Source organism: Arthrobacter sp. zg-Y1116, assembly GCF_024385485.1.
GTDB lineage: Bacteria > Actinomycetota > Actinomycetes > Actinomycetales > Micrococcaceae > Arthrobacter_B.
This window is the reverse complement of record NZ_JANFLR010000002.1, coordinates 57672-173014: the sequence shown is the minus strand read 5'-3', so window position 1 is coordinate 173014 and position 115343 is coordinate 57672. Positions and strand designations below refer to the sequence as shown.

General features: G+C 66.3%; 99 protein-coding genes and 2 pseudogenes (2 of these 101 cut by a window edge). 36 read left to right on the top strand and 65 right to left on the bottom strand.

Annotated elements, in window-relative coordinates; translation table 11 throughout:
- Window positions 1-803 carry the 5' portion of a class I SAM-dependent RNA methyltransferase gene (locus tag NNX34_RS07450; RefSeq protein ID WP_255765884.1) on the bottom strand. It extends 487 nt beyond the left edge of the window, so only the first 803 of its 1290 coding nucleotides appear in the window; the start codon lies at window positions 801-803; the stop codon falls past the left edge of the window.
- A 186-nt stretch (window positions 804-989) separates the two neighbouring features.
- On the opposite strand from NNX34_RS07450, the gene NNX34_RS07445 reads away from it, so the two are divergent.
- Together NNX34_RS07445 and NNX34_RS07440 are read left to right on the top strand one after the other, a co-directional pair.
- Window positions 990-1664, top strand: coding sequence for a TrkA family potassium uptake protein (locus tag NNX34_RS07445; RefSeq protein ID WP_255765883.1), 675 nt, complete (start codon window positions 990-992; stop codon window positions 1662-1664).
- Entirely contained in the window at window positions 1661-2494 is an 834-nt protein-coding gene (locus tag NNX34_RS07440) for a TrkA family potassium uptake protein (protein WP_255765882.1), read from the top strand. Before NNX34_RS07445 ends, NNX34_RS07440 begins: the two co-directional genes overlap by 4 nt.
- Window positions 2495-2511: 17 nt before the next feature.
- Here the strand turns inward: NNX34_RS07440 and NNX34_RS07435 are convergent.
- The 4 genes and pseudogenes from NNX34_RS07435 to dut form a co-directional block, all read right to left on the bottom strand.
- Window positions 2512-3120, bottom strand: a pseudogene (locus NNX34_RS07435) (DUF3159 domain-containing protein); the annotation flags it as partial.
- Window positions 3117-3458 carry a hypothetical protein gene (locus NNX34_RS07430; protein WP_255765881.1) on the bottom strand — a complete coding sequence of 114 codons (342 nt, stop codon included), beginning with the start codon at window positions 3456-3458 and terminating at the stop codon, window positions 3117-3119. The pseudogene NNX34_RS07435 and the gene NNX34_RS07430, both read right to left, overlap by 4 nt.
- Window positions 3459-3461: 3 nt before the next feature.
- Complete coding sequence (locus NNX34_RS07425) at window positions 3462-4205, bottom strand: DUF3710 domain-containing protein (RefSeq protein ID WP_255765880.1); 744 nt, start codon at window positions 4203-4205, stop codon at window positions 3462-3464.
- 67 nt (window positions 4206-4272) lie between these two features.
- Window positions 4273-4743: a dUTP diphosphatase gene (gene dut / locus NNX34_RS07420; RefSeq protein WP_255765879.1), complete on the bottom strand. Its 471-nt coding sequence runs from the start codon at window positions 4741-4743 to the stop codon at window positions 4273-4275.
- Window positions 4744-4948: 205 nt separating this feature from the next.
- On the opposite strand from dut, the gene NNX34_RS07415 reads away from it, so the two are divergent.
- Window positions 4949-5434 (top strand): DUF3093 domain-containing protein, encoded by a 486-nt coding sequence (locus NNX34_RS07415; RefSeq protein ID WP_227922439.1) that lies wholly within the window; start codon window positions 4949-4951, stop codon window positions 5432-5434.
- Between the two features lies 1 nt (window position 5435).
- Here the strand turns inward: NNX34_RS07415 and NNX34_RS07410 are convergent, their stop codons facing one another.
- Window positions 5436-5735, bottom strand: coding sequence for a DUF4193 domain-containing protein (locus NNX34_RS07410; RefSeq protein WP_255765878.1), 300 nt, complete (start codon window positions 5733-5735; stop codon window positions 5436-5438).
- Between the two features lie 316 nt (window positions 5736-6051).
- Here NNX34_RS07410 and sepH point away from each other — a divergent pair, with 316 nt between their 5' ends.
- The gene (gene sepH, locus NNX34_RS07405; RefSeq protein WP_255765877.1) at window positions 6052-7365 is read left to right on the top strand and encodes a septation protein SepH; all 1314 of its coding nucleotides are present in this window, start codon (window positions 6052-6054) and stop codon (window positions 7363-7365) included.
- A gap of 117 nt (window positions 7366-7482) precedes the next feature.
- On the opposite strand, the gene NNX34_RS07400 is transcribed toward sepH, so the two are convergent.
- From NNX34_RS07400 to NNX34_RS07385, 4 genes are all read right to left on the bottom strand, one after another.
- Complete coding sequence (locus NNX34_RS07400; protein WP_255765876.1) at window positions 7483-8316, bottom strand: thymidine kinase; 834 nt, start codon at window positions 8314-8316, stop codon at window positions 7483-7485.
- A gap of 2 nt (window positions 8317-8318) precedes the next feature.
- Window positions 8319-9527: an alkaline phosphatase family protein gene (locus NNX34_RS07395; RefSeq protein WP_255765875.1), complete on the bottom strand. Its 1209-nt coding sequence runs from the start codon at window positions 9525-9527 to the stop codon at window positions 8319-8321.
- Window positions 9528-9531: 4 nt separating this feature from the next.
- Window positions 9532-10206 (bottom strand): DUF5998 family protein, encoded by a 675-nt coding sequence (locus NNX34_RS07390; RefSeq protein ID WP_255765874.1) that lies wholly within the window; start codon window positions 10204-10206, stop codon window positions 9532-9534.
- A 61-nt stretch (window positions 10207-10267) separates the two neighbouring features.
- Window positions 10268-12955: a GNAT family N-acetyltransferase gene (locus tag NNX34_RS07385; RefSeq protein WP_255765873.1), complete on the bottom strand. Its 2688-nt coding sequence runs from the start codon at window positions 12953-12955 to the stop codon at window positions 10268-10270.
- 128 nt (window positions 12956-13083) lie between these two features.
- On the opposite strand from NNX34_RS07385, the gene NNX34_RS07380 reads away from it, so the two are divergent.
- Window positions 13084-15582: a DNA topoisomerase (ATP-hydrolyzing) subunit A gene (locus NNX34_RS07380; RefSeq protein ID WP_255765872.1), complete on the top strand. Its 2499-nt coding sequence runs from the start codon at window positions 13084-13086 to the stop codon at window positions 15580-15582.
- A 95-nt stretch (window positions 15583-15677) separates the two neighbouring features.
- On the opposite strand, the gene NNX34_RS07375 is transcribed toward NNX34_RS07380, so the two are convergent.
- The 3 genes from NNX34_RS07375 to NNX34_RS07365 form a co-directional block, all read right to left on the bottom strand.
- A complete protein-coding gene (locus NNX34_RS07375) occupies window positions 15678-18014 on the bottom strand; it encodes a cation-translocating P-type ATPase (protein WP_255765871.1) in 2337 nt (778 codons plus the stop codon).
- Between the two features lie 61 nt (window positions 18015-18075).
- The gene (locus NNX34_RS07370) at window positions 18076-18300 is read right to left on the bottom strand and encodes a heavy-metal-associated domain-containing protein (RefSeq protein WP_255765870.1); all 225 of its coding nucleotides are present in this window, start codon (window positions 18298-18300) and stop codon (window positions 18076-18078) included.
- 45 nt (window positions 18301-18345) lie between these two features.
- On the bottom strand, window positions 18346-18690 hold the full coding sequence (locus NNX34_RS07365; RefSeq protein WP_255765869.1) for a metal-sensitive transcriptional regulator: 345 nt from the start codon (window positions 18688-18690) through the stop codon (window positions 18346-18348).
- Between the two features lie 118 nt (window positions 18691-18808).
- Here NNX34_RS07365 and NNX34_RS07360 point away from each other — a divergent pair, with 118 nt between their 5' ends.
- Window positions 18809-19513 carry a metal-dependent transcriptional regulator gene (locus NNX34_RS07360; protein ID WP_255765868.1) on the top strand — a complete coding sequence of 235 codons (705 nt, stop codon included), beginning with the start codon at window positions 18809-18811 and terminating at the stop codon, window positions 19511-19513.
- Window positions 19514-19535: 22 nt separating this feature from the next.
- Here NNX34_RS07360 and NNX34_RS07355 read toward each other — a convergent pair whose 3' ends face one another.
- The 4 genes from NNX34_RS07355 to NNX34_RS07340 all read right to left on the bottom strand — a co-directional run bounded on the left by NNX34_RS07355 (window position 19536) and on the right by NNX34_RS07340 (window position 26716).
- Entirely contained in the window at window positions 19536-20528 is a 993-nt protein-coding gene (locus tag NNX34_RS07355; RefSeq protein ID WP_255765867.1) for a GNAT family N-acetyltransferase, read from the bottom strand.
- 9 nt (window positions 20529-20537) lie between these two features.
- Window positions 20538-24008: a thiol reductant ABC exporter subunit CydD gene (cydD, locus tag NNX34_RS07350; protein ID WP_255765866.1), complete on the bottom strand. Its 3471-nt coding sequence runs from the start codon at window positions 24006-24008 to the stop codon at window positions 20538-20540.
- A complete protein-coding gene (gene cydB, locus NNX34_RS07345; RefSeq protein WP_255765865.1) occupies window positions 24005-25021 on the bottom strand; it encodes a cytochrome d ubiquinol oxidase subunit II in 1017 nt (338 codons plus the stop codon). Before cydB ends, cydD begins: the two co-directional genes overlap by 4 nt.
- A gap of 93 nt (window positions 25022-25114) precedes the next feature.
- Window positions 25115-26716, bottom strand: a complete 1602-nt coding sequence (locus NNX34_RS07340) for a cytochrome ubiquinol oxidase subunit I (RefSeq protein ID WP_255765864.1) — start codon at window positions 26714-26716, stop codon at window positions 25115-25117.
- A gap of 184 nt (window positions 26717-26900) precedes the next feature.
- Here NNX34_RS07340 and NNX34_RS07335 point away from each other — a divergent pair, with 184 nt between their 5' ends.
- Both NNX34_RS07335 and NNX34_RS07330 read left to right on the top strand, forming a co-directional pair.
- Window positions 26901-27266: a BlaI/MecI/CopY family transcriptional regulator gene (locus NNX34_RS07335; protein WP_255765863.1), complete on the top strand. Its 366-nt coding sequence runs from the start codon at window positions 26901-26903 to the stop codon at window positions 27264-27266.
- A 15-nt stretch (window positions 27267-27281) separates the two neighbouring features.
- A complete protein-coding gene (locus NNX34_RS07330; protein ID WP_255765862.1) occupies window positions 27282-28277 on the top strand; it encodes a M56 family metallopeptidase in 996 nt (331 codons plus the stop codon).
- Between the two features lie 66 nt (window positions 28278-28343).
- On the opposite strand, the gene NNX34_RS07325 is transcribed toward NNX34_RS07330, so the two are convergent.
- Complete coding sequence (locus tag NNX34_RS07325; protein ID WP_255765861.1) at window positions 28344-30455, bottom strand: type IIA DNA topoisomerase subunit B; 2112 nt, start codon at window positions 30453-30455, stop codon at window positions 28344-28346.
- A 239-nt stretch (window positions 30456-30694) separates the two neighbouring features.
- Between NNX34_RS07325 and NNX34_RS07320 the strand changes: the two genes are divergently transcribed.
- Window positions 30695-30916: a hypothetical protein gene (locus NNX34_RS07320; protein WP_146362357.1), complete on the top strand. Its 222-nt coding sequence runs from the start codon at window positions 30695-30697 to the stop codon at window positions 30914-30916.
- Window positions 30917-31130: 214 nt separating this feature from the next.
- Here the strand turns inward: NNX34_RS07320 and NNX34_RS07315 are convergent, their stop codons facing one another.
- From NNX34_RS07315 to NNX34_RS07290, 6 genes are all read right to left on the bottom strand, one after another.
- Window positions 31131-32417 (bottom strand): RNA polymerase sigma factor, encoded by a 1287-nt coding sequence (locus NNX34_RS07315; protein WP_227922484.1) that lies wholly within the window; start codon window positions 32415-32417, stop codon window positions 31131-31133.
- Window positions 32418-32720: 303 nt separating this feature from the next.
- Window positions 32721-34058: a DUF4192 domain-containing protein gene (locus NNX34_RS07310; protein ID WP_255765860.1), complete on the bottom strand. Its 1338-nt coding sequence runs from the start codon at window positions 34056-34058 to the stop codon at window positions 32721-32723.
- A gap of 163 nt (window positions 34059-34221) precedes the next feature.
- Window positions 34222-34977, bottom strand: coding sequence for an ABC transporter permease (locus NNX34_RS07305; protein ID WP_255765859.1), 756 nt, complete (start codon window positions 34975-34977; stop codon window positions 34222-34224).
- Window positions 34978-34993: 16 nt separating this feature from the next.
- The gene (locus tag NNX34_RS07300; protein WP_255765858.1) at window positions 34994-35752 is read right to left on the bottom strand and encodes an ABC transporter ATP-binding protein; all 759 of its coding nucleotides are present in this window, start codon (window positions 35750-35752) and stop codon (window positions 34994-34996) included.
- 57 nt (window positions 35753-35809) lie between these two features.
- Window positions 35810-37147 (bottom strand): MFS transporter, encoded by a 1338-nt coding sequence (locus NNX34_RS07295; RefSeq protein WP_255765857.1) that lies wholly within the window; start codon window positions 37145-37147, stop codon window positions 35810-35812.
- Window positions 37148-37186: 39 nt separating this feature from the next.
- The gene (locus NNX34_RS07290; protein WP_370647020.1) at window positions 37187-38251 is read right to left on the bottom strand and encodes a PAC2 family protein; all 1065 of its coding nucleotides are present in this window, start codon (window positions 38249-38251) and stop codon (window positions 37187-37189) included.
- Between the two features lie 274 nt (window positions 38252-38525).
- On the opposite strand from NNX34_RS07290, the gene NNX34_RS07285 reads away from it, so the two are divergent.
- The 14 genes and pseudogenes from NNX34_RS07285 (at window position 38526) to NNX34_RS07220 (ending at window position 52852) form a co-directional block, all read left to right on the top strand.
- On the top strand, window positions 38526-40055 hold the full coding sequence (locus tag NNX34_RS07285; protein ID WP_255765856.1) for a leucyl aminopeptidase: 1530 nt from the start codon (window positions 38526-38528) through the stop codon (window positions 40053-40055).
- A 190-nt stretch (window positions 40056-40245) separates the two neighbouring features.
- Window positions 40246-41628: a dihydrolipoyl dehydrogenase gene (lpdA, locus tag NNX34_RS07280; protein WP_229952239.1), complete on the top strand. Its 1383-nt coding sequence runs from the start codon at window positions 40246-40248 to the stop codon at window positions 41626-41628.
- Between the two features lie 120 nt (window positions 41629-41748).
- Window positions 41749-43530 (top strand): 2-oxoglutarate dehydrogenase, E2 component, dihydrolipoamide succinyltransferase, encoded by a 1782-nt coding sequence (gene sucB / locus NNX34_RS07275; protein WP_255765855.1) that lies wholly within the window; start codon window positions 41749-41751, stop codon window positions 43528-43530.
- Between the two features lie 166 nt (window positions 43531-43696).
- Complete coding sequence (locus tag NNX34_RS07270) at window positions 43697-44044, top strand: hypothetical protein (RefSeq protein ID WP_255765854.1); 348 nt, start codon at window positions 43697-43699, stop codon at window positions 44042-44044.
- A gap of 81 nt (window positions 44045-44125) precedes the next feature.
- The gene (locus NNX34_RS07265; protein WP_255765853.1) at window positions 44126-44554 is read left to right on the top strand and encodes an OsmC family protein; all 429 of its coding nucleotides are present in this window, start codon (window positions 44126-44128) and stop codon (window positions 44552-44554) included.
- A gap of 215 nt (window positions 44555-44769) precedes the next feature.
- Window positions 44770-45075 carry an urease subunit gamma gene (locus tag NNX34_RS07260; RefSeq protein WP_255765852.1) on the top strand — a complete coding sequence of 102 codons (306 nt, stop codon included), beginning with the start codon at window positions 44770-44772 and terminating at the stop codon, window positions 45073-45075.
- A 1-nt stretch (window position 45076) separates the two neighbouring features.
- Window positions 45077-45973 carry a hypothetical protein gene (locus tag NNX34_RS07255; RefSeq protein ID WP_255765851.1) on the top strand — a complete coding sequence of 299 codons (897 nt, stop codon included), beginning with the start codon at window positions 45077-45079 and terminating at the stop codon, window positions 45971-45973.
- 60 nt (window positions 45974-46033) lie between these two features.
- Window positions 46034-46342 (top strand): annotated as a pseudogene (locus tag NNX34_RS07250) (urease subunit beta); the annotation flags it as partial.
- A 137-nt stretch (window positions 46343-46479) separates the two neighbouring features.
- Window positions 46480-48204 (top strand): urease subunit alpha, encoded by a 1725-nt coding sequence (gene ureC, locus NNX34_RS07245; RefSeq protein WP_304659798.1) that lies wholly within the window; start codon window positions 46480-46482, stop codon window positions 48202-48204.
- A gap of 9 nt (window positions 48205-48213) precedes the next feature.
- Window positions 48214-48903: an urease accessory protein UreF gene (locus NNX34_RS07240; protein ID WP_255765849.1), complete on the top strand. Its 690-nt coding sequence runs from the start codon at window positions 48214-48216 to the stop codon at window positions 48901-48903.
- 85 nt (window positions 48904-48988) lie between these two features.
- The gene (ureG, locus tag NNX34_RS07235; RefSeq protein ID WP_255765848.1) at window positions 48989-49624 is read left to right on the top strand and encodes an urease accessory protein UreG; all 636 of its coding nucleotides are present in this window, start codon (window positions 48989-48991) and stop codon (window positions 49622-49624) included.
- Between the two features lie 179 nt (window positions 49625-49803).
- A complete protein-coding gene (locus tag NNX34_RS07230; protein ID WP_255765847.1) occupies window positions 49804-50718 on the top strand; it encodes an urease accessory protein UreD in 915 nt (304 codons plus the stop codon).
- Between the two features lie 14 nt (window positions 50719-50732).
- A complete protein-coding gene (locus NNX34_RS07225) occupies window positions 50733-51926 on the top strand; it encodes a HoxN/HupN/NixA family nickel/cobalt transporter (protein ID WP_255765846.1) in 1194 nt (397 codons plus the stop codon).
- Window positions 51923-52852 carry an urea transporter gene (locus NNX34_RS07220; RefSeq protein ID WP_255765845.1) on the top strand — a complete coding sequence of 310 codons (930 nt, stop codon included), beginning with the start codon at window positions 51923-51925 and terminating at the stop codon, window positions 52850-52852. The genes NNX34_RS07225 and NNX34_RS07220 overlap by 4 nt, the downstream gene beginning before the upstream one ends.
- A 55-nt stretch (window positions 52853-52907) precedes the next feature.
- On the opposite strand, the gene crcB is transcribed toward NNX34_RS07220, so the two are convergent.
- The 4 genes from crcB to NNX34_RS07200 form a co-directional block, all read right to left on the bottom strand.
- Window positions 52908-53285, bottom strand: a complete 378-nt coding sequence (gene crcB / locus NNX34_RS07215) for a fluoride efflux transporter CrcB (RefSeq protein WP_255765844.1) — start codon at window positions 53283-53285, stop codon at window positions 52908-52910.
- Window positions 53282-53725, bottom strand: a complete 444-nt coding sequence (locus NNX34_RS07210) for a CrcB family protein (RefSeq protein WP_227922526.1) — start codon at window positions 53723-53725, stop codon at window positions 53282-53284. The genes crcB and NNX34_RS07210 overlap by 4 nt, the downstream gene beginning before the upstream one ends.
- Window positions 53726-54035: 310 nt before the next feature.
- Window positions 54036-57608, bottom strand: a complete 3573-nt coding sequence (locus tag NNX34_RS07205; RefSeq protein WP_255765843.1) for a S41 family peptidase — start codon at window positions 57606-57608, stop codon at window positions 54036-54038.
- Window positions 57609-57656: 48 nt separating this feature from the next.
- A complete protein-coding gene (locus tag NNX34_RS07200; RefSeq protein ID WP_255765842.1) occupies window positions 57657-59591 on the bottom strand; it encodes a serine/threonine-protein kinase in 1935 nt (644 codons plus the stop codon).
- 146 nt (window positions 59592-59737) lie between these two features.
- Between NNX34_RS07200 and lipB the strand changes: the two genes are divergently transcribed.
- The 3 genes from lipB to NNX34_RS07185 all read left to right on the top strand — a co-directional run bounded on the left by lipB (window position 59738) and on the right by NNX34_RS07185 (window position 62328).
- On the top strand, window positions 59738-60466 hold the full coding sequence (lipB, locus tag NNX34_RS07195) for a lipoyl(octanoyl) transferase LipB (protein WP_255765841.1): 729 nt from the start codon (window positions 59738-59740) through the stop codon (window positions 60464-60466).
- Window positions 60463-61467 carry a lipoyl synthase gene (gene lipA / locus NNX34_RS07190; RefSeq protein ID WP_255765840.1) on the top strand — a complete coding sequence of 335 codons (1005 nt, stop codon included), beginning with the start codon at window positions 60463-60465 and terminating at the stop codon, window positions 61465-61467. The genes lipB and lipA overlap by 4 nt, the downstream gene beginning before the upstream one ends.
- Window positions 61468-61575: 108 nt before the next feature.
- Window positions 61576-62328, top strand: coding sequence for a DUF4191 domain-containing protein (locus NNX34_RS07185; protein WP_255765839.1), 753 nt, complete (start codon window positions 61576-61578; stop codon window positions 62326-62328).
- Between the two features lie 51 nt (window positions 62329-62379).
- Here the strand turns inward: NNX34_RS07185 and NNX34_RS07180 are convergent, their stop codons facing one another.
- A complete protein-coding gene (locus NNX34_RS07180; protein WP_255765838.1) occupies window positions 62380-63441 on the bottom strand; it encodes an NAD-dependent epimerase/dehydratase family protein in 1062 nt (353 codons plus the stop codon).
- Between the two features lie 38 nt (window positions 63442-63479).
- Window positions 63480-63920 (bottom strand): RDD family protein, encoded by a 441-nt coding sequence (locus NNX34_RS07175; protein WP_255765837.1) that lies wholly within the window; start codon window positions 63918-63920, stop codon window positions 63480-63482.
- Between the two features lie 248 nt (window positions 63921-64168).
- Between NNX34_RS07175 and glnA the strand changes: the two genes are divergently transcribed.
- Window positions 64169-65593, top strand: coding sequence for a type I glutamate--ammonia ligase (gene glnA / locus NNX34_RS07170; protein ID WP_229952279.1), 1425 nt, complete (start codon window positions 64169-64171; stop codon window positions 65591-65593).
- Window positions 65594-65823: 230 nt separating this feature from the next.
- Here glnA and NNX34_RS07165 read toward each other — a convergent pair whose 3' ends face one another.
- The gene (locus NNX34_RS07165) at window positions 65824-66477 is read right to left on the bottom strand and encodes a hypothetical protein (RefSeq protein ID WP_255765836.1); all 654 of its coding nucleotides are present in this window, start codon (window positions 66475-66477) and stop codon (window positions 65824-65826) included.
- 128 nt (window positions 66478-66605) lie between these two features.
- The gene (locus NNX34_RS07160; protein WP_255765835.1) at window positions 66606-66782 is read right to left on the bottom strand and encodes a hypothetical protein; all 177 of its coding nucleotides are present in this window, start codon (window positions 66780-66782) and stop codon (window positions 66606-66608) included.
- A 262-nt stretch (window positions 66783-67044) separates the two neighbouring features.
- Between NNX34_RS07160 and NNX34_RS07155 the strand changes: the two genes are divergently transcribed.
- Together NNX34_RS07155 and NNX34_RS07150 are read left to right on the top strand one after the other, a co-directional pair.
- A complete protein-coding gene (locus NNX34_RS07155) occupies window positions 67045-67722 on the top strand; it encodes an alpha/beta family hydrolase (protein ID WP_255765834.1) in 678 nt (225 codons plus the stop codon).
- Complete coding sequence (locus NNX34_RS07150) at window positions 67722-68621, top strand: alpha/beta hydrolase fold domain-containing protein (RefSeq protein WP_255765833.1); 900 nt, start codon at window positions 67722-67724, stop codon at window positions 68619-68621. Before NNX34_RS07155 ends, NNX34_RS07150 begins: the two co-directional genes overlap by 1 nt.
- 34 nt (window positions 68622-68655) lie before the next feature.
- Here NNX34_RS07150 and NNX34_RS07145 read toward each other — a convergent pair whose 3' ends face one another.
- The 5 genes from NNX34_RS07145 to NNX34_RS07125 all read right to left on the bottom strand — a co-directional run bounded on the left by NNX34_RS07145 (window position 68656) and on the right by NNX34_RS07125 (window position 76052).
- Window positions 68656-69330 carry an NUDIX hydrolase gene (locus tag NNX34_RS07145; RefSeq protein ID WP_255765832.1) on the bottom strand — a complete coding sequence of 225 codons (675 nt, stop codon included), beginning with the start codon at window positions 69328-69330 and terminating at the stop codon, window positions 68656-68658.
- Window positions 69331-69384: 54 nt separating this feature from the next.
- Window positions 69385-70113: an amino acid ABC transporter ATP-binding protein gene (locus NNX34_RS07140; RefSeq protein ID WP_255765831.1), complete on the bottom strand. Its 729-nt coding sequence runs from the start codon at window positions 70111-70113 to the stop codon at window positions 69385-69387.
- Complete coding sequence (locus tag NNX34_RS07135; RefSeq protein ID WP_255765830.1) at window positions 70110-71570, bottom strand: amino acid ABC transporter substrate-binding protein/permease; 1461 nt, start codon at window positions 71568-71570, stop codon at window positions 70110-70112. Before NNX34_RS07135 ends, NNX34_RS07140 begins: the two co-directional genes overlap by 4 nt.
- Window positions 71571-71680: 110 nt before the next feature.
- Window positions 71681-74695: a bifunctional [glutamine synthetase] adenylyltransferase/[glutamine synthetase]-adenylyl-L-tyrosine phosphorylase gene (locus tag NNX34_RS07130; RefSeq protein ID WP_255765829.1), complete on the bottom strand. Its 3015-nt coding sequence runs from the start codon at window positions 74693-74695 to the stop codon at window positions 71681-71683.
- A gap of 16 nt (window positions 74696-74711) precedes the next feature.
- Window positions 74712-76052, bottom strand: a complete 1341-nt coding sequence (locus NNX34_RS07125) for a glutamine synthetase family protein (protein ID WP_255765828.1) — start codon at window positions 76050-76052, stop codon at window positions 74712-74714.
- A gap of 152 nt (window positions 76053-76204) precedes the next feature.
- Here NNX34_RS07125 and panB point away from each other — a divergent pair, with 152 nt between their 5' ends.
- Window positions 76205-77071, top strand: coding sequence for a 3-methyl-2-oxobutanoate hydroxymethyltransferase (gene panB / locus NNX34_RS07120; protein ID WP_255765827.1), 867 nt, complete (start codon window positions 76205-76207; stop codon window positions 77069-77071).
- A gap of 75 nt (window positions 77072-77146) precedes the next feature.
- Here the strand turns inward: panB and NNX34_RS07115 are convergent, their stop codons facing one another.
- Window positions 77147-77308 (bottom strand): SPOR domain-containing protein, encoded by a 162-nt coding sequence (locus NNX34_RS07115; protein WP_229952289.1) that lies wholly within the window; start codon window positions 77306-77308, stop codon window positions 77147-77149.
- A 136-nt stretch (window positions 77309-77444) separates the two neighbouring features.
- Here NNX34_RS07115 and map point away from each other — a divergent pair, with 136 nt between their 5' ends.
- A complete protein-coding gene (map, locus tag NNX34_RS07110; RefSeq protein ID WP_255765826.1) occupies window positions 77445-78323 on the top strand; it encodes a type I methionyl aminopeptidase in 879 nt (292 codons plus the stop codon).
- A 37-nt stretch (window positions 78324-78360) separates the two neighbouring features.
- On the top strand, window positions 78361-79164 hold the full coding sequence (gene ppgK / locus NNX34_RS07105) for a polyphosphate--glucose phosphotransferase (protein WP_255765825.1): 804 nt from the start codon (window positions 78361-78363) through the stop codon (window positions 79162-79164).
- Window positions 79165-79278: 114 nt separating this feature from the next.
- On the opposite strand, the gene nrdR is transcribed toward ppgK, so the two are convergent.
- The 25 genes from nrdR to dinB all read right to left on the bottom strand — a co-directional run bounded on the left by nrdR (window position 79279) and on the right by dinB (window position 108990).
- Window positions 79279-79779 (bottom strand): transcriptional regulator NrdR, encoded by a 501-nt coding sequence (nrdR, locus tag NNX34_RS07100; RefSeq protein ID WP_255765824.1) that lies wholly within the window; start codon window positions 79777-79779, stop codon window positions 79279-79281.
- A 437-nt stretch (window positions 79780-80216) separates the two neighbouring features.
- Window positions 80217-81566, bottom strand: coding sequence for a histidinol dehydrogenase (gene hisD / locus NNX34_RS07095; RefSeq protein ID WP_255765823.1), 1350 nt, complete (start codon window positions 81564-81566; stop codon window positions 80217-80219).
- 83 nt (window positions 81567-81649) lie between these two features.
- A complete protein-coding gene (gene dnaE, locus NNX34_RS07090; RefSeq protein ID WP_255765822.1) occupies window positions 81650-85189 on the bottom strand; it encodes a DNA polymerase III subunit alpha in 3540 nt (1179 codons plus the stop codon).
- An 85-nt stretch (window positions 85190-85274) separates the two neighbouring features.
- On the bottom strand, window positions 85275-86210 hold the full coding sequence (locus tag NNX34_RS07085) for an RluA family pseudouridine synthase (protein ID WP_255765821.1): 936 nt from the start codon (window positions 86208-86210) through the stop codon (window positions 85275-85277).
- Window positions 86207-86800: a signal peptidase II gene (lspA, locus tag NNX34_RS07080; protein ID WP_255765820.1), complete on the bottom strand. Its 594-nt coding sequence runs from the start codon at window positions 86798-86800 to the stop codon at window positions 86207-86209. The genes NNX34_RS07085 and lspA overlap by 4 nt, the downstream gene beginning before the upstream one ends.
- 251 nt (window positions 86801-87051) lie before the next feature.
- Window positions 87052-87714 (bottom strand): DivIVA domain-containing protein, encoded by a 663-nt coding sequence (locus tag NNX34_RS07075; protein WP_255765819.1) that lies wholly within the window; start codon window positions 87712-87714, stop codon window positions 87052-87054.
- A 156-nt stretch (window positions 87715-87870) separates the two neighbouring features.
- Window positions 87871-88161 carry a YggT family protein gene (locus tag NNX34_RS07070; RefSeq protein ID WP_227922585.1) on the bottom strand — a complete coding sequence of 97 codons (291 nt, stop codon included), beginning with the start codon at window positions 88159-88161 and terminating at the stop codon, window positions 87871-87873.
- Between the two features lie 63 nt (window positions 88162-88224).
- A complete protein-coding gene (locus NNX34_RS07065) occupies window positions 88225-88755 on the bottom strand; it encodes a cell division protein SepF (protein ID WP_227922587.1) in 531 nt (176 codons plus the stop codon).
- Between the two features lie 106 nt (window positions 88756-88861).
- Window positions 88862-89620: a YggS family pyridoxal phosphate-dependent enzyme gene (locus tag NNX34_RS07060; RefSeq protein WP_255765818.1), complete on the bottom strand. Its 759-nt coding sequence runs from the start codon at window positions 89618-89620 to the stop codon at window positions 88862-88864.
- Between the two features lie 50 nt (window positions 89621-89670).
- Window positions 89671-90393 carry a polyphenol oxidase family protein gene (locus tag NNX34_RS07055; RefSeq protein WP_255765817.1) on the bottom strand — a complete coding sequence of 241 codons (723 nt, stop codon included), beginning with the start codon at window positions 90391-90393 and terminating at the stop codon, window positions 89671-89673.
- Window positions 90394-90433: 40 nt separating this feature from the next.
- Window positions 90434-91633 carry a cell division protein FtsZ gene (gene ftsZ / locus NNX34_RS07050; RefSeq protein WP_227922592.1) on the bottom strand — a complete coding sequence of 400 codons (1200 nt, stop codon included), beginning with the start codon at window positions 91631-91633 and terminating at the stop codon, window positions 90434-90436.
- 399 nt (window positions 91634-92032) lie between these two features.
- Complete coding sequence (locus NNX34_RS07045) at window positions 92033-93028, bottom strand: cell division protein FtsQ/DivIB (RefSeq protein WP_255765816.1); 996 nt, start codon at window positions 93026-93028, stop codon at window positions 92033-92035.
- Window positions 93018-94451 carry a UDP-N-acetylmuramate--L-alanine ligase gene (murC, locus tag NNX34_RS07040; RefSeq protein ID WP_255765815.1) on the bottom strand — a complete coding sequence of 478 codons (1434 nt, stop codon included), beginning with the start codon at window positions 94449-94451 and terminating at the stop codon, window positions 93018-93020. Before murC ends, NNX34_RS07045 begins: the two co-directional genes overlap by 11 nt.
- Window positions 94448-95557, bottom strand: a complete 1110-nt coding sequence (murG, locus tag NNX34_RS07035; protein WP_255765814.1) for an undecaprenyldiphospho-muramoylpentapeptide beta-N-acetylglucosaminyltransferase — start codon at window positions 95555-95557, stop codon at window positions 94448-94450. Before murG ends, murC begins: the two co-directional genes overlap by 4 nt.
- A complete protein-coding gene (gene ftsW, locus NNX34_RS07030; RefSeq protein ID WP_255765813.1) occupies window positions 95554-96882 on the bottom strand; it encodes a putative lipid II flippase FtsW in 1329 nt (442 codons plus the stop codon). Before ftsW ends, murG begins: the two co-directional genes overlap by 4 nt.
- Window position 96883: 1 nt before the next feature.
- Entirely contained in the window at window positions 96884-98452 is a 1569-nt protein-coding gene (murD, locus tag NNX34_RS07025; protein WP_255765812.1) for a UDP-N-acetylmuramoyl-L-alanine--D-glutamate ligase, read from the bottom strand.
- Window positions 98434-99537, bottom strand: a complete 1104-nt coding sequence (mraY, locus tag NNX34_RS07020; protein ID WP_255765811.1) for a phospho-N-acetylmuramoyl-pentapeptide-transferase — start codon at window positions 99535-99537, stop codon at window positions 98434-98436. Before mraY ends, murD begins: the two co-directional genes overlap by 19 nt.
- Entirely contained in the window at window positions 99534-101039 is a 1506-nt protein-coding gene (murF, locus tag NNX34_RS07015) for a UDP-N-acetylmuramoyl-tripeptide--D-alanyl-D-alanine ligase (protein WP_255765810.1), read from the bottom strand. Before murF ends, mraY begins: the two co-directional genes overlap by 4 nt.
- A gap of 6 nt (window positions 101040-101045) precedes the next feature.
- Window positions 101046-102671, bottom strand: a complete 1626-nt coding sequence (locus tag NNX34_RS07010) for a UDP-N-acetylmuramoyl-L-alanyl-D-glutamate--2,6-diaminopimelate ligase (RefSeq protein WP_370647262.1) — start codon at window positions 102669-102671, stop codon at window positions 101046-101048.
- 22 nt (window positions 102672-102693) lie between these two features.
- Window positions 102694-104475: a penicillin-binding protein 2 gene (locus tag NNX34_RS07005; RefSeq protein ID WP_255765809.1), complete on the bottom strand. Its 1782-nt coding sequence runs from the start codon at window positions 104473-104475 to the stop codon at window positions 102694-102696.
- A gap of 47 nt (window positions 104476-104522) precedes the next feature.
- Entirely contained in the window at window positions 104523-105254 is a 732-nt protein-coding gene (locus tag NNX34_RS07000; RefSeq protein ID WP_255765808.1) for a hypothetical protein, read from the bottom strand.
- Window positions 105254-106252: a 16S rRNA (cytosine(1402)-N(4))-methyltransferase RsmH gene (gene rsmH / locus NNX34_RS06995; protein WP_255765807.1), complete on the bottom strand. Its 999-nt coding sequence runs from the start codon at window positions 106250-106252 to the stop codon at window positions 105254-105256. The genes NNX34_RS07000 and rsmH overlap by 1 nt, the downstream gene beginning before the upstream one ends.
- 186 nt (window positions 106253-106438) lie before the next feature.
- The gene (mraZ, locus tag NNX34_RS06990) at window positions 106439-106870 is read right to left on the bottom strand and encodes a division/cell wall cluster transcriptional repressor MraZ (RefSeq protein ID WP_227922615.1); all 432 of its coding nucleotides are present in this window, start codon (window positions 106868-106870) and stop codon (window positions 106439-106441) included.
- A gap of 342 nt (window positions 106871-107212) precedes the next feature.
- Window positions 107213-107587 (bottom strand): DUF3040 domain-containing protein, encoded by a 375-nt coding sequence (locus NNX34_RS06985; RefSeq protein WP_255765806.1) that lies wholly within the window; start codon window positions 107585-107587, stop codon window positions 107213-107215.
- A 215-nt stretch (window positions 107588-107802) separates the two neighbouring features.
- Window positions 107803-108990 (bottom strand): DNA polymerase IV, encoded by a 1188-nt coding sequence (dinB, locus tag NNX34_RS06980; RefSeq protein ID WP_370647034.1) that lies wholly within the window; start codon window positions 108988-108990, stop codon window positions 107803-107805.
- Between the two features lie 193 nt (window positions 108991-109183).
- Between dinB and NNX34_RS06975 the strand changes: the two genes are divergently transcribed.
- Both NNX34_RS06975 and NNX34_RS06970 read left to right on the top strand, forming a co-directional pair.
- The gene (locus NNX34_RS06975; RefSeq protein WP_255765804.1) at window positions 109184-109663 is read left to right on the top strand and encodes a hypothetical protein; all 480 of its coding nucleotides are present in this window, start codon (window positions 109184-109186) and stop codon (window positions 109661-109663) included.
- 2 nt (window positions 109664-109665) lie between these two features.
- On the top strand, window positions 109666-110766 hold the full coding sequence (locus tag NNX34_RS06970; RefSeq protein WP_370647022.1) for a polyprenyl synthetase family protein: 1101 nt from the start codon (window positions 109666-109668) through the stop codon (window positions 110764-110766).
- A gap of 110 nt (window positions 110767-110876) precedes the next feature.
- Here NNX34_RS06970 and NNX34_RS06965 read toward each other — a convergent pair whose 3' ends face one another.
- Window positions 110877-111230 (bottom strand): Rv2175c family DNA-binding protein, encoded by a 354-nt coding sequence (locus NNX34_RS06965; RefSeq protein ID WP_255765803.1) that lies wholly within the window; start codon window positions 111228-111230, stop codon window positions 110877-110879.
- A gap of 335 nt (window positions 111231-111565) precedes the next feature.
- On the opposite strand from NNX34_RS06965, the gene NNX34_RS06960 reads away from it, so the two are divergent.
- Together NNX34_RS06960 and NNX34_RS06955 are read left to right on the top strand one after the other, a co-directional pair.
- Window positions 111566-112840, top strand: a complete 1275-nt coding sequence (locus tag NNX34_RS06960) for a lytic transglycosylase domain-containing protein (RefSeq protein ID WP_255765802.1) — start codon at window positions 111566-111568, stop codon at window positions 112838-112840.
- A 92-nt stretch (window positions 112841-112932) separates the two neighbouring features.
- On the top strand, window positions 112933-115077 hold the full coding sequence (locus NNX34_RS06955; RefSeq protein WP_255765801.1) for a Stk1 family PASTA domain-containing Ser/Thr kinase: 2145 nt from the start codon (window positions 112933-112935) through the stop codon (window positions 115075-115077).
- A gap of 22 nt (window positions 115078-115099) precedes the next feature.
- Here the strand turns inward: NNX34_RS06955 and NNX34_RS06950 are convergent, their stop codons facing one another.
- A protein-coding gene (locus NNX34_RS06950) for a class II 3-deoxy-7-phosphoheptulonate synthase (RefSeq protein ID WP_255766573.1) crosses the window boundary here: on the bottom strand, window positions 115100-115343 show its end. The gene runs 1118 nt beyond the window's last position; 244 of the gene's 1362 nt are visible here — the last part of the coding sequence; its start codon lies off the right edge, out of view — the gene reads right to left on this strand; its stop codon occupies window positions 115100-115102.

Sequence of the window (115343 nt, the reverse complement as noted above, 5' to 3'; positions counted from 1 at the left end):
GAGCGGTGGATCTGCCAGAAGCCGGCACCGGTGACCCGGTAGTCGTGGCCCAGCACCGTTTCCTGCACCCAGGTCCGTCCCTTCAGCCGGGTGAGCTCGTGGCTCTCCGGGTCCCAGGCGGCCACGGACACGCCGTCGGGCAGGTTGCCGGCAATCCGCGCGGGAATCCGCGGGTGGGTTCCCGCCGCCGGGATCAGAAGGACCAGGGGCTGTCCGCCGGCAGCCGGAGCGGCTACCTCCACACGCTCGATTCCCGTGAAATCCGTCTCCCACAGACGCAGGGCGTTGATCGCCCCGGAGGCCAGCGGCATTTCTTCGACGGGAATGACTTCATCCGAGCGGTGGGCGTGCATGGCCAGCCGGCCGCTGGGCGCCACCGAGAAACTGACCCGGGTACGCCAGCCCAGCCCGTCGGCGCTTTCCTCGAGTGCGGGTTCAACCTCCGGGACCAGATCGGTCCCGCCGAGCCGGCGCAGCTGCTCGGCGAAGACCTCCGCCTTCAGCCGGCGCTGGACGGGCAGGTCAATGTGTCCGAACTCCGCGCCGCCCACGGGCAGCTTTCCCCGTGCCGCGGCGCGCAGGGCGTCTGCGTCCTTCCAGAAATGCTCCCGGCGTCCCTCTGCCGCCTCGAGGACCTCGACGACGTCGGCCCGCCAGAACTTGGCGTCGTCGCCGGATTCGGTGAGCCGGACCCGGACCCGCTCCCCCGGCAGGGCATGCCGGACAAAGACGACGCGCCCTTCATGCCGGGCAACGAAGTGGCCGCCGTGGGCCGGGGCGCCGATGGTGAGTTCAATAGACATGGGGTGGTTGTACTTCCTTCATGGAACCTAAAACTCCATCTCACCACGGGAGCCGAGCCCGGTGCTATTTGGGGCGCCGTCGGGACTAAGCTGGCGTTGATTGTTTTTAATGCGCGGACGGCTGCGCGGCCGCTTCCTGCGGCGGGCAGTCCGCGACAGGACCAAACCGGAACCGAGGTAGGGCAGTTGGCCCATTACGTGATCATGGGGTGCGGGCGCGTAGGCGTCAGCCTCGCCCACACCCTGGACAATGCCGGCCATTCGGTCGCCATCATCGACCAGGACGAGCGGGCGTTCCGCCGGCTGCGGCAGACCTTCACCGGACGCAAGGTGACCGGCGTCGGCTTTGACCGCGAGACGCTGAAGGCAGCGGGCATCGAAGAGGCCTATGCCTTTGCCGCCGTTTCCAGCGGCGACAACTCAAACATCCTGGCCACCCGCGTGGCGCGTGAGACCTTCCACGTAGGGCACGTCGTCGCGCGCATCTATGATCCGGGACGCGCGGAAATCTACCAGCGGCTCGGCATCCCCACGGTTGCGGCCGTTCGGTGGAGCGCGGACCAGGTCCTGCGCAGGATCCTGCCCGAGCAGAGCATCAACGGCGACTTCAGGGAGTCCTCCGGCCGGCTGATCCTGGGTGAGCTGTCCCTGCACGAGGGCTGGCTGGGCCGGTCGCTGTCCAGCATCGAGACGGCCGCGGGGGTGCGCATTGCGTATGTCACCCGGTTCGGGGAAGGGACCCTGCCGCGCCAGGACAGCAGCTACCAGGAGGGTGATGTCCTGCACGCGATGATGTCCGTTGACCGGACCGCGGAAATCAGCAAGATCCTGTCCAAGGAACCAGCCAAGGAGTCCCTGTGAAAGTTGTTATTGCCGGCGCCGGCAGCGTGGGCTCGTCCATCGCCAAGGAGCTGCTCTCCCATGGCCATGATGTCCTGCTGATTGACGAGAAGCCCGAGTGCGTGGGCCGCAGCGGCCTGCGCGGAGCGCGGTGGCTGATCGGCGATGCCTGCGAGTTGACCACGTTGAAGGATGCACAGCTGGAGGAAGCCGACGTCGTCGTGTCCGCCACCGGCGATGACAAAGTCAACCTGGTGGTCTCGCTGCTGGCCAAGAGCGAATTCGGCGTTGCGCGGACCGTGGGCCGCGTGAACAACCCGAAGAATGACTGGATGTTCGATGATTCCTGGGGAGTGGACGTGGCGGTGAACACGCCCCGCCTCATGACAGCCCTGGTCGAAGAAGCCGTGGAGATCGGCGACCTGGTCCGGCTGCTGAGCCTGCAGACCGGGGTGTCCTCCATGGTGGAGTTCACCGTTCCCGCCGATTCGCACCTCACGGGCCGGACCCTGGGATCCATCGACTGGCCGCTGGATGCCACCGTGGTTGCGATCCTGCGCGACGACGCGCCCATCACGCCGAGCAACGACGACGTCGTGGAGCCGGGTGACGAGCTCTTCTTCATCACCACGATTGCGGCCGAAGACGAACTGCGCGCAGTCCTGTCCCCGGCCGCGGCCGCGGCGGCCGCACAAGTCCGTCAGGAATCCCTGGACGCCGAGTCGGGCGCTGCGGGATCCCCCGCGGCGGCGGAGTCCCCCGCAGCCGAACCGGACCCGCTCGCGGATTCAGGGGCCACGACGGCCGAGGGCCGGGAGACCACCCATGCCAGCCAGAGTCCCAGCGCATAAAGCGGCACACCCATAGCCAGGCGCATGGTGCCCAGCGCGGCAACATTGTCCGCCAGGAACAGGGGCAGCTGGACGGCCAGCCGGAGGGCGAAGACCGCCACGATGATCCAGCTGGCCCAGGTGTAGGCCTTGAGGCGGACCGGAGCGGCGCGCCAGTCCAGGTTCTCGCCGCGGATCATCCCGAACAACAGTCCGGCAACCGGCCATTTCACTGCGATGGAGATCAGGAACGCCAGGATGTAGGCGCCGTTCAGGTAGAACCCGGGGACGAAGTACGTGGCGCCGTCACCGCTGCGCAGTGCTACGAAGGCGCAGATGGCCACACCTGCCACACCGGTGAGCGACTGCATCAACGGGCGCCGTTGGAGAAGGTTGGCCGCTGAAAACACGGCTGCAGCGGCTACGGCCGCACCGAGCGAGACGTTCAGCTCCGCCCCCACGGTGTAAAGCAGGGTGAAGAGAAGCCCGGGAACAATCGCCTCGGCGAGTCCCCGGACACCGCCGACGGACTTGAGCACATCGATCTGCCCGTCGTCGCGGCGTTCCACTCCGGCCCGGGCCGCATATTGTCCGGCGAGCTGGTTCAGGTCCGGCTGGCCCTCTTCCGGCTGCTTGGGTGTGCTCATGCGTCGGCCTCCGGGCGTCCAATGATTTCGTATCGCGGATTGAAGATGGTGGGGCGGCCGTCAACATTGGACACCATGCCCTCGAACGCCAGACAGGTTCCGGCTTCGATCCCCGGCACCCTGCGCTGGCCTACCCAGACCAGGCGCACCTTCGCCCGGGACGCCAGGGGGCTTTCGCGGTAGGCGGCCATCGAGTCTTCCACCACGGCGGTAAACCGCGGCGGGTCGTTGGCCGGAACCACTGTGATGGCCGAGACATAGCCGCGGCAGTAGGCCCGGCCGCGCTCCGGGAGGGACTTGATGCTCGCGCAGTGCGTGGAAGCGGTAACGGCTGGCACCGGTTAGCCGATCGTCGTAATTTCCGGGCCGCGCTCGGGTGCGGCGGGCTTGGCTGCACCCTTGTCGGCACGCGGGAGCGGGGAAGCATCGCGGGGCAGGCGCAGCTGCAGGAGGTCGCGCGGCGGCAGGGGCTGCTCGCCCCGGACCACCACTACGTTGCGGAAGACTTCCTCGAGGGGGCCGGCGGCTTCGGGATTCATGGCTGCCGGGCCGCCGAAGACTCCGCGGAGGAACCAGCGGGGACCGTCAACGCCGACAAAGCGGGCCACACGGTAGCCCTTGGAGCCGTCCTGTGCCTGCGCAGGCACCCGGGCCAGCAGCTCGGTGCCGAACGTACCGGAGAGTTCATCCACTGTGCCGCCCTGCGACCCCACGGACTTGCCGATCTGGTCCCGGATGTCGTCCCAAAGGGTCTCCGACCGGGGAGCGGCGAAGGCCTGCAGCTGAAGGCTGGATCCCTCCAGGTCCAGCGTCACGGCAACCACGCGCTGGGTCTTTTCCTCGACCTCCAGGCGCAGCTGCAGCCCCTGGGAGGCGGCGATCCGGAGCGCTCCGAGATCAACGTAGCCCTCCTCGGAGGGCCGCTCGCTCAGGTCGTAGGGACCACCGGCTGCGGGAGCCTGCACGGCGTCACTGCCGGCGTCGGCGTTTGCCGGGTCCGTGTCCGTTGCGGCCGCATTCTCCGCTGCTGCTTCCGACCCGGCGGTTTCCTCTGCCTTGGTTTTCTTACGGCGCCCAAATGCCATAACCGAAGTTCCTTCTCTCTTGTCTGCAAGTTCTAAGTACGGCCGCCGTCCGCGGTCCGGTTGCCGGTCAGGCCGGAACTGCGGTGAATCCTCCGGTGGAGCCGAATCCCCCGGCACCCCGGACGGAATCCGGCAGCTCATCGACGGGAACAAACTCGGCCGTTTCCACACGCTGGATCACCAGCTGGGCAATCCGGTCGCCGCGCCGCAGCGTCACCGGCTGCGTCGCATCCGTGTTGATCAAGGTGACGGAGATTTCTCCGCGGTAGCCGGCGTCCACGGTCCCGGGCGCATTGACGATGCTGATGCCGTGCTTGGTGGCGAGCCCGGACCGGGGGTGGACAAAAGCTGCGTAGCCGAAAGGCAGGGCCAGTGAAACACCGGTGGGAATGAGCTGCCGTTCCCCCGGCTCAAGGGTGAAATCGATCCGGGAGCGAAGGTCGGCTCCGGCGTCGCCGGGGTGCGCGTACGACGGCGGTTCCAGCCCGTCGTCGAGCATTTTCAGCTGTACCTTCAGCGTGGTCCCTGCATCTTGCACCAGTTTCTCCGGTTTCAATAGATTCCAACAACAGCAGCCGGGACGGCTGCGGGGGCGGTGGAAGCATCCGGGCGGCAGGGCCGTTCGGCCCAGGCCACCGGGCCAACCACCACACTTTAGCGCGTTTTCCTGAACGGCCGCCGGGCATTTGCCCACCGGCACGGCGCGGGATGAAATGCTCCGCCAAAGGTGAAAAGCTGGGGGTATGTCATCCCCTTCTGCAAAGAGCCCTTCTTCCAAGAGCTCCGCCGGCACCGTGCTGTACTCCGAACGCCTCACACCTTCCTTCGGGATCTGGTTCGTCGCCGCCCTCCTCGCCGCGGCCTGCATCCTTGTGTTTGTCCCGATCAGCCTGGCTGCGGGCATTACCGGTGCCGTAGTCGCCGCAGTCATCCTGGCAGTGCTCCTGGTGATCTCTACACCCCAGATCCGGGTTACCCCGGAAACCCTGCAGGTTGGACGGGCGCAGATCGAGCGGCGCTTCATCGGCAAGGTCGAGGCGTTCCGGGGCGAAGACGCCACCATGCAGCGCGGTCCGGCGCTGAACGCTACCGCCTACATGTGCATCCGCGGCTGGATCTCCCCCGTGGTCCGCATTGAAATCACTGATCCGGCGGACCGCACGCCGTACTGGCTGACCTCCACGCGCCGTCCGGAAAAGCTGGTCGAGGCGCTCACCTCCGGGCGCTGAATCAGCCCTCGCAGTCCACGCAGTAAAACATGCCGTTCTTTTCCAGGGCTATCTGTGAGCGGTGGCGGACCAGGAAGCATGAGGCGCAGGTGAACTCGTCGGCCTGCGCCGGAAGGACCCGGACCAGCAGCTCCTCGCCGGAAAGGTCCGCCCCGGGCAGCTCAAAGCTGTCAGCCGCCTCTGCCTCGTCCTCGTCCACGACGGCTGTCTGCACAGGGGTGCGCCGCGTTTTGAGCTCCTCTATCGACTCTTCTCCGGCGTCTTCCCCGGTCTTGTGCGGGGCGTCATAACCTGTCGCCATAGTGTCTTATCTCGCCGTCCGTTTGAATGGTGTTCGCTGCTGCCTGAGCCCCGGGGCGGACCGGCTCTTACGGACCCGCGTCGGTGACTCGGAGATATCAACGCCACGGATACCTGTTTTGTGCCCGTAAAGCAGAGATTTTTACCCACATAGGGCCAAAAAGCGAACCGGCTGCTGCTCCGGACGTACGCTCCCGCGCAGGGACGGCAATCCTGCACCCTTTCCAAATGCGCCACACCCGGGCAAAGCTTAGGTTTTCGGCGCCGGGGATGGCATTGTTTCAAGAAGGAATTGCTATCGGGTGGAGGACTTTTTGATGCAGGATCTACGGCTGGTGGGTGTCCATGAAGGTGGCGAACATCTGCTGTTAAGCGGCAAGGGCGGGGAAACCTTCCGTCTCCGGATTGATGAAGCCCTCCGGGTGGCGGCATCGCGCCCCGTACACCGGTCCGCACCGCAGGCTGCTCCGGCGGCCGGCACCACCATGACTCCGCGGGATATCCAGGCCCGGATCCGATCCGGCGCCAGCGCCGAAGAGGTTGCCGAACTTTCCGGCCACGACCTGGCGCACATCCGCCGCTACGAAGGCCCCGTGCTCGCCGAACGTGAGTACGTTGCGCGGCAGGCGCAGGGCGTTGAAGTTGCCGCGCCCATGTCCGCCACCCACGACGGTTACCGCAGTGCCTTTGGTGAGAATCCGGTAAACCTCGGCGACATGGTGCTGCACCGGCTGCGTTCCTTCGGCGTGGACCCCGATTCCGTCGAGTGGGATGCCTGGCGCCGCCCGGATGGAACCTGGGAAGTGGTGGCCCGCTTCGAGCTCACCGAGAAGTCCCGGGTCGCCGTCGGCGAAGAACCGCCGGCCCGCTGGATCTTCAGCCCGCTGCGCAAGAGCGTTACGAACACCAACCGCTGGGCCCAGGTCCTGAGCGAACTGGAACCGCTGGACACACCCGTGCCCACCCGCCGCCTGGCCGCCGTCGCGGACCGCGTCTTCGATTTCGAAGCAGAAGGCGGAGCCTCCTCCGACGACACCGACGACATCCTCGAAGTCCTGCGGTCGCGGCGCGGCCAGCGGCTGGGCAGCGATGAAGACGGCGACGATGCCCTGGCAACCCTGCTGTCCAAGGGCAGCGTCCCCGCGGCGCACCCGCGGGAGGGCAGCCCCGATACGGAGGACGAGGACAGCAACGGCAAGCGGCCGCGTACCGGCCGCCTGACTCTGGCGCCGTCGGTCGACTCCGCCGACAGCGACGATCCGGTGGATCCAGTGGCCCTTCCCGGCAGCGTTACCCAGACCCGGGAGATCAGCGTCCTGGCGCGGCCCTTCCGCCGGCGGGCAACCCGGGAACCTGCCGCCGGCGGTACCGACGAGGAAACGCCCAACCCGCCTGCGGAAGCAGAGACCGCTGTTCCGGACGAGGCACCGGTGGAATCCCCCGCCCGCAAGAACGCCGGACGCGATTTCCCGTGGGACCGCCTGCCCAGCGGAGGCAAGGGCCAGCAGCCGTCCGACGCCGATAAGGCAGAGGGCAAGGACGACGGCGCCCAGGAACGGCGCGCCATCAAGCCCAAGCGGTCCTCGGTCCCGTCCTGGGACGAGATTGTCTTCGGGACCAAGGGCGACTAGTCCCCGAGGACGTTCGATTCGCTGACGAGGCCCTTCAGGGCTGCCCTGAGCGAATCCCGGCGCTAAGCGAATCCCGGCCCTGAGCGAATCCCGGCGCGCCCTACGCGAAGGTACTGCCTAGGGCGTTTCCGCCTTGGACTCCACGCAACACACCGACGCTGATTCCGCTGGGTCTGCGAGGGCCGCTGCCTGCTGTGCGGTTACCCGGCGCATGTAGTGCCGGCGGCACAGTGTTTCATAACCGATGACGGGGGCCGTTTCCGCCGAAGTTCCCGCCGGGGACCCTGCAGCGCCGGGAGCCAGCAGGTCATCGGCGTCGAACAACGGTTGATCGTCAAACAAGGGCCGGTCCTCGAACAGCGGCTCATCCGCAAACAGCGGCAGCTCCGCTTCGGCGGCAGGGGCCGGAGCCGGGGTGCGGGATTCGACGTCGCCAACCACCACCTGGTCGCCCTCCGTCACCATTACCCCGTCCACGGTGCGGGCGTTGTGGGTGGCGCGCCGCCCGCACCAGCACAGGGCGCGGACCTGGAGGACCTCCATGCGGTCCGCCAACTCAACCAGGCGCTGCGACCCCGGGAACAACCGGGTCCGGAAGTCGGAGGTGATGCCGAAGGCGAACACGTCGATGTCCATCTCATCCACGATGGAGGCCAGCTGCTCAACCTGCGCCGCACTGTAGAACTGTGCCTCGTCGCAGATCAGGTAGTCCACGTTGTGCCCCGTTGCCCTGCAGCGCAGCACCTCGGCCCAGAAGTCCGTGTCGTCACGCACTTCAACCGCCGGCGTCTGCAGTCCAAGGCGGCTGGAGATCATGGACTCCCCCGCCCGGTCATTGCGGCTGAACAGGATTCCACCGCGGCCGCGGGCGCTGTGGTTGTAATCCATCTGCAGCGCGAGCGTCGATTTGCCGCAGTCCATGGTGCCTGAGAAAAAGACCAGTTCCGCCATGGCTACTTCCCTCCCTGCGCCGGAGAAGACGCGCGCTTCCGCGTTTCGGGGCGTGCCAGGACCAGGAGGGGCACTTCGCACTCTGCCTTGGTGAGCGACCCGTGCTGGCCGGTGACCTCCAGCGCCGAGGCAGCAACGCGGCGGGTGTCGAACAGTGCAATCTGCTCCCGTGCGGCGATCATGAGGTCACCGATCCGGGGCAGGACGGCGGCATCCACATCGGGTCCGAAGTAGCCGGCACGCACTGCTTCCTCGCGGGTGAAAATCCATGCCCGGGTGCCGTAGGCGGCCTGCCAGGCGGCTTTGAGCCGGCTGAGCGCATCATGTCCCGCGTCAGGTTCCAGGTACAAATGGACCATGCGCGGCTCACCTGCCGTGTGCCGGACGCCGTCGATCAGTTCCGGCTGGGTACTGAAATCGAACCGCTGGGAAGCGGGGACATCCACCATGCCGTGGTCTGCGGTCAACACCACCAGGGTGCCGGCCGGCACCCTGGCCACGAGCCGCTTCAGGGCACTGTCGAGTTCTTCCAGCTCGTTGCCCCACTCCGGGGAAGCTGCACCGTACCGGTGCCCCGCCTTGTCCAGCTCATTCCAGTAGAGGTACATCAGCATCCGGTCCGCACCTGCCAGGGCGTCGACGGCGGCCGATACCCGGGCGTGCACCCCGGAGGCCGGGATGAACGTGCCGCCCCGGAGCGCGGCACGGGTCAGGGCGGAATCGGCAAAGCGGGGCAGGCTGACCGTGGCCACGGGAATGTGCTCCGCGGCCGTTTCCAGGATGGTGGGATAGGGCTGCCACTGCAGCGGGTCCACCCCCGGATCCCAGGAGCCGAGCATGTTTACTACCTTGTCCTGGTTCGGATCCAGGACGTCGTATCCCACGAGTCCGTGCCGGCCGGGAGGCAGCCCGGTGCCCAGGGATGCCAGCGACGCAACAGTAGTGGTGGGGAAGGAGGCGCTGAGGGTACGCGCGGTAGGCAGGAACCCCTTCAGGAAGGGGGCGTGCCCGCCGCGCTTTTTGAGCAGCGACAGGCCCAGCCCGTCCACCATCACCACGCAGACCCGCCGGGCCGCCGGAAGGGACAGCAGGTTCTCATAGCCGGGCACGCCCAGCACGGCTGCGGCGCTGGACAGCACGTCCGCTACGGAACGGGTTCCGTAGGCCGGTGCTGCGGGCAGGAGGTCAGGAGCAGCGGGGTTTGATGCCACGGTGCTAGCGCTGCGGGTGGGCGCGGTTGAAACGTCCGCCGATGCCGGGCATGCGCTGGCGCGGGTCGCCGCCGTCGACCGGGCGGGGAACCGCAGTGGTGTCGGTATTCACCTTGCGAAGGGCGCGGGCGAAGGCCTTGGCGTTCTGGACCGCCTGGGCGCCGTCGGCTTCCGCACTGACGCGCAGCACAATGTCTTCCTGCGCGATGGTCCCGGTGTAACCGTGGTCCGCGTCGCACTGGGGGTCCGCACAGCCGGCGGGACCCATGTCCAGGCGCTGTCCGCCGGACCAGGCAATGGCGAGGGTCATTTCCCGTGCCGGATCCGATGGCTTGTAGTTCTGCGGCTGGGCATACATGTAGCCCAGCACTACGGAGCGGATCTGCGTTACCGGTACGGATTCGGTGGAGACCTGCGCCATCATCTGCTCGCCGGCTTCATCCAGCTGCTGGTCATCGACGTGCGTGATGACGAGCATGTCCTCGGTCAGCACCAGGACCGTGATGTGGCGGTGCACCTCGGTACGCTCAAAATGCGTTTCGAGGTGGATCAGATGGGACAGCGGTTCACGGCCGTCGAGGGCATCATGGACCACGTCGGCCAAAAGCGTCGGGTAGAAGCCTGCCCGTTCCATGGATGCGTCAAGGCTGCGGCGTTCAGCGGAAAGTAACGGCGACATGCTTCCAGTTTCCCCCAGACCGCCCCTACATGCCTAAATGGCGCGCGGGCAGGTAAGCAGATCAGTCCCGCATTGCGCGCCGGGCGCTGTCGGTGCGGCGCTGCGGGTTGCCCAGCCGGATGTCGGCGCTCAGCACGGTCACGCCGTCGGCGGAGACCAGGACCGGGTTGATGTCGATCAGTGCGATCTGCGGATGCTCGTCCTTCAGGACAGCCAGCCGGGCGATGAGGTCCTCCAGCGCTGCGATGTCGGCTTCGGGCAGTCCCTGGTAGCCGAAGAGCTTGGCAGCTGAACGGGGTGCCCGCACCAGGTCGGCAATGTCGCGGTCCGTCAGCGGTGGAACGCCGTGCGCCCAGTCATCCAGCAGGCTGGTGGCGTCACCGGCGAGCCCGAAGGAGATCACCGGTCCCAGCAGCGGATCCTCAATGGCCCGGATCCGGCAGCCCTGCCCGCTGTTGGCCATGGACTGGACTTCCATTTCGAATTCACCGTAGCGGCGCAGGGCCTGGTGCATTTGCCCGATGTTGGTCCGCAGTGCTTCCGGCGTGGAAATATTCAGCCGCACCCCGCCGAGGTCCAGGCGGTGGCGCAGGTGCCCTTCACGGGTCTTGACCGCCACCGGCCAGCCAAGCTGTTCAGCTGCGGCCACGGCTTCGTCCGGCGTGGAAAAACCGACGGCGGGCAGCACGGAAATGCGGTAGAACTCCAGGAGCCTTGCCGTCTGTTCCTGGTCCAGCCGGGTCAGGGCGTCGCCTTCCACCCGGTCCATCAACGAGTCGAGGTAGGCCGAGGCTCCTTCGGTATCGACACCGGCGGGTTCCACGAAACTGCCGTGGTCCCGCTGCGCCCATTCCGTGTAGCGCACCACGGAGGCCAGGGCGGTGACCGCTGCGCCGGGGCTGCTGAAGCAGGGCAACCCGCCGCCGGGCACCTCGGGGTCCGCCGCAAGCAGCCCCTCGACATGCGCGCGGGGGTCCACGATCCCGGTGAAGGCGGCAACCAGGGGCTTGCCGGTCTCCTGCACGCATTCGGCCAGAACGGCGGCTATCGCTTCCGTCCGCAGTCCCGGCGCCGGGAGGATGGCGACGACGCCGGCATCCACCGTGTCGTCCGACAGCACCTCGGTGACCGTGCGGCGCAGCTGCGGCAGCGCCACGCTCATCCCGGTGTCCAGGGCCAGTTCCGCCTCGAGGCGGGTGATGTCCAGGTCCAGTCCGGTGCAGGCATCGGCCAGGACCCGGCCCAGGGCCACCGAGTTGCTGAAGACAGCCACCCGGCGCCCGCGCGGCAGCGGCTGGCTGACGGCAATCTGGGCCACGTCGATCAGCTGCTCGTTGGTGCTCACGCGGATGACGCCGGACTGGCGGAGCATCGCGTCCAGGGCGCCCGGAGGGGCCTGCGTGGTCCGCACGGCGTGGCCGGGCGGAAGCTGCAGGCCGGTCACGTCCGACTTGGCGACAATCACGGGTTTGGTGCGCGCCAGCCTGCGGGCCAGGCGGGAGAACTTACGCGGGTTCCCCACCGACTCCAGGTACATGGCCACCACGCGCGTATCGGCGTCGTCCTCCCAGTACTGCATGGCGTCATTGCCGGAGACGTCGGCCCGGTTGCCGGCGGAGATGGTGGAGGACAGTCCCAGCGCGCGCCGCTGGGCAGTGGCGTAGAGCAGGACGCCGATGGCGGCGGACTGGCTGAAGAGCCCCAGTCCCCCGCGCCGGGGCAGCGCCGGTGCCATGGAAGCGTTCAGGGACACGTCCGGCCGGGTGTTGATCAGGCCCAGCGACGCCGGCCCGACCACGCGCATGCCGTGGGCCCGTGCACGTCGGACCAGGGCACGCTGCCGGGCCAGCCCCTCCGGGCCCTTCGGTCCGAAACCGGCAGTCACCACCAGCAGGGCCTTAACCCCGGCGGCAGCGCATTCGTCCGCCACCTCCAGGACCTGTTCGTAGGGCACGGCGATGACGGCCAGCTGGACCGTTTCCGGCACTTCGGAAATCCGGCTGTAGGAAATCATGCCGGCCAGTTCGAAGGCTTCCGGATTGATGGCGTAGACGGATCCCTTGAAGCCGCCCTCGATGATGTGCTCCAGCAGCTGGTAGCCCACCGAACCCCATTCGCGGCTGGCTCCGATGACGGCGATGGACGACGGCGAGAGCAGGTCGGCCACGCTGCGGGCCTCGGCACGGTGTTCGCGTGCTTCCATGACCGCCAGCGATTTCTCGGTGGGGTCGATGTTGAAGTCCAGGGCGATCACGCCGTCGTCGAAGTGCCGGCTTACCTCGTACCCGGCATCCGCGAAGACTCCGATCATTTTGCGGTTCTCGGGAAGGACTTCCGCGGAGAAGCGGCGGATGCCGTTTTCGCGGGCGGCGGCGGCCAGGTGTTCCAGCAGGATGGACCCCAGCCCGCGGCCCTGGTGGCCGTCGGCTATGTTGAAGGCAACCTCGGCTTCGGTGGGATCGTCGAGGCGGTCGTAGCGGCCGATGCCGATGATTTCATCACCAATGGTGATGACGAACGCCACGCGGTCCCGGTAGTCCACATTGGTGAAGCGCTCCAGCTCCTTATTGGTGAGCTTGGCCTTGTAGGTGAAGAACCGCAGGTAGATGGAACTCTGCGACTGCCGCATGTGGAAGGCCTGCAGCGCGTCCGCATCGGAGGGGGAAACGGGGCGCAGATGGCCGGTCCCCCCGTCCCGCAACACGACGTCGGCTTCCCAATATTCGGGGTAATGTCCCTGCTCCACCATAGAATCAGAGTAGTGGGCAAACTTCCCCATAGTCATCCACCCGCTCTGTACAGCGTGGCTCCGCACCGCGTGGATTATGTACGGGGCGCAATCCCTGTCCCCTAACACTGCAAGGATTCGACAAAAGCATGGCCCGGCGCCAACCCGTCTCCAAATCCGTACCCGGCGAAAAGATCGCCGAGAACATCATCGAGATAGATGTCACCACCGAGATGGAGGGCTCCTTCCTCGAATACGCCTACTCGGTGATCTATTCGCGTGCCCTCCCCGATGCACGCGACGGCCTGAAGCCTGTCCAGCGGCGCATCCTGTACATGATGTCCGACATGGGGCTGCGGCCCGACCGCGGGCATGTGAAGTCCGCCCGGGTGGTGGGCGAGGTGATGGGCAAGCTGCACCCGCACGGTGACACGGCCATTTATGACGCCATGGTGCGCATGGCCCAGGACTGGGCTCTGCGCCTGCCGCTGATCGACGGCCACGGCAACTTCGGCTCGCTCGACGACGGTCCGGCCGCCGCCCGTTACACGGAGGCCCGGCTGGCGGCCCCGGCCCTGACCCTGACGGATCACCTGGACGAAGACGTAGTGGACTTTGTCCCGAACTACGACAACCAGCTCCAGCAGCCCGAAGTGCTGCCCGCTGCCTTCCCCAACCTGCTGGTCAACGGTGCCACGGGTATTGCCGTGGGCATGGCCACGAACATGGCGCCGCACAACCTCGGCGAGGTTATTGCCGCCACCCAGCACCTGATCGCCAACCCGGACGCCGGGCTGGAGGAGCTGATGCGCTTCATCCCCGGACCGGACCTGCCCACGGGCGGACGGATCGTCGGGCTGGACGGCATCCGCGACGCCTACGCCAGCGGCCGCGGTTCCTTCAAGACCCGCGCCAAGGTGGAGGTGGAGCAGCTCACCGCGCGCCGCACCGGCCTGGTGGTCACCGAACTGCCCTACATGGTCGGCCCGGAAAAGGTCATTGAAAAGATCAAGGACGCCGTGACGTCCAAGAAGCTGCAGGGCATCTCCGACATTGTGGACCTGACGGACCGCAGCCACGGCCTGCGCCTGGTGATCGAGCTGAAGAACGGGTTCAACCCCAACGCGGTGCTGGCCCAGCTGTACAAGTTCACGCCCATGGAGGATTCCTTCGGGATCAACAACGTCACCCTCGTGGACGGGCAGCCCCGGACCCTGGGCCTGGTTGAGCTGCTGCAGGTCTACGTTGCACACCGCCTCGGCGTGGTCCGCCGCCGCACCGCCTACCGGCTGAGCCGGAAGAAGGACCGGCTGCACCTGGTCGAGGGCCTGTTGATCGCCATTGTGGACATTGACGAGGTCATCCAGATCATCCGGTCCTCGGATGAAACGGCCCAGGCCCGGGAACGGCTGATGGCCGTGTACGACCTGACCGAAGTCCAGGCCAGCCACATCCTCGAGCTGCGCCTGCGGCAGTTGACGAAGTACTCCCGCATCGAGCTCGAGAAGGAGCAGGACGAGCTGCGCAAAGCCATCGAGGAACTCGAAGCGATCCTCGGCTCCGAGCAGCGGCTGCGCTCCCTGGTCTCGGATGAACTGGGCGAAGTGGCGGCAAAATACGCGACGCCGCGGCGTACGGTGCTGCTCGAATCGGAGGCCGCTTCACCCCTGAAAGGTGCGGCAGTGACCGCTGCGGCCGGCGTCGCGGGCAAGGGCGCCAAGGCGATCCTTCCGCTGGAGATCCCGGACGATCCCTGCTGGGCCATCCTGTCCGCCTCCGGCCAGGTGGCCCGGACCTCGGACCAGGAACCGCTCGCCGAAGGCGGGCAGCGGGTGCGCCACGACGTGTTCCGCTCGGTGGTGAAGACCACCGCCCGCGGCGAGATCGGGGCGCTGACCTCCTCGGGCCGGATGATCCGGATCTCCGTCCTTGACCTGCCCGCCCTGCCCCCGACCGCCGGCCTGCCGAACCTTGCCGGCGGCGTGCCGGTCAAGGAATTCATGACCCTGGGCAAGGGCGAGAAGCTGGTGGGACTTGTTCCGTTGAACGCCGTGGTGGCCATCGGCACCCGAAACGGCGTGGTGAAGCGGGTCAATCCCGATTACCCGCTGAACCGCGATGACTGGGAAGCCATCACGCTCAAGCCCAAGGACGAGGTCATCGGGGTGTCCGTGGCAGCGGATGAGACGAATGAACTGGTCTTCATCACCCGGTCGGCGCAGCTGCTGCACTTCCCTGCCTCCGCGGTCCGCGCCCAGGGCCGTACGGCAAGCGGCGTGGCCGGGATCAAGCTGGCCGCCGACGACGCCGCAGTGTTCTTCGGTGCCGTGGCCGCGGAGGATCCCGACGCCGTCGTCGTCACCGTTTCGACCACCACCGAGGCCTTGCCGGGCACTCCCGGCGGGTCGGTGAAGGTGACACCGTTCGCCGAATACCCGGCGAAGGGCCGGGCCACTGCCGGCGTACGGGCGCACCGCTTCCTGAAGGGCGAAGATTCGCTGTCGGTGGCGTGGGCCGGACACGGTCCCGCGAAGGCGTCCGCAGCCAACGGCGTGGCGCGGGCCCTGCCCACCGAGCATGGCCGGCGGGACGGTTCCGGGGTGCCCCTGGCCAACGCGGTAGACGCCGTAGGACCAAGCCAGGGCTGACGCCGGCAGGCAGCAACAACGAAAAACGGGCCGGTCCGCGGAGCATGCAGCTCCCGCGGACCGGCCCGTTCTTTGCTGTCTGGGCGCCGGTCTTCCTATTTGCCGAAGCTGCGCAGCCGCAGCGAGTTGCCGACCACCAGCACCGAGCTCGCCGCCATCGCCGCCCCGGCGATCATGGGGTTGAGCAGTCCGAAGGCTGCCACCGGGATGCCGACCGCGTTGTAGAAGAACGCCCAGAACAGGTTGGTCTTAATGGTCGCCAGCGTCCGCCGGGAGAGTTCGACGGCGGTGGCCACCTGTCCCAGGCTGCTGCCCATCACGGTCAGGTCTGCCGCTTCCATGGCGACGTCGGTGCCGGATCCCATCGCGATCCCCAGATCCGCCTGGGCCAGTGCCGCGGCGTCGTTCACGCCGTCCCCGGCCATCGCCACGGTGCGTCCCTGTGCCTGGAGCCGCCGGACGGCGTCGACCTTCCCTTCGGGACGGACATCGGCAAGCACATCCTCGGCCGGGATTCCCACCTGTTCCGCGACCTGGGCGGCCACCACCGCGTTGTCGCCGGTCAGCAGCACCGGGTGCAGGCCCAGGCTGCGGAACCGTGCAATCGCCTCCGCGGAGCCTTCCTTGACGGTGTCCTGCAGGCTGATGATTCCCGCCGCCCGGTCATCGACCGCCACCAGGACGGCAGTGGCGCCGGCGTCCTGCTCTTCCCGCAGCGCGGCGTAGGCAGCATCCGGCAGGTCTACCCCGTTTTCGTCCAGCCAGGCCGGGCGTCCGGCCACGATGCGGTGTCCGTCCACGGTGCCGCGGACTCCCCCGCCCGGCGCTGAATCGAAGTCGGTGACCGGCACGGTGCCTGGACCGGAACGTGCGGACTTGGCGATGGCCCGGGCAATCGGGTGCTCCCCGGCATCCTCGACCGAGCCGGTCAGGCGCAGCAGGTCATCCGCGGTGAAATCCGCTGATTCATTGTCCAGCAGCCGGATCCGGGCCACGGACAGCCGGCCCGAGGTAATGGTGCCGGTCTTGTCCAGCACGATGGTGTCCACTGTCCGGGTGTCCTCCAGCACCTGGGCGCCCTTGATCAGGATGCCCAGCTGCGCGCCGCGGCCGGTTCCGGTCAGCAGGCCCACCGGGGTGGCGAGGCCGAGGGCACACGGGCAGGCGATCACCAGCACCGTGACGGCGGCAGTGAAGGCTGCCTGCAGGTCGCCGGTCAGGAGCATCCACAACACGAAGGTCAGGACCGCGATTCCGAGGACCACCGGAACGAACACGGCACTGATCCGGTCCGCAAGCCGGGCGATCGGTGCCTTGGACGACTGGGCGTCGCTGACGAGGCGGCCCATCTGCGCCAGGGTGGTCTCGCTTCCTACCCGGGTGGCCCGCACCAGCAGGCGGCCGGAGGTGTTGATGGTGGCGCCCGTGACCGGGCTGTCGACATCCACCTCCACGGGCAGCGACTCGCCGGTGATCAGGGAAGCATCCACCGCCGAGCGGCCCTCGAGTACCACGCCGTCAGCCGGTATCTTTTCCCCGGGCCGGACAACGAATACGTCGCCGACTTCAAGCCGGTCCGCCGGGATGCGGACTTCCGATCCGTCCCGCAGCACTGTCGCGTCCTTGGCGCCCAGGTTCAGCAGTGCCTTCAGCGCATCCGTTGCCTTGGTTTTGGCGTTGGCCTCCAGGTAGCGGCCCAGCAGCAGGAAGGTGACCACCACCGAGGCGACCTCGAAGTACAGGTGCGGGTCCGATCCCATGCCCGGATCAGACGTGATTCCCGGATCGACGGCCAGCTGGCCTACCGAGAACAGGTAGGCCGCCGTGACGCCGATGGAGACCAGGGTGTCCATGGTGGAGGCAAGGTGCCGGGCGTTGATGGCCGCGGCCCGGTGGAAGGGCCACGCGGACCAGGTCACCACGGGCAGGGCGAGCAGCGCCACCACCCATCCCCAGTTCGGGAATGCCAGTGCGGGAACCATGGAAATGAGCAGGACCGGAACGCTGAGGACCGCTGCCAGGATCAGCCGGGGACGCAGCTGTGCGGCAGTCCCGCCGTGGGACATGTGGTCTTCAGCGGACATGTGGTCGTCGCCGGCCGTGTGGTTGTCACCGTGTTCCACCGGCGTGTTATCCTCGGCGCCCGCTCCCGGTGCCGCGGCGGCGTGCCCCCCGTGGGCGGAAGGCCGGGCAGGCTGCCGGGTTTTCAGCCGGGCGTTGTAACCGGCGGCATTAACGGCGTCGACAAGCTGCTGGTCTGACACGGCTGCGGGGGCGGTGACCCGCGCACTTTCCAGCGGCAGGTTGACTGACGCCTCGACGCCGTCGATCTTTCCGAGCCTGCGCTCCACCCGCGCCACGCAGGAAGCGCAGGTCATGCCCTGGATCTCAAGTTCGACTGCCCTGGTTGCCGCTTGTTCGCGAGTGTCCATGATGGTTCCCTTCTCCTACTTCCTGTGCGCAGTATCCGCTGCGTTGCGCATGGTGCAGCCGCTACGCGTCGGCGTCGACCACCAGGTAACCGGCTTCCGCAACCGCTTCGCCCAGTTCGGCGGTGCTGAGGCTGCGGTTCGCGGTGACAGTAGCGGTTGAGATGCCGCCCGCGTTCAGGTCCACGGTGACCTTGTCGACGCCGTCGAGTGCCTCCAGTTCCTCGGTCACGGAGGCGACGCAGTGGCCGCAGGTCATGCCTGAGATGTTCAGTGTGGTGGTTTCCATGTGAATCTTCTTCCTTGGGATGGGTGAATGGATCGGGTGCCGGTCCTAGCGCAGCAGCCGGCCGATAGCGTCGGCAGCTTCCTGGACCTTGGCGGTCACAATCTCGGGGTTGCCGGTCCGCTCGGATTCCTGCGCTGCGTCTACCAGGCAGTGCGACATGTGGTCCTGGACCAGTCCCAGGCTGACCGCGTGCAGCGCCTTGTTGATGGCCGCGACCTGGGTGAGGATGTCGATGCAGTATTTGTCCTCCTCGACCATGCGGGCAATTCCCCGCACCTGTCCCTCAATCCGGCGCAGCCGGCGGAGGTAGGCGTCTTTATCCGACGCGTAACCATGCGGCCCGTCGTGGGACTCCACGGTGTCCGGAACGTTCTGCGTGACTGCGTCCATTGCCTCTGCTCCAATCCTTGACTGCCTCCAAGGTATACCCTGCCGGGGTATCGATTCAAGTACCCCTAGGGGGTATTTATCCCCGGAGGGGCGGCGTCCTGCCAGTAAGGTGGATTCCGTGGCACACAGTGAACTCTCGACAGCAAGCCAGGATTACCTGAAGGTCATTTGGACCGCGCAGGAATGGACGGATGAACCCCTGACGGTGTCCGCGCTGTCCGTCCACATGGGCTTCTCGCCGTCGTCGGTCTCCGAGGCGGTAAAGAAGCTCACCGGCCAGGGCCTGTTGACGCACGCCCGCTACGGGTCGATTGCGCTGACGGACGCGGGCGAGAAGGCTGCCGTGGGCATGGTCCGCAGGCACCGGCTGATCGAGACGTTCCTCGTGGAGTACCTGGGCTACCGCTGGGACGAAGTGCACGACGAAGCCGAACACCTCGAGCACGCCGTATCGGACAAGATGGTGGATGCCCTGGCGGCTCGCCTCGGCAATCCCGTGCGTGACCCGCACGGCGACCCCATCCCGGCCCGCGACGGCAGTTTCCCCGTACTGGACGCACAGCGCCTGAGCCGGTGCGAACCCGGTACCCGCGGAACGGTGGCCCGCGTCTCCGACAACGAACCCGAACTGCTGCGCTACCTGGCCGGGCTGGGGCTCCACCTGGACACCATGGTGTCCGTGGTGCAGCGCCAGCCGTATGCCGGCACGCTGACTATTGAAACCGGGGGCCGGACGCTGGACCTGGGCCTGCCCGCAGCGGAAGCCATCTGGATCCTCAAGGTCCCGGCCACGTCCCCGGAAACGGCCGCGTCGGACCGGTAGCGCGACCTTCCCGCGGCCCCTGCTACAGGACCGTCTTGTCGAAGACCACTTCCCGGTGCGTGGGCTTATAGCCCAGGCTTTCGTAAAGTCCCAGGGCACCGGACGGGTTCTCCGTGTCCACCCCGAGCCCGGCGTTGTCCATGCCGCCCTCCCGGAACCGGCGCATTGCTTCACGCAGCATCGCCGGAGCAAGTTTCCGTCCCCGCCAGTCCCGCCGCACGCCGAGGAGCATGGTGTAGCCCTCGTTGTAGCCGTGGATGTCCTTGCTCTCCGGATCGAAGCTCGCCAACTGGTACGCGGCAACCTCGCCGGAGCCGGTGTCCACCACCGCGAAGCTCCAGTCCGGCCGGAACTGGGGATGGTCGATGGTGAATCCCCACCGCTCCTTGTTCCGCGGCTCGCTCCCCCAGTGGTCCTTGAACGCTTCGTTATGCGCCCGGCGCACGGCGTCGGAGATCTCGGGGTCAAAGGTGCGGAATTCCATCCCCTCCGGCAGTACGGCGTCGGGCAGGCCGCCCGTCAGCGGTCGGCTCATCTCGGTGAAGTAGCGCACCACCTCGGCGCCTTCGGACTGCAGCAGTGCAACCTGGGAGGCGTTGGATTCCTCGGCGTAGGTGCGCAGCACACCGTGTTTCCGGTGCTCCGTGAGCAGCCGCTGGCGCAGGCGGGTTTCCTGCCAGCGGTAGACCTTGGAACCGATGCCCCGGCGCCGCCACTGCGGGTCGACGCCGCCGAAGCCGGAGCCGGTGTCCGAACCGGGGTTCACGGCGATCCGGCCGTACGCCCGTGCCGCACCGGATTTGTCCAGCCCGATCAGCGTGTCCTTTGCGGGATCCCCGGAGGTGGTTTCCAGCGCCTGCTCCAGGTCCCTGCGGTCCTCCACCCATCCGGGTTTGTCCACCTCCGCCATCCGGCGGATCAGGGCGTACCAGGCGTCGACGTCGTCGGCTCCGATGGAGCGCCAGCGCAGTCCGGTTTCCGGCCCGGGGAACAGGGGTGGGGAGGGCGTCTGCATCCATCCACCCTAGGACATCAGCACCGCTCCCAGTGAGATTTCCCGCCCGCACCAGGCTGCGTCTGCCGGATTATGGGTTACCACCACCACTGCCTTGTCCTGCAGTCCCGATTTCAGGTCGGCCATCAGCTGCGCCCCCGTCTCCGCGTCCAGGTGGGCCGTGGGCTCATCCAGGAGCACGACGTCGGCCTCGGCGAGCAGCGCACGGGCCACGGCAAGCCGCTGGCGCTGGCCGCCGGAGAGGAAATGCCCGCCGGCGCCGATGGCTGTATCCAGGCCCTCGGGCAGTGTGTCGAACAGCGGCCCCAGGCCCACAGCACGGAGCGAGCCGATCATTTCGGCTTCCGTCGGCGCGAGGGTGCGGTCACGGGCCAGGAGCAGGTTCCCGCGGAGGGTCGAGTCGAACAGGTGCGCCTCCTGCGGGCACCACGCCATCCGCCGGGCTGCCTGCGGGACCGACTGCGCAGGAACGCCGTTGATCAGATAGGTACCGCTTCGGGGCGGCAGGAAGCCGAGCAGCACGCCGAGCAGCGTGGATTTGCCGCTGCCGGAGGGACCGGTAACGGCCACCCACTCCCCCGCGGAGACCGTGAGGTCCACGCCGGTCAGCACATCTGCGGCAGCACCGGGATAGCGGTACCGGATGTTATCCAGTTCCAGCACCTGGACCTTGCCGAAGCTCTCCCGGGCAGCGGTTTCCCCGGCGGTGTCATCGGGCGCGACGTCTTCCGTGCCCAGATCCGGCAGCACCTTGTCCCCCAGGGCGCGCCACGCTGAGAACTGCTGGATGGAGCCGTTGACTGCGACAAAGGGCTCAATCAGCGCCAGCTGCACCAGGACTACCACCGCGGCCACGGTGGCCGGACCGTCCTGCGACGCGCTGATCATGTAGAGCGCTGCAAGGGAGCAGGCCAGGGCGGTGACGGCATTGGCCAGGCCCTGGGCCCAGGCACTGCGCCGGACAGCCCGGGCCGCGGCTGCTTCGAACTGCTCCTGGCGGGCCAGCACCGGCCCCGAGCTCGAGTTGGCTTCCAGGTCGGAAGCAGCCGTGAGCAGGCGGGCCATGGAAGACATGGACCGGGCCTGCAGGTTCACGGTGGCTGCACGGGCAGCGGAATCGGCGAACAGGGCCAGCAGCGGAGCAACGGCCATCCCCACCACGGTCAGCGCCACCTGCACCGCCAGGCCTTCCGGGACCAGCAGCCAGGTCACTACACAGGCAGCGACGGCGGTGAGCAGACCGGTCAGGGGTGCGAAGACCACCCGTGGCGCGATGTCCCGCAGCTCGTCCACGTCACCCACCAGGCGTTCGAGGGCACCCGAACCCCGCGCCACGCGGCGCCAGCCTTCGGGGCGCTGCAGCAGCCCGTTCCAGAGCCGGACCCGCAGCGTGTTGGTGGCCCGGAAGACGGCGTCGTGCAGGGAGAGGCGCTCCAGGTACCGCAGCAATGCCCGGCCGATGCCGAAGAACCGCACCCCGACAATCGCCATGAGCAGGTACAGGATCGGCGGCTGTTCCGCGGCACGCACGATCAGCCAGGCGGACAGTGCCGTCAGGGCGACGGCGAACATGGTGGCACCCGTGCCCAGCACCAGCGCCAGGACGAACTGCCTGCTCCACGGCTTCAGCACCATGAGGTTCTTCCACAGCGGCTCATGGCCCGACGCCGGCTCCGCGGCCGTGTCGGCTGCGGAGCCGCCGGATGCCGGGCCGTCGGCTTTCCCGGGACCGGCGCCGGCAGCAGCTGCCGGGCCGGAGCCGGCCGGAACCCTTACCGGTGCGCTGCGGGCAGCGGCGGCCAGGGATGCCGCATGCTTGCCCTTGACGCGTTCCCGGGGCAGGCCTCCGCCCGCCGCCCCTTCAACCGGAATCACCGTGTCGGCGATGGCTGCGGTGGCGGCGTCGTGGGCTACCAGCAGCACGGTGGTCCGCCCCCGCAGCGCGGCGAGGGCGGCACGGACAGCCGAGGCGCTGCGCGAATCGAGGTGTGCGGTCGGTTCATCCGCCAGCAGGATCCGGACGCCGGGATTCCCGTCGATGCGGGCCAGTGCCCGCGCCACGGCCACCCGGCGCTGCTCGCCCGGACTCAGGTCCGCGGTGGCGGAATCGAGCAGGTGCCCGGCGTCGATGCGTTCGAGTGCCCGGCGGGCGGCCGTGCGCCCCGCGTTGTCCGGGCTTTCGGCAGCGCCGGAACCGGTCACCGGGAGACCCGCGTAGAGGGCTATCTCCGCGGCAACGGTGTCCTCGACCAGGACGGGGTGCTGGGGTATCCACGCCTGCGTTTCGCGGCTGATGCCCTGCACGGTGCCGTCCAGCCGGGTGTCGCCGCCGTTCCGCCGGAGCCCGGCCAGGACTTCCAGCACGGAGGTTTTTCCCGCCCCGCTGGAACCGGTCAGGGCGGCAACGGCACCTGCCGGGACCGTGAAGCTGAGGTCCTCCACGGCAGGATGCGGCCGGCCTTCGTAGGCGATGGTCAGGTTCCTGACCACGAGCGCCGACCCGGCGGTTTCCTCAGCGGCGGCTGAAGCGTCCGCCAGCGGCACGGCCGCGGGTGCGTCCAGCACCGCGTTGGTCCGGTTCAGCGCTTCGAGGCCGTCCTCGCTGGCGTGGTGGGCGGTGCCCAGGTCACGCAGCGGCTGGTAGCACTCGGGTGCAAGGATCAGGGCCAGCAGCCCCAATTCCAGCGGCATGCCCCCGTGCACCAGCCGGACACCGATGAATACCGCCACCAGGGCCACCGAGATAGTGGCAATGAGTTCCAGCGCCAGCGAGGACATAAACGCCACCCGCAGGGTTGCCAGCGTTGTGGTGCGGTAGCGGTCGGCGACGTCGCGCAGTGCCCGGGTCTGCGCACGGGCACGGCCGAGGCCCACCAGCACGGGCAGGCCCTTGGCGAGCTCCAGCATGTTGTCCGAGAGTCGGTTCAGTGCGTCCACCGCGGCGGCGGTCTTGTCCTCGGTGTGCAGGCCGATCAGGATCATAAAGACCGGAATAAGTGGGACGGTCAGCACGATCGTGACGGCGCTGATCCAGTCCGCGGCGAGGATGCGGGCACCCACCAGCAGGGGGACGACGGCGCAGGTCACCAGTGCGGGCAGGTACTTGGAGTAGTAGTTGTCCAGCCCGTCCAACCCCCGGGTCAGCAGGACGCTCAGGGCGCCGCTGCCCATCCCCGGGACGGTGCCGCCGTCGGCCAGTACCCGCTCGGACAGCTGCCGGCGCAGTTCGTCCTTCACCCCCGCGGCCGCACGCTGGGCCACGGTGTCCTGGCCCCATACGGCCACGGACCGCAGCACGGCGCCGGCGGTGCCGAGCAGGAACACGCGGTTCCACTCCGGGCCGCCGGCGGCCAGGCCGGCGATGCCGCTGGCTACGGCGTCGGCCAGCAGCACCAGCCCCGCGGCCTTGATGGCTGCGAGCAGCCCGAGGAGGTACAGCGCGCGGCGGCTGGTGGCACTGACCGGAAGAACCGGCTTCACTGCGGTTTGAAACTGTGGGGGGCGGGGATGGACTCGGTGGTGACCCGCTTACGGAACACCCAATAGGTCCAGCCCTGGTACAGCACCACTACCGGCAGGCCGAACAGGGCCACCCAGCTCATGACCTTCAGGGCGTAGGGGGAAGCGGAGGCGTTTTCCACCGTCAGGTTCCACGCGGCATCCAGCGTGGAGGGCAGCACCACGGGGTACATGGAGGCGAAGATGGTCGCCGCTCCGGCCACCAGGAAGATCCCGAGGCTGATGAAGCTCAGGCCGTCACGGCCCCGGCGGGCGTAGAGCCAGGCCAGGAGGGCTCCCACCACGGCAATCACCAACAGGGGCAGGGTCTCCACCTTGGCGTTCATGACCTGCACAATGATGGCCCAGGCCGCCAAGGGCAGGATGCCCACGGGCAGCCAGCGCGTCACGATGCGCTTGGCGCGGTCACGGATCTGTCCGTCGGTCTTGAGCATCAGGAAAACGAGGGCGTGAACCAGGCAGAAGGCCACTACGGCCACTCCGCCCAGCACCGCGTACGGAGTCAGCCAGGCGAATGCCCCGCCCACGCGGTCGCCGTTCGCATTCAGCGGCAGGCCTGTGGTGGTCAGTCCGAGCGCGGCGCCGACGCCGAAGGCCGCCGCGAAGGAGCCCAGGGCCAGGCCCCAGTCCCAGCGGTTGCGCCAGCTGTCACTGTCATGCTTGCCGCGGTACTCGATGGACACGGCCCGGAAGATGAGCCCCAGCAGCACAATGACCAGGGGGATGTACAGGGCGGAGAACAGCGAGGCGTACCACATCGGGAACGCCGCGAAAGTCATTGCACCGACCGTGATCAGCCAGACTTCGTTGCCGTCCCACACGGGGCCGATGGTGTTCAGCAGTACCCGGCGTTCTTTCTCATCACGGGCCATCAGCTTCATAAGCATGCCGACCCCGAGGTCGAAGCCCTCCAGGAAAAGGTACCCGACCCATAGGAAGGCAATCACGATAAACCAGAACAGCGGTAGCGACATTACTTTCAGAGCTCCAGAAGTGCCGGTGTCCGGCAGATTGCAGGGTGGAGGACCCGGAGGGCGGCCGCGTGCACGGCCTCCCCCCGGGGCGCCTTAGTAGGCAAAGTCGAGGACATCATGCTTCTTCGTTCCTGGGCTGCCGTCCGGATCGCCGCCGGCGGAGTCCAGGCCGCCCGTGCCGCCGTCGTCGCCGCCCAGCAGGTCCGGCATCGCTGCCGGGACGCCGCCGCGGACGAACTTGAACAGCAGCCGCACCTCCACGATCAGCAGGGCCAGGTACACGACGGTGAAGGTGATGACGGAGAACAGCAGTTCCGCCATGCTCACACCCGGCGAGACGGCTGCTGCTGTGAACATGAAGACGCCGTCGGTACCGGTGGGGTTCGGAGCCACCACAAACGGCTGGCGGCCCATTTCGGTGAAGATCCAGCCTGCGGAGTTGGCGCCGAACGGTGCCAGGATGCCGAAGACGGCCAGGCGCATCAGCCACTTGGACTCGGGGACGGTGCCCTTGCGGACCGCCCACAGGGCGTAGGCCGCGGCGACGGCGGCAACGCTGCCGAAGCCGATCATGATGCGGAAGCCCCAGTAGGTGACGGCGAAGTTCGGCGTGTAGTCGATTTCCATGCCGGAGTTGGTGCCGTACATTTCGTTGTCCGGCAGGTGGGTGCCGTAGGCGTCGCGGTACTCATCCAGCAGGGTGTTTACGCCCCGGATTTCAGTGTCGAAGTCGCCGTTGGCGAGGAAGGACAGCATGCCTGGAATTTCGACCAGGGTGTCCACGTCTTCACAGTTCTCCGCACCGGGGTCACCGATGGACAGGACTGAGAAGCCGGTGCCGTCATGGCACGCTGCCTCCGCAGCCGCCATCTTCATGGGCTGCTGCTCGAACATCAGCTTGCCCTGCAGGTCACCGCTGACGGCGACTCCGGCGAAGGAGATCATGGCGACGACGGCGCCGATGCGCAGGGACCGCAGCCACACGGTGTGGTCGGTCTTGTCACGGCCCGTTTCGGGCCGTTCGCCCACCACCACGTTGCCCTTGGCATCCACGGTGTCGATGCCGTCGCGGCGCCGCTTCCAGAGGTGGTACCAGGCGATGCCGAGCAGGAATCCGCCGGCAACGGCAAAGGCACCGAAGATTGTGTGCGGGAACGCGACGAGGAGGGTGTTGTTGGTCAGGACGGCCCAGATGTCGTTCATGACCGGGCGGCCGTCCACCATTTCCACGCCCACGGGGTGCTGCATCCAGGAGTTGGCGGCGAGGATGAAGTAGGCCGAGAGCATGGAGGCGAGCGTGGTGATCCAGATGCACGCCAGATGGATCTTCGGGGGCAACCTCTTCCAGCCGAAGATCCACAGTCCCAGGAACACTGATTCCGTGAAGAACGCCAACAGTGATTCCAGTGCCAGCGGGGCGCCGAAGACGTCGCCGACGAAGCGGCTGTACTCGCTCCAGGCCATCCCGAATTGGAACTCCTGAACCAGGCCGGTGGCCAGGCCCAGGATGAAGTTAATGAGGAACAGCTTGCCCCAGAACTTCGTCATTCGCAGGTACTGCTCTTTGCCGGTGCGCACCCAGGCTGTCTGCATGGCTGCCACCACAATCCCCAGCCCAATGGTCAGCGGGACCATGAGGAAGTGGTAGACGGTCGTGATGCCGAACTGCCACCGGGCGATATCCAGTGCTTCCACGCTTATGTCCTTCAGCTTGAGGAACGACTTCTACACGACGTAGAATTCCTTACTTCTACACAGCGTAGAACAACTTTCGCAAGATTTCTACGTGATGTAGAACAAACGATCGAAACGCGGTACATTAGTAAGTCTGGACCCGACACGGGGGTCCGCGGGGGATCTCGATCGAAAAAGGATGCACATGGCAACGCTCGGTGAGTTGGAACGCGCAATGATGGATCTGCTCTGGGAATCAAACGAAGCAGCAACCGCCAATGAACTCCGCGAGAAACTCGCGCAGCGTGAGGATTCCGCTGACGGCAAGGGTCTCGCTGTCACCACCGTGCTGACCGTGCTCTCACGGCTGGAAAAGAAGTCGCTGGTCCAGCGTGAACGCGACATCCGCCCCCACCGCTACCGTGCCGTGACCAGCCGCGCCGAACACACGGCCGAACTCATGCATGAAGCCCTCGGCACCGCCAATGACCGCGAAGCCGTGCTGGCCCGGTTCGTCGGTTCCGTCTCCGACACCGAGGCTGAAATGCTGCGCAGGCTGCTCGGCGCCTAGGCACCGGCACCTGCGGTGTTCTGGGCCTCCTATGCTTTGGCGGCGCTGGCGATCGTGCTGGCGTGGCCCGTTCCGATTCTTCTCTCGCGGGCAGCCTGGCCGGCCCGCTCCCCTTTCACCGCCATGGTCCTGTGGCAGGCGATAGCCCTTGCGGGCGGTCTGTCCATGATCGGAGCCATGCTGACCTGGGGCCTGGAGCCGCTCGGGGACAATCTCCTGGCCGGACTCCACGGCTTATGGCGCATCCTTCTGCAGGGCGCCCCGGCAAGCACCCTCGGACTGGTCCACGTTTTCGCGCTCAGCGCCGCAATGCTGCTCAGCGCCCACTTGGTGTTCACCCTGCTGCTGACGTACTACCGGATCCTCCGCGGCCGGCATCGGCACCGGGACATGCTCAACCTGCTCAGTTCCCCTTCCGCCGACACGCCTGCCACCCTGGTCATCCAGCATCCAACCCCGGTGGCCTACTGCCTGCCCGGCGGCGCGCGGTCCGTCACCGTCCTCTCCGACGGTCTGCTGAACATGCTTTCCGAGGATGAGCTTTCCGCGGTGCTCACCCATGAACGCGCGCATCTGGCCCAGCACCACCACCTGCTGCTGTGGGCCTTCGCGGCCTGGCGTGCGGCCCTGCCGTGGCTGCCGACATCGATGCTGGCCCAGCACTCGGTGAACGAGCTGATCGAAATGCTCGCCGACGACGAGGCGCTGCGGAAGGTGGACCGGATGACGCTCGTCCGCGCCGTGGCAATTGTCGGGTCCGGGTCCCCCGCGGTACCCGGGGCACCGAAGTCCCCGGCCGTACAGCAGGACAGCCTGCGCGGGACGCCCCCGCTGGCTTTGGGTGCCCCCGAGGGGTCAGAGCCGCTGGGTATTGCCGGCAGGCTCAGCCGCTTGCTCACACCGCAGCCGCCCCTGCCCCGCTGGCAGCAGTGGAGCGTGCTGTGCCTCTCGGCCCTGCTGCTGGCGGTACCGACCACCCTGCTGATCGCCCCGGGGCTACTGCAGGATTAGGCCGGGCCCGCCTCGTGAGATGCGGACCGCGGCCCACCGGCCTGCTTCCCCGGGCACGGGTCCCGGCTAGGCGTCGATCCGGTCCCGGTCCAGCATGGCCGCGCCGGCGATGATGAAGTCCTTGCGCGGCGCCACGTCGCTGCCCATCAGGAGTTCGAATGCCTGCTCGGCGGCAGCCGCCTCCGAAATCCGGACCCTCCGCAGGGTGCGGTGCCGGGGATCCATGGTGGTCTCGGCCAGCTGGCCCGCGTCCATCTCGCCCAGGCCCTTGTAGCGCTGGATCGGTTCCTTGTAGCGCTTGCCTTCCTTTTCCAGGCGGGCAAGGACCTGGTGCAGTTCCTTTTCGCTGTAGGTGTAGACCATCTCATTGCTCTTGGAGCCTGCGTTGATGACCTCCACCCGGTGCAGCGGCGGAACGGCCGCATAGACGCGTCCGGCGTCCACCAGCGGGCGCATGTAGCGGAAGAACAGCGTGAGCAGCAGGGTCCGGATATGGGCGCCGTCGACGTCTGCATCGGTCATGAAAATGACCTTGCCGTACCGGGCCGCGTCGAGCTGGAAGCTGCGGCCGGAACCGGCCCCCACCACCTGGATCAGCGCCGCGCACTCGGCATTGGACAGCATGTCCGCCACCGACGCCTTCTGCACGTTCAGGATCTTGCCGCGGATGGGCAGCAGCGCCTGGTAGTCCGAGGACCGGGCAAGTTTGGCCGTGCCCAGGGCGCTGTCGCCTTCCACGATGAACAGTTCAGAGCGTTCCTGGTCATCGATCCGGCAGTCCGCCAGCTTGGCGGGCATGGTGGAGGTTTCCAGCGCGTTCTTCCGGCGCTGGGTCTCCTTGTGCACCCGGGCGGAGATCCGGGACTTCATCTCCGCCACCACCTTTTCCAGCAGCTGCGAAGACTGTGCCTTGTCGGCGCGCGCCGTGGAGTTCAACCGGGCGGTGATTTCCTTCTCCACCACCTTGCTCACAATGGCCCTTACGGCGGAGGTGCCGAGGATTTCCTTGGTCTGGCCCTCGAACTGCGGTTCGGCGAGGCGGACCGTCAGCACAGCCGTGAGCCCGGCGAAAACGTCGTCCTTTTCGATCTTGTCGTTGCCGGCCTTGAGTTTGCGGGCGTTGGCTTCAATGACCTTGCGGAAGGTCTTGAGCAGGCCCTGCTCGAAGCCGGTCTGGTGCGTTCCGCCCTTGGGTGTGGCAATGATGTTCACGAACGAGCGGATATTGGTTTCGTAGCCGATCCCCCAGCGCAGGGCGATATCCACCTCCGCCTCGCGTTCAATCTCCGTGATCCGGCTATGTCCGCTTTCATCGAGTACGGGCACGGATTCCTTGAACTTGCCGGAACCGTGCAGGCGCCAGATATCGGTGACGGCGGCGTCGGCGGCCAGATAGTCGACGAACTCGGCGATCCCGCCGTCGTGATGGAAGACTTCCTCCACGGGACCGTTCTCGCCCGGGGTTCCGGGCAGGCGCCGTTCATCGCGCAGGGTGATGCGCAGCCCGGGGACCAGGAAGGAAGTCTGGCGGGCACGGGCCTGCAGTTCGGTGTAGGAGAACTTGGCGTCCGGCGTGAAGATCTGCCGGTCGGCCCAGTACCGGATGCGCGTGCCCGTGACGCCGCGCTTGGCCTTACCCACAACTTCAAGGCGCGAGCTGTCCAGGAACGGAGAGAACTTGGCCTCGGGGCCGGGCTTTCTGCCGGTGTCGTCGAAGTGCCCGGGCTCGCCGCGGCGGAAGGCCATCTGGTACGTCTTGCCCGCCCGGTCCACCTGCACGTCGAGTCGGGAGGAGAGGGCGTTGACCACGCTGGCGCCGACGCCGTGAAGGCCGCCGGAGGCAGCGTAGGACCCGCCGCCGAACTTGCCGCCGGCGTGGAGCTTGGTGAAGACGACTTCGACGCCGGAGAGCCCGGTTTTCGGTTCGATGTCCACCGGAATCCCGCGGCCGTCGTCGTGGATCTCCACGGAACCGTCCGGGTGGAGGATGATCTTGATGCTCTGCCCGAAGCCGGCGAGGGCTTCATCGACGGAGTTGTCGATGATTTCCCAGAGACAGTGCATCAGGCCGCGGGAGTCGGTGGACCCGATGTACATGCCGGGACGCTTGCGGACGGCTTCCAACCCTTCCAGGACGGAAAGGTGCCGGGCAGTGTAATCGGAACTAGGGGGCGCCACGTGCGTTGAAACTCCTTGGTGTCGGCTGTTTCGCCGGTAGGGATAGCCGGGAACAATCAGGAACTCCTACAAGGTTAATCCCCGGCGGTGACACTTCCGCTCAACGACTCAGTTGCGTGAGTTTGCCCACGGTGGCCGCGCCGAAAGGGTACGCGTAGAGCGAAAGGCGGGCCAACCTGCAAGGGACGGGGTGTCAAAGGTGGTTATATGAAGTATCAACACCCTTGAGGAGGCAACTCATGACAGCAGCAGTAGCAACCCGTGAGCTGAACAGCCTGGACCGCTGCGACCGTTGCGGCGCACAGGCATACGTACGTGCCGTACTGGAATCCTCCGGTGGGGAACTGCTTTTCTGCGGGCACCACGCCCGTGCGGTGGAGGCGAACCTCCGTCCGCTCACTTCGGAATGGCAGGACGAGACCTCGCGCCTGAACGAGAAGGCACCGGTTTCTGCAGAGTAAACACGCAGGCGCCTGAATGGTCAGCGAAGCCACGGAGTAAAGTCCGCGTCGACGCGGCGTACCAAGCTTGAAGAAGTCCCCTTCCGGATCGGAAGGGGACTTCTTTTTGTCCAGCTGCATCTTGGTCCGCCGGGGCGCACACAACAGCACCCCGACCGCAGACGCGGATCGGGGTGCTGTTGGTGAAGCGGATTGCCGGCGAACCGGCAGGTGTCTAGTCCAGGTAGTCCCGCAGGACCTGCGACCGCGACGGGTGGCGCAGCTTGGACATGGTCTTGGATTCGATCTGGCGGATCCGTTCACGGGTCACGCCGTAAACCTTGCCGATTTCGTCCAGGGTCTTCGGCTGGCCGTCGGTGAGGCCGAAACGCATGGCAACAACGCCGGCTTCGCGTTCGGACAGCGTGTCCAGCACTGAATGCAGCTGCTCCTGCAGCAGCGTGAAGCTGACCGCATCGGCGGGAACCACGGCTTCGGAATCCTCAATGAGGTCGCCGAACTCGGAGTCGCCGTCTTCACCCAGCGGGGTGTGCAGGGAGATCGGCTCACGGCCGTACTTCTGCACCTCGACGACCTTTTCAGGGGTCATGTCCAGTTCCAGTGCCAGCTCTTCCGGCGCGGGCTCGCGGCCCAGGTCCTGGAGCATCTGGCGCTGCACACGGGCCAGCTTGTTAATGACTTCCACCATGTGCACCGGGATGCGGATGGTGCGGGCCTGGTCTGCCATGGCGCGGGTGATGGCCTGGCGGATCCACCACGTTGCGTACGTGGAGAACTTGAAGCCCTTGGTGTAGTCGAACTTCTCTACGGCGCGGATGAGGCCAAGGTTGCCTTCCTGGATCAGGTCCAGGAAGAGCATGCCGCGGCCGGTGTAGCGCTTGGCCAGCGACACTACGAGGCGCAGGTTGGCTTCGAGCAGGTGGTTCTTGGCGCGCTTGCCGTCATGGGAGACCCACTGAAGCTCACGCTTGAGCTTGGGATCCATGTCGGGATCCGCCGCCATCTTCTCTTCGGCGTACAGGCCGGCTTCGATCCGCAGTGCGAGGTCGACTTCCTGCTCGGCGTTCAGCAGGGCGACCTTACCGATCTGCTTCAGGTAGTCCTTGACCGGGTCGGCCGTGGCACCGGCGGAGACGACCTGCTGGGCAGGGGCGTCGTCGTCGTCGGCATCCGAGTACACGAAACCGGATCCGGTGGGTGCTGCTGCAGTGTCTGCACCTTCGACGGCGTCCGCGTCCGGCTCTACGTCGGCAGAGTCAACCTCTTCATCAACCTCGGCCTTGGCAGCCTTGGCGGTCTTCGCAGCGGTCTTTCGTCCAGCTGCAGTGGTGCCGGCCTTCGCCGGAGCCTTCCGGGCAGCCGGCTTGCGGGCCGTCTTGGCCGCGGTCTTTTCGCCGGAAGCAGCCTCCTTGTCGGCCACCGCTGACGGGGCCTCAGTTGCGGCAGTGCGCTTATTTGCAGTGTCAGTCTCTTCGACTGCAGTTGTCTTTCTCGGCGACACAGAAAACCTTTCATACGGCGGGTTGTGGCACCGCCATTGGGGGCAACACCACTATGACCCTGTCAAGTCCGTGATTCTATCCAAGTGTTTCGGTTTGGCTTGCTCTGAATAGAACACGCCGTGCCGGTGTATTGTTCCGCTGGCCACAAGGACTGGCAGTTCAAAGGACACTTGATACACGAACCCGACCGGGTCTCGGTTCCCATTGTCGCACGTTTTCCGTCCCGCCACAGCACCGGCGCACGTTATCGGCACACTCCGCGGGCCTGTTCCGCCGTGCGGCTTTTCCCCGCCGGTTCTCTTTCAGCACTGGTTCATCGGGGTCCCGGGCCAGCCGTCCGCCGTGCCCGGCCACGACCCGTCCCGGGAGCCGGTCCAGTCCGGGAGGATTCCCGTACCCAGCAGTTCACGCAGCAGCAGCGCCAGGCGGTAGCCGGGGCACGCATCGAGCGCGTGCTGCAGATGGACGTGGGCACGCGAGCCGCGCCCCCTGGCCCACTCCATCCAGGCCAGCAGCGAAAGCAGCGCCGCCTTGGCATCTTCGTCCGCGGCGGGCACGAGGTCCGAGAAAACGGCGTACGCCCGGTCCAGCAGGCTCCAGTCCGGGGCACCCCCTCGGCCCACCAGGATGCTGCGGAAGTCCGCAGCTGCCTTGGACTGCCTTCGAGGGCGCGGCAGCAGGGGAACGACGCCGGATGCTGCCGCTCCGCGATCTGCGGAACCGGGAAGGACCACGGGGTGGACCTGCCGGCGGACCAGGCCGTTGGCCTCTGCGCCGTAAACGGCGGCGGCTTGGCCCGCAGCAGTCAGGACCAGCAGGGCATCACGGATCCCGCGGTCAGAGAGGCTCGCCAGGAGAAACCCGGCACATTCGGGATCGCGGTGCAACCGGTTCCGGGAACCGGCGAACGGCTCGAACGCGTCTTCGGCATACGGTGCAGCACCCGTATCGAGGCCGCCGCCGGCAAAACAGTTACCCCACAGCTCCAGGGTGCGGTGGAACTGGTCCCGTTCACACCAATGTGCACCCATCTGTTCCCCAAAGCGCGCCCGGCTGTCCGCAACCTCGCCCTTGTTGGGCCACTGCAGCGGGAAAGACTCCCCCACTGCCCTTTCCAGCGACGCGGCAAAGGCACTTCCCCGGTACACCAGTTCCGTGTTCAACATGCTGTCCGCAATCTGCGACCTGGGCGCCCCCGGCCAGGGGCAGCAGTCCGGTTGGGTGCAGAAATAGTCCCGCCAGGTGTCCGGCCCGACCAGCCAGCCATCCTGCAGCGGGATGCCGGCGGCGGCCAGGTCCTTCCCAAGGCGGCGGACCAGCGGCCGGTAGGGCGGATGCGCCGGGTCCTTCCAGGGCCGGTCCGTATACAGTGCCAGCAGCACGCCGTCAGCCTCGGTGTCGGCGGCCATGAACCGGCAGGCCGCGGCGGCATAGGCGGCATTCGCTCCGGCTTTGGCTCCCGGCCCCGGAGGCAGGTCCAGCCGCAGCGTCGCACCGAGCCGGCCGCCGCATAATGCCATCAGCACCAGGGACTCGCGCGGCTCGAAGCCCAGCGTGTGGGGAACCAGGCTGAGGATGTCCGCCGGAGCGTTGATGCGGTAGGGGTTGCGCGGGGTGCCGTCGGCCGGTTCTGTGCTCATGGCACAAGGGTCCCCGGGAATCCGCGGTCGCTGCAGAGCAGGCCCGGGGCCTGTGCATCCGGCGCCGGCTGAGCCGCAGCGTCGGCAGCCGTGGAGGAAGAGTGGAGGAAGAGTGGCCGGGTGCAACGCGGGCCGGCAGGCATGCCCGCCCGCCACGGAGAGGTCACTTCCAGCGGAAAACCTTCGCGGCCGGCACCGCGCATGCAACGGTCCAGACGAGCATCACGAGGAAGGGGGCAACCGTCACGGTTCCTCCGTACCAGGCGGCGGTCAGCGCCTGGGTCATGGCACCGAGCGGGGTGAAAGACGCCACCTGCCGGATTCCTTCCGGCATCAGCGGCCCGGGCGTCCATAACCCGGCGGTGAACATGCACCCCATAAACACCAGGAATCCGATGCCGTAGGCGTTCTGGGCGGTCCCGGCGAGGGCGGCAATGAGTGATCCCACGGCCATCATGGCAGCAACACCGAAAACCACCACGAGGACAACCACTCCGGGACTGCCCGGCATCCGGCTGTCAAAGACAACCCTGGCGAGCAGGACGGTGACGGTCACCGCAACGGCGAGCGCTGCGCCGCTGACGATCCATTGGGCAAACAGGATGCGGTGCGCGCCGACGGGCGTCACGCCCAGCCGGCGCAGCACGCCGGTCTCCCGGTAACCGCTGATCGCGGACGGGTAATTGGTCACCGCCACACTGGCCAGTGCCACCGCTATGGACAGCGGCACGAGCAGGTCAATGGGGCGCAGGGCCGCATAGACGGGATCCGTGCCTCCCAGCGGGACGCGCGTGTTGGGAATGACGAAGCCCTGGAGCAGCAGAATGGCCGAGGGCAGCACCAATGCCATGAAAATGCTCACCGGATTGCGCAGATACAGCGTCGCTTCCGCGCGCGTCAGGGCTCCCAGCGCCCGCATGCTCCACCTCTCCCCTTCAATCGGCTGCCGCCTGCTCGATGAAGGCCAGATACGCATCCTCCAGAGCACCGGGTTCGGCGGCGTTCCTGCCGGAAACGGCGAGCAGTTCCGCCGGCGTGCCCACGAACCGTGTCCGGCCGGCGTCGATAATCGCCAAGCGGTCGCAGAGGCGTTCGACGTCGTCAAGGTAGTGGGTGACGAGGACAACCGTGATGCCGCCGTCCTTCACCCGTTGAATCAGCTGCCGCACATCGCGCCGGCCCTGCGGGTCCAGCCCCGTGGTCAACTCGTCGAACACGACGACGTCGGGATTGCCGATGAGCGCGAGGGCAATCGACAGGCGCTGCTTCTGCCCGCCGGAAAGCTTGCCGAAGGGGCGTTTGCGGTGTTCGTGCAGCCCGACGGTGCGCAGCAGCTCCGGCACATCAGCAGGCGCAGGGTAGAAAGCGGCAAACAGCCGCAGCGCCTCCTCCACGCGCAGGGCGGGAGGCAGGGCGGCGGCCTGGAGCTGATAGCCGACACGCTCACGCACGGTTGCCCGGTCAGCCGCGGGATCCACGCCCAGCACGGTGACGCGTCCGCCGTCGGGCCGCAGCGTGCCGGCCACACACTCCACCGTGGTGGTCTTGCCGGCGCCGTTGGGACCGAGAATTCCGAAGGCTTCACCCGCGTCGATCGAAAAGGTGACGTCCTCGAGCGCCGCGATACGCCGGAACGCCTTGGATATCCCGCTCACGCTAACCACCGTGCCGGCAGGCACCTGTGCCCTGGTCATGCGGATCATTTTGGCGGCGGGGCCGCACAAGGGTCAAGGGTGAAGGGTGCCGCGCTGCTACTGCGGACCCTGACCGCCGCGTTCCCCGCGGCGGCGCTGCCGTTCGCGGGCCAGCGCTGCACGGAGCGGCGGCAGCGGGGATCCTTCATCGGCCAGCCGCGAGCGGATCAGCCCCCGGGTCCGGAGGATGCCCGCGACGCCTACCGCCATCACGGCAAACTGGACGGACAAGGCGATGCGGAAGGAATCCAGGGCGTACAGGTTCCCCCCTGAAAAGCCGCTGTTGTTCAGCACGTCCAGCACCACGCCGATCAGGTACATGCTGACCAGCGAGGCAATGAAGCCGCCGATGTTCACAATCCCGGTGGCTGTTCCCAGCCGGGCGCTGGGGTTGTACGTCCGGGCAAAATCGAACCCGATCATGGAGCCGGGACCACCGACGGCAAGCAGCGCCACGAGGAGGACCAACAGCCACAGCGGCGCCGGACCGGGATATAGCAGCACGGCGGCCCACCCGGCCGCCATGGCGCCGGCGATCAGCAGCACCATAGTCGACCGGCGCAGCGGATGCCTGCCAACCCAGGACCCCATCCACGGTCCGCAGACAATCGCCACCACCACGAAGAAGGTCATGAGGCCCGACGCGACGGCGGAAGACACGCCTTCGGCACTGACCAGGTACGGGAAGCCCCACATCATCACGAACACCGTGCCGGGGAACTGCACGGTGTAGTGGGTCCACATGCCCAGGCGAGTCCCCGGCTGGGCAAACGCCTCCGCCAGCGACGTGCCCGTCTGCCGCAGCGGCAGCGGGACGGGGGCTTCGCCGCCCTCGGGCCGGTTCCGCACGCAGGCCAGGGTCAGGACCAGGGCAAGCAGGGACAGCGAGGCCGCGGAGACAAACGCCGTGCTCCACCCGAAGCGGTGCAGCACATAGGCGAAAGGAATGGCGCTGGCAATCTGCCCCAGCTGGCCGACGATGCCGGTGTACTGGGTCAGGACGGGGATTTTCCTGCCGGAGAACCAGGCCGGAAGCAGCCGCAGCACGGAGATGAAGGTGAGGGCGTCGCCGGCGCCCACCAGGGAGCGCCCGAGGATGCCGGCGCCGACGGAATCGGCGGTAGCCAGCTGGAACTGTCCGGCAAGCAGCAGTGCCGCTCCGCCGGCGATCAGCAGCCGCGGGCCGAAACGGTCCACCAGCACCCCTACGGGTATCTGCAGCCCCGCATAGACCAGCAGCTGCACCACCGTAAAGACGGACAGGACGGACGCAGTCGCGGAGAAGCGTTCAGTGGCTTCGATGCCGGCCACGCCGAATGAGGTCCGCTGGGTCACCGCCACCATGTAGGCAAAGACGCCTACGCCCCAGACAATCCAGGCCCGTGTTCCGTTCACCGGCACACCTGCCCTGGGCAGGGGCGGGGATGCGCGGCGTCAGGCCGTGCCGGTCCGCCCGTTCCCGTCGTCGCTGCCGTGCCCCTCAACCGTGCCCTCGGTGGCATTTGGTGCATTCTCCTGATCCGCGTTTCCGCTCGGTCCGCTGTTCTCGGTTTCATGCTGGTTTTCGGGCCACAGCGCCTCGGATTCCTCTTCGGCCTGCGGGCTGGCCAGGTAGGCCTCCACCGCGGCTCCGATTTCCTCGGCGTCTGCCAGCTCGTCGTTGCCCTTGACCAGCAGGGAGCGCCGCACGGTGCTTTCGGTGTACTGGTCGTAACGCTTTTCGAGCGTGGCCACCACGCCCTTAACCTCCGCAGATGCCTCAACCTGTTCGGTGATCTGGCGTTCGACGTCGCGGCCTGCTTCGCGGAGCCGGTCCGTCGGCAGCACCAGTGAGGCGGCGGCACCGAGGTACTCGAGTCCGGCGACGGCTGCGGGCGGGAACTCCGCCTCCGCCAGGTAGTGCGGTACGTGCACTACGTGACCGACGACGTCGACCCCTGCTTCGACGAGCCGGAGCTCCAGGACGTGTCCGACGGCGGCCTGTACCTGGGCGATCGGCGTCCAGGAGCTGATCCCTTCCACCAGGTCGGGCCGGTTGCCGTGCGTGGTCACGCCGATCGGGCGGGTGTGCGGGACGGGCATCGGTATCGAATGGACCCAGCAGACCAGGCTTACGTCGAAGGCCTTCACCAAATGCACTACGGCCGCCGTGAAACGTTCCCACTGCAGGTCCGGTTCGAAGCCGGTCAGGAACAGGAACGGTTCGCCCAGCCCGTCATACATCCGGTGCAGCTCAAGCCGCGGCGGTTCGTAGTCGCTGAGGTGGTCTTCGATAAAGGAAATCTGCGGCCGGCGGTTGCGGTAGTCAATCAACTGGTCCGCGTCGAACGTGGCCACCAGGTCATGGTCCAGGGCATCAAACAACTCGTCCCGGATCTGGCTGACCACGTGGCCCGCCTCGGCAAAGCCCGTGAAACCGACCAGGAGCTTCAAGCCGGAGAGGTCCCCGGATTCCGCGACCTCCGGATTCAGATTAAACAGGGTCAACGGATCCAGCATGTCTTACCCCTCCCGGGAACTCACGTGCGCTCTTGGCACAGGCTCTTGGCACAGGAAGGTGACGACCGGTGAATCCGGCTGCTTTAGACCGTTGCTGTGCCCTTACTCAAGGGTAAACGCCCGGACGCGTGCGTTTCATTCCGGCACCGGGACCTGCCTTTGCTAACGGCCCCGTGCAGCAGCTAAGGAGCAACGTTGCGGCATGCGGGCGTTCTTCGGACTACGATCGGTGTGGTAAACGCAGAGCAACACAGAACCGTGAGGAACCAGCTTCGTGAACAAAGCCAGTGAACCCAGCCTGTCGGCAGTATCCAGGGACGGGCGGAAGGTTGCCGCCAGCGCACTCGTGATCGGCGTCGGCCAGACCCCCGACGGTCCCGTCCTGATTGAAAGCCCGCTCTCCCCCAAGGCGTCTGCCGCCCTGGCTGCTTCACTGCCGCTGCTCGGCGTCACCGGCGCCGTTGACGAAGTCCACCGCCTGCCCGGCCTGCCCGAGGCCGACGCGGACATGCTGGTCCTTACCGGCCTCGGCAAGGTTTCGGCCGGCGTCGCCCTGACCGAGGAAGCCCTGCGCCGCGCCGCCGGATCAGCCGTCCGCCAGATTGCCGGCACCGGATCCGTCGCCCTCGCACTGCCGGCCGGCACCGTGGCCGACGCCGCAGCCGTCGCCGAAGGTGCCCTGTTCGGCGCGTACAGCTTCACCGAACACCGCAGTGCCGCCACCGCGGACAAGGTTCCGGCGCCGGTTTCCGAGATCACCGTTATCACTGCAGCCGCTGAGGAGAAGGGCCTGAAGCCGGCCCTCGAACGCGCCCGCATCCTCGGCCGTGCGGTCAACGCCACCCGGACCCTGGTCAACCAGCCGCCGAGCCACCTCTACCCGGAGACCTTCGCCGCCGCGGCCAAGGACCTGGCCAAGTCGCTGCCCGTGAAGGTCACCGTGATGGACGAAAAGAAGCTTGAACGCGAAGGCTTCGGCGGCATCCTCGGGGTGGGCAAGGGATCGGCCCGTCCCCCGCGCCTGGTCAAGCTCGAATACGCGCCGCTGCGTTCGAAGGTCAAGCTGGCGCTCGTCGGCAAGGGCATCACCTTCGACTCCGGCGGACTGTCCCTCAAGCCGGCCGCCGGCATGGAGGCGATGAAGTCGGACATGGGCGGGGCCGCCGTCGTACTGAACGCCCTGCTGGCCATCGCCGAACTGGGGCTTCCCATCAAGGTGACCTCCTGGCTCTGCATTGCCGAGAACATGCCCTCGGGCACGGCGCAGCGTCCCTCCGACGTCATGACCACCTACGGCGGCCGCACCGTCGAGGTCCTGAACACGGACGCCGAGGGCCGGCTGGTGATGGCCGACGGTCTGGTGGCTGCCAGCGAGGAAGCCCCCGACGCGATCATCGACGTCGCTACGCTGACCGGTGCCCAGATGATTGCCCTGGGCCGGCGCGTCTCCGCAGTCATGGGCGAAGAAGGCGTTCGGGACGCCGTCAAGGCAGCGGCGGACCGTGCCGGCGAGCTGTTCTGGCCGATGCCGATTCCGGAGGAGCTGCGGGCTAGCCTGGATTCCCAGGTGGCGGATATCGCCAACCACGGGGAGCGGTTCGGCGGCATGATGACCGCCGCCACCTTCCTGCGGGAATTCGTCGGCGAGGTCAACGGAACCAAGATTCCGTGGGCACACCTGGACATCGCGGGACCGGCTTTCAATGACAGCGCCCCCTACGGCTACACCCCGAAGGAAGGCACCGGCGTCGCCGTCCGCACCCTGGTGGCCTACGCCGAAGACGTCGTGGCGCGCGCCTCATAGCATCCAATACGGTTCCGTGAAACGGAACTGACGGTTGTGGCAGGTGTTTCTCATTACACTTCGCCCCCTACTGCCTGTGTTCAAGTGGATGCCGGTGGTAGGGGGCGATAGGGTGAGGACTGATCACAAACGCCCAATAACTCATCGGCGCGCATGGGCGCGTCTAACGAATACGCGAGGGAGCGTCCAAGTGGCCGATAAGGCAGCTGCGCAAGAGTTCGACATCCTGATCCTCGGCGGAGGCAGCGGCGGCTACGCCGCGGCACTGCGCTCCGTGGAGCTGGGATTCTCCGTAGGTCTGATTGAAAAGGGGAAGCTGGGCGGGACCTGCCTTCACAACGGCTGCATCCCCACCAAGGCGCTCCTGCACTCCGCTGAAATCGCGGAGAACGCCAAGACGGCCTCGAAGTACGGCATCAACGCCACCTTCGACTCCATCGACATGACGGCCGTGAACTCCTACAAGGACAACATCATTGCGGGCAAGTTCCGCGGCCTGCAGGGCCTGATCAAGTCCAAGGGCATCACCGTCATCGAGGGTGAAGGCAAGCTCACCAGCGAAAAGACCATCGAGGTCAACGGTGAGACCTACACCGGCAAGAACATCATCCTGGCCACCGGTTCCTACTCCCGTTCACTGCCGGGCCTGGAAATCGGCGGCAAGGTCATCACCTCCGACCAGGCACTGAAGATGGACACCGTACCCAAGAGCGCGGTTATCCTCGGCGGCGGCGTCATCGGCGTCGAATTCGCCTCTGTCTGGAACTCCTTCGGCGTGGACGTCACCATCGTGGAGGGCCTGCCCTCGCTGGTTCCCAACGAGGACGCAGCCATCATCAAGCAGCTTGAACGCGCGTACAAGAAGCGCGGCATCAAGTTCAGCACCGGCATCTTCTTCGACAACGTCCAGCAGAACGACGACGGCGTCGTCGTCACGCTGGCCGACGGCAAGACCTTCGAAGCCGATCTGCTGCTCGTTGCCGTGGGCCGCGGACCCGTCACCGCCAACCTGGGCTACGAAGAAGCCGGACTGACCATGGACCGCGGCTTCGTCATCACCAATGACCGCCTGCACACCGGCGTCGGCAACATCTACGCCGTGGGTGACATTGTTCCCGGCCTGCAGCTGGCCCACCGCGGCTTCCAGCAGGGCATCTTCGTTGCCGAGGAAATCGCCGGCCTGAAGCCCGTTGTGGTTGACGACGTCAACATCCCCAAGGTCACCTACTGCGAGCCGGAAATCGCCTCCGTCGGCCTGACCGAGGCCAAGGCCAAGGACAAGCTGGGCGCCGAGAACGTCGAGGTCCAGGAATACAATCTGGCCGGCAACGGCAAGACCTCCATCCTCGGTTCCTCCGGCCTCATCAAGATGGTCCGCGAGAAGGACGGCCCCATCGTGGGCGTTCACATGATCGGCGGCCGTATCGGCGAGCAGATCGGTGAAGCCCAGCTGATCGTCAACTGGGAGGCGTACCCTGAGGATATTGCCAGCCTGATCCACGCTCACCCGACGCAGAACGAAGCGCTGGGCGAAGCCGCTATGGCCCTGGCCGGCAAACCCCTTCACGGTTAATACCTAAGATTCACTCCCCCGGGCCGCATCCGGTTTGCGGCTGCGGCCCGGGGGAAATCATCACCAGCACCAGCGGCACGGCTGGTCACAAAAGATCTAACAAGGAGAAACGGGGACAATATGTCTGAAACCGTGAACTTACCAGCCCTCGGGGAAAGCGTCACCGAAGGCACCGTCACCCGCTGGCTGAAGAACGTGGGCGACCGCGTCGAGGTCGACGAGCCCCTGCTCGAGGTATCCACCGACAAGGTTGACACCGAAATCCCCTCCCCCGTTGCCGGCGTCATCGAGGAAATCCTCGTGGCCGAAGACGAAACCGCCGAGGTCGGCGCAGCACTTGTGCGCATCGGCGACGGCTCCGGCTCCGGCGAACAGCCGGACGACGGCGGCAGCGCCGCCAACCAGGAAGCACCGGCCGAAGAGGCTCCGGCTCCGGCCGCTGAAGAAGCTCCCGCGGCTGCTGCCCCGGCTGAGGAAGCCCCCGCGGAGAGCGGCTCCGGCGAAGGCACCGAGGTCACCCTCCCCGCCCTCGGCGAGTCCGTCACCGAAGGCACCGTCACCCGCTGGCTCAAGGCCGTTGGCGACGACGTCGAAATGGACGAGCCGCTGCTCGAGGTTTCCACCGACAAGGTCGACACCGAGATCCCTTCCCCGGTAGCCGGCAAGCTGCTGGAAATCCGGGTCAATGAAGACGACACGGCCGAGGTCGGTTCCGTACTGGCCGTCATCGGATCCGGTGCTGCTGCCCCCGCCAAGGCCGAGCCCAAGGGAGCCGAGCCCGTAGCGGCCGCTTCCAAGGACGAGCGCGAAGCGCCGGCCGTCGAGCCGGAAAAGAAGGAAGAGCCCAAGGCGGAGGCTCCCAAGCAGGAAGCTCCCAAGGCCGAAGCTCCCAAGCAGGAAGCCCCCAAGGCCGAAGCTCCGAAGCAGGAGGCTCCCAGCGGTTCCAACGACGGCGGCACCTACGTGACCCCGCTGGTGCGCAAGCTCGCCAACGAACACGGCGTCGACCTCTCCAGCATCAAGGGTTCCGGCGTCGCCGGACGCATCCGCAAGCAGGACGTGCTGGAAGCCGCCGAGGCCAAGAAGGCCGCCTCGCAGCAGCCCGCCGCTTCCGCTCCCGCAGCCTCCGCCGCCTCCGAAAAGGCAGCACCGGCGCAGATCAGCGAAGCCAGCGCGAAGCTCCGCGGCACCACGGTCAAGGCACCGCGCATCCGCCAGACCATCGCGCGCCGTATGCGCGAGTCCCTGGAGGAGTCGGCACAGCTGACCCAGGTGCACGAGGTCGACATGACCCGCATTGCAGCCCTGCGCCAGAAGGCCAAGGGCAACTTCCAGCAGCAGAACGGCGCGAAGCTCACCTTCCTGCCGTTCATTGCCAAGGCAGTTGTCGAGGGCCTGAAGCAGCACCCCGTCCTCAACGCCTCGTACAACAACGAGACGCAGGAAATCACGTACCACGACGCCGAGCACCTCGCGATTGCCGTGGACACCGAGAAGGGCCTGCTGGTTCCGGTCATCAACGACGCCGGTGACCTGAACATCACCGGCCTCGCCAAGAAGATTGCCGATGTCGGCAGCCGTACGCGCAACAACAAGATCGGCCCCGACGAGCTCTCCGGGGGCACGTTCACCATCACGAACATCGGCAGCGTCGGAGCCCTCTTCGACACGCCGATCATCAACCAGCCGCAGGTCGGCATCCTGGGCACCGGCGCGATCGTCAAGCGTCCCATGGTTGTCACCGACGCCGAGGGCAATGACAACATTGCCATCCGTTCGATGATGTACCTCTCCCTGACGTACGACCACCGCCTGGTGGACGGCGCCGATGCAGGCCGCTTCCTGCAGACGCTGAAGGCACGCCTGGAAGAAGGCAACTTCGAGGCAGACCTGGGGCTCTAGTTCCGGTTCCGCTGAGGCAGGGCGCTCTCCCGTTACCGGGAGGGCGCCCTGCGCTGTTTCTCCGGGGGAATCGACCCTGCGGAACTTTCTCTACATGTTGTAGAAAAGTTACCTGCCTCCCGTGCTTTCCCCAAGGTTCCCGACTTCCAGTCGGTAAACTGGCCTTATGGACTTCCTTCACAGCTTCCTCGTTTTCCTGCACATCCTCGGCGCAGCCATCATTGTGGGCATCTGGTTTGCCCGCATCAAGAATCCGACCGTTCTGCCCGGCCAGTTCCACGCAGCACTGCTGCAGCTGGTCACCGGCCTGGCATTGGTGGCGCTGAATGAGATGGGCGACGGCGACGTCAACCACCTTAAGGTGGGTATCAAGCTGCTGATCACCCTGGTGATTGCCGTACTGGCCTTCATCGGACAGCGCCGCTACAAGAAGGACGAGCCGGTGTCCTCCGGACTCGCGAACGGTGTGGGCATCCTCGCGATCATCAACATTGCCGTAGCCACTATGTGGTAGTCCGCACAACAGCGGAAATAGGATGGGATGGTGCGCCGGCTTGTTGCCGGCCCCGTCCCATCACTGTTTAAGGAGACCCCCATGGCTACAGTCCGTTCAGCCCATACCGTTTGGAACGGCGACCTCTTCAACGGCAAGGGAAACGTCACCCTCGACTCCTCCGGACTCGGCACCTATGACGTCACGTGGAAGGCCCGCGCCGAAGAAGCCAACGGCAAGACCAGCCCTGAGGAACTTATTGCCGCTGCCCACTCAGCCTGCTTCTCCATGGCCTTCAGCAACGGTTTGGCCGAGGCAGGAAAGACCGCGGAACGGATCGAAACGTCCGCTGACGTGACCTTTGTCCCCGGCACCGGCATCACCGAAAGCCGGCTGAAAGTTACCGCGGTGGTTCCCGGCCTGACCGCGGAGGAGTTCACGGACATCGCTGAGGCTGCCAAGAGCGGCTGCCCCGTGTCCCAGGCACTCGCCGGCATCAAGATCTCCCTGGACGCCACTCTCGAGTCCTAGGAGCCGGCTATCCGCAGCACAGAGGGCCCCTGTTCCGTCCGGAACGGGGGCCCTCTGTTCTGCCGCCCCCCCCATTTCTCCGGGTACGGGCGTAGATGGCCGGGAACGGGTGGTCGTGGCTGATGCGTGCGCGTACGGTTTTTTGTAAGCGAGCCAGGCCGGTGCGTCGGGCGAGCGGTCCAGATACGATCGCAACTGCGTCTGAAGGTGAAGGTATGAACCTCACTCCCAAGGAAATAGACAAACTCTACATATACCAAGTGGCGGATTTGGCCCGTAAGCGGCGCGAGCGGGGAACCAAGCTCAATGTCAGCGAGGCCACCGCCCTCATCTGCGAGGCGATCCTGGAGGGTGCCCGCGACGGCCGGACCGTCGCAGAGGTGATGGAACTCGGTAAGACCATCGTTTCTGAAAGCCAGTGCATGGACGGCGTCCGTGAACGGCTGCCCCTCCTGCAGGTCGAGGCGACTTTCGCCGACGGCAGCAAGCTGGTCTCCTGTCACGATCCCATCGGGGTGTGACTTGACCTGGCCCATCGAGCCGGGTGTGACGGTGGTACTGGTCGGAGGACATGAGAGCGGCAACGGAGCGGATCTGTCCTTTGTCAGGGCTTCCCTTCCGGGGGCCCTCATTACCCCCGCCGGACGACCGCTGCACAATGTCCTTACTCGGCTGCGTGCGGACAGGGCCGACGGAGCGGACCCCGCACCCGTCGTCGTGCTGCCGCTGACCTTCGGCCGCAACCCGACACTTGTTGCGGACACGGCGAAGACCCTCCGCTGGCTGGGAGCCGTTGCAGTCCCGCGCGGTGCCGCCTCGGCCCCGCTGGCCCTGGCCGACGAATTCGGCACCGGCGACCATCTCACGGCTTGGCTTCGGGCCGCCGCCGTCGAGGTGCGCAGGCAGTCCCCGGAGGCGGCAGTGCTGATCGTCGGGGACGCCGCCAATCCTTTCGATGACGCCGAGCTCTACCGCATCGCGCATCTGGTGCGCACGAACGGGGCCGGCAACCTCGTGGAGGTTGCCACTGTCAACGACGCGGATGCGCTCCTGGAGGCCGTACGACGGCTGGGTCTGCTCGGCAGCACGGAGACGGTGGTTGTTCCCGGAGGATTTCGGCGGGTGCCGACCGTGCACGGCGAAACGGTGCCCTTCGGCGAGGGAGATTTCGCCCAAGCCCGGTTCTACGGTGCACTCATGAGCGAGCAGGCGGTGCTTCGCGTCATCGGCGAGCGTGTTCGCGACGCACTGCACAACCTCAGCCACGGCTCCACCGGTATTGACGCCGGACTGCAGGCTGATCACGGTCACGGTTACGCCCACTCACACGCCTTTGACGCGGACATCGGCCATTCCCACAACCACGGGGCGGCCGACGGCCATCCGCATCACCACCCTGTCCCGATCCGCTCGAGTTGACCGCAAATCCCATCCAAACGCCACGTGCAGCGACGCTGCGCCGCAAGGGAAGGAAATACCATGCTGGGCAGCCCCACCTACCACCACAAGCAAGAAGACATCGAGATCAACGCCGGCAGGCCGAGCGTCACACTGCTGGTGAGCAACACCGGCGACCGGGCCGTGCAGGTCGGCTCTCATTTCCACTTCTTCGAAACCAACAAGGCGCTTTTGTTCGAACGCGAACTGGCGTACGGAATGCACCTCGATGTGCCGGCGGGTACCGGAATCCGGTTCGAGGCCGGCGACACCCGGGAGGTGACGCTCACCGCGTACGCCGGCAACCGGCGAGTCATCGGCTTCAATAACCTCGTCGACGGCGGCCTCGACTCTGCGGCCACGAAGATCCGTGCCATGGCGCGGATGAAGGAACTCGGATTCCAGGACGGAAAACCGAGCTCCAAACCCAGTGCAAACAACGCGGGCCCTGCAGCGCAAACGGGCCGCCCGGAAGAGGGGAAGAAGTGATGGCGAAAATCTTGCGCAAGCAGTATACCGATCTCTTTGGTCCGACCACCGGCGACCGGGTCCACCTGGCCGATTCGAATCTGGTGATCGAGATCGAGAAGGATTACAACGAGGGCCATTACGGCGACGAGGTGGTCTACGGCGGCGGCAAGACCGCACGCGACGGCATGGCGGCCGATCCCCAGGCGACTTCCGCGGAAGGCGTGCTTGACCTGGTGATCACCAACGCAATCATCCTGGACCCGGTGCTGGGTGTCGTTAAGGGCGACATCGGCGTGCGTGACGGCAAAATCGCCGGTATCGGCAAGTCCGGCAACCCGCACACCCAGAGCGGAGTGGATCCGCGCCTGGTGGTTGGCCCCGGAACCGAGCTGCTGGCCGGCGAGCACTTCATCGCCACCCCCGGCGGCATCGACTCACACGTGCACTACATTTCGCCGGAACAGGCGCTGGCCGCCCTCTCCAACGGCATCACGACCCTCTTCGGCGGCGGCACGGGACCCACCGACGGCACCAACGGCGTCACCACGACTCCGGGCGTCTGGAATCTCGCCAGACTGCTGGAATCGGCCGAAGGGAGTCCCGTCAACATGGGCTTCCTCGGCAAGGGGAACGGCTCGCTGCCCGATGCCCTGATAGAACAGGTCGAGGCCGGCGCCTGCGGACTCAAGGTACACGAGGACTACGGCACGACGCCGGCTGCGCTCAGCAACGCACTCTCCGTGGCCGATGACTACGACGTGCAGATCTCGGTGCATACAGACAGCCTCAACGAGGCCGGTTATGTGGAGAACACCCTTGACGCCATCGACGGCCGCACCATCCACACCTTCCACACCGAGGGTGCCGGCGGCGGCCACGCCCCGGACATCATCAAGGTGGCCGGCCACCCGAACGTGCTCCCGTCTTCGACGAACCCGACCCTGCCCTACACCGTCAATTCGGTGGATGAGCTGCTCGACATGGTGATGGTCTGCCATCACCTCTCCCACGACGTCCCCGAAGACGTCGCCTTCGCGGATTCCCGCGTACGGGCCGAGACGATTTCCGCGGAGACGGTTTTCCACGATGAAGGGATCATTTCGATGGTCTCGTCCGACTCCCAGGCAATGGGTCGCATCGGCGAATCGTTTATGCGCACCTTCCAGATCGCCCACCACTGCAAGGACCAGCGCGGCCCGCTGCCGGAGGACAGCGGCGACAACGATAACTTCCGGGTGCTGCGCTTCCTCGCCAAGATCACGATCAACCCGGCCATCACCCAGGGCGTGTCCGACTACATCGGCTCGCTGGAAGAGGGAAAGATCGCCGATATCGTGCTCTGGCCGATCCAGTCTTTCGCTGCCAAGCCCCGGCTGATCGTCAAGGGAGGCCTGATCAACTGGGCATTGATGGGAGATCCGAACGCCTCGCTGCCCACCCCGCAGCCGGTGTTCTACCGCCCTATGTTCGGTGCGCAGGGCAAGGCGCTGCAGAGCACGCGGGTGACCTTCATGTCGAAGGCGGCTATCGACAAGGGTGTCCCGGAACGGCTTGGACTGGAGAGCCAGGTGCTGCCGGTGCACCGCTGCCGCGGCATCGGCAAGGAGCACATGGTCCGCAACAACGCGACGCCGGTCATCGAGGTGGACCCGGAGACATACGACGTGACATACAACGGCACGCTGGCCACCATCCCGCCGGCCCAGTCACTGCCGATGACCCAGCTGTTCTTTCTCGCCTAGGGCCGCGGCATGTCGGATGTTCGCCAGTTGCTGACGAGCCTGCAGTTCGCGGACTCGGCCTTTCCCAGCGGCTTCTACACGATGTCGCACGGGCTCGAGGGATACAGGCAGGCCCGGCTCGTGTCCGGTGACGGAGTGCAGCAGCTGCTGGCCGAGCTGCTGCTGCACTCCGTCGGCCCCGGGGACGCAACGGCGCTTGCTGCTGCGCACCGCGCCGCGGCAGCCGGCGACGTCGACCTCGTGCAGGAGGTCGACCAGCGGTTGTTCGCCTCGAAGCTGAACGCCGAAATGCGCACCGCCTCCGTACGCAGCGGCCACCAGCTGATCGATCTTGGCGCCGAGTTGACTGAGCACGCACTGCTCGGTGAGTACGCAGAGCGGGTGAAGCTGCGCAGCACACCCGGCTGCCAGCCAGTCGCGGCGGCGGTGGTGTATGCGGCCAACGGAGTCACAACCCGGCAGGCCGTGGCATCGGACCTGTTCGCCTTCTCGGCGAGCTTCGTCGGAGCGGCCCTTCGGCTGCGGCTGACCGACCACCGCCAGGCGCAGGCCATCCTGCTGCAGACATCCCCCGTCATGGAGCAGGTGACGGAGGCCGCCCTGGCGCGCGATCTCGCTGACCTTGGCGGCTTTGCGCCCATGGCAGACGTCATGTCAGCCCAGCATGAGAGAGCCGAGGCCCGCCTGTTCGCCAGCTGAGGACGGCACTCCGGCCACGAAGAATGAAAACGGCGCCGATGGGTGCCCACACGAACACAGCAGATCCACTGGAAACGAGGAATTCATGAGTGAGAACGTATTGAGGATCGGCATCGGCGGGCCCGTGGGCAGCGGCAAGACGGCGCTGACGGAGGCGCTGGTGCCGCTGCTGATCGAGGCGGGGCGCACCCCCGGCGTCATCACCAACGACATCTATACCCAGGAGGATGCCCACCACGTGCGCAGGGAGCTGGCCGGCATCCTCGACCCCGAGCGAGTGGTGGGTGTCGAGACCGGTTCCTGTCCGCATACAGCCGTGCGCGACGACCCGACCATGAACCTGGCCGTCGGCGCGGAGATGCTCGAACGGTTTCCCGACATCGACACGCTCATCTACGAGTCCGGCGGCGACAATCTGACGCTCACCTTCTCCCCGGCGCTTGCCGATGTGTTCGTGTTCGTGCTCGACACCGCTGAAGGCGAGAAGATGCCGCGCAAGCGCGGTCCCGGCATCACCGACAGCGACATCCTGGTGATCAACAAGATCGATATCGCGCAGTACGTCCGCACCGACCTCAACGTGATGGAGTCCGACGCACACCGGGTACGTGAGGACCGGCCCGTGGTGCTGACCAATTCGCTCACCGGGTTCGGCGTCGATGAACTCCACCAACAAATCATGTCGCATTGGAACGGTGCCAGAACCGAGCTCATCGGATGACGCTCAAAGCGACGGAACAGCGAAGTGTGCCGGCACCCGGAGGCAACACCGCGGCGGGTGAGAACGGGCTTGCGGGCGTGACCCCTCTCCCCCGCCCACCGGTTCCCCGCAACGCGGGCCGGACGGGCCCGGGCACGGGTGGCTACCGACTGGATCCGGCGTTTTATGAGCCTGGCCGTGTGCCTGCCGAAATGCGGCGGCACACCCAGGAAGAGTGGAAGAATCTGCCCGTCGGCAGCCCGGGCAAAGTCGGCATTCTTCAGCTCGGGTTCGCCTGCAACCGGGGCCGAACCGAGCTGGTGCAGCACTACCAGAAGTCACCGTTGCAGATCATGCATCCGCTCTATTTCAACCCGCTGCGCCCCGACATGGCTTACACCTACCTGATGTCCTCGGGCGGCGGCATTCTGCAGGGAGACCGGCTGCGCACCGATTTGACCTTCGGCCCCGGCACTTCGGCGCACGTCACCACTCAGACCCAAACCCGGGTCTACCGCATGGACCACGACTACGCCTCCGCGATCATGAACCTCACGGTCGAAGAAGGCGCCCATGTGGAGTACCTGCCCGAGCCCGTGGTGCCCTTCGCCGCTTCGCGCTACTACCAGCAGACATCAGTGGTGATCGACGAGTCGGCAACCTTGCTGCTCGGCGACACCATGTACGCGGGCAGGCTCGCCCGCGGCGAGCGGCACGCCTACGATGTGTACGCCTCCGACCTCGAGGTGCGGCGGCCGGACGGCCGCCTGGTTGCCCTCGACCGGGTTCGGCTCAGCCCGGGAGCGGGAGCCCACGGAGCGGTCTCCGGGGTCAGCGGGCTAGGCGTGCTTGCCAACCACGATGTGCTCGCCATGCTGTACGTCTTCACGCCCCTCGTTCCGGCGGCCCAGCTCGCTGATACCCTGCACCGTGCGCTTGCCGAAAGCGGCGGCGACGTGATCTTCGGGGTGAGCACGTTGCCCGGTGATGCCGGCGTGTGGATGCGCCTGGTGGGCAACGACACCGTAGCTGTGGCGGCCGCAAACACGGCCGCAGCATCGGCGGTACACGAGTTGCTGACCGGGAAGCAAGCACCCGCGATTCGAAAGAGCTAGAGAGGGGTCTAAGGGTGAGTGAACAAGCGAACACGCAAGAGAAGGCTGTGGCCCCGGGGCGCTCCTACCGTGCGCAGGTGGTGCTCGCCTTCATCCCGGTCGCGCTGTTGCACATCGCGGGCTTCGGACTGTTCTTCTTCCTGGTCGAACCGCTGCATCTGCAGCTGGGCTCCTCGGTCTTCGGGGTTGGTATCGCCGTGGTGGCCTACGTCCTCGGCGTACGGCACGCCTTCGACGCCGACCACATCGCTGCGATAGACAACACCACCCGCAAACTGGTGGACCTGCGCAGGCCGGCCGCCGGGGTCGGATTGTTCTTCTCCCTGGGGCACTCCACCATTGTGTTTCTGATGGCCGCGCTTCTGGCACTCGGGGTGAGCTGGGCCGTGGGGCTCAGCGATGACGGCAACGAGGTGCGCAACGGCCTCGGTGTCTTCGGTACGGTCGTCTCCGGAGTCTTCCTGCTGCTCATCGGACTCATCAACGCCGTCGCGTTCATCGGAATCCTCAAGGTCTGGCGGGCCTCGCGCAATGGCGACCTCGACCAGCTGGAGCTGGAGCGGCACCTGCAGGGCCGCGGCCTCATCAGCCGCCTTATCCGGCCGATGCTTCGTACCATCGACCGCCCGGGGAAGATGTATGCCGTTGGCTTTTTGTTCGGGCTCGGCTTCGACACCGCCAGCGAGATTGCCCTGCTGGTGCTGGCCGGAACCGGGGCAGCGACGGGGCTTCCCTGGTATGCCATCCTCTGCCTGCCCCTGATCTTTGCCGCAGGCATGAGCCTGTTCGACACGCTCGATTCAGCCATCATGGTGAAAGCCTATGGCTGGGCGAGCGTCAACGCGGTGCGCAAGCTGTACTACAACCTCACCATTACCGGGCTCTCAGTCATGATTGCCGTCATGATCGGTGGCATTGAGCTGGTCGGGTTGCTGAATGAGAAGCTCGGGCTCCAGGACCCACTCACCGGGTGGGTAGCCGCCATCGACCTGGAGAACGTGGGCTACATTGTCGTGGCCACGCTGATACTGGTCTGGTTGACCTCTACCGCCTACTGGCGGTTGGGCCATGTAGAGGAACGATGGGCGCTGGCAAGCAGCGGGGCGGGCACACCTGGCGGCGCAACCGCGCCCGGCGGGCCGGAGTTGAGGCAGACGCCTGGAAAGGACGCGCCGCCTGAGGACGCCCCGCCGAAGGAGCAAGCATGAGCAGCGCCAGTGCGGCCTCGCCGAACCCATCCATCTCGAGTGCAGGCTGGCTGAAGGGCTGGGGCCAGGGGCTGTCGCAGATCTTCTTCCAGAGCAATATCTACACGGCGTTGCTGATTCTGGCCGCCTTCGTTGTCGCGGACTGGCGCATGGCCGTGCTCGTGCTGATCGGCTGTGCGGGAAACACGGTGGGAGGGCGCCTGCTCAAGGCCGATTCATCCTCAGTGACATCAGGCCTGGAAGGTTTTTGCGGCGCCCTTGTTGGGGCTGCGACGTTCTCAACCATTGGGGGTCAGTGGGCGGCGTATCCCATCGCGCTCATCGGCGGCTTACTCTGTGCCCCGGTGACGTGGCTGGTGGTTGCGCTGTTCACCAAGACACCGCTGAGGGTGTTCTCCCTGCCGTCCACGACGGCACCGTTCTGCATCGTGGCGACGGGCATACTGCTCAGCACGGAGGCACTGCACGTGACCTCGGCGCCGTCGGCCACCATCGATTCCGAACCGCTCGCCTTTGCACGCTCCCTGCTGACGAATGTGTCAGAGGTGGTGCTGATCAACAACGTCTGGTCCGGCGCCCTCATCCTGCTCGGCCTGTTCGTTGCGAGCTGGAAGGTGGGGCTGGCCGGGTTGCTGGGCAGCGTCGTGGGCAGCTTGTGCGCCCTGGCAATGGGAGAGGCCCTAACCGAAACGGCCAACGGCCTGGCCGGCTACTCCGGTGTACTCACCGCGATTGCACTCGCCGTGGTCTTCCTCCGCAGCAGCACGCTCTCGTGGGTTCTGGCCGTGATCGGAACGGTGGTCACTGCGGTGGTGACAGTGATCATGCATGATCTTTCAGCTCCCACCTACACCTGGCCGTACATCCTCACCACGTGGGTCTTCCTGGTCATCGCCCATTACATTCCCGCAGCCAAGCGCCCATAGGCGCCCCTCGCCGGGGAAGTCACACGGTAGGCCTCACTTCTTCTTACACCTCTTCCTACACCGAGGCGCCCACCCAGAGGCCGAGCACGGCGGCCGCCACTGAGAGCACCAGCATGACGATACCGCTGATGAAGGATGCACCGTAGCGGCCCTCCTTAATCAACTGCACCGTCTCGTAGCTCGCGGTGCTGAAGGTGGTGTAGCCGCCGAGGAAGCCGGTCCCGATCACGATACTGAGGTCGGTCGACACAAAGTGCTCGATGGTGAGGCCGGTGAGCAGGCCGAGCACCACGGAACCGGAGACGTTGATGATGGTTGTTGCCCAGGCAAAGCGCGTCTTGAGGTGCGCGCGGATGAGTCCGTCAATGACGAACCGCACCGTTGCACCTACCCCGCCGGCCAGCGCCAGCAGCAGGAAAATTCCGGGGGTCATGAAGCATCCTCCTGCTTATGCTGCGGGTCCGAGCCGCGGGCGTGGAGACCGCTTGCGGCGGCAATGCCCGCCCAAGTGGCGCAGGCACCGACGATCACCGTGCCGAGGGCGTAGATTATGGCGGTCCAGGGAAAACCGTCGCGAAAGAGTACAGCGGTGTCGGTGGCCAGCGAGCTGTATGTGGTGAAGCCGCCGCAGAAACCGGTACCGAGCAGCAGTTTGAGGTTCTTCCCTGTCGGACCGGACCTGTCCAGGCGAGTGACAGCCTCGTAGAGGTAGCCGAGCAGAAAGGCACCGACCACGTTGATGATCGGGATTGCCACCGGCACTTCACCGAGGTTCGGTATGACCAGGGACAGGCCCTCGCGGCTGGCAGCACCGGCTCCGCCTCCGAGGGCGACAAGTCCGATGGGGCCCCAGCGCAGGTATTGTGGGCGCATTCCGGTACTCATTCCTTGCTTCGAGGATGGGTGGGCCCCGGCATCGGCGCGGGCTGATTGGGAGGCCACGTGCACGGGTTGCCCGGGGCCACGCCTAAGAATAAGGCGTTATTCCGTGGGGAATCGGGGGAAAAGACCCGTTTTTGAGGTTACTCCTGCCTTTTCCCGCCTTCAACGGCCGGCAGGCCTAGATCCACTGTGCGGCGCCGATTGGGTCTGTCTCCGCCCGCCGCGTTCCCTGACCGGGCGCCGTCCGGATCGGCCCGGACCGCTGGTGCAGCGGTCCGGGCCGATCAACCGGGTGTGGTGACTAGTGCCGGCTGTCCCGGCTCGTTGCGTCCGCTCCCGCACCTGCACTCACCGGTGCAGGCAAGGACGGGTCCGCCTCTTCCGTGTGCTCCTGGGGCCGCTTCGGCAACGGAGCGGGCTGGAGGTTACGGTAGCCGGACATGGCCGGCGGTTCGTCCGTAGGCAGCTCGGACAGCATTTCGCGCAGGATGCCCACGCCGTGTTCCAGCTGCGGGTCGTCCCCAGCCACATAGGCGTGCGGCGGGAAGGCCACCTCAATGTCCGGCTCCACCCCGCGGTTTTCCACGTCCCAGCCGACACCGCCCGTGAACCAGTAGGCGTGCCGCGGCTGGTTCACCACCGTTCCGTCGACCAGGTTGAAACGTCCGTCGATTCCGACGACGCCGCCCCAGGTCCGCGTGCCCACGACGGGGCCGATGCCGCGCAGCTTGGACACCTGGGTGACGATGTCGCCGTCGGATCCGGCGAATTCATCCGTCAGGATCACTACGGGACCGCGCGGTGCATGCGCCGGGTAGGGGGTGGGAGCGCCGCCGCGGGGAACGCTCCATGCCGTGACTTTCCGGCCGATCAGCTCGGCAACCAGTTGGGACGTGTGTCCGCCCCGATTCCGCCGGACGTCGACCACCAGGCCCCGCAGGGATGCTTCCTGGTCCAGGTCCCGGTGCAGCTGGGACCACCCGTTGGCCATCATGTCGGGGATATGCAGGTAGCCGAACTCACCGTTGGAGGCTTCCCGCACGAGGCGCCGGTTGGCACTGACCCAGTTCTGGTAACGCAGGCGTTCCTCGCTTCGCAGCGGAACGACGGCGATCCGCCGCTGTTCCGGCGCGCCGTCGCTGCCGGCGGACACAACGGTCAGTTCGACCGTCCTGCCGGCTGCTCCGGCGAGCAGGACGGCCGGTCCCTCGTTCGGGGGAACCGGCTGCCCGTCCACTGCGGCTATGACGTCACCGAGGTGGACGTCGGCACCCGGCGCAGTCAAGGGAGACGTGGCCGCGGGGTCTGAGGACTCGGCGCCGAGGATCCGCACCACTTCCCAGCCGCCGGCGCCGGGGCGCAGATCCGCACCGAGGAAACCCTGACCGCCCGAGCCCTGCTCGGTGACCGGAACGGGAGTGACATAGGCGTGGGACGTACCGAGTTCCCCGTGCATTTCCCAGAGCAGGTCCACGAGGTCGTCATGGCTTCCGAGGTTCTGGACCAGCGGCCGGTACCTGGCGTGGACACCGTCCCAATCGAGCCCGCCCATGTCCGGTGCCCAGAAGAAGTCACGCTGCAGGCGCCAGGCCTCATCAAAGGCCTGTCCCCACACCTTCACGGGATCGATCCGTATCCGGATCCGTTCCAGGTCCACGCGGATGTTCTCGGCCGAGTCCTCTTCCACCCGGGAAACTGCTGGAACCATGCGGACGCTGCCTTCGTGCTTCAGCACCACCTTGGTGCCGTCGCCGCTGACTTCGAAATCGTCCAGCGCCGGAACCAGGACCGATACGTCCTTCTTCTCCAGGTCAAAGCGCTCCAGCCTGGCGGCCGGATCACGGTCTGCTGCCGATGCGCGGCCGTCGCCGGTCACCCCGTAGATATCCGAGGACTGCCAGAGAAGTCCGCCCTCTGCGGCCCGGAGCTTTTCGTAGCGTCCCTGGGGCACCGGCACGGCAATCAGGCGGTCACCGATCCGCTCGGCGTCCACCTGCACCGGCGGCACCGTGTCCTGCGGCGCGTCTGCCTCGGTTCCGGACGCCGCCGTGTTCTTGGAGGCTGCGGGGGAAGTGCCGGATACCGACGGCCCGAACGGCGACGGCGTCCCGGCGGCCAGTGCCACCAGGAAGGGTTTGGTGGAGGACGGGAAGCTGAGGTCGAACCGGTGGGTGTCGTACACCGGGTCGAAGCTGCGCTCCGAAAGGAACGCCAGATAAAGGCCGTCGGTGGTAAACGAAGGATCATGGTCGCTAAACCGGCCGTCGGTTATATCCACTACGGGCGCTGCTGTATCCCGCACGGACCGCAGGCGTATCCGCGACCGGCCTTCGCCGCTGGACGGTTCAGCCCAGGCGAGCCACTGCGAGTCCGGGGAGAAAGCCAGCTGGTCGACGGCCCCGAAATCGGAAGACGCAACGGGGAACAGCTCGGCGGTGGCCACGTCCAGCACAAACACTTCACCGTATTCGGTGGAGACGCCCACGTGCTGTCCGTCCGGGCTGGCAACGAGCTGGCTGACGCGGGTGGGGCGGTCGAACCCTACCCGGATGGTCGCGGCAGCTGCCCCAGCCTCCGGCGCTCCTGTAGGTGCCGATTCGGCGCCCTCCGTCCCGACGTCGTGCCCCGGTTCCCTGATACCGGTTTCCCGGGCGGCCGAAACGGCAGCTCCGGAAGCGGACACCGGGCTGGGCAGAACCAAACCGTTGCCCTCACCGGCGCCGGCAGCCGGAATCCCTCCGGTGACTCGTTCCGTGGCAGCCGGACTGGCCGCCACCGTGCCGAGCTCGGCGAAAACGTCCTTGATGTAGATCGCTTCTTCGCCGCCGCGGTCCGCCACGTACACGGCACGGGACCCGTCCAACGGCCTGCCCAGACGGGCGCGGACGGTCGAATCTGCCTCGATCACGCGCGACGGCCCGTCCCGGTGGGTCAGCCAGTGCAGGGTTCCGTGGCTCTCCACCACGCTGGCGGTTCCCTTGGTATCGGGAACAACCGCTGACAGGTGCTTTGCGACGTTGAGCGGACGCGGCCGGCGGGCAGTGCCGGCTGAGCCCAGGACGATGTCCAGCGGCTCTGCTTCGGCGTCCAGCGAGGACAGGAGCCAGATGCGTCCTGCGGATTCGAACACGATGCGGCTGCCGTCGGAGGAGGCGTGCCGAACATAGAATCCTTCGAAGTCGGTGTGCCGGCGGAGATCCTCCCCCTGGGGTGTCACCGAGTAGAGGTTGCCGTAGCCTTCGTGGTCCGAAAGGAAGACCACCCGGCCGTCGATCCACATCGGGTCCGACAGATTGCCGTCCAGTTCCGGGACGAGGCGGAGGAATTCCCCGTTGCCGTCGGCGTCGATCCAGAGCTTTCCTGCGGTGCCGCCGCGGTAGCGCTTCCACCATGCCTGCTCCCGGGTGAGCAGGCTGCCGATCACCATCGGGCGTTCATCGCCGACTGCGGGGCCCTCGGCAATGGTTTCCACCGGGCCGTACGGAAGCTTGACCGGCGCCGACCCGTCGAGAGGAACCGCGAAGGCCCAGCGGAGCCGATTATCCTCCTGTTCCACGGAGCACGTGGCAATGGCCGCTCCGGCAGAGTTGAATCCCTTCAGGCGCGTGCTCTGGCTGCCCCAGAAGGTCAGCTGCCGGAAGTTCCCGCCGTCAACGTCTGCCGTGACGATTTCCGGTGCACCGCCCTGGACCACCTGCCAGGCAAGCCGGGTTCCGTCCGGGGAGAACTTCGGGCTACGGGCCGGCAGCTGCATCGCGGAGACCCGCCAGGCGCGGCCACCGCCCACGGGAGCCATCCAGACATCGTCTTCGGCGACAAAGGTGACGAGGTTCCCGTGCAGATCGGGGTAACGGAGGTATGCAGTTGGACTCATGGGACGATCCTATCTTTCGCCGCTGCCTTGTCCGTGTAGGCTGCTGCCTCATTGCGGAGCCAGGATGCGGCTGATCCGCCATTCTCCCCCGCTTCGCACCAGCATCAGCAGCACCTCCTGCTGCTGTGCCTGCCCGTGACGCAGCACCGCACCGGCGCTGTCCACCTGCGTGTAGCCGGATACCCGCAACCGAACGCGCAGCTCCGCCGTTGCCGTTCCCTGCGCCGCCGGGGCAGCCCCGCTGCCGTCCACCACGGCTGCCTCCATGACCAGTCCGGACAGGGCATGCCCTTCAGTAGCGAGCCGCGCAACCTGCTCCTGATCGGCCTGCAGCGCTTCCGACCCCGGTGCATTCACGTACTGAAGCAGCGACGGGTCCGCACTGGCAAAGGCCCTGCTCCGCAGTTCGGCGAGCGCGGGCAGGGCCTGTGCCGGATCCTCCGCCGCAGTCACTGCCCGGAGTGACTCCACGGTTTCTGCGGGTCCCCCCGGTGCGGGCCGTGTTGGAACTTCCGGCGTTGAAGCTTCCGGCGTTGGTGTCGGGGCAGGAGCGGGCGAAGGAGCGGAAGTGCCCCGGGCAGCCCCCTGGGAACCGCCGGGTGGATTATCCGGGGCACCGGCACCGGCACCACGGGCACGCAGGAGATCAGGGGCGGCGAGCGCTATCCCGGCAAGAAGCAGGACCGCAACAACCACCACCGCGGCTGCCACGGGGAGCACCATGCTTCCCATGGGGGAACTACGGGACCCGCGGCCGCGTTGAGCGTGCCGACCGTCCCTGCGGGTCCCCGGTGCCTGGCCCCGGGCGGCATTCTCTTCGACGCTCCGCTCCCGAACCACCGGTGCCCGATCCGCGTCAGGCCCGCCCCCTGGCAAAGCGTTCCCCCGCCTGCCGCTTCCCCACCGGGCATTCCCCCACCAGCCCCTCCCTGCCGCACCCGGCATCCGGGCCATTCCCCGCGCCTGCCCTCGTCCGCGCCCCTGCCTTCGTCCCAGCGCCCTGCTGCGTCCCCCTTCCGGTTCCCGTCCTCCAGCTACACCGGACGGACCCCGCTTACCCCGCCAGCGCTTCCGTTTCTCCGTCCCGGCTCCGGCGGAACCGGTACGGCGCGTCAGCAGCTCCGGATGAACGTCCGGATGGACGGCGGCCACCAGGTCTACCGGCAGCGCAGGAGCGCTCCGGAACGCTGCCGCCGCAAATTCGTCGGCTGCGGGCCGTTCGGCAGGATCCTCCGCCAATCCCGCTTCCAGCAGGGCCGGCAGCTCCCGGCCGACGCCCGGAACCAGAATCGACAGCGGGGGACGGTCACGGCTGGGCGGAGGAGTCCGCCCGGTCAGCAGAAACCAGCCCGCGGCGGCCAGCGCATACATATCCATTGCCGCCCCCAGCGCCGGCTCTGCGGCGTCCGTGCTCTCCGGCGCAGAGAACCCGGGTGTCCCCAGGCGCCGTGCCCCGGGCTCTCCCAGCAGCCGTCCCGAGCCGAAATCCGCCAGCAGCGGCCTGCCCTCGGAAGTGAACAGGATGTTTCCCGGTGATACGTCTCCGTGTGCCGCACCCCGGGCATGGAGGTACCCCAGGGCTTCGGCTATCCCCACGAGGATGCTGACCGCCTCTCCGGGCCGGACCGGACCCCGGGCAGCCACCAGACCCGCAGCGCTGCCGCCGGCCGCGTATCCGCAGATGAGGCCCGCACCGTGATTCGTCTCGACCACCGCGTACATCCGCAGCAGATGCGGGTGCTCCAGGCGGGCGAGGATATTGACCTCCCGTCGGGCTTCGAAGGCGTTCAACGCCCCGCCTCCCCCGGTTGCCGGGACTTTCAGCGCGAACGGAGCGCCGTCGTCGTCACGCACCAGCCACACGGCAGCGCTGCCGCCTACTCCCAGCAATCGCTCTATCCGGAAACCGGGCACCTCGGGTGCGGGAGGTACCGGATTTCCGCCACTGGCCGCGGGATGTTCCGCCGGCTGAGTCGTGTCCATGAAAGCAAATTCTTACCCTCCACACGGACCGCGGAGCAGTTATCCACAAGGTAGGGGGGACCGCGGGAAGACCAGGAAAACGCCCCTGGCCGGGCAGGCCTGAAGTGTGGTCCACATTACGTCTGCGGGGGTCTAGGCTAGTGGCCATGGCTTTGGAGTTCACCCGCGTAGGCCTGTCTCCGCACTACGTGGAATATTCAGCAGGCTGGAACCTCCAGCAGCAACTGCACCGGCAGGTACGTGAGGGCAAGGCGCCGAACACGGTGCTGCTGCTTGAGCACACCCCCGTATATACCGCCGGACGGCGTACCGAGCCGCACGAGCGGCCTTTCGACGGAACTGAAGTGGTCAACGTGGACCGGGGCGGGAAGCTGACCTGGCACGGTCCGGGACAGCTCGTGGGATATCCGATCCTGAAGCTCGCCGATCCCGCGCGCGTGCTGGCCTATGTTGACGCCCTGGAAGCGGCGGTCATCAGCGTGCTGCAGGACTACAAAATCCCCGGCGTCCGGGTCGAAGGGCGTTCGGGGGTGTGGATCCGCGGAGACGGGCAACCTTTCGGGCGTCCGGACCGCAAGATTGCAGCCGTCGGTATCCGCGTCCACGAGGGTGTCACCATGCATGGATTCTCGCTGAACTGCAGCAATGATCTGGCGCCCTACAGCCAGATCATCGCCTGCGGCATCAGCGACGCGGGAACCACGTCGATCAGCGTCGAGACGGGACAAGCAGTGTCCCCGGCCGACGTCGTCGCCCGCGTGGAAGACGAACTTGCCGCCCGCGAGGCGGACCTGACCGGCACCACCCCCTCGAAGAACTTCCCCGGCATCGGCGCCGTCCCTGCCGGCGGCCGGCCGAAAGGAGCCCTGCTGTGACCCTCGCCCCTGAAGGCCGGCGCCTGCTGCGCATTGAACAGCGCAACGCCGCCGTCCCCGTGGAACGAAAGCCCGAATGGATCAAGGCCAAGGTAAACATGGGCCCTGAATACGTTGAGCTGAAGAAGCAGGTGAAGAAGGAAGGCCTGCACACCGTCTGCGAGGAAGCGGGCTGCCCCAATATTTTCGAATGCTGGGAGGACCGCGAAGCGACGTTCCTCATCGGCGGGTCCGAATGCACCCGGCGCTGCGACTTCTGCCAGATCGACACCGGCAAGCCCTCGCCGCTGGACCTGATGGAACCCACCAAGGTGGCACGCTCCGTCCAGCAGATGAACCTGCGCTACGCCACGGTCACCGGCGTGGCCCGCGACGACCTCGAAGACGAGGGCGTCTGGCTCTATGCCGAAACGATCCGGAAAATCCACGAGCTGAACCCCGGCACCGGCGTCGAGATCCTGATTCCGGACTTCTCCGGGAAAGTGGAGCACATCATCGACATCTGCGAAGCCCTGCCCGAGGTCTTCGCCCACAACGTGGAAACGGTTCCGCGCCTGTTCAAGCGCATCCGCCCCGCCTTCCGCTACGAACGGTCCCTTGACGTCATCACCCAGGGCCAGAACATGGGCATGGTCACCAAGTCCAACCTGATCCTGGGCATGGGTGAGACCCGAGCGGAAATCTCGGGCGCCCTGAAGGACCTGCGGGACTCCGGGTGCGACCTGATCACCATTACCCAGTACCTGCGCCCCAGCGAACGCCACCTGCCGGTGGACCGCTGGGTCAAGCCGCAGGAATTCGTCGAGATCAGCACCGAAGCCGAGGAACTGGGTTTCCTCGGCGTCATGAGCGGGCCGCTGGTGCGCTCCTCCTACCGTGCCGGGAGGCTTTGGGCGGGGGCCATGCGGCGCAAGGGGCGCGAGCTGCCTCCGCAGCTGGCGCACATCGAGGATTCGGGAAGCACGCTCCAGGAGGCCTCCTCCATCCTCGCCCGCGGGTGACGGCGGCCCGGTTCCCCGGGCACTGCGCCGCCCCCTGCCTCCCCGACTGCCGCCCAACCGTGCAGCCTTCCTAACCGCACGCCTTACATCACGTAGAATGAACTCATTATGGCCAAAAGCACCGATTCAGACGCATCCCAGAGCGCCCGCAAAGGCGTCTTTTCCCGCAAGCCGAAGGGGGAAAAGAAGCCCAAGAAGGAAGGGCGCATGAAGCAGATTGCCCAGGTCTTCAAGATGACCCGGCGCAATGACCCCAACGTCGTATGGCTGATGCTCGGCGCGTTCCTCGGCATCATCGCCGTGGGCCTGCTGATCGGCTTCCTGATCGACAACTGGATCACGATGCTCATCATCGCCATCCCGCTCGGCCTGCTCGCGGCAGTGTTCATCCTGTCCCGCCGTGCAGAGCGGGCGGCATTCACGCAGATTGAAGGCCAGCCGGGAGCCTCCGGCGCCGCCCTGAGCGTGCTGCGCCGCGGCTGGATCCTTGAGGAACAGCCCGTCGCCGTGAACCCCCGCACCCAGGAAGCCGTGTTCCGGGCCATCGGCCGTCCCGGCATCGTCCTGGTCACCGAAGGCTCGCCCGCCCGCGCCAAGGCACTTGCCGACGGCGAACGCCGGCGGATGAACCGGATCGTCCCCAAGGTTCCGATCACAGTCATCCAGACCGGCCGCGGCGAAGGCCAGGTTCCGCTGTCCAAGGTGGCCACCACAGCCAAGAAGCTTCCCAAGGCACTGACCAAGCAGGAAGTCGCGACCGTCAACAAGCGACTCTCCGCGCTTGGCACCCGGCTGCCGATCCCCAAGGGCATCGACCCCTACCGTGCCCGTCCGGACCGCAAGGCAACCCGCGGACGCTAGCCGATTCTCCACCAAAAGGGCCCCTTTACCGGGGGCCCTTTTGTTTTGGCCTTAGCTCCCTTCCGGCAGCAGGGCGTTCGCGTCCTCGAGCCGGGCCAGCAGGTCGCGTTCTTCCGCCGGGGTGAGTCCCGCGCCGCGCGGACGTCCGACGCCGGCGGCTTCCTCCCAGGCGAGGGTGTCCTTGAGCGTCTGCCGCAGCGGCCGGAGGCGTAGTCCGGCGGAACGCGCCCGTGCATTGGACCGGGCGTTCATGCCGTGCCAGTCCGGGTCTTCCAACCAGAGCGGCAGCGACCGGGGGCCGGACCACTCGTTCACGCCCTGCTCACGGAGCCATTGCGGCGCTGCCGGGACGGTGATCCGCGGAGGGGCCGGGTCCGCTACCCGTGAGTTCCGTGCAGGTGGCTCCCCGGCTCCTGCTGCCGCCGCTGCCTCGGCCAGGTGCTCCGTGAACGGCGCTGTCTCCCCCACGGCGTTGAACACTCCGGCGGTCCGCTGCTCAGCCACCCGCACGAGCCATTGCGCCAGGTCCCGGACGTCGATGAGCTGCGTAGGGTGGTTCGGCACGTCCGGCACGAGGACAGGCCCGCCCTGGGCGAACCGCAGCGGCCAGTATCCGCTGCGCCCCGAGGTATCCCCCGGGCCGCCTATCAGCCCGGCGCGGACCAGGGCATGGGAGCCGGCACCGAAGCCTGCAGCGACGGCCTGCTCACAGGCGACCTTGGCGGGACCGTAGCTTTCCATGCTGTCCATGACGTCCGCCGCCAGGGGTGCCAGCAGCGGGGCGTCCTCCGCCTGGCCGAGTTCACGTTGACTGGCATAGACGTTGCCGGTGGAGACCAACACATAGAAGCACCCGCCGGACCTCAGGTCGCGGACGGAGCGTCGCACCTGTCCGGGCTGGCGGGAGACGTCGATGACAGCGTCCCAGTGCTCCCCTGCGGCGGCTGCGAGGCCGTCGTCGGCGTCCCGGTCCACCCGAAGGAAATCCGCTCCAGCCGGCGGCTCGCCGGAGCTTCCGCGGGCGGCGCACGTAACGTCGTGGCCTGCGGCCAGCGCGGCGGCGGCGGTCTGATGTCCAAGCCAGGCGGTTCCGCCGAGAATCAGTAGTTTCATATGCAGGAATCTGCCAGATTCCTGCAGTTCCGGGAAGCCTAGTGCTTAACCTTCACCAGCACGGTACCCAGGGCCCGGTCGTGCAGGCCCCGCTGGTCGGCGTCGAACACCACCGCCGGAATCACCAGGCACAGCAGCAGCGTGCGGACAATCGCTGCCGGAATTCCCGCCGCGCGGCCGTCCATTTTCTGCACCTGCAGGCTGAACACACGGTGCCCGATGCTGTAACCGAGCAGGCTGACGAGCAGGATCTGCTCGACGGCGAAGATCGCCAGGATGGCGAAGTCATCTCCGCCGAAGAGCCAGTAGGCAATGAGCGAAGCGATGGCCCAGTCGATCACCAAGGCACCCAGGCGGGGGCCTACGCGCGCAATGGACCCCGGGCCGGTACGCGGGCGGCCGAGGCGTTTGCCCGGCCACGTGTTCTCATCGGAGGGAGGGCCTTCCAGCCAGGAACCTATATCGCTTCTATCGACCACGGTTAAAGACTACCCGGGTGGCAGCGGCGGAAATAAACACTCCATTATCACTGTCCCCCGAGGATGCGGATAGGGTGGAAGGGAGACCATCGACTGCGTAACGTACCGGAAACACATGTGTCACCGCCGGGAAACCCGGCCCCTTTAGGGTCATGGTGAGGCGCCGGAACGTTCAAAGGGCCCGGCGCCAGCCAGGTCTTGCAGCCCGAGGTCTTCCACCCAAACAGTTGTATAGGAGTACATAAACGATGTTCAAGAACGCGGACGAAGTCCTCAGGTTCATCGCTGACGAGCAAGTGAAGTTCGTCGACATCCGATTCACCGACGTACCCGGAGTGCAGCAGCACTTCAACGTGCCGGCCAAAACCGTAGATGCCGATTTCTTCGTCAACGGTCAGCTGTTCGACGGCTCGTCCATCCGCGGCTTCCAGGGCATTGCAGAGTCCGACATGCAGCTCATCCCGGATGTCACGACGGCGTTTATTGATCCCTTCCGCATCGAGAAGACCCTGGCGCTGAACTTCTCGATCGTGAACCCCCGCACCGGCGAGCCGTACCACCGCGACCCGCGCGGCGTTGCCGAGCGTGCCGAGGCGTACCTGGCCTCCACCGGCATCGCCGATACGGCTTTCTTCGGTTCCGAGGCCGAGTTCTACATCTTCGACAACGTCCAGTACGAGTCCTCCCCCAAGGGCAGCTTCTACAAGGTGGACTCCGAGGAGGCACCCTGGAACAGCGGCCGCGAGGAAGAGGGCGGCAACCTGGGCAACAAGACCCCGTACAAGGGCGGCTACTTCCCCGTGGCACCCGTGGACAAGCAGGCCGACCTGCGCGACGCCATCAGCGTGGAGCTGGACAACGTGGGTCTCGAAGTCGAGCGTGCCCACCACGAGGTCGGCGGTGCCGGCCAGGCCGAAATCAACTACAAGTTCACCACCCTGACGCACGCGGCAGACGATCTGCAGAAGTTCAAGTACATCGTCAAGAACGTTGCCGATGCCTGGGGCAAGTCCGCCACCTTCATGCCGAAGCCGATCTTCGGTGACAACGGTTCGGGCATGCACTGCCACCAGTCGCTGTGGAACGGCGGCGTGCCGCTGTTCTACGACGAGAAGGGCTACGCCGGCCTGTCCGACCTGGCCCGCTGGTACATCGGCGGCCTGCTCAAGCACGCCTCGGCCGTGCTTGCCTTCACCAACCCGACGGTCAACTCCTACCGCCGCCTGGTCAAGGGCTTCGAAGCTCCCGTGAACATGGTCTACTCGCAGGGCAACCGTTCCGCCGCTATCCGTATCCCGATCACCGGTTCCAACCCGAAGGCCAAGCGCCTCGAGTTCCGCGCTCCGGACCCCTCCTCCAACCCTTACCTGGCGTTCTCCGCACAGCTGATGGCGGGGCTGGACGGCATCAAGAACCGCATCGAGCCGGCAGACCCGATCGACAAGGACCTCTACGAACTGCCGCCCGAAGAGGCCAAGCACATCCAGAAGGCTCCGGCCTCGCTCGAAGAGGCACTGGTTGCCCTGGAGAACGACAACGAGTTCCTTCAGGCCGGCGGCGTGTTCACCCAGGACATGATCGACAGCTGGATTTCGTACAAGCGTGAATTCGAAATCCTGCCGCTGGCACTGCGCCCGAACCCGTTCGAGTTCGAGCTGTACTACGGCGTCTAATCCGCCTCCAAGCTGCAGCCTCCAGCCGCAGCCCGGACACCCCAACCGCCTCCGCCCGTCACCGGGCGGGGGCGGTTTTGTCTTCCCTCGGGCTTGTCGGCGTCCGCAGGGTGTCCCACGGAGTGGGGCCGGCGTGACTGCTGTAACCACTTCGGGAAACATCCGTACCGTTCCGTGGGATGCTGTGCCGGCGGCCGAACCCTCTGCAGGACCTGCAGGCCCCCCGGCGGCTAGAGCGTCACGCCGTCGGGAAGTTCCGGTGCATCGAATTTCTGCCGCTCGCATTCGGCCTTGAGCTGCGGGTAGGTGTCGGCAATCAGGTCCAGGATGCGGTTCCGGACCACCAGGTACGCCTCGCCGACGCCCACCACGCCCTTGAATTCCTTGAGCTCCTCCTCGTAGGAGGTCTGCTGGTGCCGCAGGTAATTCACGGTCAGCCGGTTCAGCCGCGACGGTGCCGTGGAAAGGCTGGCCGGGGACTGCTTGCCGCGGAGACGTCCGTTGAAATGCCCGATCGCCTTGCGCTGCATGGTTTCCCACGGCTCGGGAACAATGCGCAGCTCCAGCGCTTCGGCGACGGCGACCGCTGCCTTCTTCTTCACCAGGGCACGTTCCCGTGCCGCCAGCTGCCGGTTGCGTGAGGCTTCGCGGGCCTTGGCATACTCCGGTGTGGCCTCGATGGCAACAACCCGTTCCAGGGCGTAGAGCTTCATGGGGGCTGCCTTGCGGGAAAACGGGTTCCGTGCGGTCTTGTCCGGTTCGGGCAGGAAGGTCTTGATCTGCCCGTCGGTCCAGCCCCGCTCCTTCTTCAGGTCATTGGCGATGAGCATGCCCTCGCTGTTGGCCGGCTTGGGACGCGGCGGATGGTGTTTGCCTCTGGGCACGGTGCTCCCCGGATGTAGGAATGGTGTTTTTCCATTCTAGAAGAGCACCGGTGTCCGGAAATGCAAAAACGCCGCCATTCCCGGGCGGGAACGACGGCGGAGACTTCTTCTGCGCTGTGCCTTGTGCGTTAGGCGGTTGCTTCGGCGATGACCTGGCTCGGGGCCGGTTCTGCGTTCAGCATGGCGATTTCGGCCGCCGATACTCCCCCGGCAACCAGCGCACATCCGGCGGCAATGGCCGTGACCTGTGCGGTGAATCGTGAAGTGGTGGTCCTGGTGCGCGTCACTGCAACGTGCTTCAACATATAGCTGATGCTCCCTTCGAGAGGCATGGGATGGTACTCCGGGCACAACGAATCGGTGTGCCGCAAAGCGGTGGCTTCTGTGCCGGAGTGGTGATGTTGCGGTTCGTCGCCCAAGGCGGACCGCGGATTTCAGGAGAGGCTGCGCGTGGTGCCGATACCGGCTGCGCTTATGGGGCCTTCGGATCCTGTCCGCTTTCCATTCTAGTGGTATTACCTTCTGCGCTCAAGGTGCGAGGCCCGGGATGGCAGTACGTTTGAACACATGCAAGTTGATCATCTTGACCTGTCCATTCCCGTCGGCGAGGGGACCGTATCCGCCGTTTTGTCCCGTCCCGCGGGCGCGGAGGTGACCGTCGTCGTCGCCCATGGCGCCGGCACCGGGATGGAGCACCCCTTCCTCACCGGGTTTACCGGCGCATTGAACGACGGCGGCGCGGCCACCCTGCGCTTCAACTTCCCGTACCGCGAAGCCGGGAAGAAGTTCCCGGACCGGGCTCCCGTGGCCGTCGAAACGTGGAAGGCCGTTATGGCCGCGGCGGCGGAGCGCGACGGCGGCGGGCCGGTCTGGGCGTGCGGGAAGTCATTCGGCGGCCGGATGGCGTCCATGGCGGTGGCGGAGGGCATGCCTGCGGCCGGCCTCGTGTACCTGGGCTACCCTCTGCATCCGCCCGGCAAGCCGGAGAAGCTGCGCGACGAGCATTTGTACGGTCTGGCCCTGCCAATGCTGTTCCTGCAGGGAACCCGTGACACTTTTGCCCTGCCGGGAGAACTCGAGCCGGTGGCCGAGCGGATCGGCCCGAACGCGCACGTCCAGCGCGTGGAAGGCGGCAACCACTCCTTTGAGATCCGCGGGCAGAAGCGTACGCCTGATGCCATCGGTGCCGGACTCGCTGAGCCGGTCCTGCGGTTTATCCGGGCCACGGAAGCCGGGAGGACTTGATGGCAAGCCTGCCGATGCAGCTCCTGGCGCCGTATCTGCGGCTGACTCGGAAGCCCCTGAGCGCCACTGCGGAACGCACGGAGGCAAGACTGGCGCGGCGCAAGCGGGCCGCCCTGCCTCCCCGAAGCCTGTTGCGGAAGTTCCGGGTGGAGCAGAGGAGCGTCGCGGGGTTCTCCTGCTATTCGGTGCTGCCCCGGGCCGAGGACAGCTCCGTGCCAGGAACTGCCGTCCAGGCGGTGTTGTACCTGCATGGCGGTTCGTACATCAGCCCGATCAGCGCCTGGCACTGGCGGTTCATCGCCCGCCTGGCGGCAGCGGGCCACCGGGTGGAGGTTCCGCTGTACGGGCTGGCACCGGAATCCAGCCATCGGGATGCGTCCGGACTGCTGGCGGCCGTGTACCGGAACCTGCTTGAAGACTTCGATTCCCAGAATGTGGCTTTTATGGGCGACTCAGCCGGTGGTGGACTGGCCCTGGCCTTTGCCCAGCAGCTGGCGGAATATTCACTGCCTCAGCCGCGGCGTTTGGTCCTGCTGTCCCCCTGGGTGGACGTGGCCATGGAAAATCCGGAGCTTGCCGCGGTTGAAGCGGTTGATCCGTGGCTTAGCCGTGCCGGGCTTCGGGTTGCCGCACGTGCCTGGGCGTCCGGTGATCCCCTGGCTGATCCCCGGGTCAGTCCCGTCAACGGGACAATGCCGGGGCTCCCGCCGACGGATGTGTTTGTCGGAACCCATGACCTGCCCTACCCGGATGTGCTCAGGCTGGAAAGCCGGATGAGGTCTGCCGGCATCCCTGTTTCGCTGCACATCGCTGACGGCGGGGTCCATGTTTACCCGCTGCTTCCCGTGCCTGAAGGGCGGGCCGCACGGAAGAAGATACTGGAGCTGCTGCGGTCTTGAGCCAGCAGCTCCGGTCCCGTCCCGGAGCTACGGGCTAAGGGGTGCGCTCGTAGCGCCACCCGGTTTTGTCCATCACGAGCCGGTGCCGCGCCGGCCTGGCATCACCCGAAGCACCGCCCGCGCCGTCGTACTCCTCGTCGCCCGCCCAGGCAAGGACGGTCGCGGGCTCGTATCCGGTGAGGGGGCGGGTCCGGAAGGTTTCCGGGTCGGCATCCGCGAGCCGGGCAAGGGCCGCACCGGCGGAGGCATCGGAGGTCAGGGAGTGCAGCGTGACCCAGGTCGGTGCAACCAGCTGCATCAGCCCGTTGCGGTGCCGGTCCAGAGCTTCCGCAGGCAAGAGCCACACGTGGTTGAGCAGCTCCCCGGGATTGAGGTGAATATCCCCGGCCGGAGCCTTCGCGGCAAAGAACCATGTCTGGTACCGACGGGGGATGTTTTCCGGCGGAATCCAGCAGGAAAGCGGCACCAGATCCTCAGGGTCCAGCGCGAGTCCGGTCTCTTCCGCGGTTTCACGGACTCCGGCCCGCCGGGCGGCTTCTGCTTCGGGCTCTTCTTCGACACGGTCTTCCGGGTCCACCCGGCCGCCGGGAAAGACCCAGGCACCGCCGAAGGAGCCCGCGGTCGGCCGCTCCAGCAGCAGGACCTCGGGGCCGGCGTCGGAATCCCGCAGCAGTACGACAGTGGCCGCCGTACCGGTTAGTTCGCTCATTGATAAGAGCATAACGAATACCGGCGGCGGCCACTGCGGGGGTCGAGTGGAGCGCTAGAGCACCTTGGCCAGGAAGTCCTGCAGGCGCGGGGCCTGCGGGCTGCCGAAGAGCAGGTCCGGGGTGTTCTCTTCGACGATGTGGCCGTCGGCCATGAAGATCACGCGGTCAGCCACTTCGCGGGCGAAGCCCATTTCGTGGGTGACAACGACCATGGTCATGCCTTCCCGGGCCAGGTCACGGATGACCTGGAGCACTTCGCCCACCATTTCCGGGTCGAGGGCGGAGGTGGCCTCGTCGAAGAGCATGATGTCCGGCTGCATGGCCAGCGCGCGGGCAATAGCCACACGCTGCTTCTGGCCGCCGGACAGCTGAGCCGGGCGTGCGTCAGCCTTGTCTGCCAGGCCGACCCGGTCCAGCAGTGCCAGCGCGGTCTTGCGGACCTCGGCCTTCGGCGCCTTCTTCAGCTGCACCGGAGCGAGCATGATGTTGTCCAGCACGCTCATGTGCGGGAACAGGTTGAAGTGCTGGAAGACCATGCCGATGTGCTGGCGCACCTCGTTCAGGTTCACCTTCGGATCGGTGAGGTCAAAACCGTCGACTTTCACCGTGCCGCCGGTGATGTCTTCGAGCTTGTTGAGGCAGCGAAGGAACGTGGACTTGCCGGAACCGGAGGGGCCGATCACGCAGACCACTTCGCCTTCGGCCACACTGACGTCCAGGCCCTTGAGGACCTCGTTGGATCCGTAGGACTTCCGGAGTCCGATGGTTTGGATCTTGCTCACTTGTTAAACCTCTTATCCAGGACGTCCGCCAGCTTGGTCAGCAGCGTAATCACGATGAAGTACAGGGCCGCCACGATGATCAGGACCTCCGCGGTACGGAAGTTCACCGCGTAGATCTGCTGGCCCTGGTACGTCAGCTCCGCAAAGCCGATAACCGCAAGCAGGGAGGTGTCCTTCAAGGTAATGACGAACTGGTTGATGAAGGAAGGCGTCATGATCTTGATGGCCTGGGGAATGATGACCTTCTGCATGGTCTTCCCGTAGCCCAGTCCGAGGCTGCGTGCCGCTTCCATCTGGCCGGGATCCACGGACTGGATGCCGCCGCGGACAATCTCGGTCATGTAGGCGCCGGCGTTCAGGCTCAGCGTCAGCACGCCGGCCGTAAGTACGTCCACCGGCTGGCCGATGATCTGCGGCAGGCCGAAGTAGAAGAAGAAGGCCTGGACCAGCACCGGGGTGCCGCGGAAGATGCTCACGTACACGGTGGCGATGCCGCGCAGGATCTTTGACGAGCCGACCTTCAGGAAGCCGAAGAACACGCCCAGGACGAGGGCGAAGAGCAACGACAGCGCGGTTGCCAGCAGGGTCAGGCCCATGCCCTTGGCGAAGGCCGGGCCGTTGTCCGTGATGAGGGACCAGAAGCTTGAGTCCTTGGCGCCGGCTTCCAGGTATGTATCCAGGATTTCGTCGTACTCGCCGCTTTCCTTCAGGTCGGCGAGGCCGGCGTTGAAGGCGGTGAGGAGCTCGGGGTTGGCACCCTTGTTCACGGCGAATCCGTACGAGCTGCCGGCTTCCTTTTCGGTGACGGTCTTCAGGCCGTTGCCGGAGGCCACGCCGTAGGCAAGCACGGGGTAATCATCAAACACGGCCACGGAGCCGCCGGCCTTGACGTCGTCGTACATCTGGGCGGACTGCGCGAACGCAACCACCTCAAAGCCGTACTGGTCCTTGATGGACTCGGCGAAGGTCTGCCCTTCCGTGCCGGTCTTGACCGCTACGCGCTTGCCGCGCAGGTCCTCGTACCCCTTGACGTCGTTGTTGTTCTCGGCGACGGCCATCTGGATGCCGGACTCGAAGTACGGATCCGAGAAGTCGAAGACCTGCCGGCGCTCATCCGTGATGGACATTCCGGCAATGACGCCGTCCACCTGGTTGGACTGCAGCGACTGCAGCGCCGCGTCAAAGCCGAGGGACTGGATTTCGACATTGAAGCCCTCCTCCTCGGCGATTGCGTTGAGAAGGTCCATATCGATACCGACCAGTTCGCCGTTTTCACGGAATTCGAACGGTGCGAAGGTGGTATCGGTGCCGATGACGAAGGTCTCACCCTCGACGCCGTCCGCTGCAGAGGCTCCGGCCGCAGGTATCCCCAGCAGCAAAGCCAGGGTTGCGAGGAAGGTGGTCAGCGGTACGGCCAGTTTAGCCGGGCCCTTTAAGGCCCGTTTGCCACTAAGCAAAGTAAACGTCTCCTAGCTCTATCACTGCGGCACACGCCGCAAATACCCTCATAGAGCGTACCTAGAGCAGTGGCAATGCAACGAACCGATTGGGCCGTCAGCGACGTGAGCTAGGTCCCGTATCCGTAGAAATACCGTTCGAAAACGGCCCGGGCGTGCCGGGTGAGCTTGAGATAGTCCTCCTCCAGGTCCCCGCCCTGGCCGGCGCCGTAACCGCACCAGCGGGCCACGGCGTCCAGTTCCCGGCGGGAGGACGGCAGCACATCGGGGTTCCGTCCGCCGCGGATCACATTTGCGCTTCGGACCCGGCTGGCGAGCAGCCAGGCCTGCCGGAGGGTGTCGACGTCGACGGCGGGAAGCAGGTCCGCTGCCTCGATCGCGTCCAGCGCGGGAAGTGTCGCCGTCGTCCGCAGCTCCGGCACCCGGTGTGCGTGCTGCAGCTGGAGCAGCTGGACCAGCCACTCGACGTCGCTGAGGCTGCCGCGTCCGAGTTTGAGCTGGCGGGAGGGATCCGCGCCCCGGGGCAGGCGTTCGGCTTCCACCCTGGCCTTGATCCGGCGGATTTCCCGCACGTCCTTGACCGTAACCGCATCCGGGTAGCGGACCGGATCGATCAGCGCCATGAACTCTTCGGCAAGGGCATCGCTGCCGGCCATCGGACGTGCCCGCAGCAGGGCCTGTGCCTCCCAGATCACCGACCAGCGCTCGTAGTAGCCGGCGTAGGATTCCAGGCTGCGTACCATCGGCCCCTGCCGTCCTTCGGGGCGCAGCCCGGCGTCGAGAACCAACGGGCGTTCGGCCTGGACCGCCGGGCTGCAGGGCTGCTGCAGGAAGGTGGAGATCTGGGAGACGACCTTCTCGGCCTGCGCCTGCGCTGCAGCCGGGTCGGCACCGGGCAGCGGGCGGTGCACGTACATCACGTCCGCGTCGGAACCGTAGCCGATCTCGCGTCCGCCCTGCCGCCCCATCGCGACCACCAGCAGATCGGTGAGCTTCTCGCTGCCGCCGAATACCTCGGACTCCGCCACGTGCAGGGCCCCCAGGACTGCGGCACGGTCAGCATCGGCCAGGGCACGGCCGACGTCCTGCTGGCTGAGCAGGCCCGCACTGTCGGCGATGGCAATGCGCAGCATCTCCCGCCGGCGGATCAGCCGGATCAGCCGCATCGCCTCCGCGGGATGGGGGTGGCGGGACATCTTTGACTGGATTTCCTGCCACTGCGTGTCAAACGACGCCGGCACCAGTTCCTTGTCGGAGGCCAGCCAGGACGTGGATTCCGGCGAAACCTCCAGCAGGTCGGTAATGAACCGGCTTGAGGACAGGATGGAGCACAGCCGCTCCCCCGCGGCCGACGAATCGCGCAGCATGCCCAGGTACCAGTGCGTATCGCCCAGGTTTTCGCTGAGCCGCCGGAAACCCAGCAGGCCGGCGTCGGGGTCCACGCCGTCGGCCAGCCACGCCAGCAGCACCGGGAGGAGCTGCCGCTGCAGCGCGGCACGGCGGCTGACCCCCACGGTCAGAGCCTCGATGTGGCGCATGGCCCCGCGGGGATCTGCGTAGCCGAGTGCGGCCAGGCGGGCCTGCGCGGCCTCGGGCGTCAGCCGGACCTCGTCCGCGCTGAGGTTCGCCGCGGTGCTCAGCAGCGGGCGGTAGAAGATGCTCTCATGGAGCCGCCGTACCAGTCGCTTGCGGCGCTGCCACTGCTCCCGCAGGCGTTCGGCACTGGGCCGCTCCAGCGAAAGGGATCCCGCGCTGGACTTGGCCAGGGCCCGCAGTGCGGCCTCACCCTCGGGCATCAGGTGGGTCCGGCGCATGTGGACCATTTGGATGCGGTGTTCAAGGACACGGAGGTAGCGGTAGGACTCGTCCAGTTCCCGGGCATCGGTGCGCCCGATGTACCCGGCGTCGCTGAGCGCGGCAATCGCCGCGGTAGTGGTGCGCACCCGGAGGGATTCATCGATCCGGCCGTGCACCAGCTGCAGCAGCTGGACCGTGAATTCGACGTCGCGCAGTCCGCCGCTGCCCAGCTTCAGCTGCCGCGCCTCTTCGTGGGCCGGAATATTGTCGGTGACCCTGCGGCGCATGGCCTGCACCGATTCCACGAATCCGTCCCGCTCGGAACTGCTCCAGATCAAGGGGGCGACGGCTTCTTCGTAGCGCCGGCCCAGGTCCCTGTCCCCTGCCATGGCGCGGGCCTTCAGGAGCGCCTGGAACTCCCAGCTGTGCGCCCAGCGCTGGTAGTAGTTCAGATGCGAGTCCAGCGTGCGCACCAGCGGGCCGTCCTTGCCCTCGGGGCGCAGGTTCGTATCCACCTCCCAAAGCGGGGGCTCCGGTGCCGAAGCGTTGATGGCGCGGGAAATCCCGGCGGCCAGCGCCGTGCCGATGGCGGAGGCCCGCTCTTCCGGCAGGCCGGAGGCTTCGATCACGTAGATGACGTCCACGTCGGAGATGTAGTTCAGTTCCCGCGCGCCGGCCTTGCCCATCCCGATGACGGCCAGGCGTACAGCGGAGATCTCTTCGGCCGGATAGTTTGCCGTCAGCTCCGCCCGGGAGACCGCCAGCGCAGCTTCCAGGGCCGCGCCGGCCAGGTCGGCGAGTTCGCGTCCAGCCGCAGGCAGGAAGTCAGTGGGCGACGCCGCACCAAGGTCCCGCACGGCAAGGTCCAGCAGGTGCCGGCGGTACCGGGACCGCAGCGCCACGTAGGCTTCGGTGCCCGTCAGGCCGGCCACGGGCGCTGCGCCGCTGCCCGCATGCACGGCGTCCAGCAGCGAGGCCCGCAGGGTGGGTTCATCGGTGCTGCCCGGTTCGGCGCGCAGCTCTCGGCGCAGCACTCCGACATCCCCGGGGTGCCGCATCAGGAACTCCGCCAGGGCATCGGAGGCCCCCAGGAGCCGGAACAGGGCTTCGCTCCGCTCGGCGCCGCCGTTGACCAGTTCCACCAGCTCCGGGGCACGGCCGATCAGCCGAACCAGCGACTGCAGTGCCAGGTCCGGATCCGCCGCGCAGTTGAACCCCGCGAACAGTGCGTCCTCATCGATGCCCTCAAGCTCCGAAGCCGCCAGGAACCGCGTACTTTTTTCCAGGTCGCGGAAACCCGTGGCGATCAGCCGTCGAGTCAGGCTCATCGGTGCCGGCCCTTTCCTAGAGGATGCCCAGGTTCTTCTGCAGCTCGAACCTGGTCACCTGCTGGCGGTATTCGTTCCAGTCCGCACGCTTGTTCCGCAGGAAGTTCTCGAAGACCTGCTCGCCCAGGATGTCGGCCACCAGCTCGGACTCCTCCATGACACGCACGGCGTCATGCAGGGACGCCGGCAGCGGGTCGTGGCCCATGGCCCTGCGTTCGGCGGCGCTCAGGCTCTCGATGTCGTCCTCGGCGCCGGGGGGCAGGTCATAGCCCTCTTCGATGCCCTTCAGCCCGGCCCCGAGCAGGACGGCGTAGGACAGGTACGGGTTGGCCGCGGCGTCGATGCCGCGGTATTCGATGCGTGCCGACTGGCCCTTGTTCGGCTTGTACAACGGCACCCGCACCAGCGCGGACCGGTTGTTGTGGCCCCAGGACAGGTAGCTCGGGGCTTCACCGCCGCCCCAAAGCCGCTTGTAGGAGTTCACGAACTGGTTGGTGACGGCCGTGAATTCCGGGGCGTGCCGCAGGATGCCCGCCATGAACTGGCGTGCGGTGGTAGAGAGCTGGAACTCGGCACCGGCCTGGAAGAAGGCGTTGCTGTCGCCCTCAAAGAGGGAGAAGTGGGTGTGCATGCCGGAACCGGGATGATGCGAGAAGGGTTTGGGCATGAAGCTCGCGTAGCAGTTGGTCATCAAGGCGACTTCTTTGACCACTGTGCGGAAGGTCATGATGTTGTCCGCGGTCTGCAGGGCATCGGCATAGCGCAGGTCGATCTCGTTCTGCCCCGGCCCGGCCTCGTGATGGCTGAACTCCACGGAGATGCCCACTGCTTCAAGCATGGACACGGCCGTGCGGCGGAAGTCCTGCGCCACGCCGCCCGGGACGTGGTCGAAGTAGCCGGCCTGGTCCACGGGAACGGGCTGGCCGTCTTCGCCGAGTTCATCGGACTTCAGCAGGTAGAACTCGATCTCGGGGTGGGTGTAGCAGGTGAAGCCCATGTCCGCGGCCTTCGCCAGCTGGCGCTTGAGCACGTTCCGCGGGTCGGCAGCCGACGGCTGGCCGTCCGGGGTGAGGATGTCGCAGAACATCCGCGAGGTCTGCTCCTCGTCGCCGCGCCAGGGCAGGATCTGGAAGGTGGAGGGGTCGGGCTGGGCCAGCAGGTCCGACTCGAAGATCCGGGCCAGGCCCTCGACCGAGGAACCGTCAAAGCCCAGGCCTTCCTCGAAGGCGCCTTCCACTTCCGCCGGCGCCAGCGCCACGGACTTCAGCTGGCCGACGACGTCGGTAAACCACAACCGCACAAACCGGACATCGCGCTCCTCGATGGTGCGCAGAACGAATTCCTGCTGGCGGTTCATCCTTACCTTCTTTCCTCTACACGGCTCAGAGACATGTGAAACCTTCTTCACTCTACCTACGTGTGCAGGATTTGGTCGGCAGCCCGCGGGTATCCCCCGCAACGAATCCGCCGGGCGGGTCCCCGCGGTGCGTTGTTTAGTAGGCTCGAAGCATGACCAGTGCCGAACAGCCCTCCCCGTACGCCGCCAATCCCGCGGACCCCTCCGTTCCTGAAGCTCCGGCGCTGAAGAAAATCCGCATCTCGCACCTGCAGCAGTTGAAGGACAACGGCGGCCGGTTCGCCATGCTGACCGCTTATGACCAGTACGCCGCCGGCATTTTCGACGAAGCCGGCATCGAGGTGCTGCTGGTGGGCGATTCGGCCGCGAACAACGTGATGGGCCACGCCACCACCCTGCCGATCACCATGGACGAGATGATCGTCTTCGCCCGGTCCGTCACGGCCGGAGCCAGCCACTCGCTGGTGGTCTGCGACCTTCCGTTCGGTTCCTATGAGGTTTCCCCCGCCCAGGCCATCGAGTCTTCGGTGCGGCTCATGAAGGAAGGCCTGGTCCATGCGGTGAAGATGGAAGGCGGGCGGCATTACGTCGACCATGTCCGTGCCATGACGGCGGCAGGCATTCCGGTCATGGCGCATGTGGGCTTCACTCCGCAGGCCGAGCACGCGCTCGGCGGCTACAAGGTGCAGGGCCGCGGCGATGCGGGAGCCGCAGTGGTGCAGGACGCCGTCGCCCTCGCAGAGGCCGGGGCGTTCTGCGTGTTGATGGAAATGGTGCCCGCCGACGTCGCCGCGGAGGTCGACGCCGCGGTGAGGGTACCGACCATCGGGATCGGCGCCGGCAACGCCACCACCGGGCAGGTGCTGGTCTGGCAGGACATGGCCGGCCTGCGCGGCGGGAAGCAGCCGCGTTTCGTCAAGGCGTTCGCGGACCTGCGCACCGAGCTGTCCCGGGCGGCGAAGGAATACGCCGCCGAGGTACGCAGCGGTTCCTTCCCCGGCCCGGAACACAGCTTCTAGGGGCACAGCTTCTAAGAGATGCTGCGCCTAGGGAAAACAGCCCCTAGGGAAAACAGCCCCTAGGCGGCGCAGCTCCTAGTCTTCGTCGGCGTCCCAGGCCTTGTTCCGTGCCTGCACCTTCTGCAGCGCGAGCTCGGCTTCCTCGCGGGTGGGGTACGGTCCCAGCAGCTTTGTCCAGTCCGACTGCGGGCCCTCCTCCACCTCGTGGGTCACTACGTTGAACCAGTAATCGGCCATGGGGTCCTCCTGTTGACGTGCCTTGGTACTTGCTTATGCCTTGCGTATCCCGTGCGTGTGCTTTGTGCGTAGATCGGACCTGCCCTGCCGGCCGTCTCGTCCCAGCGTCGGGCACGCTGGCGATAAGATCGATGGTATGCCCCAGAAACTTGCCACTGCACCTGCTGGACACCTGACACCGGGGAGCGTGAGCCCCCGGCTCCGGGTTCCGGCGTCGATCCCCCGCCCCGAATACGTGGACAGGGAAGCCCCCGCACCGTTCACCGGGTCCGAGGTCAAGTCCGCGGAAACCATCGAGAAGATCCGGATCGCCAGCCGGATTGCCGCGCAGGCCATCGTTGAGGTCGGCCGGCACATCGCTCCCGGCGTCACCACCGACGAGCTGGACCGGATCGGCCACCAGTTCCTGCTGGACTCCAATGCCTACCCCTCCACGCTGGGCTACCGCGGATTCCCGAAGTCCCTGTGCTCCTCCGTGAACGAGGTCATCTGCCACGGCATTCCGGACACCACGGTGCTGCAGGACGGCGACATCATCAACATCGATATCACCGCCTACATCAACGGCGTCCACGGCGACACCAACTGGACCTTCCTCGTCGGAGACGTCGACGACGAGTCCCGGCTGCTGGTGGAGCGTACCCAGGAATCCCTGCGCCGGGCCATCAAGTCCGTCGCCCCGGGCCGGGAAATCAATGTCATCGGCCGTACCATCGAGTCCTACGCCAAGCGTTTCGGCTACGGTGTTGTCCGTGACTTCACCGGCCACGGCGTCGGCGAAGCCTTCCACACCGGCCTGATCATTCCGCATTACGACGCCGCGCCCGCCTACAGCAGGCTGATGGAACCGGGAATGGTGTTTACGATTGAACCTATGCTCACTCTCGGCACCATCGAGTGGGACATGTGGGATGACAACTGGACAGTCCTCACCAAGGACCGCAAACGCACCGCGCAGTTCGAGCACACCTTGCTCGTCACTGATGACGGCGCCGAAGTTCTGACCCTTCCCTGATCCGCCGACCCGAGCTCAGAACTACTACTGGAGAACCATGGCCAAGAAGCATAAGTCCGACAAGCACGTCGACGCCGTCATTGGAATTGATATCGGGGGCACGGGCATCAAGGGCGGCATCGTCGACCTGTCCAAGGGCAAGCTGATTGGCGATCGTTTCCGCATTCCCACCCCGCAGCCTGCGACACCCGAGGCCGTGGCCGGAGTGGTGAGCCAGATCGTCGAGGAGCTGTCCTCCCGTCCCGGCGGCCCCGGCCCGGACGTCCCGGTGGGCGTCACCTTCCCGGCCATCATCCAGCACGGCATTGCCCGTTCCGCGGCAAACGTGGATAAGAGCTGGATAGACACCGACGTCGACACACTGCTCACCAAGGCCCTCGGCCGCGACGTGCAGGTCATGAACGACGCCGACGCAGCGGGACTCGCGGAGGCCCGCTACGGTGCAGGCCGTGAAGTGGACGGCACCGTCCTCGTGATCACCTTGGGCACCGGAATCGGTTCGGCCCTGATCTACAAGGGCATGCTGGTTCCCAACGCCGAGCTCGGCCACCTGGAAATCGACGGGCACGACGCCGAAACGAAGGCTTCCGCCTCCGCCCGGGAACGCGACGGGATCGGCTGGGAAGAGTACGCCCAGCGGCTGCAGCGCTACTTCTCGCATGTGGAGTTCCTCTTCTCCCCCGACCTGTTCGTGATCGGCGGCGGCATCTCCAAGCGCAGCGAGGACTTCCTGCCGATGCTCGAACTGCGGACTCCGATGGTCACGGCCAACCTCAAGAACAACGCCGGCATTGTCGGCGCCGCGCTGCAGGCAGCCATGCACTTCAAATACATCAAGTAGCAGTTACACCAAAAAGCGGCGGAAGGGTTCCTTCCGCCGCTTTTGCTATGCCTGGATCCATTTACTGCGCAGGCTCTTTTACTGCGAGGGCTCTTTCTTGCTGCGAAGGGCCTTTTACTGCGCGGTGAGCGGGCGCTGGGCACCGCTCGGGACTCGTCCCGAATTTTCCCCGGCCTCGGTCCGCAGCTTCTCGATGGCGGTCTCGAAGTCCTCGAGGGAGTCGAAGGACTGGTAGACGCTGGCAAAACGCAGGTACGCCACCTGGTCCAGCTTCTGCAGCGGAGTGAGGATGGCCAGCCCCACCTCGTGGGCATCGATCTCTGCTACCCCGCTGGCCCGGATGGATTCCTCCACTTCCTGGGCCAGCATGGCGAGGTCGTCTTCGCTCACGGGCCGGCCCTGGCAGGCTTTGCGCACGCCGTTGATCACCTTGCTGCGGCTGAAGGGCTCGCCGACCCCGGAGCGCTTGATGACGCTCAGGCTGGTGGTTTCCACTGTGGAGAAACGGCGCCCGCACTGCGGGCACTGCCGGCGCCGGCGGATCGCAGAGCCGTCGTCGGCCAGGCGGCTGTCCACGACGCGGGAATCAGCGTTGCGGCAAAACGGACAGTACATATCCCGTCCTTTCGCGAAGGGGCCTTATGGTGCTCTCACTATAGGGCCCGCCCTGCCGCATCACCAAGTGCATAACCACAACATGTAGTGCCGGCATTACTACATGTAGGTAGCTCCGCGTGCCGGACTGCGAAGCGAGCGGGTCCGGGGCGCGCCGGGCCCCGGGCCGGGGCCGAATCCCTCCCGTTGAGGAAAAACCCCGCGGGCTGTCGCAATCCCTGCGGTTTGTGGCAATCCCTGCTTCGCGCGGCGCAGGGATCAGCACAAACCGAAGGGATCAGGACCAACCGAAGGGAAACCACGGGCCCGGAGCGCGCAGGCGCCGGGGTTAGGCGGCTTTACTCTCCCGGCGAGCTCTGCGAGCAAGGGATTTTGTTGCAGCCGCTCCGGAGCCGAAGCGTTCCGGAGCCGAAGCGGGCCGAACCCTGGCCCGCGTGCTATTCGAAGCGGATGCTGACGGCGTCGCCGTGGGCCGGCAGGTCTTCCGCCCGCGAGAGGGCCACGATATCGGCGCTCACTTCTTCCAGCGCTTCACGGTTGTAGTTGACCACCTGGATGGCACGCATGAAGGTGGTGACGTTCAGCCCGGAGGAAAAAGCCGCCGTTCCGCCGGTGGGCAGCACGTGGTTGGAACCGGCGCAGTAATCGCCCAGGCTGACGGGACTGTAGTCCCCTACGAAAATGGCACCGGCGCTCCGGACCCGCGCTGCCACGGCCTCGGCGTCGGCCGTCTGGATTTCGAGGTGCTCGGCGGCGTAGGCGTCGCAGACGGCAATGCCCTGCTCCAGCCCGTCAACCAGGATCACCCCGGACTGGGCGCCGGAGAGAGCCGTGCGCACGCGTTCGCTGTGCTTGGTCTCCGCGACCTGGCGCCCCAGTTCCTCCCGGACCTTCCCGGCGAGCTGCTCCGACGCAGTGACCAGGACGGATCCGGCATTGGGATCATGTTCGGCCTGGCTGACCAGGTCCGCAGCGACCAGCCGGGCATCGGCCGTCTCGTCCGCCAGGACCATGATCTCGGTGGGACCCGCCTCGGAATCAATGCCGACCACGCCCTTGACCAGGCGCTTGGCAGTCGCCACGAAAACGTTGCCGGGTCCGGTCACCACGTCTACGGGCAGGACGGCGGCATTGGCGTCGTCCGCAGGAACACCGTAGGCAAACGCGGCAATGGCCTGGGCACCGCCCACAGCGTAGACCTCGTCAATACCCAGCAGCTTGGCGGCGGCAAGGATGGTGGGGTGCGGCAGTCCGCCGAATTCCTTCTGCGGCGGAGAGGCCAGGGCCAGGGAAGCGACGCCTGCCTCCTGGGCAGGCACCACGTTCATGACCACGGAAGACGGATATACCGCCAGTCCGCCCGGAACATAAAGCCCCACACGGGAGACGGGTATCCATTTATGCGTCAGGACCGCACCGGGACGGATTTCCACCTCGGCATCGGCAGGGCGCTGGGCCCGGGCAAAGATCCGGGTCCGCTGGATAGCTGTTTCCAGGGCGGCCCGCACGGAGGGGTCCAACTGCTCGAGCGCCGAGTCGAGCGCGGCCGCCGGCACCCGGACCTCGTGCTGGTCCACGCCGTCGAAGCGCTGGGCCAGTTCCGTCAATGCGGTAAAGCCCCGCGTACGGACATCGGTAATGATGGCGGAGACGGCGTCCGAAGCCGCGTCGAACGTGGTTTCGGCCCGCGGCATGGCAGCCTTCAGCTCAGCGGGACTGAGATGCTGCCCGCGCAGGTCAATTGTGCGGAAGGAATCAAAGGCTGCTGCGGGGCTGGATGAATTCACACCATCATTCTACCCAGCACCGTTCACGGCCTGCGGCGAATATGTCGCCGGACGCAGCAATGACGCCGGGCGCCCGGCCGGGCCTAGCCGTCCAGGCAGGCCGGGCCGAGCAGCACCTTCAGGTCACCGAACAGCGACGGAGTGGGGTTCACCCGCATGTCCACGCCCAGCTTCATTACTTCCACCGTGCGGGAGCCGTTGAGCCGGATCTGCACCTCGGAGGTACCCGGGTGCGTCCGCAGCACGTCGCCGAGCTGGGAGACCACGGTCTCGGTGGCCTTGTAGGTGGCCATGGAAATCACCACAGGCCCGGAATGACCCTCGCTGAGGTCGGGGACCGTGAGTTCCTGCGCGTTCAGCGTGACGGCGCCGTCGTCGCGCCGCTGCAGCCGGCCGCGGACCACCACAATCAGGTCCTCGGCCAGCACGGCGGCAATGGGACCGTAGACCTGCCCGAAGAACATCACTTCCATGGAACCGGCGAGGTCCTCGATCTCGCAGCGGGCGTACGCATTGCCGCTGTTCTTGGCAATACGCCGCTGGAGCGAGGTGATCATGCCCGCGATGGTGACGATCGCGCCGTCGGGCGGGCCTTCCTCTCCGACAATGTTGGTGATCGACGAGTCGGCGTGCTGGCTGAGGATGCCCTCCAGGCCCTGCAGCGGGTGGTCCGAGACGTAGAGGCCGAGCATGTCGCGTTCGAAGGACAGCTTGTCCTTCTTCTCCCACTCCGGAAGGTCCGGAATATCGATGCTGATCGAGTCCTCCGGTTCCTGGTCGGAAATGGCGGCGAAGAGGTCGAACTGCCCCACGGCCTCGTTGCGTTTGAGCACCACCACGGAGTCGATCGCTTCTTCGTGGATCATCGCCAGCGGACGCCGGGCATGGCCCATCGAGTCGAAGGCACCCGCCTTGATCAGGGACTCGATGGTGCGCTTGTTGCAGACCACCGCCGGAACCTTCATCAGGAAGTCCTTGAAGTTGGTGTACGCGCCCTTCTCCTCACGGGCGGCGACCATGGCCTGCACCACGTTGGCACCGACGTTGCGGATGGCGCCCATGCCGAAGCGGATGTCCTTGCCGACAGGGGTGAAGTTCACCGAGGATTCGTTCACGTCCGGCGGCAGGACCGTGATGCCCATCTTGCGGCACTCGTTCAGGTACAGCGCCAGCTTGTCCTTGTCATCGCCCACGGAGGTGAGCAGGGCCGCCATGTACTCGGCCGGATACTGGGCCTTCAGGTAGGCGGTCCAGTAGGAGACGACGCCGTAGGCCGCGGAGTGCGCCTTGTTGAAGGCGTAATCGGAGAATGGGAGCAGGATGTCCCAGAGCGCCTTGATGGCCGCTTCGGAGTAGCCGCGGTCCACCATGCCCTGGTGGAAACCGGCGTACTGCTTATCCAGCTCCGATTTCTTCTTCTTACCCATGGCACGGCGGAGAATATCTGCCTGGCCCAGGCTGAAGCCTGCCACCTTCTGGGCGATGGCCATAACCTGCTCCTGATACACAATCAGGCCGTAGGTGGTGTTCAGGATTTCCGCGAGCGGTTCCTCGAGCTCCGGGTGGATCGGGGTGATTTCCTGCTGGCCGGTCTTGCGCAGGGCGTAGTTCGTGTGTGAGTTCGCGCCCATGGGGCCCGGGCGGTACAGGGCGATGACAGCGGAGATATCTTCAAAGTTATCCGGACGCATGCTCTTGAGCAGCGACCGCATTGGCCCGCCGTCGAGCTGGAACACACCCAGCGTGTCACCGCTGGCAAGGAGGTCGTAGGCTTCCTTCAAATCCAGCGGCAGGTCTTCCAGGACCAGGTCCTCGCCGCGGTTGTTCTTGATGTTCTCCACCGCGTCGGAGACGATCGTCAGGTTTCGAAGGCCGAGGAAGTCCATCTTGATGAGCCCCAGGCCTTCGCAGGTGGGGTAATCGAACTGCGTGATCACCTGCCCGTCCTGTTCGCGGCGCATGATCGGGATGATGTCGATCAGCGGATCGGAGGACATGATCACGCCGGCGGCATGCACGCCCCACTGGCGCTTAAGGCCTTCAAGGCCCAGCGCGGTATCGAACACACGCTGGGAATCGGGGTCGGTGCGCAGCAGTTCGCGCAGCTCCTCGGCCTCGCCGTAGCGCTTGGCTTCCTTGTTGTGCACGTCGGCCAGGGACAGGCCTTTGCCCATCACGTCCGGCGGCATCGCCTTGGTAAGGCGTTCTCCGACCGAGAAGGGATAGCCCATCACGCGGGAGGAGTCCTTCAGGGCCTGCTTGGCTTTGATGGTGCCGTAGGTGACGATCATGGCAACGCGCTCGTCGCCGTACTTCTCTGTGACGTAGTGGATCACTTCGGAGCGGCGCCGATCATCGAAGTCGACGTCGAAGTCAGGCATGGAGACGCGGTCCGGGTTCAGGAAGCGCTCGAAGATCAGACCGTGCTGCAGCGGGTCCAGGTCGGTGATGCCCATCGCGTAGGCGGCCATTGAGCCGGCACCGGAGCCGCGGCCGGGGCCGACGCGGATTCCGTTTTCCTTGGCCCAGTTGATGAAGTCGGCCACCACGAGGAAGTAGCCCGGGAAGCCCATCTGGGCGATGATGCCCACTTCGTAGTCGGCGCGCTTGCGCACGGCGTCGCTGATCCCGTTCGGGTAGCGGCGATGCAGTCCGGCTTCGACTTCCTTGACGAACCAGGACTCCTCGTTCTCACCCTCCGGAGTCGGGAAGCGCGGCATGTAGTTGGCTTTGGTGTTGAATTCGACGTCGCAGCGCTCGGCGATGAGCAGGGTGTTGTCGCAGGCATCCGGATGGTCGCGGAAAATGGCCCGCATTTCGTCCGGGGACTTGAGGTAGAACTCGTCGGCGTCGAACTTGAAGCGCTTGGGGTCGGCCAGCGAGGAGCCGGACTGCACGCACAGCAGCGCCGCATGCGCGGAGGCGTCTTCGGCGTGGGTGTAGTGCAGGTCATTGGTGGCCACCAGGGGCAGCTGCAGCTCGCGGGCCAGTTTGATCAGGTCCGCCTGCACGTTGCGCTCGATGTCCAGCCCGTGGTCCATCAGCTCGCAGAAGAAGTTTTCCCGTCCGAAGATGTCGCGGAAGTCCGAGGCCGCCTGGACGGCTTCCCGGTACAGCCCCAGGCGCAGCTTGGTCTGGACTTCGCCGGAGGGGCAGCCGGTGGTGGCGATCAGCCCCTTGCCGTAGGTCTGCAGCAGGTCCCGGTCCATGCGGGGCTTGTAGAGGTAGCCTTCCAGCGAGGCCAGGGAGGACATCCGGAAGAGGTTGTGCATGCCCTCGGTGTTCTCGGCCCACATGGTCATGTGGGTGTAGGCACCGGCACCGGAAACGTCGTTCCTGCCGCCGTCGCCCCACTTCACGCGGGTCTTGTCCCTGCGCGCCGTACCGGGCGTCAGGTAGGCTTCCACACCGATGATCGGCTTGATGCCGGCACCGCGGGCCTTGTTCCAGAAGTCGAAGGCGCCGAACACGAAACCGTGGTCGGTGGTTGCCAGGGCGTTCATGCCCAGCTCGTCGGCGTGGCTGAACAGATCCGTCAGCCGGGCAGCCCCGTCGAGCATCGAATATTCGGTGTGGTTGTGAAGATGGACAAACGATTTCGACGTACTAGTTGCAGAAGCCACCTGTACATTCTAGGCCCCGGCCCGCGGCGCGTCGGACGCCGCCGCGCCGGGCCGGAAGCCGGTGTGCCGCGGCTCTCCAGCGGGCCTAGACCTCGCCGCTGCGCAGCGCGTCGACAGCGTACTGCAGGTCCTGCGGGTACTCACTGGTGAACTCCACGTACTCCCCCGAGCCCGGGTGGGTGAAGCCCAGTTTCCGGGCGTGCAGCCACTGCCGGGTCAGGCCAAGCTCTGCGGCCAGCTTTGCATCCGCACCGTAGGTCAGGTCGCCGGCGCAGGGATGGCGCAGGGCCGAGAAGTGGACGCGGATCTGGTGGGTGCGGCCCGTCTCCAGGTGCACCTCCACCAGCGAGGCCTTGCCAAAGGCTTCCAGCACCTCGTAATGCGTCACCGACGGCCGGCCGCCCTCAACGACGGCGAAACGCCAGTCGTAGCCGGGATGCCGGCCTATCGGAGCGTCGATGGTGCCCTTGAGCGGGTCGGGCAGCCCCTGGACCACTGCGTGGTACATCTTGTCCACGGTGCGGTCCTTGAACGCCTGCTTCAGGAGGGTGTAGGCGTGCTCGGTCTTGGCAACCACCATGACCCCGGAGGTGCCGACGTCGAGCCGGTGGACAATGCCCTGCCGCTCGGGGGCACCTGACGTGGAGATCCGGTAGCCGGCAGCGGCCAGCGCCCCGACCACCGTTGGCCCCACCCAGCCGGGTGAGGGATGCGCAGCCACGCCTACCGGCTTGTCGATGACGACGAAGTGCTCGTCATCGGCCAGGATCAGCAGGTCGTCAACCGGCTCGACGACGACGGCCAGCGGGTCCCGCTGCTCCGGGACGTCCGCAGTGATTTCCTGCCCGGCGTGCAGCTTGTCCGATTTCGTCAGCACCTTGCCGTTGGAACTGAAGTAGCCGTCCGTGCACCAGGTGGCCGCGACGGAACGGGACACGTCAAGCAGGCCTGCCACTACGGCGTCGGCCCGCTTGCCGTCGGCTTCCTCGGGGACTGCAAAAACTGCGTGGAGCTCATTCATCGTGTTGCCTCGTCGTCATTACGCTGGTCTGTCGTTACTGTCTTGCCGGACGGCGTGCGTACGCCGTCCAAACCGATTCCCCGCAGCGTGAGCAGGCAGACCAGGATCACGCCGGAGACCACGCAGGAATCGGCGATGTTGAAAATCGCGAAGTTCGGGAAGGCGATGAAGTCCACGACATGGCCCTGGCCGAAGGACGGTTCCCGGAAGAGCCGGTCGGTCAGGTTGCCCAGCGCACCGCCGAGCACCAAACCCAGGGCCGTGGCCCAGGCCAGGGAACGGACCCGGAACATCAGGTAAACCAGGAAACCGGACACGAGCACCATGATGATCGTGAAGACCCACGTGTAGTCGGTGCCGATCGAAAACGCTGCACCGGGATTGCGGATGAAGTGCCAACGCAGGATCGGGGGCAGGACATCGGTTATCTGGCCCTCGGCCATGGTGCTGACCACCCACAGTTTGGTGAGCTGGTCGGCGATAACGGCGACGACCGCCACGGCAAGCATGATGACAGCGGGCTTGCCCCTGCGGGCACGGCTGCGTCCGGCTCCCGTGTTGTCCGGGGTCTGCGGTGAGGAAGGAGTCATGGTGCTTTCGTGATCGGAATGCCGGGGGAATCAGGCGCCGACTGAACTGCGCGGTGAATCGAATGTTCGTGCATAAAACCTAAGGGCCGTCGGCCGGGGTGACCCGGCCTCCGGCCCTTAGGTTTTATTCAGCTAATACGTTGCTTAACTTCTGCATTGTTCAGCTTCTTCAATAACTCGACTTCTGGAATGCCGGCTGCTGCCTGTACATCAGTTTAACCGATCTTCCAGGAGCGCCGTGTCCGAGGCAATTACGCGTCGGCGGTTTCCGAAGCTACGGAACCGCGTGCATCCAGATCGCGCAGCTGGCCTTCGATGTAAGCCTTCAGGCGCGAACGGTAGTCCCGCTCGAAGCCGCGCAGCTGCTCGACCTTGCGCTCCAGGACAGCCTTCTGCTGCTCCAGGGTGCTGAGGATCTTGCGGCTCTTCTCCTGGGCGTCGGTGACGAGGCCGCTGGCCTCGATCTGCGCTTCGGCGATGATCTTGTCGCGCTGCTCAATACCGGCACCGACATAGTCGTCGTGCATCTTCTGGGCCATGGCCAGGATGCCCGCAGCGGTCTCCGTGTTGTTGGCCGCGGGAGCCGCGACGGGCTCCGGCTTGGCCTCGACGGGTGCCGGGCGCTCTTCTACGACCGGAGCTTCAACCTCAGGCTCGGGCTTGGGCTCTTCCGGAACCTTTTCGATCTTCGGTGCAGCGGCTACGGGAGCCGGAACCGAGTTCGCCGAAGCGGTGGACCCACCGGCTGCGGCCGCAGCCAGCTGGCTGCGGAGGTCTTCGTTTTCGGAGTTCAGCCGGCGCAGTTCCACCACGATCTCGTCGAGGAAGTCATCGACTTCATCCTGGTCATAGCCTTCCCGGAACTTGGTCGGCTGGAACCGCTTGTTGACAACATCTTCTGGCGTCAGAGCCATCTGGTCACCTCATACTGGATTATAAGATTCGCCTGCGAGTCAAGCAGGCGGTTCTACGTAGAGAATTACGGACATACAAAAATGCAGGGTTGTATTCGGTTTCACACTATATCGTTTGGTTTCCGAAAACTAACCGGACCCCTGCGGCGCGGAACGCTAGCGCGCGACGCCGACGACAATCTGCGTGAGGATCGATACGAGGATAAACAGGACCAGGAAAGCCAGGTCCAGGGCCACTCCCCCAAGCCGCAACGGCGGAATGATGCGCCTGAACAGCCGGACGGGCGGGTCGGTAACACCATATACGCCGGTAGCGAGCACGAGTGCCGGTCCCTTTGGCCGCCACTGCCGGGCAAACATCTGCACGGCGTCGTACACGATCCGAAGGATGAGGGCGAGCTGGAAGAGAACCAGCACCAAGTACACCAGGGGAAGAATGATATTCACGCGCAGGGTTTCATTTCCGAAGTCGGTCAGCAGCCCCTGCGGCCCGTCGGTGCGGGCCTTGGGCTAGCTCTGGTTGAAGAAAGTGGACTGTGATTCGCTGATCTTCTTGTCGTCGCCCAAAACCTCAACGTAGGACGGCGAGAGCAGGAAGACCTTGTTGGTGACACGCTCAATGCTACCGCGGAGGCCGAAAACGAGGCCCGCGGAGAAATCAACGAGGCGCTTGGCGTCCGCTTCTCCCATATCGGTGACGTTCATGATGACGGGGATGCCGTCACGGAAGCTCTCACCGATGATCTTGGCGTCGTTGTAGGAGCGGGGGTGGACCGTGGTGATCTGGCGCAGGCCGGACACATCCTCACGGGACGACGGGGCACGCTTGATGGGTGTCACGGGTGCGCGGTACTCCTCCACTGCATTTCGTACGACGGGGGCAGGAACCGCCTCCGGCGCTTCCTCATCGGGCTCATGGACGGGAGCAAAGTCTTCCTCCCGGGCAGGGGCTTCCCGCAGGTGCCGCTGTTCGGACTCGTAGTGCTCGTCACCGTCGGCGAGCCCAAGGTAGATCATTGTCCTGCGCATTGCGCCAGCCATGGTTGCTCCTCTTAATCCTTCAACGCCTAGCTGCCCATTACTGTACTGTTACTGCACGGTACTGCAGGGTGCTGCGCGGCGGCTGTATGGTGTTCGTACTTTGACGCTACCGTACCGGCGGGCGCGGGCCCAGAACATCGGACCCGATTCTCAGGTGTGTCGCCCCGTGTGCGACGGCGGCCTCGAGGTCCGAGCTCATGCCGGCGGAGATGCTTCGCGCCCCTGGGTGCTGTGCCTGCAGCTGCCCCGAAAGTTCCCGGAGGCGGGCGAAGGCCTCCCCGGCATCCGCGCCGAGCGGCGCAACGGCCATCAGCCCGGACAGCAGCAGCCCGGGAGTACCGGCAACGGACTCGGCCAGAAGCGGCAGATCCCCGGGCAGTGCTCCCCCTCGGCCCGGATCCGCAGCCCGTGCGGCGTCGTCCCGCAGGTCCACCTGCAGGAAGCAGGACAGGTCCCCACGTGGCACCTGCCCTGCGGATTCCCGGCGCCGCTGCTCTGCTGCCATCGCCTTGCCCAGGGCAGTCACCAGGGAACGGCGGTCCACCGAGTGGACGGAGGCGGCGTAGCGCACCACGGACTTCGCCTTATTGGACTGCAGCTGGCCGATGAAGTGCCAGTCCAGGTCCAGGTGTGCCAGGTCCGCGGCCTTTGCGGCGGCCTCCTGGTCCTTGTTCTCGCCCACGTCCCGGACTCCCAGTCCGGCAAGGATCCCGACGTCGGAGGCGGGGAAATACTTGGTGACCACAATCAGGTGCGGTTCTTCGGCACCGGCGGGGCGCTCGGCTGCCGCGATGCGGTTCCGGACGCGCTGCAGCCTGTCCCGCAGCTCATCGGCGCGGGTGGGATATTCGGATATTGAAGTCATGGTCTTTCCATTATCTCCGGCCCGCCGGCCTTCGATGCGCCGGTGGAGGTTCAGGAACGCTGCCAGATCACGCCGGCGAACCGTCCGGTGGCGGGGTTCCGGCGGTGGGAAAACAGCTCGTCGTTCTCCAAGGTGCAGCCCTCGACCCGTTCTACTGATACCCCCAGGGCCATGAGCTGCGCCTGGGCTCCCGCGGGAAGATCAAGCGCCGGGGTCCCGCTGCGGGTTACTGCGGCAGTAGCCGGCAGCAGGGCAACCGATTCGTCCCGCATGGCTGCCGGAACCTCGTAGCAGTGCCCGCAGACGCAGGGACCTATCCAGGCACGGAGCCCGGTTCCGCCGGCGGAACGCATCCGGTCGACGGCGACGGGCAGGATGTTATCCAGCAGGCCGCGGCGGCCGGCATGCACGGCGGCGGTAACCGGCCTCCCGTCCGGGCCGGCACCGGCCAGCAGGACCGGCACGCAGTCGGCCACCATCACCGCCAGCGGGGCTGCGCCGTCGACACTGACCAGGCCGTCCGCCGTGGGAGCACCGGAGCCGGGGTCGGCTGCTTCTGCCACCAGTGCGGAATGGACCTGGTTCATAAAACGCAGCGAGCCGGGGCGGACGCCCATCGCGGACTCGAGTTCCGCACGCCGCCTGCGGACCGCATCCGGGTCATCCCCCACATGCAAAGCGAGGTTGCCCGCGGAAGCGTTGGTGAATCCCGCCCACAGGTTGTCGCCAACCTGGCGGTGCCACCAAAACATCCGGGACAACCCCGCTGTCATGCTCAGCTGTCTAGCTCTGCTGCTCTGCCTGCCGGTTTTCCTACTTCAGGAAGTCCGGTACGTCCAGGTCATCCGGACGGCCGGTGGACAGATCGGATTCCACGACTGCCGGAAGATCGATATCGAAGCCGGCGTCGGCCGGGACATCGCTGTGCTGGTGCGACCGCTGGGACCAGGCCGACAGGCCTGCGGAAGCCGGAGCGGCAGCCCCGAAGCCACCTGCAGCCGCTGCCGAGGCAGGCGGCGTGGCCGGCTCGGCCGGCTTGTTGTGCTGCGCCGGCTGCGAGGTGACATCCACCTGGTCGAAGCCTGCCGCGATAACGGTAACCCGCGCTTCGTCGCCCAGGGCGTCGTCAATGACGGCACCGAAGATGATGTTGGCTTCGGGGTGGGCAACTTCCTGGACCAGGCGCGCTGCCTCGTTGATCTCAAACAGGCCGAGATCGGAACCGCCCTGAATGGAGAGGAGCACGCCGTGGGCGCCGTCGATCGAAGCTTCGAGCAGAGGAGAAGCTATTGCCAGCTCGGCAGCCTTGACTGCACGGTCCTCGCCGCGGGCCGAACCGATGCCCATGAGGGCCGAACCTGCACCCTGCATAACCGATTTCACGTCCGCGAAGTCGAGGTTGATCAGGCCCGGGGTGGTGATCAGGTCGGTAATACCCTGAACGCCGGAGAGCAGGACCTGGTCCGCGGAACGGAAGGCATCCAGCATGGAGACGTTGCGGTCGCTGATGGACAGCAGCCGGTCATTCGGGATGACGATCAGCGTGTCGACTTCGTCGCGCAGCGTATCGATACCGGATTCGGCCTGGTTGGAGCGGCGCCGGCCTTCGAAGGTGAAGGGACGCGTAACCACGCCGATGGTCAGGGCGCCGAGCGAACGGGCGATCCGGGCGACGACGGGAGCGCCGCCGGTACCGGTTCCGCCACCTTCGCCTGCGGTCACGAAGACCATGTCCGCTCCGCGGAGGACTTCCTCGATCTCCTCGGCGTGGTCCTCGGCGGCCTTGCGGCCGACCTCGGGATCAGCGCCGGCGCCCAGGCCACGCGTGAGTTCGCGGCCGACGTCGAGCTTGACGTCTGCGTCGCTCATCAGCAGTGCCTGTGCATCGGTGTTGATGGCGATGAACTCCACGCCGCGGAGGCCAACATCGATCATCCGGTTTACGGCGTTCACGCCACCGCCGCCGATGCCGACGACCTTGATGACGGCCAAGTAATTCTGCGGTGCTGCCACGTCCTGTGTCCCTTGTTCGAATCTCTGCAACTTTTATGTTTTTCGCAGCTGCGTTCGTTCTGCAGCTGCATGTGTCCTACTGAACCGGCCTGCGTACAAACCGGTTCCCGGCCGCCGACGCCCCCGTGGTTTCCAGCGGAATCCCGGAGATCTCCACTGGACGCCCGGCCGAAAACCTTGAACCTACACAACCCTAACCCTCAACTTGAGGGTTATAGTTATGTCAAGTAATCCATTACTTGAGACGCTATGGGGCCAGCGCCGCTTCCGCAAATACCGCCCCCGCGTGTCGGAGGATTCTTTCATCACGGCCGCGGAAAGCTACCTGCTCCGTTCCCCTGCGGATCCCCTCCGAGGGCTCCGGTCCGGCGCCTGGTTTCCAGCCGTCCTCCGCGCCGGTCAACGTGTCACCGGACGGTCGGGGGTACTGACGTCGTAAACCTGCACCGGCGGATCGGACGGCTCCATCTTCAGGAGCGCCTCAAGCACCCGTGCCTTTGCCTCGTTGGCATCGGCACTCCCCCAGAATACTGTCTGCCCGCTCTTAAGCTTCAGTTCGACCGAATCCAGCGTCTGGGCGGAGGCGTTCTCCAGCCGGCCAAGCACCTCCGGCGGAAGCGTCGCCAGTACTGCCGTGATGCTGGGGAAAACACTCGCATGGATGGCTTCGCTTCCGCCGGCGATAAGCGGAAGGGCGACCGCTGCCCGGTCAGCTGCTATTGCCAGCCGGCGGCCCTCTTCGTCGATGAGGACATGCGTGTCACCGTCCTGCAGGACGGCTACGGGAATGCGTTCGGTGACAGTAACCACCAGGGTGGACGGTGGCTGTGCTGCGACCTCGATCTTTTCGATTTCGGGGCGGTCTTTCAGCAGCCCTTCCACGTCGGCGTCGGAAATGGTGGGCAGGGTCTGCCCCTTCAACGGTTCCAGCGCTGCTTCGGCCTGTTCACGTGGCAGCAGCGTGGTGCCCTCGACCACTACGGTCTGCAGGGCGAGCATCGGTGAGAAGAACAGCAGGGCAAAGAACAGTGCGGTGACGGACACCGCTGAGCCGACCGTGATCCATGCTGCCCGGCGCCGCCGCTTGCCGGGCGGTTCCGGAAATGCCAGGACCGTTCCGTCGGTGCCTGCGCTGTTGGCGCCAGGCACCGGGGACTTTGCGGCGGAGCGCCGGCTTCCCGCAAAGCGGCGCGGGGCCTTGTCCGCCGGAGCACCCGCAGGCTTCCCGGCGGATTTCCCCTTCCCCGCCGGCTTGGCCTTGGCGGCGCCGGCAGCAGGCCGGACAGCGGTGGAACCGGCGGCGGGTCTGTCCGCTGCCACCTGGTCTTCCGGATCGAGGGCACGTGTGGCCGTAATGGTCTCGTCGTCGCTCCCGGAGCGCTTCCTACCGGCCATTGGCGGCTTTCCCCGCTGCGGCGGCCGAACGGGCCGGAACGGCGGCCAGGCGGGCAACCAGTTCAGATCCGAGCGCGGTGACGTCACCGGCACCGACGGTCAGGATGATGTCTCCCTCGTCGGCGCTGTCTGCAACCTGGGCCACCGCGCGTTCCGGACTATCGGCATAGCCGCCGGGGACGTGCAGTCGGGAGGTGATCAGCTCACTGGTGACGCCTTCAATCGGATCTTCCCGTGCCGGATAGATGTCCAGGACGGTGGCGGTATCGGCCAGGTCCAGGGCTGCTGCAAACTCGGCCGCAAAGTTGCGGGTGCGGCTGAACAGGTGCGGCTGGAACAGAACGTGCACCCGGTGCCCTCCGGCCACTGTGCGGGCCGCCTTCAGGGCGGCGTCGACTTCGGTGGGATGGTGGGCATAATCGTCGAACACCTGCACGCCGCGTGCACTGCCGCGGGATTCGAACCGCCGGGCGGCGCCGGAGAACGTAGCGAGCCCCGCTGCGGCCGTCCGGGGATCAACGCCCAGTTCCAGCCCGACGGCAAAGGCGGCAGCCGCGTTCAGGATGTTGTGCGCGCCCGGAACCTGCAGGACAAGCTGCACCTCGCCGTCGCGGCCCTCCACGGTGTACTGCAGGGTGCTGGCCGAGCCGGCGCCGGCGGGACGGGTGTCCGTAACCCGCACGTCCGCACCGGCGGCGTAGCCGTAGGTGGCTACCCGGACGCCCGGGCAGCGTTCAACGAGGGCTACGGCACCGGCGTCGTCCGCGCAGGCGACAAGGAGCCCCTCCGCCGGCAGCAGCGCCGTGAAGGCGTCGAAGGAGGCGAAGACCGCTTCCTCCGTGCCGTAATGGTCCAGGTGGTCGGCCTCGACATTGGTGACTACGCTGATCCGCGGGTTGTAGTTGAGGAAGGAGCCGTCCGACTCATCGGCTTCGGCCACGAAGACCCGTCCCGCCCCGTGGGCGGCATTGACGCCAAGGGCCGCAACGTCGCCGCCGATGGCGAAGGAAGGATCCAGTCCGGCCTCCCGCAGCATCACGGTCACCATGGCCGTGGTGGTGGTTTTGCCGTGGGTGCCGGCCACCGCTATGAGGTCCTGCTCGCCCATGGCCGCGGAGAGCGCCACTGAGCGGTGGATGATCCGCAGCCCGAGGGAACGCGCCGCCGCAAGTTCCGGATTCTGCTCGCGGATGGCCGTTGACACGACTACCGTGTCGACGCCGGCAACGTGTCCGGCGTCGTGCCCCACAAACACCTCGGCCCCGAGCGCTTCAAGGGCCCGCAGTCCCGGCGAGTCCTTGGAATCGGAGCCGGAGACTTCAATGCCCTGGGCCAGGAGTACCCGGGCAACGGCGGACATGCCGGCACCGCCGAGGCCGATGAAGTGTACTTTCCCCAGGTCTGTCGGGTTCAGCCGGTTCATGCCTTTGCCCTATCGCTTGCTTCGAGGATGAATGCAGCCATCCGCTGGTCCGCGTCACGGATGCCCAACGCCGACGATGCCTTGGCCATGGCTTCCAACGCCGCCGGATCGGCCAGCAAAGGTATCAGCCTGTCGGAAATCCACTCGGCTGTGAAGAGGGCGTCGGCAACCGTAAGCGCTCCGCCGGCAGCCACGAGGGCTTCGGCGTTAAGCGCCTGTTCGCCGTTGCCGTGCGGCAGCGGAACCAGGACGGCAGGCAGCCCCACTGCGCTGATTTCGCAGACGGTTCCTGCCCCGGAGCGGGCCAGCAGCAGGTCCGCAGCGGCGTAGGCCTGCTCCATGCCGTCGACGTACTCCACCTGCGTGTAGCCGCGGGCGGCGATCGGTTTTCCGTCGGCGTCCACCAGGGACTTTCCGCGGCCGGTGATGTGCAGGGTCTGGATGCCGGCCGCAGCCAATGCCGGAAGGGCATGTTCCACGGCCCGGTTGATGCTTGCGGCACCCGAAGAGCCTCCGGTCACCACCAGCGTGGGGCGGTCCTGCTCCAGCCCCAGGGCGGACCGTGCGGCATTCCGGGCGGCATGGCGGTCCAGTCCGGAGATTTCCCGGCGCATCGGCATACCGACACACGTGGCCCGGGGCAGGCTGGTGGATTCGAAGGCCACGCCCGTCACGGCCGCGAAGCGCGCACCCACGCGGTTGGCCAGCCCGGGACGCGCGTTGGCCTCGTGCACGATCACGGGAAGCGAACGTCGGCGTGCCGCCAGGTACACCGGCGTCGAAACGTAGCCGCCCACGCCCACAACGACGTCGGCCTGCGCGGAGTCCAGGATCTCGCCGGCCTGCCGCACGGCACGGACAAGGCGGCCGGGCAGTTTCGCCAGGTCCGCGGAAGGCCGCCGGGGCATGGGGACCCGGTCAATGGTGGCCAGCTCATAGCCCGCTGCGGGCACCAGGCGGGTTTCCATTCCGGACGCGGTCCCCACCACTGTGATGCGGGCGTCGGGGCGGTGTGCCGTCACGGCATCTGCGATGGCCAGGAGAGGGCTGATGTGCCCGGCGGTGCCGCCTCCGGCCAGGACTACGGAGAGGGAAGGCTGCGTCATGGAGCTGTTGGTTCACTTTCGGGGATTTTACGGGCAAAGGAAAGCAGGACGCCGACGGCGGCGAGCGTGAAGGTCAGGGAGGATCCGCCATACGAAATGAACGGCAGCGGTACGCCGATGACGGGAAGCAACCCGGTCACCATCGCAATGTTCACGGAGGCCTGGCCGATAATCCAGACCAGGATGGCACCGCAGACAATGCGGATGAACGGGTCGGTATGGCGCATGGTGACCCGGACCGTCGCGACGGCGAGGACGGCAAAGAGGCTGACCACGACGAGCGTTCCCAGCAGGCCGAACTCCTCGCCGATAATGGCGAAGATGAAGTCGTTGTGGGCTTCCGGGATCCAGTTCCATTTCTGCCGGCTCTGGCCGATGCCCACTCCCAGCCAGCCGCCGGAGGCCAGCGCGTACATGCCGGCGTTGGCCTGGTCGCAGAGGCCCGTGCTGCAGTCCAGCTGGAGCCAGGCGCTGATCCGGCTGGAGCGGTTGCTGCTCACCAGGGACATGAGTACCGCTCCCACGGCCGCTCCGGCCGCAAGGACGCCCAGGAAGCGCAGCGGAGCACCGGCGAAGAACAGGGCGGCAACCATGATCATGCCCATCACGATCACGGTGCCGAGGTCGCTTCCGAGCATGACCAGGAGGATCAGGATCCCGCCGCCGGGCACAACTGGAATAAGGGCGTGCTTCCATTCGTTGATCAGCCGCCCCTTCCGGGACAGGACCGCGGCGAACCAGATCGCCATGGCCAGCTTCGCGGCTTCGGAGGGCTGACCCGTGATGGGCCCGATCTCGATCCAGTTCTTGTTGCCGTTGACTTCCTTGCCGATTACCAGCACAAGCACCAGCAGGATGACGGCAATGCCGTAAAGGAACCAGGAGAGGAAGCGGTAGTGGGGCGGCCCGAGCCGCGAGAGCCCCAGCATGGCCACCACGCCCGCCGCAGCGAACATGGACTGCTTCAGGAACAGATCGAACGTCGTCGCCGCGCCTGCATCGCTGCCGGCAGCGGCGGCAATGGATTCCACCGAGGACGCCGAAAGCACCATCATCAGGCCGATGGCGGTGAGGGCCAGGGTGGCGCCGAGGATCGTGTAGTAACTGGAGCCGGTGGCGCTGCGCCCGCTGCCCTCCAGGAAGACGAGGAAGCGCTCAACGCGCGACGCCGGTTTGGCCGGACGGTCCGCAGCGCCGCGTTTCCCGGCCGGGGGCTTCCCCGGTGCGGTTTTCGGTGTCACCGCGCCCGTGCCGGTATTGGCTGTGGCCGCTGGATTCCGGCGCAGGACCGGTTTGCGTTTGCTGCCGGTGGGCGTGGTGACCAATCTAGGGCTCCTTCGGAGTCTGTGCCTGTCCCGGTGCCTGCTGTTCGCTCATATATCCTGCGACGGCTTCGATGAAAGCCTCGCCGCGGTGGGCATAGGAAGTGAACTGGTCCATGGAAGCTGCTGCCGGCGCCATCAGCACCGTGTCTCCTGCTTGGGCCACGGTAGCCGCCGCAGCGACTGCCCTGACCATGATCTCTTCGGCACTGGTGACCGGTGCCGCCGTCTGCTGCCGTTCCCCAGTCTGCTCCACAAGGGCGTGGATGACCGGCACATCGGGTGCGTGTTGGGCCAGGGCTGCCTGCAGGTCCGCGGTGTCGGCTCCGATCAGGACCACTGCCTTGAGCCGGCCGCGGTGCTCGGCAACCAGGTCGTTGTAGTGAACGCCCTTGGACAGGCCGCCGGCAATCCAGACAACGCTGTTGAAGGCAGCCAGCGACGCCGCCGCGGCATGCGGATTGGTCGCCTTGGAGTCATTGACCCACAGGATGTCATTGAGGCGGGCCACGGGCTGGATCCGGTGGTCTCCCGGTGCATAGGCCCGCAGTCCGTCCCGGACCGCCGCGGGTTCGACGCCGAAGGCACGCACCAGCGCAGCAGCGGCCAGGGCATTGGCCACCATGTGCCGGGGAGCGTACTCCCCCAGGTCGGCCATGGCGGCAAGCTCCGCCGCGGAGTCCTTGCGCTGCTCGATGAAGGCCCGGTCCACCAGCAGTCCTTCAACCACTCCGACCATGCTGACCGCCGGCACTGAGGTGGTGAAGCCGACCGCGCGGCAGCCTTCCACGACGTCGGCTTCCTCGACCATGCGCTCGGTCTCGTACTGCTCGGCGTTGTAGATGCAGGCGACCTGCGTGTTTTCGTAGATCTTGGCCTTGTCGGCCCGGTAGGCCTCAAAGGAGCCGTGCCAGTCCACGTGGTCTTCGGCGATGTTCAGGCACACGCTGGCCAGCGGGGACATGGAGTGTGTCCAGTGCAGCTGGAAGCTGGAGAGTTCCACGGCGATGGCGTCATAGCCTTCCGGATCCCGGATCGCATCCAGGATCGGGGTTCCGACGTTGCCGGCCGCGATGGCGCGCAGGCCGGCGGCCCGGAGCATGCTCTCGGTCATCGAGACCGTGGTGGTCTTGCCGTTGGTGCCGGTGATGGCCAGCCACTGGGCGGTCTTGCGGCCTTCGCGGATACGGACCCGCCAGGCCAGCTCGACGTCGCCCCAGACGGGAATGTCCGCTGCGGCGGCTGCCGCCAGCACCGGGTGGGTGGGGCGGAAGCCCGGTGAGGTCACCACGAGGTCAGGGGCAGCGCCGTCGACCTCGGGAAGCCCGGCAACCGCATCGGCTCCGAGCAGGATGTCCGCGGCGCCGACAATCCGAAGGGTGTCCGCCTTGGCGCGGTTCTCCTCGGTGTCCCTGGCATCCACCACTACAACCCGGGCCCCGAGTTCGATCAGGGTGTCCGCGGCGGAGAAGCCGGAGAGGCCGATACCGGTGACGACTACGCGCAGTCCGCTCCAGTCGGCGTCCCACGTGGTCAGTTCGGCAAGGGGAGCACTCACAGTCCCACCACCCATTCGGCGTAGAAGATTCCCAGCGCCACGGCCACGCAGAGGCCGGCGATGATCCAGAACCGGACCACCACGGTGACCTCGGCCCAGCCCTTGAGCTCGAAGTGGTGCTGCAGCGGAGCCATCTTGAACACGCGCTTGCCGCCGCTGAGCTTGAAGTAGCCCACCTGGATGATGACGGAGAGGGTGATGATCACGAACAGGCCGGCAAGGATCACCAGCAGCAGCTCGGTCCGCGAGAGGATGGCGAAGGCCGCAATGGCGCCGCCGATCGCCAGCGAGCCGGTGTCGCCCATGAAGATCTTCGCGGGCGAGGTGTTCCACCAGAGGAAACCGATGAGGGCGCCAGCCATGGCCCCGGCCAGCAGGGCCAGATCCATCGGGTCGCGGACTTCGTAGCAGACGCCTTCTGCGCCCGGTGAGCCGCAGCTCTGGTTGTACTGCCAGATCCCGATCAGGAAGTAGGCGCCGAACACCAGCACGGACGCACCGGCGGCCAGGCCGTCGAGGCCGTCGGCCAGGTTCACGCCGTTGGTGGTGCCGGTGATGATGACCAGGGACCAGATCACGAACAGGATCGCGCCGATCACCGTTCCCGCGAAGGCAAGGTCGAAGTTTGTGTCCCGGATGAAGGAGACCGCGGTCGACGCCGGCGTCCTCCCCTGCTCATTGGGGAACTGCAGGGCCAGGACGGCAAAGGTGATGCCGACGACTGCCTGCAGGATGATCTTTGCCTTGGCGTTCAGGCCGAGGCTGCGCTGCTTGGAGATCTTGGTGTAGTCGTCGATGAAGCCGACCATGCCCATACCCACGGTGAGCAGCAGGACCAGCAGTCCTGACGCCGTCGGGCTGAAGGACCCGAAGCCCAGCATGCCGCTGATCAGGTGGGTGAGGAAGTACGCAGCCACCACGGACGCCACGATGACGGCGCCGCCCATGGTGGGGGTGCCGCGCTTGGTGTGGTGGGAGGTGGGGCCGTCGTCACGGACGAACTGGCCGTACCCCTTCCGCACCAGGAAACGGATGAACAGGGGTGTTCCGGCAAAGGCGAAGACCAGAGCCAGCGAAGACCCTACAAGCAGGGAGATCACAGGTTCTCTCCTCCGGTCCCTTCGGTGCGCGCCGGCGCAGTCGCCGGATCAGTTGCTGCGGACGGTGGTACAGGGGTCAAGGCTATCCGATCGCCGAGGAAGCGCAGGGCCGCCCCGTTGGAGGATTTGAACAGGACAAGGTCTCCGGGCGCGAGGGACTCGGCAAGGATGCGCTCGGCTTCCTCCGCCGTTTCCACGAAGGTGGATTCCTCCCCCCAGGAACCCTCCATGACCGCACCGGTGTGCATGGCGCGGGCACCGGTGCCCACGACAATAAGTTTGGAAATATTGAGCCGGACAGCGTAGCGGCCGATGGCGTCGTGTTCCGTGACGGCATCCTCGCCCAGCTCCAGCATTTCGCCCAGGACAGCCCAGGTGCGCCGTTCCCGGCCGAGTTCGGCCAGGGTGCGCAGGGCTGCGCGCATGGATTCCGGGTTTGCGTTGTACGCATCGTTGATCACCGTGACGCCGTCGGCGCGGTCGGTGCGCTCCATGCGCCAGCGGCTGGCTGCCGTGCGGCCGGAAAGCCCTGCGGCAATCTGCTCGCCGGGAATACCCGCTGCGTAGGCTGCGGCAGCGGCCGCCAGCAGGTTCGCCGTGTGGTGGGCGCCGATGAGGCCGGACCGGATTTCGTGCCGGCTGCCGTCGGGCAGCAGCAGTGTGAAGACGGGCCTGCCCTCGGCGTCGGTGCGGGCATCCAGGGCACGGACGGCGTTCTTGGCGCCGTGCGCGGCTTCCGGCGAGGAGGTGAAGTAGAGGACCGGCGCGTCGGTGCGTTCAGCCATCGCCGCGACGCGGATGTCGTCGGCGTTCAGGATGGCGGTGCCGCCGGCGGGCAGCGCTTCGACGAGCTCTCCCTTGGCGACGGCGATGTTGTCCACGCCGCCGAACTCACCGGCGTGGGCGGAACCCACGAAGAGGACGACGCCGATATCCGGCTTGACCATGTCGGCCAGGTAGCGGATGTTGCCGATGCGGGTGGCGCCCATTTCCATCACGAGATAGCGGGTGCCGTAGCCGGCGGTAAACACGGTCAGCGGAAGGCCGACTTCGCCGTTGTAGGAACCTACCGGAGCGACGGTGGGACCGGCCTCGGTCAGGACACCGGCCAGCAGGTCCTTGGTGGTGGTCTTGCCGGCTGATCCCGTGATGCCGATGACGGTCAGTTCGCCGTGCGCCCGGAGCCGGCGGACAATTTCCGCGGCTAGGGTGCCCATGGCCAGGACGGCGTCGGGAACCAGCACGCCGGGGTAAAGCGCACCGGCGTCGTCGGCCACCGGCCGCTCAAGAAGCGCCAGCATGGCGCCGCGGGCAAAAGCGGCGCCCACGAACAGGTGGCCGTCCGAGTTCTCGCCGGGCTTGGCAATGAAGAGCGAGCCCTGTACGGCGTCGCGCGAATCCGTGGTGGCGGAAGTCACGACAAGGCCCGGCGTCTGTGCGGCCGGGCCGATCAGCTCGCCGCCTGTAATTGCCGCTATTTCGGCTGCATTAAGTTCAATCATGACGAATTAGGACTCTACCCCGTCGCTCGAAAGGGCACTGAATCCGTATCTTGTCAAAGCCCGGCGCAGTTCCACCCGGTCATCGAGGGCAAGGTTCTCCCCCATGACTTCCTGCCACACTTCGTGGCCGCGGCCGGCCACCAGCACGGTGTCCTGCGGGCGCGCCAGTTCCACGGCACGGTCGATGGCAGCTGCACGGGGCGCGACTTCCTCAATGACACACGCCAGGTCTTCCCCGGTCCGTGCGCCCTCGGCACCGCGCAGGACGTCCGCACGGATGGCGGCGGCGTCTTCGCCGTGCGGGTCATCGTCGGTGACGACGACGACGTCGGCCAGGCGGGCCGCGATGGCTCCCATTAGCGGACGCTTGGTCTGGTCCCTCTCGCCGGTGGCACCAAAGACGACGATTACCCGCGAGTCGCCGTCGGGACGCCGCACCGAGGCAAGGGTGCGGGTCAGGGCATCGGGGTTGTGGGCAAAATCAACGATGGCTGCCGGCTCTTCACCGATCAGCTGCATCCGTCCGGGGACCTCGACGGTAAACGGATCATGGGCGTCCAGCGCCGCCTGCACGGTTTCTGCGGGAACGCCGGAGGCCAGCACCATCACTGTGGCCAGCGCGGCGTTGGAGATGTTGAAAGTTCCGGGCAGGGCCGTGGAGACCCGCAGCTGTTCCCCTTCCGGACCACGGAGCCTGAAGGAGTGCCCGAGTCCGCGGGGCTCAATGTCCGTAACGAACCAATCGGCGTCGCGGCCGGTGCCGTCAGTCGCAAGCGTCAGGACCGGCACCCCGGCCCGGGCTGCCATTTTCACTCCCCATTCGTCATCGACCGTGACGACGGCCCGGCGGGCGCGGTCGGGCTGGAAGAGCGCCGCCTTGGCAGCGAAGTATTCCTCCATGGAGCCGTGCAGGTCCAGGTGGTCCTGTGTCAGGTTGGTGAATCCGGCGACGTCGAAGCGGACACCGTCAACTCGGCGGTAGGTGATCGCATGGGAGGAGACCTCCATGGTGGCGGCGTCCAGGCCCCGCTCGCGCATCAGGGCCAGCAGCCCGTGCACCTGCGGTGATTCGGGCGTGGTCAGGACGCTCGGAATGGCTTCCCCGCCGGCAAGGATCTCGATCGTGCCGATCAGCCCGGTGGTACGCCCGAGTGCCTGCAGGAGCGAGTTCACGAAGTAGGAGGTGGTGGTTTTGCCGTTGGTGCCCGTGATGCCGAACAGGGTGGGGCGGGGTCCGTCCGCAGGCACGCTGTTGAAGACGGCGGCGGCCAGCGGCCCGACCAGCCGGCGGACCTCACCGGCGACGAAGACCGGAATGTGCAGTTCGGCAAGATGCGCCAGCCCTGCCTTGTCGGTCAGGACCGCCGACGCTCCGGCCGCCTCCGCTGCGCCTGCGAATCGGGCGCCGTGATGGCGGGCGCCGGCGATGCCCACATAGAGGTCACCGGGGAGCACCTCACGGGAATTGATCGTGAGTCCCGAAAGCTCCGTATCCCAGGCTGCTTCCGCCGTTCCCGCGGCAGGTGCAACGTCCTGCAGCTGCGCAGGCAGAGCCTGTACGGCGGCGCGCACGGTAACCGGATCAACGGCATCGGGACGGAGACCCGATCCGGCGGGGGGATTTTCACTTATTGGCACTTCAATGCTCCAGGAATTAGTACTCAATGGGGTAAGTCTCGGGTTCACCCGTGGAAGGCGGCACGTTGTTGCTGACCAGCGTCTGTTCCATGACCTTCTGGAAGGACTGGCCCGGAATGATGTAGTAGAGGTCGCCCTGGGGCCGCTGGAGGGTCACCACAACCACGTACTTCGGATCATCCATGGGTGCAATACCAGCATAAGAGAGGGTCGAGCCTGAATAGCCGCCGTTCGGTCCGGGGGCTTCAGCCGTGCCCGTCTTGGAACCGACCCGGTACTGCTTCAACTCGCCTGTCTTGCCGGAGCCGTCCTTGGTGACCGTTTCCATCATGTGCTGGACCTGCTCCGCGGTCTCCTCGGAGACAACCCGCGTACCCGGTTCCTTTTCGATGGGCTGCTCCGTGCCGTCTTCCTTAATGACGGAGTCGATGATGCTCGGCTGGACGCGGACGCCGTCGTTGGCAATGGTCTGGAAGACACTTGCCGTGTGCAGCGCCGTCTGCGTCAGGCCCTGTCCGAACAGCACGGTGTACTGCTGCCGTCCGTCCCAGGCGTCCGGTTCCGGCAGCAGGCCTGCGGTTTCCCCGTTGAGTCCAACGTTCAGCGGCTGGCCGATCCCGAACTTCCGCAGCCAGTCGTACCGCTGCTGCGGCGTCAGCTGCTCTCCGACCATCACCGTTCCGGTGTTCATGGACTTGGCCAGCACACCCGCCACGGTCATGTGGACGGTCCCGTGCGGGACGGCGTCCTTGAAGGTCTGGCCGTCAACGGTGTACGTCGGTTCGATCTCCAGCCGTGTTTCGGGGGTGGTGATGCCTTCCTCGATGGCGGCCGCCATAGTGATGACCTTGGTGGTGGAGCCGGGCTCGAAGAAGTCCGTGACGGACCTCGCCTTACGAGACTCCGCCGGGGTTGCCCCGGGATTGTTGGGGTCCACAGTGGTGGATTCCGCCAGCGCGATCACCCGGGCGGTATCCGCCTCCATAACCACGATGTTGCCCCACTCGGCATCGTATTCATCCACCTGTGCAGCGATGGTCTGCTGGGCAAACCACTGCAGGTCCTGGTCGATGCTCAGCTTTATGGATTCCCCGTCGTGGACGGGTTCGTCCTCATTGGTGGCGTAGGGAATGCGGATGCCGTCTCCGCCGATTTCGTAGGTCTTGCTGCCGGCCTCGCCGGCAAGGATTTCGTCCTGGGTCAGCTCCAGGCCTTCCTGCGCGCCTTCGGTGCCGAGGAAGCCCACGATGGACCCGGCCACCGAGCCGGAGGGGTAGGTCCGCAGCGTCGTCCGGTCCGCATAGATCCCCGGGAACTTTACGGCGAGGACCTTTTCCTTGACCTCCGGAGTGACGGTTTTGGCGACGAAGTTGAAGCCCTTCTCCCCCAGCAGAGCCGAGCGCAGGGTTTCCGGATCCTGCCCCAGGATGGCGCCAAGTTCCTCAAACGCCTGGTCGAAGGTGACGTCCTGGAGTTTCCCCTCGGCGTCGCGGCGCTTGAATTCCTCGCCGATGTCCTGCGAAAGGCGCTGGTCCACCACAATGTCGAACCGCTCCACGCTTCGGGCCAGGTAATTGCCGTTGGAGTCGAGGATGCTGCCGCGCAGGGCCGGTACGGTTACCGTCACGAGCCGGTTATCCACGGCGCTCTGCGCCATGCCGTCCGGGTCCAGTGCCTGGACATGGAAGAGCCGAAGTCCGAGAACGGTCAGGAGCACCAGGCCAAAGATCAGGCCGGCGCGCAGGCGTCCGGTAACGAGGGCCACCCTGTGGTTGTCCGGGCCGGATTTTTGTGCCACAACGTGTCCTCGTTCATGCCTAAGTTTTGATGACTGCTTCGCTTGGATCAGTTTCCGCTTCGCTGCACGGGGGCGGGGATGGTTCCGCCGTTCAGTTCGCCTTCAGGGACGATGTCCGAAGGCTGGGCCGGATCCGCTGCCGGTATCCGGGCAGCTTCTTCGGCTGCGGCGGCTTCGGCCGCTGCGTCGCGTGCGGCAGCTTCCTCCCGCTCCTCGAGTGCCCGGACGGATTCCTGCGGTTCTGCCGGAACCACGGCGGGTGCGGGTGCGGGGGTGATCGGCTGGGTCAGGACACTCGGTGCCCCGATCAGCAGTTCGGCGGGCTCGCCTTCCTTGGCTGCCTCCGGGCTGCCGGTAACTGCAAGCGTCTGGAGGTCAATGGTGCCGAAGGTGGGCGACGAAACCATGCCCAGGTCTGCTGCGGAAGCAGCCAGGACCTGGGGTGCCTGGTGGTTTTCGATCTTCTGGGTCAGCGCTTCGTTGCGCTGGGCCAGTTCCGCCTTCTGGCTCTGCAGCTGCACCAGCTCGTACTGGCCGCTGGAAACCGAGATGTTCAGCAACAGCACTGAGGCCAGTCCGAGGACGAGGGCAGCGAAGCAGAAAACCGCGAACGGTGCACGTTTGCGGCGTTTGGCGGCGGGCACCAGCGACAGCGGGGTGCGCCGCCTGACGGTGGTGGCAGGCGCCGCAGCATCCCAATCAAGCGCGCGCGCCGTGTTGCCGACGACGGCGCTTGACGCCATGGTGCTGAATCGGGCCGATGGCCAACGTTCGCTCATTATTTCCTGGCCCCATCCATGGGTTTGCGGATTCGTTCTACTGCACGGAGTTTTGCGGAGGCTGCACGGGGATTTTCTGCAATTTCCTCGTCCGTAGGCACCTCGGTGCCCTTGGTCAGCCTCTTGAGCTGGGCCTTGTGTTGTTCAAGTTCAACCGGGAAGCCCTTGGGGGCGGAGGACCGCGCGCCCGCAGCGAAGACGCCCTTGACGATCTTGTCCTCAAGCGAGTGGTAGGACATCACGACCACGCGTCCACCCACGTTCAGCACCGACAACGATGCCGGAATGGCCCGCTCGAGGACATCGAGCTCCTCGTTCACTTCGATGCGCAGGGCTTGGAACGTTCGCTTGGCAGGATGCCCGCCGGTCCGCGCAGCTGCCGCCGGGACGACCCCGCGGATCGCTTCGACGAGCTCGCCGGTGGTGGTGAAGGGCTTCGACGCACGTGCAGCAACAATGGCCGAGGCGATTCGTCCCGCGAACTTCTCCTCGCCCCATTTCCGGATGATGCCTACCAGCTCGGCCTCGCCGTAAGTGTTGACGATGTCTGCAGCGGTACGCCCGCGGCTGGTGTCCATCCGCATATCCAGGGGCGCATCGTAGGAGTAGGCGAAGCCGCGGTCGCGTTCATCGAGCTGCAGCGAGGAAACGCCCAGATCGAACAGCGCGCCGTCGATGCCCTCGAATCCAAGATCCGTGACGACGTCTGCTATTTCGTCGTAGACCGCATGGACCAGGTCAATCCGGTCCGCAAACGGTTCCAGCCTCTCGCCGGCCAGGGCCAGTGCCTGCCGGTCCCGGTCGATACCGATCACGTGCAGCTGGGGGAACCGCTGCAGCATGGCTTCGGTGTGCCCGCCCATTCCCAGGGTGGCATCTACTACAACGGCACGGCCGTGGTCTGCTACGGCGCTTTCGATGGAAGGAGCCAGGAGGTTGATGCAGCGGTCGCGCAGCACCGGAACATGCCGTTCCTCGGTGGGGCGCTCTTCGCTCATCTGAGGCTTCCTTCCATTCGTCGTGTTGTTTGCCCTGCGGCCGGTTCTTAAACCAGACCCCCATCCGCGCCTCACCGCTTTGCACCTTCTGGCTCCGGGGAAGGGAAGCCAGACGGCCTTGCGGTGGGGCGGCGGGAGATCTCATTCAAGACCCGGCCCGGGTTGTCCCTGTAGCGGGTGGTACTGCTAGAAAATCCCTGGAATCGCGTCTTCGTCTGTTTCCGAGAACGCGGTTTCCTGTTCTGCCAGATAGTTCTGCCAAGCGGTTGCATCCCAGATCTCGGCCCGCGTACCGGCGCCGATGACGACCAGTTCGCGTCCAAGTCCCGCGTACGACCTCAGCGCCGGCGGGATGGTTACCCGGCCCTGCTTGTCTGGAACTTCGTCAGAGGCTCCTGAGAGAAAGACCCGAATGTAGTCACGCGCCTGGCGGGAGGAAAGTGGAGCTTCCCGCATTTGGTCGTGGACCCGTTCGAATTCCTTCTGGCTGAAGACGTAGATGCAGCGCTCCTGACCCCTGGTCAGGACAAGGCCGTCGGCCAGTTCCTCGCGGAACTTGGCCGGCAGGATCAGCCTCCCCTTCTCGTCCAGACGCGGCGAATGTGTTCCTAGGAACATCCCGCACCGCCCTGTCCGATTGGGGGTAAACCCCTTGAGTACCGCCCCTACCCTCTTATGTCCCCCACTTTACTCCACTTCCCTCCACAGTCAACGCCTTCGCACGTTGTATTCCGGGCGCGTCGCATCCAAAATCCGCATGTTGATGCGGATTCTCGCGGGTGGAGTGCAGTGGAGGGGTTTAAGTGACCGACATCAGCTCCGGAAACGCGTCCCGAACAGGAAAAAGGGCACAAAAAAGGACCCGCCGAAACGGATCCTTTTTGCGCTTCCTACCTGCCTGCCATCCTTCGGTACCGGACTGTCACGGGGTCCGGGGCCTGCGGCGCGGAGCGGGTGTTCCTACGGCTGGTCGCGTTTGCGTTCGTCCCACTTGCTTTCCAGGTTATTCATGAATCCACGCTGCGTACTGGACTCGCGCTCCTTGCGCCCGTCCGTTGCCGCCGGCGCGTTCTTCCGTCCCCGGGTGGTTGCGTAGTACACGCCCGCACCCATGATGAGGAACCCCAGTACACCGACCAGGATGCCCGCTTCCGTAATTCCCAGAAGCAGCACCCCCAAGCCCACCACGGCCAGCAAGGCACCGAGGACGATACGCCTGGTCGAGATCCCACGGCCCGCGGACGTCGCCATTGAGTTCGCGAATTTTGGATCTTCGGCGTGTAATTGCTGCTCCAGTTGATCCAGCAAGCGCTGCTCGTGTTCCGACAGTGCCATTGCTGCCTCCTTGCCGTCCGGTCCTGCCCCTGTAAACCAACCAACGAACGTGTGGCGCCGGATGTTCCCGCGCAGGCTCGCTGCTGCTTTGCACTTAGTCCAAGGATAGGTGGCAACCGGTCCGCACGAAAGCGGCCGGTCCACGTATTCCACCGGGCAGGGAACCAGCCCCAACGCACAGCCTGTCCGGCACCGGGCGGAGCGCCGGGGGACATTCAGTCCGGGAACCGGTCCGGCTCCGGCGGTGGCTTCCGGGGAGACGGGGCGATGAGCCGGGCAGGAACAACGCCCAGTTCCCCGAAGCGCCGGTTGATCCGATCAAGCGCATCCTCTGCCGAACGCCAGCTGTCCTCTCGTCCGTCCAGGGTCAGCTGCATGGCAGCACCTTCGGCGGATTCAAGCTGTTCAGCCCTCAGCCCGATCAGCCGGACACTTTGCGGCCGCGGCCCCAGGGCGGTCAGCAGCCCCTTGGCCGTCTCGTAGATCATCTGGGCGCTGCCCACCGGCTCGGGAAGGGTGCGGGTACGGGTCAGCGTCGTGAAGTCCGCATAACGCACCTTCAGGGAAACCGACCTGCACTGGAGTCCGGCGGCCCGCAGGCGGACAGCACTGCGGTGCGCGAGCCGAAGCAGCTCCGTGTGCAGGACCTCGTCGTCGCTGACGTCTGACGCGAAGGTTTCCTCGGCGCCGATGCTCTTTTCGCGCCGGACGGGTGTTACAGCCCGGCCATCCCGCCCCCAGGACAGTTCATACACGTGGTCCCCCACGGCCCCGAGCAGCCGGCGGAGCACAGTCGGCGGGGTATTGGCCACATCCGCCACCGTGGCAATGCCGACGCGGGCCAGCACCTCGCGGGTCTTGGCTCCTACTCCCCACAACGCAGAAACGTCCAGAGTGTGGAGGAAGTCCACTGTCTGCTCCTTGGGCACCAGCAGCAGGCCGTTGGGTTTGCATCGGGTGGAAGCGATCTTGGCCACGAACTTGGTGGCGGCAATGCCCACACTGGCGGTCATGCCCAGTTCGGCGGCAACACGCTCGCGGATGTGCTCTCCGATGGCGCGGGGCGGCCCGAGCCTGCGCATGGCTCCTGCGATATCAAGGAAGGCCTCGTCGACGCTGAGCTGTTCCACCAGCGGAGTAATGGATTCGAAGATCTGCATCAGCTGCCCGGAGAAGGTCCGGTAGACCTCCTGGTGCGGCTCCAGGACCACTGCCTGCGGGCACTGCCGGCGGGCAACGGCCATCGGCATGGCAGAACGGACACCGTAACGCCTCGCCTCATAGGATGCGGACAGGACGACGGACCGTCCCCCGAGGCCGCCTACGATGACCGGCCTGCCAACCAGGTCGGGCCGTTTGAGCAGCTCTACGGAAACATAAAAAGCGTCCATGTCCACGTGCATTATGGTGCAGTCGCGGTTGCCGCTGCCGGCGTCGGGACCATTGCTCACTCCATCATCGTAGCCAGCCGCGCCCCCATTCCTGCCTTTCCTGCTTCATCGCTTCTTTTCGGCACCCTAACCACCTTCCCTGGAGCGGTTTTCGGTTCGCCTAGACTGGGTGGCAGGACCCTGACCCCCACCGAAGCGGAACCCGATGAAAAAGACGCTCACGCTGCTCTCTGCCGCGGCCCTGATCCTGGCGGCAGCCGGATGCTCCACCGGCACCGCGGAGGACGGGGATTCCCCGTCCGCTACGCAGTCCGAATCCCCCACCCCGACGCCTACGGAGTCTCCCGTTGCCCTCGCGGACGGATTCCCGTCCGACCTCATCCCGGTGATGGAGGGCGCAGAGCTTCTTTCGAGCAGCGTGGACCGGGCGAACGGCACGCTCACCGCCGTATTAGTGGAGTCCTCGGATGCTCCCGCAGCCGAGATCCTCGCCTTTTACGATGCCAAGCTGGTTGCCCAGGGTTTCACTGCAGCCGAAGCGGCCACCGGTTCCCCGTCCTCGCGCGACTACGTGCGCACCGGCGCCAGTGAACCCGAGACGGTCAACATCACGGCGATTACCAAGGAGGGCGGCCCGGCGACGGTGACTGTCGGCGCCACGGTCCTCGCAGAAACGGTGAAATAACAGTGTCTCCCACCCCGGCCGAATCCGCGCAGGAGGAGCAGGCCGCATACCGAGACCTGTTGGGCACGGAACTCGAGGATTTCCTGGCAGTCCAGCACTCGGTGCTCGCCGAGGTCTCCCGCGAGGCGCTTCCCCTTTTGGACGCCGTTCACAACCTTGCCCGCGGAGGGAAGCGCCTGCGGGCCCTCCTTGCTTACTGGGGATGGCGCGGCGCCGGAGGAACTCCCCTGCATCCGGAAGCCGTCCGGGCCGGCGTCGCACTGGAACTGTTCCAGAGTGCGGCACTGATCCACGACGACATCATTGACCGGTCCGACACCCGCCGGGGCGGGCCAAGCGTACACCGCACCTTCTCGATGGCGCATGCGGACGCCAACTGGCACCTGGACGGATTCCATTTCGGTTCATCGGCCGGAATCCTTGCCGGTGACCTTTGCCTGTCCCTCAGCGAGGAAATGTTTTCCGCCGTGGGTCCGCGCGCGGCGCACGGCACCGAAGCGCGGCGCATCTTCAACCGCATGCGCACAGAGGTCATGGCCGGGCAGTACCTTGACATCCTCGAAGAGGTTGTCGGTCCGGACTACGACCCCGAGCACGCCGTCGTCCGGGCGTTGAATATCCTGCGCTACAAGGCAGCGAAGTACACCACCGAGCATCCCCTGACCCTGGGCGGTGCCCTGGCCGGTGCCGGCGCAGAGATCCTGGCGGGCTATTCCCGCTTCTCCCTGCCCCTGGGGGAAGCGTTCCAGCTGCGGGACGACGTACTGGGTGTGTTCGGAGATCCCCGGACCACCGGCAAGCCGGCGGGAGACGACCTGCGTGAGGGTAAACGCACGGTCCTGATTGCCTACGCCCTGTCCAGCGGGAGCGAGAGCGCCCGGAAAGAGATCACGGCCCGGCTCGGGGATCCGGGGCTGGACGACGACGGCGTGGCCCGGCTGCGCGGAATCATCCTCGACACCGGGGCGCTGGCCGCGACGGAGGAACTCATCTCCAGGCATACCGAAACGGCGTTTTCCGCATTAGCCGCGCTCCCCCTCGACGGCATCCCCCGGGCCGCCCTGGACGCGTTGGCCCACGCAGCCGTTCGGCGCAGCTCCTAGGGAGCGGCACAGGCAATAGAAAGATTCCAAACTAATAAGGAGCTGCCAGTCCGGAGACTGGCAGCTCCTTATTCAGGTGCTGCGTAATTCAGGTGCTGCGTGAGGCGTTGCTACCAGCCCAGCGCCTGTGCACGGCGGCGGATCTCCGTCTTGCGCCCTTCGCGGAGCGCGTCCACGGGACGGCCGGGCAGCGTGTCGTCGGCCGTGAAGAGCCAGCGGATCATTTCGTCGTCGTGGAAGCCTGCGTCATTGAGCACCGAAATGGTGCCCTTCAGGCTCTCCAGCACGGCGCCGTCAGCGATAAAGGCAGCCGGGATGCTGCGGATCTTCCGGTCGCCGAGGCGCACAGCCAGCAGGGCGCGCTCCTCCAGCAGGCTATGCACCTTGTTAATAGGGAGATCGAGTTGTTCAGCCACATCGGGCAGGGTCAGCCAGTCGGAAACAAGTTCCTCGAGTTCATTCACCCTTCAAGGGTGCCACGTCCGGGGCCGCCCGGGCCAGTTTGCCGTTTGACGGCAGAACTGAAACACAAAAAGCACTACTCGGGTATTGTGCCGGTCTCTGGTTAGTGTAAATTCACATTAGTACCTGTAATCCCATGCGTAACTAGCACACCACTAGTCACATAAAGAACAGTGGTAACACCCGTTCCATTACTTGTTTTTAATCCAAGGATTTGCGGTAAAGGCCGCGGCCAACACAGATGAGGAAACATCACCATATGAACGCTCAGTCCACCACGGGAACGCCAGAGGCGCGTCCCGTTGCTACAGGAATACCGCGCAAACTGAGTGTTGCCGTGACGACCGCCGCCATTCCTGCAGTGATGATGTCCGCCCTGGCTCTTGCCGAGCCGGCCGCCGCTGCCCCCGCCGCACCCCAGAACACCCTGTTTCCCCAGCTCCCCCTGCAGGCCATCAAGAACCTGAACACCGGGGCTGCCACCGGAGTTACCGCCTCGCAGCTGGCCACCCAGGTTCCCGCGACGCTGCAGGCGGAGTCGGCTGTTCCTGCCACGCACCGGATCGTTTCCGGCGACACGGTCAGTTCAATTGCCGCACAGTACGGACTGTCCGTAACGGAACTGCTGCGCGTGAACAACCTGCAGGCGTCCTCGCTGATCTTTGCAGGTGACGATCTCCGCCTTGGCGGGGCAGCCGCATCCGCTGCCCCCGCTGCCGCTTCCGCTGCCGGCGAAGGCACCTACACGGTGGTCTCCGGGGATACTTTGAGCGCCATTGCCGGAAAGCACGGCGTCAGCCTCTCCAGCATCCTCGCCGCGAACAGCCTGACCCTCACCTCCGTCATCTACCCGGGCCAGTCGATCCGCATCGACGGCCAGGCGCCGGCCGCTCCCACGGCTCCTTCCGGTGTCCAGCCGGCCTCCGGCACCGGCAGCTCGTACACGGTTGCCGCCGGGGATACCCTCAGCGCAATCGCCGCCAAGCACGGCGTCAGCCTCTCCGGCATCATGGCCGCAAACGGCCTGTCGCAGACCTCGGTAATCCGGCCGGGCCAGAAGATCACCGTCGACGGCAGCACCGTCAGTGTCACCGCCTCCGCGCCCGTGGCAGCCGCACCCACGGATCTGGTTCCCAATACCTTCCTGCACTACACCTACCCCGAGCACACTGTCGCCGGCGCCAACCTGAACAAGCAGACCCTCAACTCGCTGCCCGTTCCGGACCGTGCGCAGATGCAGCAGATCGTGGCCGACACGGCAGCGCAGATGGGTGTCGACCCGGCCCTGGCCCAGGCATTCGCCTTCCAGGAATCCGGCTTCGACCAGCGCGCCGTCTCCCCGGCCAATGCCATCGGCACCATGCAGGTCATTCCTTCCTCCGGGGAATGGGCTTCGCAGCTGGTAGGACGGCAGCTGAACCTGCTGGATCCGTACGACAATGCCACGGCCGGCGTCGCGATCATCAGCGCTTTGATCCGCAGCAGCGACAGCCTGGAAACCGCAATCGCGTCCTACTACCAGGGCCAGTACTCGGTGACCACCCACGGCATGTTCGCGGACACCCGCAACTATGTCAGTTCCGTGCTTGCCCACCGGGCGTCCTTCCAGTAAGGCAATCCAGGAGTGCATCGAAAGGGTCCGGATCGGGTGTCGATCCGGACCCTTCCGCGTACCGCCATTAGGATCGAAGGGTGCATGAGCCCGTGAAAGACTCCCTCGTTGAGACGCTGGTCGACGACCGTTACTTCGTCAGGTCCCTGGTGGCGCGCGGCGGAATGTCCAGTGTTTACCTGGCTACCGACCGCCGTCTGGACCGCGATGTGGCCCTCAAGGTGCTGTACCCGCACCTTGCCGCGGACCGCGGCTTCCTTCGGCGTTTCGAAAGCGAAGCCAAATCGGCTGCGCGGCTTTCCCACCCCCACGTGGTGGGCGTCCTGGACCAGGGGATCACCGACAGCCTGGCGTACCTCGTGATGGAGTATGTGCCCGGCCGGACGCTGCGCGGGCTGCTGGACGAGCGCGGTCCCCTCTCGCCGCGCCTGGCGCTGGCACTGATGGATGCGGTGGTTGAAGGGCTGGCTGCTGCGCACGACGCCGGCCTGGTCCACCGCGACGTCAAGCCGGAGAACGTGCTCCTCGCGGACAACGGCAGGATCAAGATCGCTGACTTCGGGCTGGCCCGTGCCGTGTCCACCAGCACCAACACCGGCACACTGGTGGGCACCGTCGCCTACCTGGCACCCGAACTGGTTACTGCGGGCGGTGCCGACGAACGCAGCGACGTCTATTCAGCCGGCATCATGCTTTATGAAATGCTCACGGGCAGGCAGCCCTTCACGGGAGATTCACCCATCCAGGTGGCCTTTGCGCATGTCCACTCCTCCGTTCCCGCCCCTTCGGACCTGTGCCCGGGACTGGCTGAGGACCTGGACGAGCTTGTCCGCTGGTGCACCGCCAAGGACCCCGAGGAACGCCCGGTCAACGGCCGCGCCCTGCTGGGCGAACTGCGGCACATCCGGACCTCCCTCAGCGACGCGGAGCTTGACTTCCGGTGCGCTCCCGGCCCGGGCAGCCGACCGTCCGACGCCGGCACGCCCACCGAAGCGTTGTCCGGCGCCACGGAGGTCCTCACTGCCGCCGGTGCCGCCACGAGCGTCATCGACACTTCCGCATTAGGCCCCGGCGATCCCCGCGGGAACCACACCGAGGTCATCCACCGAAACGACAACGCCACCACGGTATTTCCTGCCGGCAGCCGCGGTGCAGCGGACGATGGTGCGGACCACGCGGACGGGTACGACGCTGACGGCCCGGACGACGACTATGACGCAGACGCAGACGACGAAGCCGGGCCTGGTACGAACCCGCGCCGGCGCCTGGCCCAGCGGGATGAACGCGACCGGCTGCGGCAGAACGACCGTGAAGCGCACCGCCCGCAGTTATCCCTTCGCAGCGGAAAGCCGCGCCGCCGGGGCATCCTGCTGGCCGTGGTGCTGACGGTGCTGCTCGCAGCAGTTGCCTTTGCCGGATGGTTCTTCGGTGCCGGACCCGGCGCCCTGGTCTCCGTACCGGACGTGAGCAATGCTTCCGTCGAGGAAGCCGGCACACAGCTGGGCGAGGCAGGCCTGGACTACACCACCGATGAGGTGTTCGACGAAGTGGTTGCCGCAGGGCTCGCTGTCGGCACCGATCCCGGCGCGGCCCGGGAAATCCGCCGCTTCCAGCCGGTGACGCTGCTCGTCTCCAAGGGACCGCAGCTGTTTTCCGTGCCCAATGTAGTCCAGCGCACGCTGGAAGCCGCCCGGGCAGACCTTGAGGCGGACGAGCTCACGCTCGGCGCAGTCACGGAGGAGTACAGCGAAAGCATCGAAGCGGGCAGCATCATCAGCCAGCAGCCGTTGCCGGACACCCTGCTGCGGCTGGGGGCGCCGGTGGACGTCACGGTGTCAAAGGGACCGGCGCCCGTTGAGGTCCCCGCAGTCGCCGGGCTCGGCGAGGACGCTGCGGTGAAAGCCATTGAAGACGCCGGACTCACGGCTGCCGTGGCTCCGGAAAAAGTGAACAGTCCTTCCGTCCCGGCGGGCGCGGTTGTCGCCCAGACGCCGGCATCCGGGCTGCTCGAGCGGGGCTCCACCGTCACGCTGACCATCTCCCTCGGTCCGCGGATGGTTGAGGTTCCGAACTATGTGGGCCAGCGCGCCGAGACCGCGCGGGCGGATCTGGAAAGCCGCGGGTTCACGGTCGAGGTGGAGAACCTCCTGGGCGGATTGCTGGGCCTGGTCCGGGACCAGGAACCGGGCGCAGGTACCGCACCCGAGGGCTCCACCGTCATCCTGAAGGTGGTGTAGCCCCGGGGCGGCCCTACGCCTGTCAGCTCCTGCGGGAAAGGGCACCTGCAACCAGGAAGGCCATCTCCAGGGACTGCATATGGTTCAACCGGGGGTCGCAGACGGATTCGTAGCCCTCCACGAACGCCTCCTGGTCAATGGGGTCCGCACCGCCCAGGCACTCCGCGACGTCGTCGCCCGTCATTTCCACGTGCAGGCCGCCGGGGAAGGTCCCCAGGGAATCGTGCACTTCGAAGAAGCCGCGCACCTCGTCCATCACATCGTCG

Excerpts from the sequence above, each read along its gene's own strand:
- NNX34_RS07425 (WP_255765880.1), bottom strand. The coding sequence starts at position 4,205 with ATGGCATTTGGGCGCCGTAAGAAAACCAAGGCAGAGGAAACCGCCGGG.
- NNX34_RS07415 (WP_227922439.1), top strand. The coding sequence starts at position 4,949 with ATGTCATCCCCTTCTGCAAAGAGCCCTTCTTCCAAGAGCTCCGCCGGC.
- NNX34_RS07410 (WP_255765878.1), bottom strand. The coding sequence starts at position 5,735 with ATGGCGACAGGTTATGACGCCCCGCACAAGACCGGGGAAGACGCCGGA.
- sepH (WP_255765877.1), top strand. The coding sequence starts at position 6,052 with ATGCAGGATCTACGGCTGGTGGGTGTCCATGAAGGTGGCGAACATCTG.
- NNX34_RS07400 (WP_255765876.1), bottom strand. The coding sequence starts at position 8,316 with ATGGCGGAACTGGTCTTTTTCTCAGGCACCATGGACTGCGGCAAATCG.
- NNX34_RS07390 (WP_255765874.1), bottom strand. The coding sequence starts at position 10,206 with ATGTCGCCGTTACTTTCCGCTGAACGCCGCAGCCTTGACGCATCCATG.
- NNX34_RS07385 (WP_255765873.1), bottom strand. The coding sequence starts at position 12,955 with ATGGTGGAGCAGGGACATTACCCCGAATATTGGGAAGCCGACGTCGTG.
- NNX34_RS07380 (WP_255765872.1), top strand. The coding sequence starts at position 13,084 with ATGGCCCGGCGCCAACCCGTCTCCAAATCCGTACCCGGCGAAAAGATC.
- NNX34_RS07375 (WP_255765871.1), bottom strand. The coding sequence starts at position 18,014 with ATGGACACTCGCGAACAAGCGGCAACCAGGGCAGTCGAACTTGAGATC.
- NNX34_RS07370 (WP_255765870.1), bottom strand. The coding sequence starts at position 18,300 with ATGGAAACCACCACACTGAACATCTCAGGCATGACCTGCGGCCACTGC.
- NNX34_RS07365 (WP_255765869.1), bottom strand. The coding sequence starts at position 18,690 with ATGGACGCAGTCACGCAGAACGTTCCGGACACCGTGGAGTCCCACGAC.
- NNX34_RS07355 (WP_255765867.1), bottom strand. The coding sequence starts at position 20,528 with ATGCAGACGCCCTCCCCACCCCTGTTCCCCGGGCCGGAAACCGGACTG.
- cydB (WP_255765865.1), bottom strand. The coding sequence starts at position 25,021 with ATGTCGCTACCGCTGTTCTGGTTTATCGTGATTGCCTTCCTATGGGTC.
- NNX34_RS07335 (WP_255765863.1), top strand. The coding sequence starts at position 26,901 with ATGGCAACGCTCGGTGAGTTGGAACGCGCAATGATGGATCTGCTCTGG.
- NNX34_RS07320 (WP_146362357.1), top strand. The coding sequence starts at position 30,695 with ATGACAGCAGCAGTAGCAACCCGTGAGCTGAACAGCCTGGACCGCTGC.
- NNX34_RS07310 (WP_255765860.1), bottom strand. The coding sequence starts at position 34,058 with ATGAGCACAGAACCGGCCGACGGCACCCCGCGCAACCCCTACCGCATC.
- NNX34_RS07305 (WP_255765859.1), bottom strand. The coding sequence starts at position 34,977 with ATGCGGGCGCTGGGAGCCCTGACGCGCGCGGAAGCGACGCTGTATCTG.
- NNX34_RS07300 (WP_255765858.1), bottom strand. The coding sequence starts at position 35,752 with ATGACCAGGGCACAGGTGCCTGCCGGCACGGTGGTTAGCGTGAGCGGG.
- NNX34_RS07290 (WP_370647020.1), bottom strand. The coding sequence starts at position 38,251 with ATGCTGGATCCGTTGACCCTGTTTAATCTGAATCCGGAGGTCGCGGAA.
- sucB (WP_255765855.1), top strand. The coding sequence starts at position 41,749 with ATGTCTGAAACCGTGAACTTACCAGCCCTCGGGGAAAGCGTCACCGAA.
- NNX34_RS07270 (WP_255765854.1), top strand. The coding sequence starts at position 43,697 with ATGGACTTCCTTCACAGCTTCCTCGTTTTCCTGCACATCCTCGGCGCA.
- NNX34_RS07265 (WP_255765853.1), top strand. The coding sequence starts at position 44,126 with ATGGCTACAGTCCGTTCAGCCCATACCGTTTGGAACGGCGACCTCTTC.
- NNX34_RS07260 (WP_255765852.1), top strand. The coding sequence starts at position 44,770 with ATGAACCTCACTCCCAAGGAAATAGACAAACTCTACATATACCAAGTG.
- ureC (WP_304659798.1), top strand. The coding sequence starts at position 46,480 with ATGGCGAAAATCTTGCGCAAGCAGTATACCGATCTCTTTGGTCCGACC.
- NNX34_RS07240 (WP_255765849.1), top strand. The coding sequence starts at position 48,214 with ATGTCGGATGTTCGCCAGTTGCTGACGAGCCTGCAGTTCGCGGACTCG.
- ureG (WP_255765848.1), top strand. The coding sequence starts at position 48,989 with ATGAGTGAGAACGTATTGAGGATCGGCATCGGCGGGCCCGTGGGCAGC.
- NNX34_RS07220 (WP_255765845.1), top strand. The coding sequence starts at position 51,923 with ATGAGCAGCGCCAGTGCGGCCTCGCCGAACCCATCCATCTCGAGTGCA.
- crcB (WP_255765844.1), bottom strand. The coding sequence starts at position 53,285 with ATGACCCCCGGAATTTTCCTGCTGCTGGCGCTGGCCGGCGGGGTAGGT.
- NNX34_RS07210 (WP_227922526.1), bottom strand. The coding sequence starts at position 53,725 with ATGCGCCCACAATACCTGCGCTGGGGCCCCATCGGACTTGTCGCCCTC.
- NNX34_RS07205 (WP_255765843.1), bottom strand. The coding sequence starts at position 57,608 with ATGAGTCCAACTGCATACCTCCGTTACCCCGATCTGCACGGGAACCTC.
- NNX34_RS07200 (WP_255765842.1), bottom strand. The coding sequence starts at position 59,591 with ATGGACACGACTCAGCCGGCGGAACATCCCGCGGCCAGTGGCGGAAAT.
- lipB (WP_255765841.1), top strand. The coding sequence starts at position 59,738 with ATGGCTTTGGAGTTCACCCGCGTAGGCCTGTCTCCGCACTACGTGGAA.
- NNX34_RS07185 (WP_255765839.1), top strand. The coding sequence starts at position 61,576 with ATGGCCAAAAGCACCGATTCAGACGCATCCCAGAGCGCCCGCAAAGGC.
- NNX34_RS07180 (WP_255765838.1), bottom strand. The coding sequence starts at position 63,441 with ATGAAACTACTGATTCTCGGCGGAACCGCCTGGCTTGGACATCAGACC.
- glnA (WP_229952279.1), top strand. The coding sequence starts at position 64,169 with ATGTTCAAGAACGCGGACGAAGTCCTCAGGTTCATCGCTGACGAGCAA.
- NNX34_RS07160 (WP_255765835.1), bottom strand. The coding sequence starts at position 66,782 with ATGTTGAAGCACGTTGCAGTGACGCGCACCAGGACCACCACTTCACGA.
- NNX34_RS07155 (WP_255765834.1), top strand. The coding sequence starts at position 67,045 with ATGCAAGTTGATCATCTTGACCTGTCCATTCCCGTCGGCGAGGGGACC.
- NNX34_RS07150 (WP_255765833.1), top strand. The coding sequence starts at position 67,722 with ATGGCAAGCCTGCCGATGCAGCTCCTGGCGCCGTATCTGCGGCTGACT.
- NNX34_RS07145 (WP_255765832.1), bottom strand. The coding sequence starts at position 69,330 with ATGAGCGAACTAACCGGTACGGCGGCCACTGTCGTACTGCTGCGGGAT.
- NNX34_RS07130 (WP_255765829.1), bottom strand. The coding sequence starts at position 74,695 with ATGAGCCTGACTCGACGGCTGATCGCCACGGGTTTCCGCGACCTGGAA.
- NNX34_RS07125 (WP_255765828.1), bottom strand. The coding sequence starts at position 76,052 with ATGAACCGCCAGCAGGAATTCGTTCTGCGCACCATCGAGGAGCGCGAT.
- panB (WP_255765827.1), top strand. The coding sequence starts at position 76,205 with ATGACCAGTGCCGAACAGCCCTCCCCGTACGCCGCCAATCCCGCGGAC.
- NNX34_RS07115 (WP_229952289.1), bottom strand. The coding sequence starts at position 77,308 with ATGGCCGATTACTGGTTCAACGTAGTGACCCACGAGGTGGAGGAGGGC.
- map (WP_255765826.1), top strand. The coding sequence starts at position 77,445 with ATGCCCCAGAAACTTGCCACTGCACCTGCTGGACACCTGACACCGGGG.
- ppgK (WP_255765825.1), top strand. The coding sequence starts at position 78,361 with ATGGCCAAGAAGCATAAGTCCGACAAGCACGTCGACGCCGTCATTGGA.
- nrdR (WP_255765824.1), bottom strand. The coding sequence starts at position 79,779 with ATGTACTGTCCGTTTTGCCGCAACGCTGATTCCCGCGTCGTGGACAGC.
- NNX34_RS07085 (WP_255765821.1), bottom strand. The coding sequence starts at position 86,210 with ATGAATGAGCTCCACGCAGTTTTTGCAGTCCCCGAGGAAGCCGACGGC.
- lspA (WP_255765820.1), bottom strand. The coding sequence starts at position 86,800 with ATGACTCCTTCCTCACCGCAGACCCCGGACAACACGGGAGCCGGACGC.
- NNX34_RS07075 (WP_255765819.1), bottom strand. The coding sequence starts at position 87,714 with ATGGCTCTGACGCCAGAAGATGTTGTCAACAAGCGGTTCCAGCCGACC.
- NNX34_RS07065 (WP_227922587.1), bottom strand. The coding sequence starts at position 88,755 with ATGGCTGGCGCAATGCGCAGGACAATGATCTACCTTGGGCTCGCCGAC.
- NNX34_RS07060 (WP_255765818.1), bottom strand. The coding sequence starts at position 89,620 with ATGACTTCAATATCCGAATATCCCACCCGCGCCGATGAGCTGCGGGAC.
- NNX34_RS07055 (WP_255765817.1), bottom strand. The coding sequence starts at position 90,393 with ATGACAGCGGGGTTGTCCCGGATGTTTTGGTGGCACCGCCAGGTTGGC.
- NNX34_RS07045 (WP_255765816.1), bottom strand. The coding sequence starts at position 93,028 with ATGGCCGGTAGGAAGCGCTCCGGGAGCGACGACGAGACCATTACGGCC.
- murC (WP_255765815.1), bottom strand. The coding sequence starts at position 94,451 with ATGAACCGGCTGAACCCGACAGACCTGGGGAAAGTACACTTCATCGGC.
- murG (WP_255765814.1), bottom strand. The coding sequence starts at position 95,557 with ATGACGCAGCCTTCCCTCTCCGTAGTCCTGGCCGGAGGCGGCACCGCC.
- murD (WP_255765812.1), bottom strand. The coding sequence starts at position 98,452 with ATGGGTGGTGGGACTGTGAGTGCTCCCCTTGCCGAACTGACCACGTGG.
- murF (WP_255765810.1), bottom strand. The coding sequence starts at position 101,039 with ATGATTGAACTTAATGCAGCCGAAATAGCGGCAATTACAGGCGGCGAG.
- NNX34_RS07000 (WP_255765808.1), bottom strand. The coding sequence starts at position 105,254 with ATGAGCGAACGTTGGCCATCGGCCCGATTCAGCACCATGGCGTCAAGC.
- rsmH (WP_255765807.1), bottom strand. The coding sequence starts at position 106,252 with ATGAGCGAAGAGCGCCCCACCGAGGAACGGCATGTTCCGGTGCTGCGC.
- mraZ (WP_227922615.1), bottom strand. The coding sequence starts at position 106,870 with ATGTTCCTAGGAACACATTCGCCGCGTCTGGACGAGAAGGGGAGGCTG.
- NNX34_RS06985 (WP_255765806.1), bottom strand. The coding sequence starts at position 107,587 with ATGGCACTGTCGGAACACGAGCAGCGCTTGCTGGATCAACTGGAGCAG.
- dinB (WP_370647034.1), bottom strand. The coding sequence starts at position 108,990 with ATGCACGTGGACATGGACGCTTTTTATGTTTCCGTAGAGCTGCTCAAA.
- NNX34_RS06975 (WP_255765804.1), top strand. The coding sequence starts at position 109,184 with ATGAAAAAGACGCTCACGCTGCTCTCTGCCGCGGCCCTGATCCTGGCG.